This window comes from Parabacteroides sp. AM17-47 (genome assembly GCF_003434625.1).
Taxonomy (GTDB): Bacteria; Bacteroidota; Bacteroidia; order Bacteroidales; family Tannerellaceae; genus Parabacteroides; species Parabacteroides distasonis.
This window is the reverse complement of sequence record NZ_QTLI01000002.1, coordinates 1-115,343: the sequence shown is the minus strand read 5'-3', so window position 1 is coordinate 115,343 and position 115,343 is coordinate 1. Positions and strand designations below refer to the sequence as shown.

At 48.3% G+C, this 115,343-nt stretch carries 93 protein-coding genes, 2 tRNA genes and 2 pseudogenes (1 of these 97 running past the window's edge); 56 read left to right on the top strand and 41 right to left on the bottom strand.

The window, feature by feature from the left end; genetic code table 11:
- The 3 genes from DW205_RS01865 to DW205_RS01855 all read left to right on the top strand — a co-directional run.
- On the top strand, window positions 1–373 hold the end of the coding sequence (locus tag DW205_RS01865) for an endonuclease/exonuclease/phosphatase family protein (RefSeq protein ID WP_005862111.1). Its footprint begins 689 nt before the window's first position; 373 of the gene's 1,062 nt are visible here — the last part of the coding sequence; its start codon lies beyond the left edge, outside the window; its stop codon occupies window positions 371–373.
- Window positions 374–481: 108 nt separating this feature from the next.
- Entirely contained in the window at window positions 482–1,132 is a 651-nt protein-coding gene (locus DW205_RS01860) for a DUF4136 domain-containing protein (protein WP_005862113.1), read from the top strand.
- A 30-nt stretch (window positions 1,133–1,162) separates the two neighbouring features.
- On the top strand, window positions 1,163–1,783 hold the full coding sequence (locus DW205_RS01855) for an outer membrane beta-barrel protein (RefSeq protein ID WP_005862115.1): 621 nt from the start codon (window positions 1,163–1,165) through the stop codon (window positions 1,781–1,783).
- Window positions 1,784–1,861: 78 nt separating this feature from the next.
- Here the strand turns inward: DW205_RS01855 and DW205_RS01850 are convergent, their stop codons facing one another.
- The 6 genes from DW205_RS01850 to DW205_RS01825 all read right to left on the bottom strand — a co-directional run bounded on the left by DW205_RS01850 (window position 1,862) and on the right by DW205_RS01825 (window position 6,616).
- A complete protein-coding gene (locus DW205_RS01850) occupies window positions 1,862–2,488 on the bottom strand; it encodes a hypothetical protein (RefSeq protein ID WP_005862117.1) in 627 nt (208 codons plus the stop codon).
- On the bottom strand, window positions 2,469–3,275 hold the full coding sequence (locus tag DW205_RS01845; RefSeq protein ID WP_005862119.1) for a metallophosphoesterase: 807 nt from the start codon (window positions 3,273–3,275) through the stop codon (window positions 2,469–2,471). The genes DW205_RS01850 and DW205_RS01845 overlap by 20 nt, the downstream gene beginning before the upstream one ends.
- A 90-nt stretch (window positions 3,276–3,365) precedes the next feature.
- Window positions 3,366–4,088 (bottom strand): HAD family hydrolase, encoded by a 723-nt coding sequence (locus tag DW205_RS01840; protein ID WP_008778335.1) that lies wholly within the window; start codon window positions 4,086–4,088, stop codon window positions 3,366–3,368.
- A 22-nt stretch (window positions 4,089–4,110) separates the two neighbouring features.
- The gene (locus DW205_RS01835) at window positions 4,111–5,016 is read right to left on the bottom strand and encodes a CDP-alcohol phosphatidyltransferase family protein (RefSeq protein WP_005862123.1); all 906 of its coding nucleotides are present in this window, start codon (window positions 5,014–5,016) and stop codon (window positions 4,111–4,113) included.
- Window positions 5,017–5,037: 21 nt separating this feature from the next.
- Window positions 5,038–5,901, bottom strand: coding sequence for a hypothetical protein (locus DW205_RS01830; RefSeq protein ID WP_005862125.1), 864 nt, complete (start codon window positions 5,899–5,901; stop codon window positions 5,038–5,040).
- Between the two features lie 16 nt (window positions 5,902–5,917).
- Window positions 5,918–6,616 (bottom strand): NDP-sugar synthase, encoded by a 699-nt coding sequence (locus DW205_RS01825; protein WP_005862127.1) that lies wholly within the window; start codon window positions 6,614–6,616, stop codon window positions 5,918–5,920.
- A 349-nt stretch (window positions 6,617–6,965) separates the two neighbouring features.
- Between DW205_RS01825 and DW205_RS01820 the strand changes: the two genes are divergently transcribed.
- Together DW205_RS01820 and DW205_RS01815 are read left to right on the top strand one after the other, a co-directional pair.
- On the top strand, window positions 6,966–7,211 hold the full coding sequence (locus DW205_RS01820) for an RNA-binding protein (protein ID WP_005856718.1): 246 nt from the start codon (window positions 6,966–6,968) through the stop codon (window positions 7,209–7,211).
- A 123-nt stretch (window positions 7,212–7,334) separates the two neighbouring features.
- Entirely contained in the window at window positions 7,335–8,573 is a 1,239-nt protein-coding gene (locus DW205_RS01815) for a hypothetical protein (RefSeq protein WP_005862130.1), read from the top strand.
- Window positions 8,574–8,672: 99 nt separating this feature from the next.
- Here DW205_RS01815 and xyl3A read toward each other — a convergent pair whose 3' ends face one another.
- Complete coding sequence (xyl3A, locus tag DW205_RS01810; protein WP_005862132.1) at window positions 8,673–11,279, bottom strand: xylan 1,4-beta-xylosidase; 2,607 nt, start codon at window positions 11,277–11,279, stop codon at window positions 8,673–8,675.
- Between the two features lie 205 nt (window positions 11,280–11,484).
- Here xyl3A and DW205_RS01805 point away from each other — a divergent pair, with 205 nt between their 5' ends.
- Together DW205_RS01805 and DW205_RS01800 are read left to right on the top strand one after the other, a co-directional pair.
- Complete coding sequence (locus DW205_RS01805) at window positions 11,485–12,315, top strand: DUF5032 domain-containing protein (protein ID WP_005862134.1); 831 nt, start codon at window positions 11,485–11,487, stop codon at window positions 12,313–12,315.
- A gap of 126 nt (window positions 12,316–12,441) precedes the next feature.
- Window positions 12,442–13,197, top strand: coding sequence for a NigD-like protein (locus DW205_RS01800; RefSeq protein WP_005856726.1), 756 nt, complete (start codon window positions 12,442–12,444; stop codon window positions 13,195–13,197).
- A gap of 142 nt (window positions 13,198–13,339) precedes the next feature.
- Here the strand turns inward: DW205_RS01800 and DW205_RS01795 are convergent.
- The 3 genes from DW205_RS01795 to DW205_RS01785 form a co-directional block, all read right to left on the bottom strand.
- Window positions 13,340–13,422, bottom strand: a tRNA-Tyr gene (locus DW205_RS01795).
- A 19-nt stretch (window positions 13,423–13,441) separates the two neighbouring features.
- Window positions 13,442–13,515, bottom strand: a tRNA-Thr gene (locus tag DW205_RS01790).
- Between the two features lie 148 nt (window positions 13,516–13,663).
- Complete coding sequence (locus DW205_RS01785) at window positions 13,664–14,311, bottom strand: superoxide dismutase (RefSeq protein ID WP_005862137.1); 648 nt, start codon at window positions 14,309–14,311, stop codon at window positions 13,664–13,666.
- A 196-nt stretch (window positions 14,312–14,507) separates the two neighbouring features.
- Here DW205_RS01785 and DW205_RS01780 point away from each other — a divergent pair, with 196 nt between their 5' ends.
- The 6 genes from DW205_RS01780 to DW205_RS01755 all read left to right on the top strand — a co-directional run bounded on the left by DW205_RS01780 (window position 14,508) and on the right by DW205_RS01755 (window position 20,097).
- Window positions 14,508–15,047, top strand: a complete 540-nt coding sequence (locus DW205_RS01780; RefSeq protein WP_005856730.1) for a pyruvoyl-dependent arginine decarboxylase — start codon at window positions 14,508–14,510, stop codon at window positions 15,045–15,047.
- 106 nt (window positions 15,048–15,153) lie between these two features.
- Entirely contained in the window at window positions 15,154–15,630 is a 477-nt protein-coding gene (locus DW205_RS01775; protein WP_005856732.1) for a PaaI family thioesterase, read from the top strand.
- A gap of 28 nt (window positions 15,631–15,658) precedes the next feature.
- Entirely contained in the window at window positions 15,659–16,504 is an 846-nt protein-coding gene (gene nfo, locus DW205_RS01770; RefSeq protein ID WP_005862141.1) for a deoxyribonuclease IV, read from the top strand.
- A 4-nt stretch (window positions 16,505–16,508) separates the two neighbouring features.
- Entirely contained in the window at window positions 16,509–17,918 is a 1,410-nt protein-coding gene (gene nhaD, locus DW205_RS01765) for a sodium:proton antiporter NhaD (protein ID WP_005856736.1), read from the top strand.
- 12 nt (window positions 17,919–17,930) lie between these two features.
- Complete coding sequence (locus tag DW205_RS01760) at window positions 17,931–19,571, top strand: dipeptidase (RefSeq protein WP_005862143.1); 1,641 nt, start codon at window positions 17,931–17,933, stop codon at window positions 19,569–19,571.
- 43 nt (window positions 19,572–19,614) lie between these two features.
- A complete protein-coding gene (locus DW205_RS01755; protein WP_008772096.1) occupies window positions 19,615–20,097 on the top strand; it encodes a porin family protein in 483 nt (160 codons plus the stop codon).
- Window positions 20,098–20,337: 240 nt separating this feature from the next.
- Here the strand turns inward: DW205_RS01755 and DW205_RS01750 are convergent, their stop codons facing one another.
- A complete protein-coding gene (locus DW205_RS01750) occupies window positions 20,338–20,976 on the bottom strand; it encodes an HAD family phosphatase (protein WP_005862146.1) in 639 nt (212 codons plus the stop codon).
- A gap of 114 nt (window positions 20,977–21,090) precedes the next feature.
- Here DW205_RS01750 and DW205_RS01745 point away from each other — a divergent pair, with 114 nt between their 5' ends.
- The 9 genes from DW205_RS01745 to DW205_RS01705 all read left to right on the top strand — a co-directional run bounded on the left by DW205_RS01745 (window position 21,091) and on the right by DW205_RS01705 (window position 31,203).
- Window positions 21,091–21,900, top strand: a complete 810-nt coding sequence (locus DW205_RS01745; RefSeq protein WP_005856744.1) for a DUF1080 domain-containing protein — start codon at window positions 21,091–21,093, stop codon at window positions 21,898–21,900.
- Window positions 21,901–22,006: 106 nt separating this feature from the next.
- Window positions 22,007–23,308, top strand: coding sequence for a phenylacetate--CoA ligase family protein (locus DW205_RS01740; protein ID WP_005856746.1), 1,302 nt, complete (start codon window positions 22,007–22,009; stop codon window positions 23,306–23,308).
- Between the two features lie 20 nt (window positions 23,309–23,328).
- On the top strand, window positions 23,329–23,754 hold the full coding sequence (locus DW205_RS01735; protein ID WP_005856748.1) for a hypothetical protein: 426 nt from the start codon (window positions 23,329–23,331) through the stop codon (window positions 23,752–23,754).
- 66 nt (window positions 23,755–23,820) lie between these two features.
- Window positions 23,821–24,630: an outer membrane protein assembly factor BamD gene (locus DW205_RS01730; protein WP_005856750.1), complete on the top strand. Its 810-nt coding sequence runs from the start codon at window positions 23,821–23,823 to the stop codon at window positions 24,628–24,630.
- Between the two features lie 24 nt (window positions 24,631–24,654).
- The gene (locus DW205_RS01725; protein WP_005856752.1) at window positions 24,655–24,987 is read left to right on the top strand and encodes a DNA-directed RNA polymerase subunit omega; all 333 of its coding nucleotides are present in this window, start codon (window positions 24,655–24,657) and stop codon (window positions 24,985–24,987) included.
- A 76-nt stretch (window positions 24,988–25,063) separates the two neighbouring features.
- Window positions 25,064–25,525, top strand: coding sequence for a DUF4293 domain-containing protein (locus DW205_RS01720; protein ID WP_005862150.1), 462 nt, complete (start codon window positions 25,064–25,066; stop codon window positions 25,523–25,525).
- Between the two features lie 181 nt (window positions 25,526–25,706).
- Window positions 25,707–27,239: a sulfatase gene (locus tag DW205_RS01715; protein ID WP_005862153.1), complete on the top strand. Its 1,533-nt coding sequence runs from the start codon at window positions 25,707–25,709 to the stop codon at window positions 27,237–27,239.
- 22 nt (window positions 27,240–27,261) lie between these two features.
- Entirely contained in the window at window positions 27,262–28,254 is a 993-nt protein-coding gene (mgrA, locus tag DW205_RS01710; RefSeq protein WP_005862155.1) for an L-glyceraldehyde 3-phosphate reductase, read from the top strand.
- Window positions 28,255–28,323: 69 nt separating this feature from the next.
- Window positions 28,324–31,203: a PD-(D/E)XK nuclease family protein gene (locus tag DW205_RS01705; protein ID WP_005862157.1), complete on the top strand. Its 2,880-nt coding sequence runs from the start codon at window positions 28,324–28,326 to the stop codon at window positions 31,201–31,203.
- 151 nt (window positions 31,204–31,354) lie between these two features.
- Here DW205_RS01705 and DW205_RS01700 read toward each other — a convergent pair whose 3' ends face one another.
- The gene (locus DW205_RS01700) at window positions 31,355–31,831 is read right to left on the bottom strand and encodes a GAF domain-containing protein (protein WP_005862159.1); all 477 of its coding nucleotides are present in this window, start codon (window positions 31,829–31,831) and stop codon (window positions 31,355–31,357) included.
- 61 nt (window positions 31,832–31,892) lie between these two features.
- Between DW205_RS01700 and DW205_RS01695 the strand changes: the two genes are divergently transcribed.
- Genes DW205_RS01695 through DW205_RS01675 form a run of 5 tightly spaced genes read left to right on the top strand, consistent with a single transcriptional unit; the run spans window position 31,893 to window position 36,760 of the window.
- Entirely contained in the window at window positions 31,893–33,242 is a 1,350-nt protein-coding gene (locus tag DW205_RS01695; protein WP_005862161.1) for an MATE family efflux transporter, read from the top strand.
- Window positions 33,232–34,260, top strand: coding sequence for an agmatine deiminase family protein (locus DW205_RS01690; RefSeq protein WP_005862163.1), 1,029 nt, complete (start codon window positions 33,232–33,234; stop codon window positions 34,258–34,260). Before DW205_RS01695 ends, DW205_RS01690 begins: the two co-directional genes overlap by 11 nt.
- A 19-nt stretch (window positions 34,261–34,279) precedes the next feature.
- The gene (locus DW205_RS01685) at window positions 34,280–35,155 is read left to right on the top strand and encodes a carbon-nitrogen hydrolase (RefSeq protein ID WP_005862165.1); all 876 of its coding nucleotides are present in this window, start codon (window positions 34,280–34,282) and stop codon (window positions 35,153–35,155) included.
- Window positions 35,155–36,162: an aminodeoxychorismate synthase component I gene (locus tag DW205_RS01680; RefSeq protein ID WP_005862167.1), complete on the top strand. Its 1,008-nt coding sequence runs from the start codon at window positions 35,155–35,157 to the stop codon at window positions 36,160–36,162. The genes DW205_RS01685 and DW205_RS01680 overlap by 1 nt, the downstream gene beginning before the upstream one ends.
- The gene (locus DW205_RS01675) at window positions 36,146–36,760 is read left to right on the top strand and encodes an aminotransferase class IV family protein (protein WP_005862170.1); all 615 of its coding nucleotides are present in this window, start codon (window positions 36,146–36,148) and stop codon (window positions 36,758–36,760) included. The genes DW205_RS01680 and DW205_RS01675 overlap by 17 nt, the downstream gene beginning before the upstream one ends.
- 101 nt (window positions 36,761–36,861) lie before the next feature.
- Here the strand turns inward: DW205_RS01675 and DW205_RS01670 are convergent, their stop codons facing one another.
- From DW205_RS01670 to recQ, 11 genes are all read right to left on the bottom strand, one after another.
- A complete protein-coding gene (locus DW205_RS01670; RefSeq protein ID WP_005862172.1) occupies window positions 36,862–38,703 on the bottom strand; it encodes a hypothetical protein in 1,842 nt (613 codons plus the stop codon).
- A gap of 18 nt (window positions 38,704–38,721) precedes the next feature.
- Complete coding sequence (locus tag DW205_RS01665) at window positions 38,722–40,857, bottom strand: DUF5686 family protein (protein WP_005862174.1); 2,136 nt, start codon at window positions 40,855–40,857, stop codon at window positions 38,722–38,724.
- 4 nt (window positions 40,858–40,861) lie between these two features.
- Entirely contained in the window at window positions 40,862–42,355 is a 1,494-nt protein-coding gene (gene preA / locus DW205_RS01660) for an NAD-dependent dihydropyrimidine dehydrogenase subunit PreA (protein WP_005862176.1), read from the bottom strand.
- A gap of 14 nt (window positions 42,356–42,369) precedes the next feature.
- A complete protein-coding gene (locus tag DW205_RS01655) occupies window positions 42,370–44,886 on the bottom strand; it encodes a hypothetical protein (RefSeq protein WP_005862178.1) in 2,517 nt (838 codons plus the stop codon).
- 21 nt (window positions 44,887–44,907) lie between these two features.
- On the bottom strand, window positions 44,908–45,762 hold the full coding sequence (locus tag DW205_RS01650; protein WP_005862180.1) for a hypothetical protein: 855 nt from the start codon (window positions 45,760–45,762) through the stop codon (window positions 44,908–44,910).
- Window positions 45,763–45,770: 8 nt separating this feature from the next.
- Window positions 45,771–46,160: a helix-turn-helix domain-containing protein gene (locus DW205_RS01645; protein WP_005862182.1), complete on the bottom strand. Its 390-nt coding sequence runs from the start codon at window positions 46,158–46,160 to the stop codon at window positions 45,771–45,773.
- A gap of 180 nt (window positions 46,161–46,340) precedes the next feature.
- Window positions 46,341–47,945, bottom strand: coding sequence for a helix-turn-helix domain-containing protein (locus DW205_RS01640; RefSeq protein WP_005862185.1), 1,605 nt, complete (start codon window positions 47,943–47,945; stop codon window positions 46,341–46,343).
- A gap of 4 nt (window positions 47,946–47,949) precedes the next feature.
- Window positions 47,950–50,439 (bottom strand): TonB-dependent receptor plug domain-containing protein, encoded by a 2,490-nt coding sequence (locus DW205_RS01635; protein ID WP_005862187.1) that lies wholly within the window; start codon window positions 50,437–50,439, stop codon window positions 47,950–47,952.
- Between the two features lie 14 nt (window positions 50,440–50,453).
- Window positions 50,454–51,971 (bottom strand): DUF6850 family outer membrane beta-barrel protein, encoded by a 1,518-nt coding sequence (locus DW205_RS01630; protein WP_005862189.1) that lies wholly within the window; start codon window positions 51,969–51,971, stop codon window positions 50,454–50,456.
- A gap of 6 nt (window positions 51,972–51,977) precedes the next feature.
- Window positions 51,978–53,156 (bottom strand): DUF4876 domain-containing protein, encoded by a 1,179-nt coding sequence (locus DW205_RS01625; protein ID WP_005862191.1) that lies wholly within the window; start codon window positions 53,154–53,156, stop codon window positions 51,978–51,980.
- Between the two features lie 94 nt (window positions 53,157–53,250).
- Window positions 53,251–55,086: a DNA helicase RecQ gene (gene recQ, locus DW205_RS01620; RefSeq protein ID WP_005862193.1), complete on the bottom strand. Its 1,836-nt coding sequence runs from the start codon at window positions 55,084–55,086 to the stop codon at window positions 53,251–53,253.
- Between the two features lie 108 nt (window positions 55,087–55,194).
- Between recQ and DW205_RS01615 the strand changes: the two genes are divergently transcribed.
- The 10 genes from DW205_RS01615 to DW205_RS01570 all read left to right on the top strand — a co-directional run bounded on the left by DW205_RS01615 (window position 55,195) and on the right by DW205_RS01570 (window position 73,490).
- A complete protein-coding gene (locus DW205_RS01615; RefSeq protein ID WP_005862195.1) occupies window positions 55,195–56,460 on the top strand; it encodes a DEAD/DEAH box helicase in 1,266 nt (421 codons plus the stop codon).
- Between the two features lie 284 nt (window positions 56,461–56,744).
- Window positions 56,745–57,347: an RNA polymerase sigma-70 factor gene (locus DW205_RS01610; protein WP_008778339.1), complete on the top strand. Its 603-nt coding sequence runs from the start codon at window positions 56,745–56,747 to the stop codon at window positions 57,345–57,347.
- 81 nt (window positions 57,348–57,428) lie between these two features.
- Window positions 57,429–58,451: a FecR family protein gene (locus tag DW205_RS01605; protein WP_008778340.1), complete on the top strand. Its 1,023-nt coding sequence runs from the start codon at window positions 57,429–57,431 to the stop codon at window positions 58,449–58,451.
- A gap of 77 nt (window positions 58,452–58,528) precedes the next feature.
- On the top strand, window positions 58,529–61,831 hold the full coding sequence (locus DW205_RS01600) for a SusC/RagA family TonB-linked outer membrane protein (RefSeq protein ID WP_005862200.1): 3,303 nt from the start codon (window positions 58,529–58,531) through the stop codon (window positions 61,829–61,831).
- A 14-nt stretch (window positions 61,832–61,845) separates the two neighbouring features.
- On the top strand, window positions 61,846–63,537 hold the full coding sequence (locus tag DW205_RS01595) for a RagB/SusD family nutrient uptake outer membrane protein (protein ID WP_005862201.1): 1,692 nt from the start codon (window positions 61,846–61,848) through the stop codon (window positions 63,535–63,537).
- A 6-nt stretch (window positions 63,538–63,543) separates the two neighbouring features.
- On the top strand, window positions 63,544–65,070 hold the full coding sequence (locus tag DW205_RS01590; protein ID WP_008778341.1) for an arylsulfatase: 1,527 nt from the start codon (window positions 63,544–63,546) through the stop codon (window positions 65,068–65,070).
- A gap of 100 nt (window positions 65,071–65,170) precedes the next feature.
- Window positions 65,171–66,571, top strand: a complete 1,401-nt coding sequence (locus DW205_RS01585) for a Gfo/Idh/MocA family protein (RefSeq protein WP_005862204.1) — start codon at window positions 65,171–65,173, stop codon at window positions 66,569–66,571.
- Between the two features lie 145 nt (window positions 66,572–66,716).
- Window positions 66,717–67,973, top strand: coding sequence for a Gfo/Idh/MocA family oxidoreductase (locus DW205_RS01580; RefSeq protein WP_005862206.1), 1,257 nt, complete (start codon window positions 66,717–66,719; stop codon window positions 67,971–67,973).
- A gap of 12 nt (window positions 67,974–67,985) precedes the next feature.
- Window positions 67,986–71,453 (top strand): DUF1080 domain-containing protein, encoded by a 3,468-nt coding sequence (locus tag DW205_RS01575; protein WP_005862209.1) that lies wholly within the window; start codon window positions 67,986–67,988, stop codon window positions 71,451–71,453.
- Window positions 71,454–71,591: 138 nt separating this feature from the next.
- Window positions 71,592–73,490 (top strand): ATP-binding protein, encoded by a 1,899-nt coding sequence (locus DW205_RS01570; RefSeq protein ID WP_005862211.1) that lies wholly within the window; start codon window positions 71,592–71,594, stop codon window positions 73,488–73,490.
- Here DW205_RS01570 and upp read toward each other — a convergent pair.
- The 3 genes from upp to DW205_RS01555 all read right to left on the bottom strand — a co-directional run bounded on the left by upp (window position 73,433) and on the right by DW205_RS01555 (window position 75,543).
- Window positions 73,433–74,086, bottom strand: coding sequence for a uracil phosphoribosyltransferase (gene upp, locus DW205_RS01565; protein ID WP_005862213.1), 654 nt, complete (start codon window positions 74,084–74,086; stop codon window positions 73,433–73,435). The genes DW205_RS01570 and upp overlap by 58 nt on opposite strands.
- A gap of 153 nt (window positions 74,087–74,239) precedes the next feature.
- Complete coding sequence (locus DW205_RS01560) at window positions 74,240–74,524, bottom strand: HU family DNA-binding protein (RefSeq protein ID WP_005856836.1); 285 nt, start codon at window positions 74,522–74,524, stop codon at window positions 74,240–74,242.
- 182 nt (window positions 74,525–74,706) lie between these two features.
- The gene (locus DW205_RS01555) at window positions 74,707–75,543 is read right to left on the bottom strand and encodes a hypothetical protein (protein WP_005856838.1); all 837 of its coding nucleotides are present in this window, start codon (window positions 75,541–75,543) and stop codon (window positions 74,707–74,709) included.
- A 100-nt stretch (window positions 75,544–75,643) separates the two neighbouring features.
- On the opposite strand from DW205_RS01555, the gene murB reads away from it, so the two are divergent.
- From murB to DW205_RS01535, 4 genes are all read left to right on the top strand, one after another.
- Complete coding sequence (murB, locus tag DW205_RS01550; protein ID WP_005862217.1) at window positions 75,644–76,657, top strand: UDP-N-acetylmuramate dehydrogenase; 1,014 nt, start codon at window positions 75,644–75,646, stop codon at window positions 76,655–76,657.
- Window positions 76,657–77,412, top strand: coding sequence for an MBL fold metallo-hydrolase (locus DW205_RS01545; RefSeq protein WP_005862219.1), 756 nt, complete (start codon window positions 76,657–76,659; stop codon window positions 77,410–77,412). The genes murB and DW205_RS01545 overlap by 1 nt, the downstream gene beginning before the upstream one ends.
- A 117-nt stretch (window positions 77,413–77,529) precedes the next feature.
- Window positions 77,530–79,908, top strand: a complete 2,379-nt coding sequence (locus DW205_RS01540; protein WP_005862221.1) for an SLBB domain-containing protein — start codon at window positions 77,530–77,532, stop codon at window positions 79,906–79,908.
- A 6-nt stretch (window positions 79,909–79,914) separates the two neighbouring features.
- Window positions 79,915–81,021 (top strand): Wzz/FepE/Etk N-terminal domain-containing protein, encoded by a 1,107-nt coding sequence (locus DW205_RS01535; RefSeq protein ID WP_005862223.1) that lies wholly within the window; start codon window positions 79,915–79,917, stop codon window positions 81,019–81,021.
- Here the strand turns inward: DW205_RS01535 and DW205_RS01530 are convergent.
- From DW205_RS01530 to DW205_RS01480, 11 genes are all read right to left on the bottom strand, one after another.
- Window positions 81,018–81,899: a hypothetical protein gene (locus DW205_RS01530; protein ID WP_005862226.1), complete on the bottom strand. Its 882-nt coding sequence runs from the start codon at window positions 81,897–81,899 to the stop codon at window positions 81,018–81,020. The genes DW205_RS01535 and DW205_RS01530 overlap by 4 nt on opposite strands.
- Complete coding sequence (nth, locus tag DW205_RS01525) at window positions 81,896–82,534, bottom strand: endonuclease III (RefSeq protein ID WP_008772131.1); 639 nt, start codon at window positions 82,532–82,534, stop codon at window positions 81,896–81,898. Before nth ends, DW205_RS01530 begins: the two co-directional genes overlap by 4 nt.
- 168 nt (window positions 82,535–82,702) lie before the next feature.
- A complete protein-coding gene (locus DW205_RS01520) occupies window positions 82,703–85,216 on the bottom strand; it encodes a beta-N-acetylglucosaminidase domain-containing protein (protein WP_005862229.1) in 2,514 nt (837 codons plus the stop codon).
- 102 nt (window positions 85,217–85,318) lie between these two features.
- The gene (locus DW205_RS01515; RefSeq protein WP_005862233.1) at window positions 85,319–86,917 is read right to left on the bottom strand and encodes a DUF3857 domain-containing protein; all 1,599 of its coding nucleotides are present in this window, start codon (window positions 86,915–86,917) and stop codon (window positions 85,319–85,321) included.
- Between the two features lie 13 nt (window positions 86,918–86,930).
- A complete protein-coding gene (locus DW205_RS01510) occupies window positions 86,931–88,892 on the bottom strand; it encodes a DUF3857 domain-containing protein (protein WP_005862235.1) in 1,962 nt (653 codons plus the stop codon).
- A gap of 2 nt (window positions 88,893–88,894) precedes the next feature.
- Complete coding sequence (locus DW205_RS01505) at window positions 88,895–89,893, bottom strand: AMP-binding protein (RefSeq protein WP_005862237.1); 999 nt, start codon at window positions 89,891–89,893, stop codon at window positions 88,895–88,897.
- A gap of 3 nt (window positions 89,894–89,896) precedes the next feature.
- Window positions 89,897–90,955 (bottom strand): o-succinylbenzoate synthase, encoded by a 1,059-nt coding sequence (locus DW205_RS01500; RefSeq protein WP_005862239.1) that lies wholly within the window; start codon window positions 90,953–90,955, stop codon window positions 89,897–89,899.
- A 36-nt stretch (window positions 90,956–90,991) separates the two neighbouring features.
- A complete protein-coding gene (gene menB / locus DW205_RS01495; protein WP_005856861.1) occupies window positions 90,992–91,816 on the bottom strand; it encodes a 1,4-dihydroxy-2-naphthoyl-CoA synthase in 825 nt (274 codons plus the stop codon).
- Window positions 91,817–91,819: 3 nt separating this feature from the next.
- Window positions 91,820–93,508, bottom strand: a complete 1,689-nt coding sequence (menD, locus tag DW205_RS01490; protein WP_005862242.1) for a 2-succinyl-5-enolpyruvyl-6-hydroxy-3-cyclohexene-1-carboxylic-acid synthase — start codon at window positions 93,506–93,508, stop codon at window positions 91,820–91,822.
- A 14-nt stretch (window positions 93,509–93,522) separates the two neighbouring features.
- The gene (locus tag DW205_RS01485; protein WP_005862244.1) at window positions 93,523–94,620 is read right to left on the bottom strand and encodes an isochorismate synthase; all 1,098 of its coding nucleotides are present in this window, start codon (window positions 94,618–94,620) and stop codon (window positions 93,523–93,525) included.
- Window positions 94,617–95,849 carry a Cof-type HAD-IIB family hydrolase gene (locus tag DW205_RS01480; RefSeq protein WP_005862246.1) on the bottom strand — a complete coding sequence of 411 codons (1,233 nt, stop codon included), beginning with the start codon at window positions 95,847–95,849 and terminating at the stop codon, window positions 94,617–94,619. The genes DW205_RS01485 and DW205_RS01480 overlap by 4 nt, the downstream gene beginning before the upstream one ends.
- A 355-nt stretch (window positions 95,850–96,204) precedes the next feature.
- Between DW205_RS01480 and DW205_RS01475 the strand changes: the two genes are divergently transcribed.
- Together DW205_RS01475 and DW205_RS01470 are read left to right on the top strand one after the other, a co-directional pair.
- Window positions 96,205–97,440, top strand: coding sequence for a site-specific integrase (locus tag DW205_RS01475; protein WP_121963047.1), 1,236 nt, complete (start codon window positions 96,205–96,207; stop codon window positions 97,438–97,440).
- An 11-nt stretch (window positions 97,441–97,451) separates the two neighbouring features.
- A complete protein-coding gene (locus tag DW205_RS01470; protein WP_008645570.1) occupies window positions 97,452–97,814 on the top strand; it encodes a hypothetical protein in 363 nt (120 codons plus the stop codon).
- A gap of 79 nt (window positions 97,815–97,893) precedes the next feature.
- Here the strand turns inward: DW205_RS01470 and DW205_RS01465 are convergent, their stop codons facing one another.
- Entirely contained in the window at window positions 97,894–98,199 is a 306-nt protein-coding gene (locus DW205_RS01465; RefSeq protein WP_008645571.1) for a helix-turn-helix domain-containing protein, read from the bottom strand.
- Between the two features lie 39 nt (window positions 98,200–98,238).
- Window positions 98,239–98,532, bottom strand: coding sequence for a helix-turn-helix domain-containing protein (locus tag DW205_RS01460; protein ID WP_032535412.1), 294 nt, complete (start codon window positions 98,530–98,532; stop codon window positions 98,239–98,241).
- Window positions 98,533–98,782: 250 nt separating this feature from the next.
- Here DW205_RS01460 and DW205_RS01455 point away from each other — a divergent pair, with 250 nt between their 5' ends.
- From DW205_RS01455 to DW205_RS01415, 9 genes and pseudogenes are all read left to right on the top strand, one after another.
- A complete protein-coding gene (locus tag DW205_RS01455; protein ID WP_008655856.1) occupies window positions 98,783–99,175 on the top strand; it encodes a helix-turn-helix domain-containing protein in 393 nt (130 codons plus the stop codon).
- A gap of 3 nt (window positions 99,176–99,178) precedes the next feature.
- The gene (locus tag DW205_RS01450) at window positions 99,179–99,529 is read left to right on the top strand and encodes a helix-turn-helix domain-containing protein (protein WP_008655857.1); all 351 of its coding nucleotides are present in this window, start codon (window positions 99,179–99,181) and stop codon (window positions 99,527–99,529) included.
- A 19-nt stretch (window positions 99,530–99,548) separates the two neighbouring features.
- Entirely contained in the window at window positions 99,549–101,126 is a 1,578-nt protein-coding gene (locus DW205_RS01445; protein ID WP_121963046.1) for a DUF4099 domain-containing protein, read from the top strand.
- A gap of 59 nt (window positions 101,127–101,185) precedes the next feature.
- A complete protein-coding gene (locus tag DW205_RS01440; protein ID WP_008645574.1) occupies window positions 101,186–103,276 on the top strand; it encodes a type IA DNA topoisomerase in 2,091 nt (696 codons plus the stop codon).
- A gap of 163 nt (window positions 103,277–103,439) precedes the next feature.
- Window positions 103,440–103,892: a DUF1896 domain-containing protein gene (locus tag DW205_RS01435; protein WP_008645575.1), complete on the top strand. Its 453-nt coding sequence runs from the start codon at window positions 103,440–103,442 to the stop codon at window positions 103,890–103,892.
- A pseudogene (locus tag DW205_RS01430) lies at window positions 103,882–107,952 on the top strand (N-6 DNA methylase); the annotation flags it as partial. The gene DW205_RS01435 and the pseudogene DW205_RS01430, both read left to right, overlap by 11 nt.
- Window positions 107,953–108,220: 268 nt before the next feature.
- Window positions 108,221–109,474: a site-specific integrase gene (locus DW205_RS01425; protein ID WP_028902040.1), complete on the top strand. Its 1,254-nt coding sequence runs from the start codon at window positions 108,221–108,223 to the stop codon at window positions 109,472–109,474.
- 12 nt (window positions 109,475–109,486) lie between these two features.
- Window positions 109,487–110,770, top strand: a complete 1,284-nt coding sequence (locus tag DW205_RS01420; RefSeq protein WP_036929757.1) for a site-specific integrase — start codon at window positions 109,487–109,489, stop codon at window positions 110,768–110,770.
- Window positions 110,771–110,823: 53 nt separating this feature from the next.
- Window positions 110,824–111,309 carry a DUF1896 domain-containing protein gene (locus tag DW205_RS01415; protein ID WP_023983529.1) on the top strand — a complete coding sequence of 162 codons (486 nt, stop codon included), beginning with the start codon at window positions 110,824–110,826 and terminating at the stop codon, window positions 111,307–111,309.
- A gap of 77 nt (window positions 111,310–111,386) precedes the next feature.
- On the opposite strand, the gene DW205_RS22210 is transcribed toward DW205_RS01415, so the two are convergent.
- Window positions 111,387–111,542, bottom strand: coding sequence for a hypothetical protein (locus DW205_RS22210; RefSeq protein ID WP_196246881.1), 156 nt, complete (start codon window positions 111,540–111,542; stop codon window positions 111,387–111,389).
- A gap of 425 nt (window positions 111,543–111,967) precedes the next feature.
- Here DW205_RS22210 and DW205_RS01410 point away from each other — a divergent pair, with 425 nt between their 5' ends.
- The 4 genes from DW205_RS01410 to DW205_RS01390 all read left to right on the top strand — a co-directional run bounded on the left by DW205_RS01410 (window position 111,968) and on the right by DW205_RS01390 (window position 113,681).
- Entirely contained in the window at window positions 111,968–112,237 is a 270-nt protein-coding gene (locus tag DW205_RS01410; protein ID WP_006045125.1) for a helix-turn-helix domain-containing protein, read from the top strand.
- Window positions 112,238–112,257: 20 nt separating this feature from the next.
- Entirely contained in the window at window positions 112,258–112,572 is a 315-nt protein-coding gene (locus DW205_RS01405) for a helix-turn-helix domain-containing protein (protein ID WP_006045126.1), read from the top strand.
- On the top strand, window positions 112,560–113,069 hold the full coding sequence (locus DW205_RS01400; RefSeq protein WP_006045127.1) for a DUF3408 domain-containing protein: 510 nt from the start codon (window positions 112,560–112,562) through the stop codon (window positions 113,067–113,069). The genes DW205_RS01405 and DW205_RS01400 overlap by 13 nt, the downstream gene beginning before the upstream one ends.
- 192 nt (window positions 113,070–113,261) lie before the next feature.
- Window positions 113,262–113,681, top strand: a complete 420-nt coding sequence (locus tag DW205_RS01390; RefSeq protein ID WP_004359027.1) for a hypothetical protein — start codon at window positions 113,262–113,264, stop codon at window positions 113,679–113,681.
- A 472-nt stretch (window positions 113,682–114,153) separates the two neighbouring features.
- Here DW205_RS01390 and DW205_RS01380 read toward each other — a convergent pair.
- Window positions 114,154–115,135: pseudogene (locus DW205_RS01380) on the bottom strand (IS30-like element IS4351 family transposase).
- Window positions 115,136–115,343 lie beyond the last annotated feature (208 nt).

The following is a 115,343-nucleotide window of genomic DNA, read 5'->3' as shown; positions in this document are numbered from 1 at the left end:
CGAGGGTAAACAATTGGAGGAAACCGAGGCCGCCTTCCATATGGCTTTTCAGATGAAGAAGAATTTCGTGAAACGGGCTACTCAGGCGGATTATATCCGTCAGATGTTGGATGCCGGGGAGGGGCCCGTGATTCTTTGCGGTGATTTTAATGATACACCGGCCTCTTATACGTACCGTACCGTGAAAGGTGATTTAACGGATGGGTTCCGTGACTGTGGCTCCGGTTTCGGGTACACCTTTCGTCAATTAAAGCGTATATTTCGAATTGATTACATAATTTATTCTCCTGATTTTAAGGGTGTAACTTATGATTCTCCTAATTTAGACTACAGTGACCATAAGCCCGTCGTATGGTTAGGATATGTTAATTAACACACCCAAAAGGATAGTTTTAGAACCTTTTTCAACTCATGCTGTTTTAATAGTGACTTATATATAAGCACAAATAATAGTATAAACTGTTTTAAACGTTAAAATGAGATGAAAAAGATTTTTCCTTTTTTTCTGTTAGTTCTTCTGCTGGCTTCTTGCCAAAAGGACCCGGACATGTCGAAATTGGACAATGATTTTCTGGTGTTCACGAATCATGATAAGGACGCGAAATTCGAATCGTTCACTACGTTCTACATTCCGGATAGTGTATTGGTTATCGGCACAAGCGAGAAACCTCAGTTCTGGACAGCCAATGAAGCAGACGATATTATCACTACGTTGGTGAATAATATGGAAAGCCGCGGTTTCAAACGCACGCTAGACAAAGATAACGCCGACTTAGGTCTGCAAGTTTCTTACGTACAAAGTACTCAATATTTCGCTGACTACAACGATGGCTACAACTACCCGTACTGGTGGTGGAACTATCCGGGATATTGGAGTCCGGGTTACTGGGGACCGGGTTGGGGAAATTGGTATTACCCGTATCCTGTAGTGTATAGCTATAGTGTAGGTTCCTTGTTGACTGAGTTAGTGGATTTGGATGCTCCTGCCGCTTCTAAGGCAGACGCTAAACTTCCGGTTCTTTGGACCGCTTACATGAGTGGCTTGTTGTCTGGTTCTGATAAATTCGACACTCAGCTAGCTGTTCGTGCTATCGAGCAAGCATTTGTACAATCTCCGTACGTAAAGAAATAATAATTCGAATGATTAAAAGTTTGAGGTTCTATGAAAAAGATAAATAAATTAATCGCTTTACTCATCGTTTGTATGGCGATGCCTGCTCTGGCTGGTGCCCAGGTTTTGAAAAATGCGTATTTTAATGTAGACTGGCAGATCAACTCTCCGTTCGGTCAAGACTTCTCTAAGAAGACTAGCGGTTGGGGTGCTCACGCTGAGGGTGGTTACTATGTGATTCCTAATTTCGCTATAGGTGCGTTCATCTCTTATCATACAAATAATGAGTATGTAGACCGCCAGACGATTCCGGTAAACTCAACATCCGTAATCACTTCCGATCAACAGCATTCTATCTTCCAGTTGCCTTTTGGCGCAGCTTTCCGTTATAACTTCGCTCCGGAAGGACAATTCCAACCGTATGTTGGCGCTCAGTTAGGTGCTAGCTATAGTGAGATGTCTACCTACATGAACGTGTTGAAGGTTTACGATCGTAACTGGGGATTCTATGTAGCTCCCGAGATCGGTATGACCGTGTACTTCACACCTCAGAAACAGATCGGCGTACATATGGCCGCTTATTATAACTACGCTACCAACAAGGGGGATGTCCTCAGCTATCATATCGATGGTTTGAATAACTGGGGTATCCGCTTAGGTCTAGCGTTCTGATAGACAACGTTTGTTCTTTTAAGTGTTTTATGTAGTTTAGGGAAACGGAGGGCAGTGAATGTCTTCCGTTTCTTGCTTTTATAGGATCTGTAGTTTCACCCCGAATGAAAGGCTTAAATAATCTTTTGGCTTCAAGTAGCTGTTGCCGATAGCGTTTATTATATACAAATCGCAAGTGCTCAACTCATAGAAGAAGCTGATGGATTTATGCCAGCTACTATTTGGATTCAGTTTGAGCGTGATCCGCTCCCCGATAAAGATATGGTTACGGATGCGGGTGGAGAACCAATAATATCCCGGGGGATACTTATTCGGTTGCTTGGCCCAGAAATCCCGGTCAAATAGGAAATTTACGTAGATACCGCAACAAAGAGGCTCGAAAGATACTTTTTCTCCCAGATCGATATTCCAAGGAAAATAGTTTTGTTTCAAGGTGAAAGTCACGTTCGCGTGATCATTCGCGTTGCGGGGGACGATACCCAGCAACATATCCGTTTCCCAATGATTCCGGTAATAATTCCAACCGGTACCCACGGAGAGCATCGCCATGGAACCTGCGAATTGTACTTTCGTATAGCGGGGGATGACCCGTTGCCATGCGTTCTCGTACCGTTGCACTCGTTTCGTGTATTTATCCTCTTGCGCATGGAGTGTAAGGGGAAAGACACAAGTTAAGAGGAGAAGCTTAAAAATTGACCACTTCATACATATAATCGTCAGAGGTTAAGGTAAAAAGAAGATAACTTCGTTTGGCGATATTGGCGCAACCGTAGTAGATAATACCATCCTCAAACAAATCGGCTGCCGATACGCAATGGTTATGCGCATGCAAGCAGAACATTAAAGATGGTAATGTCTTGATATAAAGTTGGAACACGTCTTTCACGTTATTGTCGAACTGTTCGTTCCCGGGAGGGGCGTGCATGACTACGATCGTGCGTTTATTACGGGTACTATCCGCTATCTCATTCTTTAGGAAATTAAAATCGGGTACCGGATGGGAATAATCATACTCGATAGCGTTCGTATTGAGGCATACGAATTTCACGTCGCTCACGACAAACGAGAAGTTCTCATTCCCAAAGATTTTACGAAATACTTGGTCGCCATTACCGATCACGTCGTGATTACCGATCAATCCTACGTAAGGCACTTTTAGTTTGGACAAGATATCATCGTTCCACTCGAATTCCTTCTTTAAGCCGAACTCCGTATAATCTCCTCCATGGATAATGAAATCGATGCTATCTAATTGATTAACGTACTTGACGAAATCTTCCGTCTCGTTATAACTCCGCTGGGTATCGCCCATAAAAATAAAACGGATCGTGTCCTTCCCTTCGCAGACTTTCTCGATACGCTCGATATTGGTCGGGTTGATCTCCCGGGAAGTATCGGAATCCAGACGACCGTCATACGGATGATAGTCGATTAAGTCGCAAGCCGTGAGGAGTGTAGCGGCAGAAAGCCATATGTATTTCTTTAAAAACATAGCATCCTAACTTTTTTATATGCAAAGTTAGGATGCTATCAGTACCAAAAAAGGTCATTTCTGAGCTTATACTGGTCTAAAATGTATATTCTATAAAGCGAATACTTGCTTTATTTCCGTGAAGTCGGATAATACGATATCGGCAGTCTCATTTCCTTTATAAGCGCTCCAACCAATACTTTTTAGCCAGATTGTCTGGCATCCGATCCGGGTGGCGGGGACGATATCCTTATCATAGGAATCACCTACGACAACAATCTCGTCGGCGGGAAATCCCAGTTTATCCACTCCTAATCGGAAGATCGCCGGGTCTGGCTTACGGATACCTACGACCGCCGATTCCACGATAGCGCCGAATAAATGATCCAAACCGAAATCTTTCAACACGGATTCTATGTTCCCATAGAAGTTCGATACCAATACCAATGGGTAACGTTCCGCTAATTGCTCCAGAATGGGGCGGGCGCTATCGATTGCCTTCCGGGCGTATTCGTAACACCAATCCGCTAATTGTTCCGGTAACTCCGGGGTAATCGCCTCGGCGGATAAATGCCCGTTCTCTTTCAGCCATTGGATTTGTAAATCGCTTTTCAAGCGCAACATATCCAGAAACGTATGATGAGGCTTCACGATCGGATTCTTTCCAAGCGTTCTTTCTCCATGTACATAGGCATCACGGAAAACCGCTTTGGATACGGGAACCTTCAAGGCCTCATACGCCATCCAGATCACCTCTGCCCAGTGCATGCCGTTACTGTCTATCGTTCCGCCGTAATCAAAGAGGATTCCTTTTACTTTGTCTAAATTGAACATAATCGAATGGGGTAAAAAAACGTTATAACTGTTTGCTGAAATCTTCACAAATATGCTCATGCTTTTTGATCATATAGAGCAACATCGAGTTTAATACGGTCAGCTCGAATACGAAATACAGCCAAGGCATGTCGATGAAAAGGCTGACAAACAAAGCGATCACCCGGGTATTGAATGATAGCATATTTGTATATTTCATTAATGGCAGGCTCTTTGTTCGAAAAGCCTTACGGAACCATTCCGGCGCTTGTCCGTTGTATTTCTCACGGATGATGTTCATCATGTGTTGGAATTTAGGTGTCCATGCTTCTTGACCTATCGTATAATTAATGTAGAAGGTCTCAAACAATTTATAGATAAAGTCATGCTTCCAACTCATCTTCTTATAATTCTCCTTCAATTGGGGAGAGTGGGAGAGCTCGCTACCCGATTTACCTTTCAAGAACAACAAGTGAATATTGCGATAATAATCCGCCATGGCCGCTTGCTTGCTATGGAAGAATCCCGTCGTAGCCGCCAATAGCCAGATCCATATTCCCCATTCCGGCGTGAGGCGTAAGCAGATTGCCGCGTAGATAGCGATAAACCAGAAATCGCCGGCGGCACCGTCCAAGATACGTCCCAAGGCACTTTTCTGTCCGGTCATACGGGCCAATTGTCCGTCTGCGCTATCATATGAGTTTGCCCAGATTAACAGTAACATGCCGATCACGTTGATAGCGAGGCTCTGGAAATAGAAACAGATACCTGCCGCTATGCCGATAAAGATGCTGGCGATCGTGATGCTATTGGGCGATACTCCCAATTTATTAAAGAACAAAGCCCATTGGTAACCAATGGGACGATAGAAATGAATATCGATAAACTCCTCGGTGTCCAGAGATTTTAAGGTTGACTCCAGACTGGGAGTAGACTTAGTCTTACTCATGATTGATTTTGTTAAAACGATTTAGATGTGTTCTCGCATAAGATCCCAGATGCGACGTGCGATGTTTGGAGCCGCTTCTTCCCGGCAAGGGGCGAAACTAGGCCAATCGTTGAAATCGATAATTCGCATGACACCATCCTCGGAGACGATACAATCTCCCCCGTATATATGCACGTTCAATACCTCCGCAGCCTTGTGACAGAGCAGACGAAGCTGCGCTTCGTCGAAGGGGATCCCCTTCGCTGTTCCATTGATAGCCTCTAAACCAAATTTACTATGATGCATGTTTGACGGATAGAACCAATAAAAGAAATCGGTTCCGGCCACCCCATAAAATTTCACCAAGTCGCCTACCAGATGCTCATTGATTACCGCCGACGGGATACCACGGATAGCGTATTCCTTCAATATGCTTTTCGCCTCTTCCGGGTTTCTTACGTAGGTGACGTCTTCCCGGTGGATGGCGTGGAAATCTCCCCGTTTGATCCAGCAATTAAAGAAACCGGCTTTCTCAAGGGCTTCTGTCGGATCCTCATCTGTCCGTAAGATTAAGCTTTCCGGATGGGAGATATGATTGGATAATAGGAGGCGGGTCATTTTCTCACGGGTACAATTCTCGATCCCGTAACCCGAGTTCACCACGAAATAATTTTTATCCTCTAGTTCTTGCAGCTTATGGATGGACTTCCAGTCTCTTACCATATTAAAGATACCCTTTTCCTTCGGGTCTTGTAGCAGCAGATCCGATTCGATATATTCGTTTACATCGCATCCCAATTTTCGTAAATGCTGGGCTGTCAAGGCGAAGATCGCCGCGTCGTTGCCGATATGATTGGGGGAGAATTGATTTCCTCTGCGGATACCTGCTAAAGTTAATTTACTCATTGTTAGACAGTATTCTTTATGACTTTAAAAATGATTCGGCTTTCAAAATGTCATCGGCGTGATCCACGTCGATGATCTTGCTGAAAGGATAGGCCTTTAGCCTCAACCCCTCGACGATGAGCTGCCGTTGATAATTGCGCATTCTCGACATTCCCTGCGAGATGGCGTTGTTCAATACACCCAGAGCCGGACGCCTCAAGCAATAGATACCTCCCGATATGTAACGGCAATCACCGTCTGCCTGATCTAGGAAATTCCGGATGTAAAGTTCGTTGTCTGTTTCTACATATAAGGGTTTCTCGTCATCAATAAAATCAGTGACGGCCATCAATCCGTCCAGTTTATCCTCTTGGATGAACTGTTGGATATAGCCGCTGAACTCTTCTTCCTTGAAGATCGTGTCTACAGTAGTTAAACAAATCTTATCACCATCCAGATAATGACTCAGCTCGTAGAAGCTGTGCATAGAGCTGGGGGTGGATTTTACCAACAGGTAAAAGGGTATAGGTAGTCGCAGGGCCTTCAGGTAATCCTGTACCTCGGTCATCTCCTCGTTTACGATGATACTGATAGAGGTAGCGTTATTTTTCAAAAAAACGTCTATCAACCGGTCTATCAGAGCGACACCGTTGAGTCTAACCAGAGGCTTTGGCCACTTAACACCTTCTTGCGCCAAGCGGGAGCCTTCGCCGGCGGCAATGATCGCGTAATCCATAACTTTTATTAGTTCAAATAATAATTTCGCAAAGTTACGAGATTTCTGAGATAGTTTTAGGCTATATCGTTGATATAATTGGTCAAAATTTCTATAAATTAGGACTATTTGACTAGAACAACAAAGACGTTATAAAGAGCTTGAATGTTTTTTTGAAAATAATTATCGTTTTATAGTTGCTAATTCAAATAGAATGCTTTCCTTTGTGCCATGAACAAAAGATAGTTTGTATAGCTCTTTTATCTTTTAGCATTTATTCATCAGCGATGATAATACTTTCTTTTAGAGATTGACTTCACCAACCATCCTTGTTTTATTATTAATTTTTATTTTTTTATATCATTTTCGTATGAATATTTACATTGGAAACCTGAATTATCGGGTAAGAGAATCAGACTTACAACAGATTCTGGAAGAGTATGGTGTTGTAGACTCAGTTAAAATCATTGTTGACCGTGACACAAAACGTTCTAAGGGCTTCGCTTTCGCTGAGATGCCTAACGCTGCAGAGGCTCAAAAAGCTATCGAGGAGTTGAACCAAGCTGAGTACGAAGGTCGTCAGATGGTTGTTAAAGAAGCTATCCCTAGACGTTAAATTTTAGAAGAAAGAAATTTTTAAAATAAGACGAAAAAGCGGGGAAACGAGGTGAAAACTTCCGTTTCCCCGCTTTCTTTTTTCAGTGTATTTTGTTTATGTTCGCGAGAAATTTTAAGAGTGATGAAGAATATAGGTGTTAGGAGTCTCATTGTGGGTCTTTGCTTGATGGGATTGGGGAGTTGGTCTCCCTCGCTGAAGGCGCAGATCGCGGATCGTGTCTATAAGACGGATTATCATATCGACCCGGAGAAGGCCCGGGAGTTGTCCGTGGAGTTGGATAATATTAGCTTCTTCAAGGATAACGAGTATACGGGTAAATTTACCAAGGGGTATTCGTTGCCGGGGCTTTGGGTACAAGGCAAAGCGGTTTATTATCCCTTGCGGAATATCAAGTTGGAGGCGGGTGTCCATATGTTGATCTATCATGGGGCGAATAAATATCCGAGCATGGCTTATCAGGATATCGCTTATTGGAAGGGAGACCAATACCAAAAAGGGGTACATGTGTTGCCCTATTTCCGGGCGCAGATGGCCCTCTCGGATCATGTGAACATCGTGCTGGGAAATATTTACGGCGCTTCCAACCATAATTTGATAGAGCCTCTTTATAATCCGGAGTTGAATTTGACCTGCGATCCCGAGGCGGGCTTGCAGTTGTTGTATGACTCGAAGGCTTTCGACTTGGATGTGTGGGTGAACTGGCAGAGCTTTATTTTCCGGGAGGATGTGCATCAAGAGGCGTTTACCGTCGGGATCTCTTCGCGGGTAAAGTACAACGACCCGGCTTCCCGTTTCCATTTCTATACGCCGGTGCAAGGATTGGTGCAGCATAGGGGAGGCGAGATCGACACGATCTTCAACAATTCTGTGCAAACCTTGATGAATGGCGCGATCGGTGTCGGAGGTGTATGGAATACCGGACATCGTATTTTCAAGAACTTGAACGTGGAACTGGATGCTACCGGTTATTATCAGCAAGCGGGAGAGATATGGCCTTTTGACAGCGGATATGGCTTGTATGCCCGTGCTTCCGCCGATATCTATGATTTTCGGGTGAAAACGTCGTATTGGACCTGCAAGGATTTCATCTCTATGTTTGGTAGCCCGTTTTTCGGGGCGGCCTCGATGATTGATGAGGGGGTTACGTTCGACCGTCCGCAAATGATCTATCTGGGGGTGGAATATTCCCGGCAACTAGCGAAGGGTTTCTCGATAGGAGTAGATGTGGACGTTTTTCATCATCTCTCCGGAGATATGAATGATGCGGATGGAGTAAAACAACCGATGGGAAACGCCACGAGTTTTACGGCAGGGGTTTACATGCGTATCAATCCGTCTTTCTTGATTAAAAAATTCTGATCATTACCTTCATAGAAAAACACAGTAGTATTCGATTGTGAATACTACTGTGTTTTTCTATGAATACTATTGTGTTCAGCCGTGAATACAATAGTGTTTTTATTCAATTACTAAATCAATCTTTTTCAGTGTCTTATCGTCCGAGGAACCTCCATATAGGATTTGGTATTTACCCGGGCGAACCTCCATGGTCTGCGTATTGTCATTGAAGGATTGGAAAGCTTTCGGTTCCAATTGGATGCTAACCGGTTGTTCGCTGCCAGCCTTCACGTTCACACGTTTGAATGCTTTCATCGCTTTTAGCGGTCCGGCAGGATCGTTCGGGTTCTTGATGTAGATCTGAGCGACCTCGTCACCATCCATCTTGCCTGTATTGGCGATATCGAAGGAGAGGGTAACCGATTCGTTGGAAGCGATCTTATCCTTTGACAACTTAGCGTTCTTATAATCGAATGTTGTATAGCTCAAGCCATAACCGAACGGATAAAGCGGAGTCTGCGTCATGTAACGATAGGTACGGCCCTTCATGCTGTAATCTTGGAAGTCCGGAAGCTGGTCTACGGATTTATAGAACGTGATCGGCAAGCGTCCGGCCGGGTTATAGTCTCCGAATAAAACGTCGGCCACGGCTGTTCCACCTTCTTGTCCGCCATACCAAGCGTTCAAGATAGCGTTTACATGATCGTTCTCCCAGTTCAATGCCAATGCGCTACCCGTACATACCACGTATACTACAGGCTTTCCGGTGGCTACCAAGGCTTTGACCATTTCCTTCTGTACGGCCGGGATCTCGATATTCGTGCGGTCGCCTTTCCGGAAACCTTCAGCGTCTACCGGCATTTCCTCACCTTCCAGACGTGGAGAGATACCACCTACGAATACGATGACATCAGCGTCTTTAACCTTGCTGGCCGTAGCTTGGAAATCTACGGGTGTGCGTACGCCTACCGTAAAGTTCAGGTCAGCGCTACCCGTGCGTTGCATATATTCGATCTTTATGGGATATTTCTCACCTTTCTTAGCGTTTAGCGTATAGAGTTTTTCCGCTCCATATTCGTTTTCCCATACCTCGGCGACTTTAGCCGTATCGATATACAGGCGGAATGCGTCGTTTCCGGATAGTTTGAACTCGACAGGACCATCTATCGGAGACTCGAATTCACCCGTAAAGCGAGCCGTGAAATTTGTCAAGTTCACGTTCGGGGCGAATTGGGTGTTACCTCCGGTGGTATAATGAAGCTCTTTCGCTAATCCCTTGTAGGCGGGGGTACCCTCGAACTCGGTATTGTTGAAGAATTCGGAGGCGAAACCCTGTCCCGCCGTGGAAGATACGTGGCTACCTAGGTCTGTCACGACAAAATCGGCGGTATGGTTGCAACCCAGCTCGTAGATAACCTCTGCGTTCGGGACTTTATTGCGGATACCTTCCACGATCGTAACGGTCTTGGTCGGGAAGCCGTTGTAGTTGGCCCATAGCATGGTAGAGTCCGCCGCGTTCGGTCCGACTACGGCGATCTTCTTGATATTCTTGTCCAGTGGAAGCATATTATTCTTGTTCTTCAACAAAACGATACTTTTACGTGCCATATCCAGTGCCTTGGCGATATGCTCCGGGCTCTCGACTACGCTGTAAGGTATCTTAGAATAAGGAACCCGCTCGTCCGGATCGAACATACCTAGCTCGAAGCGGCCTTTCAGTAGGCGGCGTAAGGATACGTCCAGATCTTTCTCCGAGATCTTACCGTCGGCCAAGGCTTTGTTTAGCGCACGGTAGCTACCGCCACATTCTAGGTCGGTACCGTTCAATACGGCGTCGGCGGATGCGCTCTCAGCGTCCGGGTGCGTCTCATGACGAGGCGTATTCTTGTCTTTCCTCCAGAAATCATCGATAGCACCGCAATCGGACAGGATGATATTGTCGTATCCCCAACTGTTACGCAAGATATCGATCAATAATTTGTCGCTACTACAGCAAGGTTTACCCTCGAAACGATTGTAGGCGCACATTACCTCTTGTACATCGCCTTCCTTAACTAATGCCTCGAAAGCCGGAAGATACGTCTCGTACAAGTCACGAGGGGTAGCTTCTGCGTTGAATTCGTGGCGGTTCCATTCCGGGCCGCTGTGTACGGCGTAATGCTTGGCGCAAGCGTGTGTCTTATAATAATTAGGATCATCGCCTTGCAATCCGCGGGTTACGGCTACGCCCATCTTCTCGGTCAAGTAAGGGTCCTCGCCATAGGTTTCCATACCCCGTCCCCAGCGAGGGTCACGGAAGATATTGATATTCGGGGTCCAGAAAGTAAGACCTTTGTAACGGTCGTACTCCTTGTCTTTCTGGTATTGGTGGTATTTGGCACGGGCCTCGTCGCTGACCATCGTGAAGGTCTCGTGAACGGCGTTATCGTCGAAGGTAGCCGCCATGGCGATCGCTTGCGGGAATACGGTCGCACGTCCGGCACGAGCCACGCCGTGAAGAGCCTCGTTCCACCAGTCGTAAGTCGGGATTCCCAAACGCTCGATGGCGGGGGTTACGTTCATCATTTGGCCGATTTTCTCCTCCGGTGTCAGTCGGGATAGTAAGTCGTCGATACGTTCTTCCAAGGGAAGATCCGGATTCCGGAAAGGGTAATCTTGTTGTTTTTCACTACAAGAGGCGGTGAGTAGGAGGGTGATCATCGCTACTGTCAGTTGTTTCATTTTCATGTTATTAAATTTTAGATATTGTTTATCTTACATTATTACTTATTGTAAACTATTTTAAGATAGATCGTTATCTTTGATATTGATGGAGCAAAACTACGATTTTAGAAGCATTTTTTCAAACAGGAACACTTAAAATAGGTTACTTTAGTGGTTATTCATTTAAAAGCCCTATTTTTGCCGTAACAGATTAAAACACGAAAGAATGATGAAGAAGTATCTATTTTTGTTACTAATAGGGGCCGCTAGCCTGACGGCCTGCGGAGACGATGACGATCCCGTTGTTCCGGAATTGAATAAGCTAACGAAAGTTTCTTGTTATAAAGACGGAGCTTCAAGCCCGCTTTTTACCGCTGATATCAATTATATGAATGACGGGAAAATATCGAGTATATCTTTCCATGGAGATAAAGAGTTTCGTCTTTTCTCTTCTGACAACAAATATTTGATGATAGATATCTCTACCGGGGACGAACTAGGAGAATATATATTAAGTGGAAATGTGATCACGGCAAAGAACGTCTTGAGGAAAAATTCGTATGCGAGTAATGAGGTCTATGTGAGTGATGAATATAAGTATGGTTATTCCGGATCTAATCTGGTGTTGACCTCATGGGTAGCTCGTTGGCCGAAAGAAGACGGTCAAGGGTATGAGAGTGAGGATTACAGGGAATATGATAAGTTTTATTGGGAAAACGGGAATGTGGTAACTTTTTCTCGGAATCAGGATCGGATGGAGTATGAGTATAGTACGGTGGAGAGGCCTGAAAATTATCCTCTACGTGTGATCGGCTCTTTTGCTCCGGTTGATTTTGAAGCTGTGACTCCCTTGAACCTATTATATGGTGTTCAGAACCGGAATCTTCCGATCCGTGCCTACACCTATACGATCCCTAACCAGAGCGAGGTGAAAGCTGAGTACAAATACACCTATACCACCGTGGGAGATTATATAATGTGTATGACTATCGATGAGAATGACGGAGGAACCGCAAGCTCTTATAAGTATACTTTCGAGTATAATTTCGCCGTGAAGTAAGGAGACATGCCTTGTTTGGTTTAATTAACATACGCATATGCAGCATTTCCGCCCTAAAACGCATTTCTAATTTTATAGAATTAAAAGGTTGATTAGTTTAATTGATAAACTTAGAAAGGAAGTATTATGAACGGATTCTTTAATTTTAGGAAATTAGTTGTAGGTGTAATGGCGGCTACTTGTTTTATGGGGTTTCAATCTTGCTTGGACGATGATGATGATTATCCTTACAGTAAAGTGTTGCCGAATGCGTTGGTGACGGTTAAGCCGGTCGATGATGGTTCATATTTTCTTCAATTGGATGATAGCACGACCTTGTTGCCTGTCAATATGACCTCTTCTCCCTTCGGGCAGAAGGAGGTGAGAGCGTTGGTGAATTTTGACGAGACGAACGAGTCTAGCGGAATTTACAGCAAGGCCGTAAATATTAATTGGATCGACAGTATCCTTACAAAACCAATCGCTCCGGATTTGGGGGTGACTAGCAACGATTCGATCTATGGCTCTGACCCTGTGGAGATCGTGAACGATTGGGTTACCATCGCCGAGGACGGATATCTGACACTCCGTTTCAGGACGATCTGGGGAGACCGCAATAAGGCTCATTTTGTAAACCTACTGACAGGCAAGGACCCGGAGAATCCTTATGAGGTAGAGTTCCGCCATAATGCTTATGGCGATGTATATGGCGCATATGCGGATGGACTGGTCGCTTTTAAATTGGATAGCCTTCCGGATACGAATGGTAAGACGGTTAAGTTGAAATTAAAATGGAAGTCATTCGATGGCGATAAGTCTGTGGAATTCAATTATTGTTCACGCAAGTCTACTCCGGCAAAAGCATCCATAGCTGCCGAGAGAAGCGCCTTAAATTTGAAATAGGTCGGTTTGATCGTTTAAATAGATGGGGATTTGGCAGGGAGTGAATCTCTCTTGCTTTTTGAAAGTTCTTTCCTAGTGATAGGGAAGGACTTTTTTATGGATAGAAACAAAAAAGGACTCTAAGAAGAGTCCTTTTTATTCGTGGGCAGTGATGGATTCGAACCACCGAAGGCGAAAGCCAGCTGAGTTACAGTCAGCCCCATTTGGCCACTCTGGTAACTGCCCATTCCAATACATTCTTTTGAGCCTCTTGTCGGATTCGAACCAACGACCCCGAGATTACAAATCACGTGCTCTGGCCAACTGAGCTAAAGAGGCATCTGTTATTCGTTTGCGGGTGCAAAGGTAGTAATAATATCTTACGATGCAATAGCTGGAGGTATTTTTTTTCAAAAGGGAACGAAAAAAGCCGTCCGGGACAACTCCCGGGCGGCTCTTCTCTACACGTAACTTACATCAAATTAAATCAATATCTCTTACCAACGGTTTCCCAGTCAATAATCCCCCACAATGCGTTCAAATGATCCGCACGGCGGTTCTGGTAATCCAGATAGTAAGAATGCTCCCATACATCGAATCCCATGATCGGAGTCAATCCCTTAACGACCGGGTTACTACCGTTGGGCTCTTTGGTAATTGAAAGTTTGCCGTCTTTATCTTTAGCCAACCATACCCATCCTGAGCCGAACAAGCCTGTACCGGCAGCCACGAACTCTTTCTGGAAGTTCTCGAACGATCCCCACGTAGACTTGATAGCCTCGGCTAGCTTACCCGTAGGCTCGCCACCTCCGTTCGGGGAGAATTGGGTAAAATATAGATTGTGATTCAATACTTGGCCGGCATTGTTGAAAATGGCTCCGTCAGACTCACGAACGATCTGCTCCAGCGGAGCGTTCTCGAATTTCGTGCCCTCAATCAGCTTATTAAGGGTATTTACATAGTTCAATAAATGTTTTCCGTAATGGAAATCAATTGTTTGTTTGCTGATAACTGGTTCTAAACCGTCGTTTGCGTACGGTAACTGGATTAACTCGAATTTCATAACTTCTTCTTTTTTATCTGTTATTTGACTATTTGTGATCATTAATAATAAACTTAAACATAATGTAAGCATTGTCTTCTAGTTTTTTATGTTGATTTACTATATAAACAGAGCCGAGGGGATGAAAGTTCTGGGTTCGGTGATGATTTTTTAGTGAAAATATGTTTGCGGCTAAAGTTTTATAGGGAAAACTATGCGTTATATATCGCGAAAGTTTCTATTTTTGTGCGCTCTTAAGCTTTTATTAATTAGTAAAACATATTTGTAGATGGTAAAGAAAGTTGGGAATTTAATTCCAAACACCTTTTTTATTACAAAAGGAAGTGGCGAATCAGACTTGGAGAAACACGCTGGTTCTTACCACATGGCTCTTTATGACGCCGGTATCTCTGATTTCAATATCATGACGTATTCGTCAGTGATACCCGCTACGGCACATCTGGCAACCATGGATGAACTAGACCTTCCTCCATTTGGTTCGGAAATGAAAACGATCATGGCTGTATCCCATGGATATCAGGATGAGTTCGTGTCTGCTGGTGTGGTTTACGCATGGATGTATAAGGATGAGAACTTCGACGAGAAGGTTGGTGGTCTGGTGTGTGAGGTCAGCGGACGTTACCGTATCGAGGAGCTTGAGTCTCGTCTGATCCGTGTTATCAACGATCTTCATCAGAAGACGTATGGGAAGTATTATCTTGGAGAGCTTAACTTTATCACCGAGGGAATCACGATCGAGAAACGCTATGGAACGGCGTTGGCCGCCCTTTGCTTCGTGGATTTCCTTCAACCGGAGATCGAGGAATAAGTCGTGTTGAGTATTTTTGTGATATTTATAGAGCCGGTTCCTTTCAAGAGCCGGCTTTTTTGTTAACTTTGAGCAACAAAAAACATATAAATATTGTTTTCGTGATATGAAAAAGATAATTAATCCGTGGGAAGGGCTGGACGGTTATATGTGTTTCGGTTGTGCTCCGAACAATCCGCTGGGGCTGCATATGGAGTTTTTTGAGGATGGTGACGATATCGTGGCGTTCTGGAAGCCTCAAGGTACTTACCAAGGATGGCTGCGTACGTTGCACGGAGGTATACAGACTACGCTGATGGATGAGTTGGCCGGCTGGGTGGTCTTGCGGAAGTTGCAGACCTCCGGGGTGACTTCACGCCTCGACGCCAAGTTTATGAAGAGTATCTCTACGGACGAGCCCCAGCTGACGATACGGGGACGGATGACAGACCGGAAACGGAACGCCATCTTCATAGAGACCGAGATCTATAACTCGGCGAATGAGTTGTGTACCCGTGCCGAGATGGTTTATTTCATCACCCCGCAAGAACGTGCGATGGAGGAGTTTGGTTTTTGCGGGTGTAAGACTGAGGATGAACATTAGTATAAATAAAAAGAAAAGTTAGGTTATTATGAAGTATGTTGGGGCTCACGTGAGTGCGGTCGGTGGGGTTGAGAATGCCCCCGTTAATGCCCATGAGATCGGTGCGAAGGCTTTTGCCCTTTTCACCCGGAATCAGAGGCAATGGAAGTCGCAGCCGTTGAAGGCGGACAGTATCCATTTATTTAAGGAGCGGTGTGAAGCGTACGGTTACGATCCGGGATGTATCTTGCCGCACGATAGCTATTTGATCAATCTGGGGAACCCGGACGCCGAGGGATTGCAGAAATCCCGTGACGCTTTTCTGGACGAGATGACACGCTGCGAGCAACTGGGACTGAAAATGCTGAATTTCCATCCCGGAAGCCATTTGGGGAAGATGGAGGTGGATACCTGCCTGTCTCGCATCGCCGAGTCGATCAATATCACGTTGGCTCAGACGAGTGGCGTATGTGCCGTGATAGAGAATACGGCGGGGCAAGGCTCGAACTTGGGATATACCTTCGAGCAGATCGCCTATATTATAAACGAGGTAGAGGATAAGAGCCGGGTGGGAGTATGCCTCGATACGGCGCACACGCTTGCCGCCGGTTACGATATAAAGACACCGGAGGGATTTTCCGAGACATTCCGTCATTTCGACGAGGTGGTCGGCTTTTCTTATTTAAGGGGGATGCACTTGAACGATTCTAAAAAGGAGCTGGGATCACGTGTGGACCGGCACGAGAGTATCGGTAAAGGCTTGATGGGCCTTGATACCTTCCGCATGATCATGGCGGACCCCCGTTTCGACAATATGCCCTTAATCCTAGAGACCCCGGACGAGGCGCTTTGGCCGGAGGAGATACAGCTTCTATATAAACAATTAAAATCTTGATTATATGTTCATTTTAATGCCTGTCATTTTTGTCTTAGGAATCCTCGCTATTGCCTTGGAGGATAAGATCAAAATAAATAAAGCGGCCATAGCGTTGTTCATGGCTATCTCTATGTGGATGATATTGATGTTCGATGCCTACAATATTTTCGTCGAACGCTCCAGTACGATCTTTCAAGAGTTCTTGACCCAGAACCCGGAGATGGCCAGCTTGCCCCCGCATGAGCAATTTATTAATTTTATATCGAACCGTGCGATTGTTTATCATTTAGGAAACGTCTCCGAGACGCTTTTCTTCGTGATGTGTTCCATGTTGATCGTGGATATCGTGGATAAGCATGGTGGTTTTAGGGCCGTGACCGGGTATATCCGTACGCCGAATAAACGTAAGCTGTTGTGGTATATAAGTTTCGCTACTTTTTTCTTCTCCGCCTTGTTGGATAACTTGGCAGCCGCTATCGTGATCATGGCGGTGTTGCGTAAGCTGGTACCGGATCGTACGGATCGTTTGAAATATGCCTGTATGGTGATTATAGCGGCGAACGCCGGTGGCTCATGGTCGCCGATTGGTGATGTGACGACCATCTTGCTTTGGGTCGGAAAGAATATCTCGGCGATGCACCAGATCTCTCACGTATTTATCCCTGCTTTGGTTAATATGTTGGTGCCGTTGACGATCGCCCATTTCTGGTTGTTCAAGAAAGGATCTACCTTGCGTGTGTTGAGCGAGGAGGAGCAAGGCGACGAGTACATACCAGAGATACCGAACCGCTCACGTCGGATGATCTTTGTGATCGGCGTGCTTTCCTTGGCGTTGGTGCCAGTCTTCCAGATGGTGACGAACTTGCCGCCGTTCTTGGGCGTCTTGCTGGGATTGGTGATCCTTTGGTTCTATACGGATTTGATGTATAGCAAGCTGCACATGCATGAGTCCCAGAAACTCCGTATTTCCCAATTGTTGCCGAATATCGATTTGGCTACGATCTTCTTTTTCTTGGGGATCTTGATGGCCGTGGGAGCGCTGGAGACCTCCGGGCAGTTGGGTATCATGTCCGCTTTCTTGGATAAGCATGTGCATGAACCGTATCTGATCAGCTTCGTGATCGGTGCCTTGTCCTCCTGCGTGGATAACGTAGCCTTGGTAGCTGCTACGATGGGTATGTACCCGATCGTGGAGCAGGTGGCCGACTTATCGCCTTATGCCCAGTTCTTCGTATCGGACGGTGGTTTCTGGACCTTCTTGGCTTATTGCGCCGTGACGGGTGGTAGCATCTTGATCATCGGATCGGCTACGGGCGTTACGGTAATGGGATTGGAGAAGATCGATTTCATGTATTATACGAAACGGTTCTCTATCTTGGCGTTGATCGGCTATTGTTGCGGCGCCGGTGTATATATGCTTTTATTTGCTTAAAACTTTATTTATATGAAGAAGAGTTGGATTTTATTAACCGCTTGCGCCGCCCTGTTATCCGGGGTGGAGGCTATCGCCTGTACCGGTTTGCTGGTGGGCAAGAAGGCTTCGACAGACGGTTCGGTAATGATTAGTTATGCGGCGGACTCGCATTCCCTGTATGGGGAGATGTATCGTTGGCCCGCCGCTACATGGCCGAAGGGCGCCATGTTGGAAGTGAAGGAATGGGATACGGGGAAACCGCTGGGCAAGATCGCCCAAGTGGAGAAGACCTATTCCGTAGTGGGTAACATGAACGAGCATCAGGTGGCTATCACGGAGAGTACGTTCGGCGGACGCCATGAATTGGTGGATACGACGGGTATCATGGATTACGGTAGCTTGATCTACATCGCTTTGCAACGTTCCAAGTCGGCCCGTGAGGCGATCAAGGTCATGACGGACTTAGTAAAGGAATATGGCTATTACAGCAGTGGCGAGACGTTCTCTATCGCCGATAAGAACGAGGCTTGGGTGATGGAGATGATCGGTAAGGGACCGGGTAACAAAGGTGCCGTTTGGGTAGCGATCCGCATCCCGGACGATTGTATCTCGGCGCATGCCAACCAGTCCCGTATCCAGCAGATACCGTTTGACGATAAGGAGAATTGCATGTACTCGCCGGATGTGGTTTCTTTCGCCCGTGAGAAAGGATATTTCAAGGGAAAGGACGCTGATTTCAGTTTCGCCAAGGCTTATTGCCCGTATGATTTCAGCGCCTTGCGTGGATGCGAGGCTCGTGTATGGTCTTTCTTCCGTAAATATGATACCACGATGGATCAGTATATGGATTTTATCAAGGGTGATCCTTCCAAGGAGCCGATGCCTCTGTATGTGAAGCCGAATCGTAAGCTTTCCGTTCAAGACGTACAGAATGGCATGCGCGACCATTACGAGGGAACGGATCTGGATATGACGAAAGATGCCGGTGCCGGCTCGTATAAGGTTCCTTACCGCTGGCGGCCGATGACGTTCGAGGTAGACGGGCAGGAATATACGAATGAACGTGCCATAGCGACGCAACAAACGGGCTTCGTGATTGTTCCACAAATGCGTAACTGGTTGCCGGACGCTATCGGTGGTATCTTGTGGTTTGCCGTGGACGACGCTGATATGGCAGTCTTCACTCCTGTATATGGGTCGGTAACGGATGTTCCGGAGTGCTATCGGGTGGGAAACGGCGATTTGCTGAACTTCTCTTGGACTTCCGCTTTCTGGATTCATAACTGGGTGGCTAATATGGCTTACCACAAATATAGCTTCATGATTCAGGATATCCGTAAGGTACAGCAAGAGTTGGAGAATGGTTATCAAGAGACCGTACCGGCTATCGATAAGGCGGCTCAGGAGTTGTATGCCAAGGACCCGGCGGAGGCTGTCAAGTTCTTGACGTGGTATAGCACGACTAATTCAGACTCCGCTACCGCCCGCTGGAAGCAATTGGGTGAGTATTTGCTTGTAAAATACATCGATGGAAACGTGAAGAAAGAGGTGAACGGACAGTTCAAGCGTAATCCGTACGGCCAGCCTGCGTCTCCCGATTTTCCCGGATATGACGAGGACTATTACCGTAGCATCGTGAAGAGTGCCGGCGATCGACTGAAAGTAAAATAAATACCAATAATAATCTAATGTTGAACTAAACGAAAGAAAGCGTATGAAAAAGTTTGTAATGATGCTGATGTTAGCAGTCTTTAGTCTGGGAGCTTATGCGCAGACGCAGCAAGGACAATCTGCCGTGGGATTTAACATCGGTTATGGATTCGATTCGAAGAATGCCACGTTAGGAGTTGATTACCGCTATTGTATCACGGATGCGGTACGTTTGAGCCCCTCTCTTACTTATTTCGTAAAGAATGATAATCACAGCACTTGGGCGATCGACTTGAATGCTCATTATGTAGTGAAGTTAAGTGAGATGTTCGGTTTTTATCCATTAGCGGGGCTTAGTCTGTCCTTTTGGAATTGGGATGCGGGCCATGGCCTTTCTCATAACGAGACTCGTCTGGGAGCCAATATCGGTTTAGGCGGTGAGGTTTATGCTACCGACAATCTTTCGATAGGATTGGAGGTGAAGTATAATATCATCAAGGATTTCGATCAGGCCATGCTGGGTGTTCGCGTAGGATATAGTTTCTGATCCCAATATAGTCACAGCCCCACGACAGTACTGCCGTGGGGTTACACCAGTACTGCTTCCGGCTCTCGCCGATACTGGTGTAGCCCATTGACGGTACAGGCGTTTCCTTTATTCCTTCACCGGCTCCTACACACACGCACGCATACGCGTATTATTAATGTACGCATACATGTGTGTGGGTGTGTGTAAAGGGGTAGGTGAAGGAATGAAGGAAATAATCATTTCCTTTTTCTCGATTGCTTACCATCTCAAATAATCCTCGAACGTGACTTTCTCGAAATTGGGGATTACCTCATATACTTTATCTCTTAAAGATTCCGCCGGATTCGTCGTACTTAACCCGATGACACGCATCCCTGCGTCCTTCCCGGACTGTATGCCGTTGAAAGAATCCTCGAATACGATACAATCCTCGGGAGATACGTTCAAGTCTTTCGCCGCCAATAGATAACACATCGGATCGGGCTTACCTTGCGTGATGCGGTCGGCGGTCACTAGGGTATCGAATAGATTGTCCAGATGTAGAAGCCTGAAAGCCCGTTTCACCTTCGCGTTATCCGAGCTGGTAACCAAGCCTATCTGTACGCCGTGCTCCTTCAGCATACGGATGAACTCGATGGAGCCGGGCATGGGAGGCAAGGGCATCGTCTTCTCATACTCTGTAGATTCTTTGGTCACCATTTGGCGGAACTCCTCCGTATATCCGGAAAAATACTTCTCCAGAATATACGGTAGGGTCGTACCCTTTATAATATCAGCGAAATTATCGATACCTAAGCCATAACGTTTAGCGGCATCGTTCCAGAATAAATCGTAAATAGGTTCCGTATCTACTACTACGCCGTCAAAATCGAACAAGGCGGTCTTTGGTTGTTTCATATAAATAATCATTTAATATTTATATCGCGAAGATACGTCTATTTTTTATGAAATCAATTATCTTTGTGGACGCACACATAGCTTGATTATATATATATTAAAAATAAATAAGACATGAAGACACTAGTAATTTGTACCGCCATGAGCGCTATGATCCTTTGCGCCTGCGGTGGAAAAAACACGCAAAGCACGGAAGAGACAGCTAAGGTAGTACCGATGGCCGTAATTACACCGGCGATCAATCAATTGACCGACCAAGAGAAAGCCGAGGGTTGGGCGCTCCTTTTTGATGGTAAGACAACGAAAGGCTGGCGTGGAGCGCACAAAGACGCTTTCCCGGATCACGGATGGATGGTGAAAGATGGCGAATTGATCGTGCAGAAATCCGACGGTAGCGAGTCTACGAACGGAGGCGATATCGTTACGGAGGGTGAATATTCCGCTTTTGAGTTCAGCGTGGATTTTAAGATCACCGAAGGGGCCAACAGCGGTATTAAATACTTCGTGACCGAGCAAGAGAAGCAAAAAGGCTCCGCTTACGGCTTGGAGTTCCAGCTATTGGATGACGCTAAGCACCCGGATGCCAAGCTTTACACGACTTTCCCCGGTAGTCGTACCCTTGGAAGCTTGTATGATCTGAAGAAAAGCGAGAACATCCATTTCAACGGCGTAGGAGAGTGGAATACGGCCGTGGTGAAGGTATTCCCGAACAACCACGTAGAGCACTGGCTGAATGGTGTGAAGGTATTGGAGTACGAGCGTGGCAGCAAGGAGTTCCGTGATTTGGTGAAGGGCAGTAAATACGCTGATCCATCTTATAATGCGGGTGGTGCTTTCGGCGAGGCTCCGAAAGGACACATCCTTTTGCAGGATCATGGGGATGAGGTAGCGTTCCGCAATATCAAGGTGAAGGAGTTGAAATGATCGCCTCGTGACTAATTTTTCGTAACAAAAGGGTGCCGATTTAAAAAAAGTTGTTACTTTGCGGCGGATTTAGACTACTAACTTTAAAAGATAACAGACAAATACCATGATTTGGAACGAAACTATTGAATGTATGGACCGTGAGGAAATGCGGAAACTACAGAGCCTACGGTTGAAAAGAGTTGTTGAACATGCTTACCATAACTCCCCGTTTTATCGCAAGAAAATGCAGGAGATGGGCATTGCTCCCGACGATATACAGACAATAGATGATATAACGAAATTACCGTTCACGGTAAAACAAGACTTGCGTGATAACTATCCTTTCGGCTTGATGGCCGTGCCGATGTCCGAGATCGTCCGTCTGCATGCCTCTTCCGGTACGACAGGTAAGCCTATCGTCGTGGGATATACCCGTAAGGACTTGGGTATTTGGGCCGAGGTGGTGGCTCGTTGCCTGACCGCCTATGGTTTGACAAAGAACGATTCCGTGCAAGTATCCTATGGTTACGGAATGTTTACCGGAGGCTTGGGTGCCCATGCCGGAGTGGAGAATATCGGTGGTACGGTGATCCCGATGAGTAGCGGTAATACCCAGAAACAAATCCAGTTGATGCACGACTTCGGTGCGAAGGGTTTGGCTTGTACGCCCTCGTACGCCTTGTATCTGGCGGAGACCATCCACCAGTCCGGTATTCCCTTGGAGGAATTCCAGCTACGTGTCGGAGCGTTCGGTGCCGAGCCTTGGACGGAGAATATGCGTAAGGAATTAGAGACAAAACTAAATATCAAAGCTTACGATATCTATGGCTTGACGGAAATCTGCGGGCCGGGCGTTGGTGGCGAGTGTGAGTGCCAGAACGGTACCCACCTGTGGGAAGACCATTTCTTCCCGGAGATCGTGGACCCGAATACCTTACAACCGGTGGAACCGGGACAAGTAGGAGAGTTGGTCTTCACCACGCTTACGAAGGAGGGTATGCCGATGCTTCGTTACCGTACACGTGATTTGACCTCGCTGACTTACGAGAAGTGCGCCTGTGGACGTACGGCGGTTCGTATGGGACGTATTTTAGGTAGAAGTGACGATATGTTGATTATTCGTGGCGTAAATGTTTTCCCGTCTCAGGTAGAATCCGTAATTTTGGAGCTGCCGGAGTTTGAGGCGCATTACCTGATCGTGGTGGATCGTATGAACAATACCGATACCTTCCAGATACAGGTGGAGGTTCGCCAAGAATACTACTCGGACGAGATGAACAAGATGATCGCCTTGAAAAAGAAGATCGCCGCCCGCATGCAGAGCGTGATCGGTTTGCAACCGGACATCAAGATCGTGGAGCCGCGTAGTATCGAACGTAGTATGGGTAAGGCAAAACACGTGATCGATAAACGTAAGTTAGTATAACCTCTAAAAGATTAAGTACTATGTTAATAAAACAATTATCAATCTTTCTGGAAAACAAGAAAGGCCGTTTTACGGAAGTCGCCAAGATATTAGGGGAGGCAGGGGTCAATATGTCCGCTTTCACGGTAGCCGAGAATTCCGATTTCGGTATCCTTCGCCTAATCGTATCCGATACGGAGAAAGCGATATCCGTGCTTCGTGAAAAGTTATACGCTGTAAGCGTGGCCGACGTGGTATGCTTGCATTGTCCCAACCAGCCGGGAGCCTTGGCAAAGGCGATGGATATCATTACCTCGGCCGGGATCTTCATTGAATATATGTACGCTTTTTCTCAAGGCGACGCTGCTAACGTGATCATCCGTCCGGACGATGTCAATAAGTGCGCGGAGGTTTTGAAAGCGAATAAATTGGAATTGATCGCTGCTAGCGATTTATATAAGTTGTAAATATTAACGTTTTGGGTTTCATTTATTCGCCTAAAAGCACTAATTTTGCACGCTAAAAGTATGTGAATGAAAAAGGTTGTATTTTTACTGATGATGATGACAGTACTATTATCCTCTTGTGGAGAGTATAATAAGATACTGAAGAGCACGGATTACGAATTGAAATATTCGTACGCGAAGAAATACTTCAACGCGAAGCAATACTCGAAATCCGCTACTCTGCTGGATGAACTGGTTACAATCTTTAAAGGAACAGCTTATGCCGAGGAGTCCTTGTACTTGTTGGCGCAAAGCTATTACGGTCAGAAAGATTATCAGACGGCTTCGCAATACTTCGAGACCTATTATACGACCTATCCGAAAGGGGAGTTTACGGAATTATCCCGTTTCTATTCCGGTTATGGTTTGTATCTGGACTCTCCGGATCCCCGGTTAGACCAGTCGCAGACGTATAAGGCGATCGAGCAGTTGCAACTTTATTTGGAGTATTATCCGCAAAGTGAACGGGCCGAGGAAGCGCAGAACATCATGTTCGAGCTTCAGGAGAAGTTGGCTTACAAGGAATTGATGGCCACCCGCTTGTATTTCAATCTAGGTACCTATATGGGGAATAACTTCCAGTCTTGCGTGATCACGGCGCAGAACGCCTTGAAGAATTACCCGTATTCCAAGTATCGTGAGGAATTCATGTTCCTTATCATCCGTGCGAAGTACGAGTTGGCGCTAGTATCCGTAGAGGAGAAGTTGCAGGGCCGTTACCGGGATGTGGTTGACGAGTATTACAACTACATGAACGAGTATCCGGAAGGTAACTACGTAAAGCAGGTAACGAAGTTCTACGACTATGCCAGCAAGCGAATTACAGATGCATATTAAGCGAATTTAATCAATAAAACGAAAATGGATTACAGAAAATCAAACGCTCCTACCAATACGGTAACCCGTGACATGATGAAGTTAAGTGAAGAAACGGGTAACGTATATGAGACAGTCGCTATCATTTCAAAACGGGCGAATCAGATTAGTGTTGAGATGAAACAAGATCTGGAAAAGAAACTTCAAGAGTTCGCTTCTTACAATGACAACTTGGAGGAAGTCTTTGAAAACCGTGAGCAGATCGAGATTTCACGCTACTATGAGAAACTTCCGAAATCAACGTTGATCGCCGCTCAAGAGTACGAGGATGGCAAGGTTTATTACAAGAATCCTGCTAAAGAGAAGAATAACTTCTAAGAAGAAATATTTTTGAACATCGGAAAGGCTGACCCTCAAATGAGTCGGCCTTTCCATTTAAAACGAACTAATTACCATGTTACAAAGAATACAAACTGTTTACCTGCTAATTATCGTGGCGCTTACGGTCGCTACCTTATTCTTGCCGTTGGCCGTGTTGCAACAAGGAGACGCTCTCTTTTCGTTCGATGCTAGCGGGTTGAGCACGATGATCGGTGAGCCGGAATTACTATACCCGGCATGGGGCTTATTTGCCTTGACTGCTATCATCGCTATCATTGCCTTAGTGACGATCTTCTTATATAAGAAAAGAATCCTGCAAATCCGTCTTTGCGTGTTCAACGCATTGCTGATATTGGGCTTTTATGGTTTCTTTGCCTTCTTGATCTATTCCTTGAAGGGGGATATGGAAGGTGCCAGCGTAAGTGTTAAGATCGCTCTTTCCTTCCCGTTGGTCAATCTGATCTTGGATTATCTGGCGATCCGTAATATCGGGGCCGATGAGGCGCTGGTACGTTCCTTGGATCGTTTGCGTTAAGGCTTTCCGGATAAATCATTGGGTATAAGATATTAGGTAAGGGACTCTTTTTGTCAAGGGCCCCTTATTTTATGTCCGGAAAAGTATAATACATAAGACAATATTATTTTGTATATGAAACAATATTGTTTTTCGGTGAAATATATCTACTTTCGTAGAATACAAATATCCGTTGCCTATCATGAAGAAGACTCAGTTTATTCCCATCGCTTTATTGTCGGTATCGGCGGTAGCGAACGCCCAGAGTGCCAGTCGTCCCCCGAATATCATCCTGTTCTTGGTGGATGATATGGGATGGGAGGATACGTCCTTACCTTTTTGGATCCAAAAGACGCATTATAATGAGGTATATGAGACCCCGAACATGGAGCGATTGGCGAAAGGGGGCATGATGTTTACCCAAGCCTACGCTAGCAGTATCAGCTCGCCTACCCGTTGCAGCTTGATCACGGGGACGAACGCCGCCCGTCACCGGGTTACGAACTGGACGCTTTTTAAGGATAAGACGACCGATCGGGAGAGCGATGTGCTTACCTTGCCGGATTGGAATTATAACGGCGTGGCCCAAGTGGGCGGGACGAATAATACGTTTGTGGGTACTTCATTCGTGCAGATATTGAAGAATAACGGATATCACACGATCCATTGCGGCAAGGCGCATTTCGGGGCAATCGATACCCCGGGGGAGGACCCGCATCATTGGGGATTCGAGGTCAATATAGCCGGGCATGCCGCCGGAGGTCTCGCCAGTTACCTCGGCGAGAATAATTACGGGCATACCAAGGATGGTAAACCTTACGCTCCGAACGCTATCCCCGGATTGGAAAAGTATTGGGGAAGCGACACCTTCGCTACGGAGGCCTTGACGCAGGAGGCGATCAAGGCGTTGGACAAGGCTAAGAAATATAACCAGCCGTTTTACCTATATATGTCACATTATGCGATCCATATCCCGATTGATAAGGACAAGCGTTTCTACCAGAAATATATCGATAAGGGGTTAACGGCTAAAGAGGCGGCTTACGCTGCCTTGATAGAGGGTATGGATAAGAGTCTGGGCGATTTGATGGACTGGTTGGAGAAGAATGGCGAGGCGGATAACACGATCGTGATCTTCATGAGCGATAACGGTGGTCTTTCCAGCGAGCCCAGATGGCGTGACGGCGAGATCCATACGCAAAACTATCCCTTGAACAGTGGTAAAGGCTCCGCCTATGAGGGAGGAGTCCGTGAGCCTATGATCGTGCGTTGGCCGGGGGTGGTGAAACCGGGAAGCAAATGTGATAAATACTTGATTATCGAGGATTTCTATCCAACTATCTTGGAGATGGCAGGCATAAGGGGGCATAAGACCGTACAGCCGATAGATGGCGTCAGTTTCATGCCTTTATTAAAAGGTACGGGAGATCCTTCCGTGGGACGTAGCTTATTCTGGAACTGCCCGAATATATGGGGTAATGACGGGCCGGGAATCGGTCCGACTTGCTCGGTCCGTAATGGAGACTGGAAACTGATCTATTATTACGAGACGGGGAAGAAGGAATTGTTTAATATCCCGGAGGATATAGGGGAACATAATGACGTGGCAAGGCAGCATCCCGATATCGTAAAGCGTCTGTCCGGGGAATTGGGTACGTATTTACGGAAAGTGGACGGGCAACGTCCGTCGTTTAAGGCGACAGGCAAACCGGTTCCTTGGCCGGATGAGATATAATAATTAAAAAAAGAAAGAGCATATGGAGTTTTACAAAGCGGAAGAGAATCGCTATGCGGATATGATATATCGGCGGTGCGGACGGAGCGGTATCTTATTGCCGGCCGTTTCCTTGGGATTGTGGCACAACTTTGGTAGTGTGGACGTGTTCGGTAATTTTATCCAGATCGCTCACGCCGCATTCGATCATGGCGTGACTCATTTCGACTTGGCGAATAATTATGGCCCGGCCTACGGATCGGCGGAGGAGAATTTTGGCCGGATATTGAAGAAGGGCTTGGGCGTTTATCGGGATGAGCTGATCATCTCTACGAAGGCGGGCTACGATATGTGGCCGGGACCGTATGGGAACTGGGGAAGCCGTAAATATTTAATGGCTAGCTTGGATCAGAGCTTGAAACGGATGGGACTGGAATATGTGGATATCTTTTACTCCCATCGTCCGGACCCGGAGACTCCGATCGAGGAGACGATGGGGGCCTTGGCTGATATCGTCCGGCAAGGAAAGGCTTTGTATGTAGGTATCTCCAACTATGACGCAGACCAGACCCGTAAGGCCTTGGCTGTACTGAAAGAACATAAGGTGCCTTGCTTGATTCACCAAGCCCGCTATTCGATGTTCGATCGTTGGACGGAACCGGATTTATTGCTTGTATTGAAGGAAGAGGGTGTGGGTATGATAGCGTTCTCGCCGTTGGCGCAAGGCTTGCTTACGGATAAGTATTTGCGTGGAATCCCGGAGAATTCTCGTGCGGCGAAATCGACCGGCCATTTGCAGACCTCTCAAGTTACCCCGGAGGCCGTGGAAAAGGCCCGTAAGCTAAACGAGGTAGCCGCCCGCCGTGGACAGACCTTGGCGGAGATGGCGCTCGCTTGGTTATTAAAGGACGAACGGGTAACTAGCGTATTAATTGGCGCTAGCTCTGTCGCCCAATTAATGGATAACCTGAAGGCGTTAGATAATATCTCTTTCTCCGGGGAAGAATTGCAGGAGATAGAGAACATCTTAATATAACGTGAATCGTATCCGATTGTAGAGACGGGGCGTGCCCCGTCTCTACAACTTGTACAAATTTTAGAATAAATGAAACCGTTCTTATATCAAGTAGCGTCTCTTTTTTACGAGAAATGGGAGGCGGAGGTCAGTCGTCTGGCCTTTGTTTTCCCAAACCGGCGTACGGGGCTTTTCTTCCAGAAATATCTCTCGGAGGTAGCCGATACCCCCCTTTTCTCTCCGACAATCCTTACGATCAACGATCTCTTTATCCAGTTGAGCGGAAAACAATCCGCCGACCGGATCAGTATGCTTTTTATCCTGTACGACATCTACATCCGCCAAAGTGGTTCCACCGAGACTTTCGATGAATTCCTGTATTGGGGCGAGATGTTGCTCAACGACTTCGACGATATCGATAAGTACATGGCAAATGCCCGCATGCTATTCAGTAACGTGACAGACCTACGGGAGATAGAGAATGATTTCGATTTCTTAAGTGATGAGCAGATCGCCGCTATCCGTAGTTTTTGGTCCAGTTTTTATCCCCGGGGCGATACGCCGAACCAGCAACAGTTCTTGGCGGTTTGGCAAGTGCTATACGATCTCTATGAGGAATTCCGTGCGACCTTGGCCGCCGAGGGAAAAGGCTACGAGGGCATGATCTTCCGGGAGGTCGTGGAAAGTATGGAACGGGGTGAGTCTCCGGATTTACCTTACGAGCAAATTGTCTTCGTCGGTTTGAACGCCTTGTCCGTATCGGAAGAACGTTTCTTAGCCCAGTTGCAGAAGCGGGAGATAGCGGATTTCTATTGGGATTATGTATCCGATAAGGTAACCGATCCGGATAATAAGGCCTCTTATTTCGTCTCCCGTAACCTGAAGAGCTTCCCTTCCTCGATGAAATTACCCCCCGAGGAGAAGGTAAAGACCGAGATCGAGGTGATCGGCATCCCTTCCGGTATCGGGCAGGCTAAGCACGTCTACACCCTGTTGAGCGATTGGTGCAAGGAAGCGGAGATGAGTTCGGAAGAAGCCCTGCGTACGGCGGTGATCTTGCCCGATGAACATCTGCTGATCCCGGTGCTGAACGCCATTCCGGAGCAAATCCGGCGTATCAACGTCACGATGGGTTATCCCTTGGCGGGAACCCCGGTCGCCTCGTTGATCGAGTATATCTTGGCGTTGCAGAAGAACGTACGCTACATAGACCGGAATCCGTTGTTCTATTTCCGTGACGTGCTGCCGGTATTGAACCATCGCTACATCCTCTCCACCTCACCGGAGATTATTTCCTCCTTGGTGAAAGAGATCACGGAGAACAACAAGATCTATATCTCGCATACGGAGTTAGAGAAAACGCCTTTGCTAGAAATCCTGTTCACGCCGGTGACCGGGGTGGAGGCCTTCTCGGATTATCTGATCAAGGTGTTGGAAGAGCTGAACAAGGTTATGTCCGCCCTTTCCGATGAAGAAGAGGAGGACGCACCCCAGCGGACGAACGATTTGGAGCAAGAGTTCATCTTCCATTATTTCACCACGGTAAACCGCATGAAAGAGGTAATGAAAGACGCTCGTATAGAGATGAAAATAGATACCTTCTTCCGCCTATTGAAGCGGGTAACCGATACGATCACGATCCCTTTCCACGGCGAGCCGCTTTCCGGCCTCCAGATTATGGGTGTGCTCGAGACCCGTGCCTTGGATTTCGACCGTCTGATTATCTTATCCATGAACGAGGGTATTTTCCCGCAACGGAAAGCGGCGAACTCCTTTATCCCTTATAACCTACGCAGGGGTTTCGGGTTGCCTACCTACGAGCATCAAGATAGCGTATGGGCCTACCATTTCTATCGTTTGATAGAGCGTGCCAGCCACGTGAGCCTTTTATACGATACCCGCAGCAACGGATTGCAGACGGGAGAGGTAAGTCGCTTTGTCCACCAGCTGCATTATCATTATGAGGTTCCGATGCGAGATAAATTGGTGGTCTATAACGTATCTTCCTCCAAGACCCCGCCATTGGCCGTGCCGAAAAGGGAGGATATCATGCGCCGTTTAGACGCTTACCGGAAAGGGGGGAGCAAGGCGATCTCGGCGAGCGCTATCAATACGTATCTGGATTGCCCGTTGAAATTCTATTTTTCCGTCGTGGAAGGCATTCGAGAGGAAGAGGAGGTGAGCGAGACGATCGAGAGCGATGTATTCGGAAGCATCTTACATAAAGTGATGGAGGAGCTTTACAAGCCGTTCCAAGGGAAGATGGTGACCGTGGATTTGCTGAAAGCGATCCGTAAGGATACGGCCTTGCTTACCGGAGCTATCGCCCGGGCTTTCGCCAGCGAGTTTTTCAAGACAGAGGTGGTTCGCTCCCTTACCGGACAAAACTACCTGATCGGCGAGATGATCCGCAAATACGTGGAGAAAATCTTGGAGCGTGACGGCAAGCTGACCCCTTTCGTTTACATCGAGTCCGAGCGTAAGATAAACGGCTTGATCAGCCTTTCCGACCATTCCGAGATCCGGTTGAAAGGCTTTATCGATCGTGTGGACGAGGTTCTCGACGCTATCCGTATCATCGATTACAAGAGCGGTAGCGGAACTACGACTTTCAGTAGTATCGAGAGCCTATTCAACAAGGAGGAGAAAGATCGTGCGAAAGCCGTGATGCAGGTATTCATGTATTGCTGGATGTACGCCCATTTCACCGAGAACAAGGGAAAGACGATACAACCGGGCATTTATTACGTCCGTTCCCTCTTCTCCGATCCGTTCGACCCATCTGTCTACCATCGTATCGAACGGGGGAAGTCGGAGAAGGTAGAGGATTTCTCCGGTTATGCCCAAGCGTTCGAGGAGGGGTTGCGGGGCTGCTTGGACGAGATCTTCAATCCAGAAATTCCCTTTACGCAAACCCCTACGGGGAAGGCTTGCTCTTATTGTCCGTTCAAGGGTATTTGCGGTAAGTAGCATTTGTCCCGGTACTTCTGGGAGAGTACCGGAGTACTCCTTGTAAAGTACTGTGGTATTTCTCCGGATAGTACTGGAGTACTCCTTACAAAGTACTGCGGTACCTCTTAGGCAGTACTACAGTACTTCTTGCGAAGTACTGAGGCGAGGCTTACTGATGAGGAAGCAATTCCACTATCTTTTCCAAAAAGATCTGATCAGTCTCATCGAAACTATCCGGTTGATCACTGTCTATATCAAGGACAGCGATTACCTTATCCGCCCATATCACGGGAACTACGATCTCAGAGCGTGACGCCGAGCTACAAGCGATATGTCCCGGGAAAGCGTCTACGTCCGGTACGATGATCGTACGGGTCTCCTTCCAGGCCGTGCCGCAGACCCCTTTTCCGTATTTGATTCGTGTACAGGCGATAGGGCCTTGAAAAGGCGCTAATACCAACTGATTGTCTATGACCCGGTAGAAACCTACCCAAAAGAAACCGAAAGTCTGCTTGAGTGCTGCGGCGATGTTCGCCATGTTAGCGATTAGGTCGGTCTCGTTACCTACCAATGAGGCGATTTGCGGGAGCAATGTCTCATACATCTCCTGTTTATCACCGTTTTTAATCCGTAGTTCCTCTGCCATATTTAAACTATTATAAGGTCGCGAATATAAGAATAAATCGAAATATCCGTATCTTTGCGGCATGACAAAACAAAATTCTCCATTGGTATTAGGGACCGAGCCTATCGGTAAATTACTTACGCAATATGCGATTCCTGCGATTATCGCAATGACAGCTTCTTCTTTATATAATATGGCCGATAGCATTTTTATTGGCCATGGAGTGGGGGCGTTAGCGATTTCCGGCCTAGCCTTGACCTTTCCGTTGATGAACTTGGCGGCCGCCTTCGGTTCGTTGGTGGGAGTCGGCGCCTCTACGTTGGTTGCCGTGAAGCTGGGGCAGAAAGATTATGAGGGGGCGAATAACGTGTTGGGGAATGTGTTGATCTTGAATGTGGTTCTGGGTGTCGCTTTCACGATCGCTTTCTTGTTCTTGCTCGATCCCGTGCTGTACTTTTTCGGCGCCAGTGAGAATACGATCTCGTACGCTAGGGATTATATGCGGATTATATTGTATGGAAATGTGGTCACGCATATGTATTTAGGCTTGAACGCTGTCTTGCGCTCCTCGGGGTTCCCGAAGATGGCGATGTATGCTACGTTGGCATCGGTCGTTATCAATTGCGCCTTGAATCCGTTGTTTATCTTTGGCTTCGGATGGGGCATAAAAGGCTCGGCTTGGGCGACGGTGATCTCGCAGGTAATCTCGCTTACCGGACAGTTGATTCATTTCTCGAGACCGAAGCGACTCCTTCATTTCAAGAAAGGTATTTATAGGCTGCGCTCGGAGATCGTGAAAGGTATCTTGTCGATCGGTTTATCTCCGTTCTTGATGAACCTTTGTTCCTGCTTGATCGTGATCCTTATCAACCGGGGATTGAAAGAGCATGGGGGAGATATGGCGATTGGCGCTTATGGTATCGTGAACCGTATCGCTTTTCTTTTCGTAATGATTATCATGGGATTTAATCAGGGTATGCAACCGATAGCCGGTTATAATTATGGTGCCCGGCTCTATTCCCGGGTGACGGACGTGACCCGCCTGACGATGCGCTGGGCGGTAGGAGTGGCTACGCTGGGGTTCTTGCTTTGCCAGTTGGTGCCGTCGTGGATCGTCCGTATGTTTACGAGTGACGGGGAGTTGATCAGTGCCGCCTCTTATGGCCTGCACATCGTCTTCGCCGTATTCCCGATCGTGGGCTTCCAGATGGTGGCGACTAACTTCTTCCTTTCCATCGGCATGTCTAAGAAAGCGATCTTTCTCTCCTTGACCCGGCAGATGCTTTTCTTGATACCCTGTTTAATCATCCTCCCCCCGTTATTCGGAACTCTCGGTGTCTGGATCAGTATGCCTATCGCCGACACGGTGGCGGCGATCGTGACGGCGATCGTGCTTGTGAAACAATTTAAACAATTCAAATATGGAACATAACGTGATATTACCTGCGGAATGGTATCCGCAAAGTGCCGTGCAGCTTACGTGGCCGCATGAGAATACGGATTGGGCCCCGATATTGGACGAGGTGATTCCTTGCTTCGTGGCTATCGCCAAGGAAGTGATCAAGCGAGAGAAGTTATTGATTGTCTGTCCGGACGAGACCGCCGTACGTGAGCAATTGGGTGAGGTTGATTACGACCGTATCATTTTCCGTGAGATGGATACAAACGATACGTGGGCACGGGATCACGGGGGAATTTCCGTCTTCGATGAGGGAACGCCCATGCTTTATGATTTCGTGTTCAATGGCTGGGGAATGAAGTTCGCCGCCAATCATGATAATTTGATTACCCGTAATCTTTGTCATATGAAGACCTTCTCCGACGAGGTGGTGCCCGCTAATATGCAACCTTTCGTGCTGGAAGGCGGTAGTATCGAATCGGATGGGAAAGGTACGTTGATGACTACCGTTGAGTGTCTGGCATCCGTAAACCGTAATGAGTATTTGCAACAAGAGGAATTGGAACGTTATTTGAAAGACATATTTGGCTTGGATCGTATCCTTTGGATTACCAGCGGTTATTTAGCCGGGGACGATACGGATAGCCACGTGGATACGCTCGCCCGTTTTTGTAGCGAGGATACGATCGCTTATGTCCGCTGCGAGGATGAGGAAGACGAGCATTATGAGGAACTGAAGGCGATGGAGGAGGAGATCAAGGAGTTTACTAGGGCGAATGGTGAGCCTTATCGTCTGATTCCACTTCCGATGGCCGATAAGGTGGAATGGGAAGGGGAGCGCTTGCCCGCTACCTACGCTAATTTCTTGATCATGAATGGGGCCGTATTGGTTCCGTTCTATGACTCACCGAAGGATGAGATCGCTAAAGCGGCTTTGCGGGAGGCGTTCCCGGACCGTGAGATCATAGGCATCAACTGCCTTCCGCTTATCAAGCAACACGGTTCCCTGCATTGTGTAACGATGCAGTATCCAGAAGGCTTTATCGAATAACAACTACAACCAATTAAATATGAAAGTAGGATTAATACAACAAAAGAATACCGCTGATAGAGCGGCGAATATAGAGAAGCTAAAGGTAAATATCCGTAAAGCTGCCCGGGAGGGAGCGGAATTGGTCGTCTTGCAAGAACTGCATAACGGCCTGTATTTCTGCCAGACGGAAGATACGAGTATGTTCGACTTGGCAGAGACGATCCCCGGCCCATCGACGGAAATCTTCGGTGCCTTGGCGAAAGAATTGGGTATTGTCTTGGTGCTTTCCCTTTTCGAGAAGCGTGCCCCGGGCCTGTACCATAACACGGCCGTCGTCTTGGAGAAAGACGGTACGATCGCCGGAAAATACCGCAAGATGCATATCCCGGATGACCCCGCTTATTACGAGAAATTCTATTTTACCCCCGGTGATTTAGGCTTTGAGCCTATCGATACCTCTGTGGGGCGTCTTGGTGTGTTGGTTTGCTGGGATCAATGGTATCCGGAAGCAGCCCGTTTGATGGCTATGCGTGGTGCCGAGATGTTGATCTATCCGACTGCTATCGGCTGGGAAAGTAGCGATACGCAGGAAGAGAAGGACCGTCAGCTGGGTGCGTGGGTGACCATACAGCGGGGACATGCCGTGGCGAACGGACTCCCGGTCATTTCCGTAAATCGTACCGGGCATGAGCCGGACCCTTCGGGACAAACGGGCGGTATCCGGTTTTGGGGAAACAGTTTTGTGGCCGGTCCCCAAGGTGAGCTATTAACCGTATTCCCGAATGACGAGGAGGAGGTACGTGTGATAGAGATCGACAAGACTCGCGGTGAGAACGTGCGTCGTTGGTGGCCTTTCTTCCGGGATCGCCGTATCGATGCGTTTGGTGGTTTGACAGAACGATTTTTAGTATAATGACCGAATACACGCAAGAAGAGGCCGTCTTCCGCATGAACGAAATGGGGAAAGCGGGACGGCCTTTCCTTTTTATCATTGATTATAAACGAGAGCGGATCTACGTGGAGAGGCCGGAAGAGATCGCTCCCTCCGAGTTATTGTACGATTTGAACGGCTTTACGAATACAAATCATGAATGTAACTTGCGGGATTCCTCTCATCTTATATCCGGAGAACCTGTTGAATGGCAACCCTCGTATGTTTCTTTCGAGGAGTATGCCCATTCATTCGAGACCGTTTCCCGGCATATCCATGCGGGTAATTCTTATTTGGTAAACTTGACATGCGCTACTCCGGTATATACGAACCTCTCCTTGAAAGATATCTTTTACCATTCCAAGGCGATGTATAAGCTTTGGATGCGGGATCGTTTCGTGGTATTCTCGCCGGAGATATTCGTGCGGACGCGGGATGGTCTCATCTATTCGTATCCCATGAAAGGTACGATCGACGCTACGCTGCCCGATGCCCGGAGACGTATCCTTGATGATCCCAAGGAAGCGGCGGAGCATGCCACGATCGTGGATTTGATCCGGAATGACTTGAGTATCGTAGCCTCCGAGGTTTGTGTTCCCCGGTATCGTTATATCGATGAATTGCGTACGCATAACGGAAGTTTGTTGCAGGTCAGCTCTGAGATAAGAGGCCGGTTGCCGGAGGGATGGAACGGCCATGTCGGGGAGATTTTGTTCAGCCTCTTGCCTGCCGGCTCCATCACGGGCGCTCCCAAGAAAAAGACCTTGGAGATCATCGCCGAGGCGGAAACCTATGAGCGGGGCTTCTATACGGGGGTGATGGGGTATTTTGACGGCCAAGATTTAGACAGCGCCGTGATGATCCGTTTTATGGAACAAGTCTCTCCCCGTTCGTTTATTTTCAAGAGCGGTGGGGGAATCACCTCTAAAAGTGAGGTGAGATCGGAGTATAACGAGATGAAACAAAAAGTATATGTGCCCATCTATTGAGACCTTATCTGGGAGTCCGTTTGTGGAGACGATCCGTATCGAGAAGGGACGGATACATAACCTTCCGTACCATAATGCCCGGATGAACCGTACCCGCAGGGAGCTATTCGGAGCGAGAGAAGAAATTGATCTCGCGGGTTATATTCATCCGGGGCCTCATCAAGAACGTACCAAATGCCGGGTGGAATATACCCGCGAGGTCTTAAAGGTAGAATACGTTCCTTACCGTATGCGTCCGGTTCATTCCTTGCGATTGGTTACATGCGATGAGATCGATTATTCCTATAAGAGTACGGATCGTCAATGCCTAAATGATTTATTCGCCCAACGAGCGGGACATGACGATATCTTGATAATCCGTGACGGTTTGCTGACCGATACTTCCATTTGTAATGTCGCCCTTTGGAATGGCACCTCTTGGATCACTCCCGCACGCCCTTTGTTATGTGGTACGATGCGTGCTTACTTATTGGATAAAGGCTTGGTACAGGCCGAGGATATCCCGGTAGAGGATCTGCCTAAGTATACCCGGATCCGTCTGTTTAACGCCTTGATCGAGTTCGGTGAAATCGATGAGATCACACGAATATACGTATGACCCTACGCGAGTATCGGCGTGGCCCTGTGCCTATATAGGTAAGGGGTTACACCGATATCCGTGTGGCCTCTTACCTATATAGGCATGAATCAAGGTGTTTCCTAGAACAATATATCCACCTCCATATTGCTGATCCATTCTACGGGACGGCCGGCCACCTTATTGCAAGTGACGGCGAATTTCAAGGGGAGGATAATTCCCAACGGGATGCGTAACCATCCCGGCATATTGAAATTATGGACACCGATCAGAGAACCTAGCTGGATACCGACCGAGGGAGCTACCAAGAAACGGGTCTCGTCATTACGGCGGTCTATACCCATCTCGAAATAACTATACAAGCCGAGGAAACGTTTCGGGGAAACGAATATATCCATGTTATAATTGGCGCCCGCCTTCACGTTCCAGTTCTTGATCGTGTAGGAGGAGGAAGGGGCGTGCATATAATAACCGGAGATCGTAGGGGATACCCAATGAGCGATGTCACCCGGCTCCATGATCATGCCTTTCCCTTTCCCGAACTTATGCCAATTGATCATGCTGACGTTCAAGCGACCGCCATACGTCATGACACCGTCCCGGTTGCTATGGATCGGCGTACCGATCAGGAACATGAAGGAGTTGGCTACCCTCGACCGGATAAAGTTGCGGGTAAAAGGCTCTTGTACGATCAGCTGTAGCTCATCCTTGCGGTCGGCGACGGAAGCTTCCAAGGGGATGTCATCCAGATCCGTCCCGAAGGGGATCGGGAAATCCTTGATTACCGGGAAACGATCGTAGACGAACTGGGGCAGGTCGTCTCGTTCGGAAGGGATCTCGTTCAAGATATTCTCGCCTGATCCTTCCAAAGCATTCTGGTAAGCTTTCCAGACTTCTACGATAGACTCGCAGGTGGCGGTCACGACTTGGTAGAATACCTTCGTCTCCCGCTCGTAGCTATCGCCTTTCTCCAAGGAATAAGGGTGCTTCTCCGTGACCCGGATATGCCGGTAATCATCGGCCTCGTTGTACTCCATCATGTTTTGGTTCAGACGTTTATCGCCGTAAGCACTCCATGTCTCGCCTTTTAGGTTAGCGGTCTGTACGGGGATGGTATTGTAGAAATCGTGCAAGCTCTTATTGTTGGATACGGCGGAGGCGGAGAAGCCCCTACGTACCATTTGGTGTCCGGAGGCGAAGGAGTCTTGTAGGAAATGCTCGGCGAAAGCCTCGTACATCGTGGCGTAGAACATAAGGTTGCTCGCCATTTGCGTATCTCCTTTACGCATCTCCTTGCCTGCCTCTTGCGCTAGGTAGATAGCGAAGATGTGGATGCAGAAATACTTGCTCATGGAGGGCAACTGATTTAATTTATCGAAGACCTTGTTTACTTCCGAGGGGCGTTGAAGGCGGCGGATCAGCTCGGGGTCGATCATCTTCAGATGCTCGTTCAATCCCTTGCCATAGGCGTAGAAGTGGGAGAGATCCTTGATCGCTAGGATACCGTAAGCCAGATTGATGTCGAGCAGCTCCTTGCTGTTGGCTCCGGTGAGGAACTCGTTCATGGCTTGTGTCTCCAAAGCCAGCGTACGGTTCGTCTTGGAGAAATGGGTCTGCAGGCCTGTCTCCAAGAGCATGGGATTTTCCACATGGTCGCCGGCCAATCCGCAAAGCGTACCGTAGGTCACGATATTCGGCAACTGCGTCAGCTCATTCATGGCGTAGGCGTTCGAGCCGGGCATATGCGACATGTTGAGGATTTGCAGCAAGGCGCTATCGGCGACGGCCTCGTTGGGGAAGATCCCGTTTTCCACCAGATAACGCGGGAGAAGGCTCATGGCACGGTCGCCGATCTTACGGTGCTCGGCGAAATCCCATGCGAAGGCCGAACTTGTTATTGCGCTGATACCCATAAGTAGGCATCCGCGGTGAAGAAGTTGTTTAATAGTGTTTCTCTTGTTCATATCTATACTTGTTTATAATTATCTGAATAACTCAAGTGCGAACTTCAACCCGACGCTTTGATACTTGAACTCCTCGAAGCCTAGGAAAAGCGCTATATGAAAAAGGTCGCTACCGATACCATACCCGAGCTCGCTGTAATTCGGCAATACGGGAGTCCATAGCTGGCTGAGGTAGAAACGTTCGGACACGAGGTATTTATGCGCCTTGGGATTGGGCTTGAGGAATCGCAATAGAATGAATGGGCTCTCGTACATGAGGTGCCCTTGAATATATTTGTCGGAGGCATTGCACCAATCCCCACCCAGATTATGAAAGATCCCGCCAAACCGATCGCCCCAAGGCTCGGGGAAATAACGTTTGGCGAAATAGCTGAAATCGGCGAAGTACATGTTATGCTGGTTAAAAAAGAGTCCACCGCTTAGATTGTAACTCAGTCGTTCGGATAAGCCCAGCCGTACGGTCTGGTTCATGCCGGCCTCCATCCGCCAATAATTTCCCGTACAGCCGAGCAGGTCCGGTATACTTCGTGCCAGCTCGATCCGGAAGGTCGGGTAATGGGAATGTAGGTACTCTTTCCGGTAACCGTCCATCCAGTAATATTGCCGGGGCGTGTAGGTAAGGCCGATAACCGGGGTGAACTCATTATGATCCTTTAGATCCAATCCGGTATCCTTATTCTTTTTCACGGGCGTACGATAGTGGTATGCGAGTCCGGCCGAGAGCCGGAAGCCGTTCATCAGTTCTATCTGGTTCATCAGCTTGGCATAGTAGTGCTGGAAATACTTCAAGTTGAGATCTTCGAAACGGATTGGGGTATCTTTTAGGATCTCGTTGATCTGGTGGATCACTTCGGAGGAATAGCTTTGGTTGTCATTGGCTATCGTGAGGTTGAGGATGCCTTGACGCTCGGGGTGATACTCCCAGTCGGTTGTTAGCCGTAGGCGTAGCTCTTTCTCCTTGAATAGGAAACCGATCTCGGGGTGGAAGCGTAGCTGACGGTCATGCTCGAATGTCTTACTGATACGTGCTTCTTGCTTATAGGTGATCCCGTTGCTTCCGAAAGATAGCTGGAACGGGTTGAGAAGGCCGGAATACTTCACACGAGTACTCTTGTAATCCCTGTTGACCGTGCTGGTGAGCCGCTCGCCGAGTTGGAGGTAGCGAGTGAGAGCGCTGCTGTCCGCTTCCGTCCTCACCACGTTCGTTCCGGTGGTGTACAAGGCTTTCTCGTCGGTAGTGAGCGGCTTGTCCCTCCGGCTGTTCCAATAAGTGCTGTCTTGGGTAAAGGAGAGTGTGTCGGAGGTGATCGTATAGTATTGGGTTTGATCGAGCGAGTATAATTTCCTGCTCTCATGGTCTTCCTCTACCCAAGAGATCGATTTATAGCGGAAAGCGGCGTGGATGTCGCTCTCTATCCGGTTGCCTAGGGCATGGTAGCAGACTTGCAGGTCAGCCTCTTCCGGGAGGATGAAATGCTTCTCGTCACGGTTGAAACGTATGCTTAGGTTGAACTCGGAGAAAGAGGAGTGCCCTTGTATCTCGATACGGTCGATGGTCCAGAGTTCGTCGGTTACGTACAGGTTTCCGGATAGTAGTTTCTGGCTCCATTGGCGAGGGGTGAAACGGATGTTATACACAGGGATGCCGGAGATCGTGTCCGTGCCTTCCTGCCGAAACGTGTAATATTTGAAAGCATCGGGCGAGAGTGGCATGATCATTCCCTTATTGTAGATCGTGGGGGAGTAGACGTTCAAGTTGACGAACGAGGCTATCTCCTTGTAATGCCTTCCGGCGGCGAGATGGCTGCTGTTGATGGCTACAATCTCGTTGCGATAATGGTTGGGAGCGTCGTAGTGGGTGAGGCCACTCATCTCGAAGAAGGCATCGCGGGGATGACGCTCTATCGGGAAGACCAGATAGGCGTATCGTAGCAGCTGGTTCTTCCGGGGAACGTGCGTACGGCCTTTCACGTAGGTCTCCGCTTCATAGCTCTCGAGGACGTGCTCGTAGATGGGGGCTTGATGGATTACCTGCCGCATGATGGAGTCGGCTCGTGTGACGGGTGTCTTCTCTTGTGCCCGCAGGTCTGAATGGACTAGCGGGCACAGAAGAAGTATGGATAGTAGAATAAGGTGTCCCGTCTCGATCCTCATCCTGTCAATGTATGGCGAAGGTTGGGCATACTAATGCGCAAAGATGGCAGCCGACACATTTTTGCTCGTCTATCACCGGTTTGCGCATAGAGGTGAAACGGATAGCTTGATGTCCACCGTCGTTACAGGAAACGAAACAGCGTCCGCAGCCGAGGCATAGGCTGTTATCTACTGTCGGGCGGTGTATCTGCGTACGTTCCAGTTTCTCGGGGGGTACGATGTTCGGTAAAGCGATACCTATGAGGTCGGATAGGGTTTTATATCCGTTCTCTTGCATGAACAGTCGTAACCCTTCGCATAGATCGTCGATGATCCGGAAGCCGTATTGCATCACGGCGGTACATATCTGTAGGTTCGTGCAGCCTAGTAGCAGGAAATCGAGGGCATCCCGCCAAGTCTCTATACCGCCTATCCCGCTGATAGGCATCTTGCCGGCAGAAGGATCGCTCGCCAGCTCATGTATGAACCGGAGAGCGATAGGGCGCACGGCTTTCCCCGAATAGCCGGACACGCTGCTCAGTCCGCAGACAACGGGCCGGGCCGTAAGTGCTTTCTCATCGATACGGGTGATACATTTGATGGTGTTGATGGCGGCTATCCCGGTGGCTCCTCCTTCGTGGGCGGCGAGCGCCACGGGTGTCATCTGCCCGATATTCGGTGTCATCTTCGCTAGTATCGGCAGATGGGTACCCCGGCGTGTGGCGGCGGTGAACCGGCGTACCAGTTCCGGGTTTTGTCCTACGTCGCTGCCCATCCCTTCTTGCGTCATTTGTGGACAAGAGAAGTTGCACTCAATGATATCGGCCCCAGCCTGCGTGGAATATTGGGCAAGCCGTGTCCACTCATCGTCTGTCCGTCCCATAATGGAGGAGATGATTAATTTGTCAGGATAGCGTTGCTTGAGGCGATAGAGAGTATCGAAATTCTCTTCGACAGAGGCTTCCGACAATTGTTCCATGTTCTTGAATCCGATGAAAGGTACGCCATCCACCTCCATTTGGTCGAAGCGGGGGGATACCTCATGGATCGGATAGAACGATATCGTCTTGAAGCAGATACCGGCCCAACCGGCTTCGAGGGCCCGGACGCACATCTCGTAATTATGGGCTACGGGTGAGGAGGCCAGTATAAAGGGATTGGCGCAGCGGATGCCGCAAAAGTCGATCGCCAAGTCCGGAGACGAAGTGAGGGGAGAACTATCCGTCGGGTTTGGCATATCTTGCAATTGCCGTACGATTTGAGTGATGGATATCGCCCGGTCGGTTCGTCCGCGGAGGCAGGCCTTCTCGCAAGGATGCCCGTCGCAATCCTTGCAGGCTTCCATCCGGTAGGCCCGGAGGATAGCTCCCGCTAGGTTGTCCATTTTACAGGCCCGCAGCAAGCGGCCCGGATCTAGTCCGGGCTTGCATGCCTTTGTGCAGACAGGGGCATCGCACAGATAACAGCGATTCGATTCTTCCGTTAGGAGGCGTTTTCTCTGGAGGAGGTTTGTCTTCATGGCTTCTAACTGTATTATCTTACTACTTTCTGTACTTTCCGGTAACGTTCGGTCACTACCTCCACGGTGTACAGGTGTCCGGGCAGGCTGAAGATTGCTTTTCCGGATACCGCTTGCTGGTGACCGGTTAACGTGCCGTTCATGCTGTAGACGTTGACGGTGGCCCCCGGCAGGCAGTCTACCGTAAGCATGCCGTCGAGGAAGCGGATAGACAGGGGCTCGTCGGTCGTTACCTCCTCATTGCCAGTGGCGCTCACGTCACCTCGTACATAGGTGATGTTGTTGATGTCCCACGCCAATACGAAGGGTTTGTCGCTGTTTACCATGAAGGGAAAGGTGTCGGTACCGAAGCTGATCTTCCGTTCGAGTAGCTTGGGGTAGTACTGGTCACGGAGCGTGTTCGACTTCTCGGCAGTGAGCAGATAGAGGGTGGATGAGAAGGACTCGGCTGTCTCTTCCGGCCTGACGTGCTTGTCCGTGCGTCGTATCTTCGAATAGGATGCGCTGATACCCTGCGAGGTTGTCGCCGTGGTCTGGTCTGTCCATTCCCAAGAACTTTGGTTCTCTAGTTGGAAGAAGGGGAATTTCAAATCCATAAGGCTGATGGCACCTTTGGTCTGACTGTCGGAGATTGTGCCGCTGGTTTCCAGCGTCATGTCGATCCGTTCGGAGTTGAGGCTGAAGTTGACGGACTTGCTGACATTTGGCTCGCTGGCGGTCATGGTGAGGATCTCACGGGCCTCCCAGTCTCCAAGTTTGCTTGGATTGTCTATGCGGAAAGGCTCTAGGTCGAGAGGCACTTCTACTTGTTTGATACTCTGCCGTGTCATGTAAGTATAGCTGAATATGGGCATTCGTACACTCTGTCTCCGGGTGGGGGAGAGGTATTCTAGGTCGCAACGGGTCAGAATGGGTACAGAGTAGAGGGCGATGGCCCGGTAGTCTGCTGTGTCGTTTGCTTCGAAGGTAACGGTGATGGACTCGGACTGGCTTGTTACTTCCTCGTGTTGTTTCTGGAAGGAGTATCCGCCGCCGAATGCTGCCGTGAGTTTGTCCGTATGCGGCCCGAAGGAGCATTTGAGATCGCTCTTGTAGAGCCGACTCACGGAGTTGCTGGTGCCCGATCCCATGGTGAAGGCAAGGCTTGAGGCTACGCCGAGGTCGCCGAACCACTCGTTATTATCCACTACCGTTGGAGGTGGTCCTTCGATGATGCCGACGAGGCGCACGAGATTGCGTAGCTCGCTGTTGCCGAACAGGGCCTTCTCGTCGTTGAAGGAACTGCGTCTCTCTACGATCTCGTTGGAGCGGATGGAGGCGATGTAGGCGTGCTTGTACCAATGGTATGGAGTCTGGTTACCTCGCAGCAGGTAGATATATTGCTTGTAGTAGAGCCCTCCGCCGGGAGCTGTCTCGGTGGTAGGATCTGCTGCGGTGGCTACGACCGTGTAGCCGTAGGGCAGGTCGGTGTAGATGGGTGCGTCGGTGGCGAAGCTGTTGCTGCCGGGGTAGAATTTCTTTAGGAAGTGTTCGCCCGTTCCCTTGCCATCATAGGTACAGTAGCTGAAGATCAGGGGATTTGAGGAAGCTTTGTAGCCGCTGGTATTGTCGGCTGCGTAGCCTTCTATATCGGCTTGGATGAGCTTGAGCGAGAAGGTCTTCGAGCGTCCTATGTCGTGATGCGCGTATTCTTCCCAGTTGGAGGGCCATATGTTATCCTTGCCATACTCGCCGCTGTAGCTGAATGCCTCGAAGGTACCGCTCTTGAGTCGGCCTATGATGAGTTTCTCCACGTTCTTTTTCTCGGTGTCGTCGTAGCCGTACCACGAGGTGGCGTCCCAGTGGTCGTCGGGATCGTATTCCATTGATATGCCTGTTGAGCCTTTTAGCTCGATATTATCGTGTCCGGCGTTGCGCACGGTGCCGCACCAGTCCCAGCCGCTGTTCAGCTCGGGGTCGCCGTATTGGTAGACTTGCAGTTTCTTGTTGGTGCGGCGGTGTAGGATGACGCAGATCTTGTCACGGTAGATGGTGGCGGCGAAGTTGGCGTAAGTTTTCCCGTCATCGAGCATACGAGTTTTCTTGTATTCTCCCTTTTTCATATCCACCTCGCCGATCCATATCTGGCCATTGGTATTATTCTTCCAGAGCACGTAGAAGCGATTGCGGTATACGATGATCTCGGCATCTTGGTATACGCCGAAATCATTGAGAAAGATCATTTTCTTACCGGTGTCGCCAACGGTGGATTGTTCCATTGTCCGGGTCTCGCCGTTCACCTCGAAAGCGATGAGGCGTATGGATGAGGGGCCGTTATTATCTATGTAGACCCCGTAGAGCTTCCCTTGGTAGTATTGTGCGTCGGTGAAGCAGTAATAGGCCCCTCCGTCTTTATCGATATTGTGGAATTCTTTCACCTTATACAGTTCGGGATGTTGGCTGATCTGTGCCTTGACGGTGGTGGTAGAGGCACAGATAAGCAAAAATATGGCGATCAGCCGTATCGCTTGTGCTTTGAGTGTCGTTCTCATGTATATATCTGTTTAAGAGGTTTAGAAACTGATATTGAATTGTAACTGTACGGACTGCCTCTTGCCGAAGCTTCCGTTTACTCCGAGCGAGATGTTGTCAGCGAGGAAATAGTTCACCCCGGCCAAAGCGTACAGCTTGTGACGGGCGTGGAAGGTCTCGTCGATACGAACGGTATAGTCCTCGCCGGCATATGTCTTGGTGAACTCGTACCGGTCTTTCATCGTGTAGTCCTTGTAGAGGATGCCGGCGTAGGGCACGAAATTGCCCAGTGCGTATCCGGCTACTACGGGCACGGCCCACTCTAGGTAACGGCGGTTGAGGCTGAGGTCTCGCAAGGGGATGGTCTTGCCTTGGTAATACACCTCGGTGGTCATGTTATCGCTGTTGGCATAGCGCACGCCGGGTTGGGTAGACATGAAAAAGCGGTCGGTGAAGGCATGGCCGTAACCTAGCCCTCCGCTGTAGATGGGTACCATGTTCTTGCTGAAGATGGTACTGCTTAGGTCGTCATCATCTCGGAAAGTCTCCTCGTGGGTGAAGTTGGTGGTACCGATGCCTGCCCACAGGCTGAGATTGTCCCATACACGATAGGAGAGGCGCAGGGAAATACTGTTCATGATGAGTCGGTGACTTACCGAGTGATTGTCCTCGTCGATTTGTTCGGATGTCCAATTCTCCGGGTTTCCCATCTGCCCATCTTCATCCACGCCAAATGACGTGGTGGAGAGCCAAGGGGTACTGGTATCGTGACTTCCGTTGATCTGTAAGTTGAAACGTTTTTCCCCCGTAGGATATTTGTCTAAGGGGATCAATATATCCGCCTTGGCTTGATAGACAGTAAAAACGGATAAGAGTAGGAGTGTAAAATGTCTCATATCGCTATTTATTTAGTTGAATCATTTACGTTGTTATAATATAGGTTGGCGAAGTACTCGATGGGAGTGTTGCCCGTCACCTCCTTGAATTGGCGGTAGAAAGAGGTACGGGAGGTAAACCCAGCCGTCTTGTATAACTCCTGCGGCTCTTGTGTGAGGCACTTGGAAAATTCCCGTATGAGGTACTCTACCCGATAGATAGCCAGCCAGCGACTGAAGTTCATACCCGTCTGATTGTTCAAGGTAGAGGATAGCCGGGTACGGTTCGTGCAAGCGAGGTTGGCCAACTGGCACAAATTGAACTGTGGATCGAGATAAGGCTTCTTATCCTCCATGATTTGTAAGATGCGGGCATATAGCCTGCGTTCGATTAGGGATGGCTTTTGCTTTTCTTCCATATTGGTACTGTCTTAAGTAACCCGCATAAGAGGGACTTGCGAGGTCAAATATAGACAGTCCCATTTGGTAAATCAAGGGATGAGAAAAGATGCGAACGTATTGAAACTTGATCCGAACGATCTGGTACACCAAAGGCCGTAAAGCCCCTGCATCAAAGGCTAGACACGTACTTTAACAGATTATTTGCCGGTCTCTTTTCGTACGTTTCTGTATTGGTTGGGCGTAAGTCCGGTGACTTGCCGGAACTGCCGGAAGAAGGAGGTTCGGGAGGTGAAGCCTGATTCGGAGGCTAGTGCGGTGATGTCGCTGTCGGGACGTAGGGCGACGAGCGAAAGGAGGTGGTGTACCCTGTATTCAGCCAGCCAACGACTGAAGTTCATTCCCGTCTGCCTATTGAGGGTGGTGGATAGTTGTGTTCGGTTAGTACCCACTAGACGGGAGAGGGTCACAAGGTCGAGATTAGGATTTAAGAAAGGCTTTTGCTCTTTCATAACTGATAGGATTCGTTGATATAGGAGATTATCAGCTTTTGTTGTGACCTCGGTGTTTGCCTCTGAATGATCTGGTAACTTTATTTGTGGCCGGGAGATTAGCGGAAGCGGATCGTGTATTAGCAACCAAGCCGCATGATGGCTTATCAATAAATCGAATAACTGGCGTAGGCGACGGCGATGATTTCTCCACCAAAGGTATCCTCCGGTTAGGATAGCCATGAGCAAAATAATGACTCCGGTAAGGATATACTGGATGAGCCGTGCCTGTTCCGCTTCCGCCTTCTGACTTTTTAAGCGGGTGGATAATAGTTCGTTTTGCAGGCTTTCGCTGATCATCTTTCTGCGTATGTTCATTTGCTCTTGGGCATAATGGGATTGTAGGGAGTCTGCCCGGTTTGCCTGTTGGATGGCTTCCGATTGATTTCCGGTCGCATAATGGCATTCGGACAACATACGTGCCACACGCACCTTATATTCCTCGATATTGTCTTTGTTCCTCAAGAGAGGCGTGGCGACATTATTGAATGAGACTCTGTCTAATTCCTCCAATACGGATAGTGCCTCTTTGTTTTTTCCATGTTTCCGGAGAGAGACGGCGTATTCCATGAAGAGTTGATATTGCAGATAGCTGATCGTGTGTATTTGGTGTTTCGCCTGAAAGTGGCGGATATCGGTAATGCATCGTTGGGTCCATTCCTCCGCTTCGGCGGTCTTTCCCGTACGGCTTAATGCTATAGCTTTTACTAAGTGAGGAGAGCTTATCACTTTATATTTCAAGTTCACCAATGCTGAATCCGCATAGATGAGTGCTTGGGGATATAATCCACATTCAAGACAAGCGCTAGCCGCCGTGATATACCAGTTTTGAGGATTTATATATGCATATTTTCGTGCCTCGTTTATCCATCGCTCGCATTCTGCGGGTTGGCGTATCTGTGCGTGAAGAAATGCCATACGCAGGTGATTCATGAGAAGGTGCTTGTCTTTTATGCGGATGGCATAAGGTTTCATGCGGTCGAGTAGCATTCTCGCATGGGCCGTGTCCTGTAATCTGCAATAGCGGGTGTATATGATTTGGCGGGTTGCCAGCAAAAGCGAGTCATTCCCTATTTCTTGGGCATGGGTTTCTATCTCTTCGCATAGCTGGTCGTTCAAGGGACCACTCAACAAAGAATAATCATTCAGTTGCGCTATTTGCTGATCCAATTGCTGCTTGGGTGGAAGAAGAGAGTGGGAGTCGCAGGCGTAAAGGACTGACAGTAGGAATATGTAAAGTATGCTTGTTTTCATGATGTCATAGTTTTATTTGTAATTCCAGACCGAAAAAAGGCTGGGTATTTTGTTGAAGGTAAGATCTCGTGCTGGCCGAATAGCGAGTGGGGCGTAAATCGGCGAGGTTGTTGGCAAAGAATGCCAGCGTGATGTGCTCTCCGAAAGCTTTGTTTACCCGGATATTCAGCATACCATATGGTTTATAAGAGTTTGGCAGGAATCGTTCCGGCGCGGTGGTGGAGAGTAAAGGCGCGAAGGCTGGATCCTCTTTCTGTGTCTCGGTGAACGGATGTATGATTCCGTCTGTTCCACACCAATATAGGGGCCATACATTCTCGCCAGTGCTACCGTTGTAGAGCGTACGATATTTATAGAGCCATATCATTTGCCACGTAAGGGTAGTGACCAGTCCGATTTTGGGGATGCGGGTGATGAAACGGAAGTTCGTGGAGATGATCTCCGAACGACTTTCATTTCCCGGTCCGCCTTGCTTGTCGTAAAAACCTACGTAGGGGTATTCTGTTTTATCTGTGTACTGGATCGGCCAGATCCCGTTAAGGGCCGTATTCTTTTCTCGTACATATAACCAGATCCCGTCTACGATTAGGGAGGTACGCAAGGGTGAGAAAGTCCCGAGGTCCGCTACCATCTCGATCCCATGTTTCTTCCTATGGAGTGTATTGACTGGTACAGATACCGGCGTGTAACTATATTTCTCTTGATAAGGGACAGCCTTACCGTTCACCCATACCTGTCCATCTTTGTATTCAGGACGAAGTTGGGCGGTTGGTAGATAATCATATTCCCGATAGCTGAATGGAATATATTGTGCCGAGGAGGAAAAGCCATCCGTTTGTTTCTCGAAAAAAGCGGTCATGTCTAGTCGGATGGCCGGAGTCTTCCCTATAAGGCCAACCTCTATCTTTCGATTTACGGTAGGTTTTAATTTCATATTTTGTTCCATTCCGGGGACATGTGTCGTGAGAATACCAAGGGTGTTTCCACTTTCATTGCTATCATTATAATAGAAAGAGACCTTATCATTATAAATAGCTTCCGGGTAGAGTTTATCCAATGTCGGCATGAAACTGATCCATCCGAGCCCACCTTTTAAACTCAATGTATAGCCGGAGGGAGAGGAGAAGAGAGACCATAAGAGATTCAGGCGAGGTTCTGTCTGATAGATTAAGGCATAATCCCGGCTTTTCAATCCTTGATTTCTTAATCCGGCTTCTACATAGAGGTTGGAAGTCCGGTATGTGGCCTCAATGAAGCCACCGAACGTATGCAAGGACGGGATTTCCCGGAATGAGCGGGGACGGATAGATGTAGAAGGAGGCCTCTGCCGATCGAAATCCCTGCCTCGCCCTTCGTTACCCTCACTACGGTATGAGAATCCGGCTACTAAGCTGATCTCCCTCCCTTGTCGTAGAGGGAATAAGGTAGACGCCAGCATCTCGGTTTCTACATAAAAAGGTTGGCTTTCATTGACTAATGTGTACATGTAGTTTGAGGATAAAACACGGGCTTCCCATTCGCCGCTCTCTTTCTGGTCTGTATAAAGCTGGCTAGAGGCATTGTTGACCTGACTCTTTGTTTGTTTGCTTTTTTGAAGGGAACCGTCTATTCTCAGAGACAGCTTCTTGAGCCAACGTCGGTCGGGTTGCCATTCCCCTTGTATGGAAAATCGCTGATCCAATCGTTGTCTTTGTGTATGATTCTGCTCGTTGACGAATTGCTTTTCCTTTCCTATGCGAGAGGTGTAAGTAAGGCTTAATTCTAGTTTTTTCCCTGCGGGCAACCAATGGTAAAGGTTTGCCAAGCGTATGCCGCCGGTATGGAAATCGCCTTGGCTGGTATAGTCCGCTAACAGGTTGAGCGTATGGCCTTGTGGGGAGATACAGAAGCCTTTTCCAAGCATATATTGTTTCAGTTTCGGATTGTAACGTATGCTGGTGGAGAGAGGCATTCTACCTTGATGAGTCTTGAGTAATAATACGCTATTTGTTAAGTTTCCGTACCGGGCAGAAGGTATTCCCCGGATGATTTCCGCCTCTTTCACTTGGTTGAGAGATAGAAAACGGGCATCATATCCTTCGTAAGGCTCGTTGATGCCGGTGTTGAAATGAAGAGGAGAGCCGTCTACCCATATTTGGGCACCCATAGCTGCGTTCTTATGAAATTGGTTTACCCCGTTCTTTAAAGAAACCTCCCGCACTGAGAAATATTGTGCGTCTGTCACCCCAGAATTATTGGTGAGACCTCCCGGTAATAATTGTGTCAGATCAGCGATCGTGATCGGTTGCGTGTGTTCTAATGTTGATGCAGGAAGCAAGGAAACCGTACCCGGAGTCTTAGACTCGATGGCTGTTACCAAAATGTTGGGTAAATAAAAGGACAGAGTATCCGGTTGCTTTTGCCCGTGAAGGTAATTGCCCGGATGAAGTGATGACAATAAGAGAAATATCGTCACGATCTTTATTGGTGTTTTGTACAAAGTTGAGTAACGCATAGTATTAAGACCTATTATAGCCAGATGACAATACTGAGATTTCCGCCCCCTCCGAGGGGCGATTGGGGACTTGTCGTTTGTTCGAGACTACCTATTAAACGAAATCCCGCTGATAAGGCGGAATGAATGGGATGCCGATATTCCATTTCCGCACCGATACCCAGACGGGTTGCCGTGCGAGCAATAAAATCCTCGTTCACTTTTTGCATGTTCTGCTCTAGCTTGATTTCTGCAGAGCCATTCTCATCCTTCTGCGTTTCCTTCTCCCATTTGATCTCGGTGCCATAGCCCGACACGATATACACGGACGGGCGGATACTTAGCTTGTTTTCTTTAGGTAGGCGGATTTGTCGAAGAAACGCGATCTCTCCGTGGAAGAGTCCTGTATATTGTTTGACCGTAAAAGGATATATGTAGAAATCATTTTCCAAACGATTCCATCCGACAGTCATTTGCCATGTGGATACCTTTTCGCCCGAAGTATCATTCTTTGTCGCCTCGTAACTTAGTTGGGTAGATAACATCCGTTGCCTTGCTAGGCGATAGGTGGCGAATGTAGTCCATATGGCAGACGAGCTTGTGGTGGGATTCCGTTGTAATATGCGGTTGGCCGTAGTTTGGTTGAATCGGGCTGTGGGCGACCAGATATGCGTCCACGATTTATTCGTTCGGGTAAAACGACCTTGGTAACTGATTTGATGCAGCCGTTCTTCCCAGCCTCTCAAGTTGCCGGAGTTATTTGGATTGTCCGCTAATTGCTGGGTCTCGTAGAAGAGATCATGGAAAAGACTCCAATGCTCTTTTAGGGTTTCCGTTTGCAAGGAAACACCTAGGCGTTTTCCTTGGCTGCGAAACAGGAAACTTCCCGATAATTCTTGCATCGGAAGCCAATACCCCAGAGGAAATGTATAAAGTTTATCTTTACTATCCGTATCATACGTTAATTCCTCTGTTCGATGGGTATAATGGATCGAGGCTCCAAAACGTCTGCGTACTTGTTCGTAAACGACACCTCCTGATATCCGGATTAAGTGTGCCATCCCATGGTAGATATGGTAAGAGGAGCGATCTTCGTTGCTTGTAGCTGTATAGTCTCCATCTATCCCGACCTTGATTTTCGGGGATAAGACGTAAGCCGCTTGTCCGTAGATCCTGTATTTCTCGATGCGTTGTGGCTCTCCCAAGGAATCGCCGGCCGTAATCAGATAGTCCGGTTGCGATAATAAATTCCATTTTCTCCCTTCCAGTAGGCTTTGCGACCAATCGATACCACCCGCCAGCCAAAGCAGACCCAGCTTTCGGTTACCGGATACATAAGCCCTATAGGTCTGTGTTTGATCCGGCTGGTCGCTGGCAGGTAAGGCGGCTTGATGGATCAAATAACTTAAACCAGCTTCCATAGCGCTGTCCTTAGGCACATAGCTGATGCTGACAGGATTGGCGGATAAAGCCCATGCGCTCTCTTGTTGAGCCCATGACCGTGAGGCATAGACAGATAGTGATATCATATATAGAATGATAGTGATCTTCATAGAGGCTTACCGTTTTAAGGAAGGTGGACTTTTCTCGAAATCCTCGGCGGTGTTATTGGAATCTTTCCAGCGGAAGCGTTTCCCCTCTTGCTCATATTTCCGACGCATTGCCAGGCCGGAGCCGCCGGACGTGGCTATACCCGGACTCACATCCATAGAAGATGGGATACGTGTGTAAGCTACCGTAGAGGTTGAAGAGACGAAATTTGCGATATCCAGCACCCAATCAGCGGGTATATGGAGGTATTTTAGCGTATTGAAACTCTCAGGTTCTTTTTGGATGTGATCCGGATTGGCGATCCATTCTCTTAAGTCCGTTTTGGGACGGAACAAGAGGATCGTCGGGCCGTTCATGGAAAACAGATAGGAGAAACCGGTGCCACGCCATACCAAGTTTAGAGGTTTTACACCGGCGGAGATTTGGCTTCCGGTCAAGATAGGATCCCAAAAAGCCCATTCCACGCTGGATAAATCGAGCGAGGCCGGAACTCCCACTTCGCTATTGGTATGGTTTATGGCGTTAATCGCTATCGTTTGTCGCTCCCCCGGTTGAATGGGATATTCGGCTCCCGTTCCCGGAAACTCCCAGCACATCATGAATAAAGGTATTTCTTTCATATCGGTATGGAGCATCCATCCGGAAGGCTTTGTCACGCTTACGGGTCCTGCTTGTGCGATACATAGGCCATCTAGGAAAATCAAGTCATCGGAGTTATTGACCAACGTGAGGTATTGATCTTTGTTATAGACATTTTTCCCGTCAGGCCAGAGACAACCGCTGAAATAAATCTCGCTAATCAGCAGACGGCCTCGTTCGGACACTTCCAAAGGTATTTCCACGGATCGTTCTTCTCCATTGGCCTCGAACTGGATATTGGAGAGGCTACCACTCAATATATAATCCCTGTTGCCAGTCGTGGTTTCCTGATTTGCGGAGATTGCGCATATGCCAGCGGTTAGTTCAAATAGTGCTAGTCCATTTGTGTCGGTGGTCGTGGTGTAGACACAGCCTATACTTTGATTGATTAGTGTGACCGGGATATTCGCCAAGGAGATATCTGCGTATCCGGAAGGTTTCTTCAATTGGATATGGATACTCCCCGTTTTGAAATACTCATTCTCGCATCCTGCCAGAAAACACAGACAGAGCAGGTGGGTGAGGAGAGAAAGATGTTTGTCTATCATGAATATGGGGCATTGTGCTTAATAACTGTAGACAAATATATGTGATTTTTTTATATTTCCATTTAGGAGCTAAAAACATTAACATGTGTTCTTCTTATTTCGGTAGCTTCAGCACGAACCGGATCAAGGCCACGAACACCTTCCCGTACCGGTCCAGCTTGATTTGCCCCACGCCCCGGATGTCGCTGAACTGGTCCAAGGTGACCGGTTTCTTCTCCACCATGTCTTCCAAGGAATCGTCGGAGAAGATGATATAAGCCGGCGTATGCTCTCGCTCGGCAATTTGCTTGCGAAGCTGGCGGAGGGAGTCCAGCAAGGTCTCGTCCGTGGAGGCGGACCGGATCGGCCGGATCGGCTGGGCTTTGAAGGAAGATTTCCGCTCGCCTCTCCGGACGGGGCGTGTCAGCTCATCCGGTTCCCGATAGATGACGAGCTGGGCCTTTTGCTCCCCGTACAGGACACGCCTGCCTAACGGGGTCATCCGCAAGACACGCTCGGCGGCGTAGTCGATCTCCATGTACCCGAGTTGGATCATCTGGTAAATGTACTCCTTCCATTCCTTATAAGAGAGGTCCCGTCCGGCGCCGTACGTCTTTAGCTTATCGTATCCTCTCTCCAAGAGTTCCGCCCGACCGGAGGCACGTAATATGTCGATCAGCATTTGCATGCCTACATGCTCGCCGGTCCGGATGACGGCGCTCAGCGCTTTTTGTATCAAGACACTGCCATCGAAGCGTTGCGGAGGGTTCTTGCACACGTCGCAGTTGCCGCAATCATGGTCCGCTTCCTCGCCGAAGTAACTGAGCAGGACACGGCGGCGGCACATATCGGACTCGCAATACCGTCTCATCCGGTTTAGCTTCTCCAAGTTCACCTCGCTTTGGCCACTCTCCTCGGCGAAACGGCGAAGTACGATCAAGTCGCTCAAGGAATAGAACAGGAGGGTATCGCTTTTCATCCCGTCCCTTCCGGCACGGCCGATCTCTTGGTAGTAATTCTCGATACTCCCCGGCATGCTGTAATGCACGACCCAACGGACATTACTCTTGTCGATACCCATCCCGAAAGCTACCGTGGCGCACACCACGTCCACCCGGTCGTTGATGAAATCGTTCTGGGCCTGTTCCCGTTGGGCGGGCAGGAGGCCGGCGTGGTAGGCGATCGCCTTGATATTATACATCGCCAACTCATCGGCCAGCTCGGTCGTATCGTTGCGGCGCATGCAATAGATGATACCGCTCTGCTCCCGGTGCCCCCGGATGAAATGGACGATGGCGGCGATCTTCTCTTTCTTGTTAAGTCCCCGGCGTACCGTGAGGGAGATATTCGGGCGGTCGAATGACGATATGAACGTTTGGGGCGTGCGAAGCCGTAACTGCTCTAGGATATCCTTCCGGGTGATTTTATCGGCGGTAGCGGTCAGGGCCACGACCGGGACTTTCGGGAAACGTTCCTTCAAGATCGCCAGTTGCGTGTATTCCGGACGGAAGTCATGTCCCCAATGCGATACGCAATGCGCCTCGTCGATAGCGATGAGCGAGATGTCCAGCCGGGGCAGGAACCAGTCCGCTTCCATCTTGATCCGTTCCGGGGAGATATACAATAATTTGATCTTGCCCTGCACGCAAAGTTGCTTCACCTGTTGTTGCTCCTCTTCCGGCATCATACTGTTCAACGCCGCCGCCGGGATGCCGTTGGCGATCAACCCCTCTACTTGATCCTTCATCAAGGCGATCAAGGGGGACACCACCAAAGCCGTACCCGGCAGATAGATAGCCGGTAGCTGGAAACAGATCGACTTGCCTCCACCCGTGGGCATCAGCACCAACGAGTCCTCTTTCTGTAAGATACGCTGTATGATGTCCGCCTGCAAGGGACGGAAGGAGGTATATCCGAAGAACTTCTTCAGTAGTAGTAATAATTCTTTCATATCGCTTTACGGGCATAAAAAGCGCAAAGATAGTTTATATCATAAAGTTTTACTACCTTTGCCCGCATTATTTACATAACGAGCCGTGATGGCTCACCCTATTTTAGAATGACATTTGAAGATTTAGATTTGATAGAGCCGATACGTAAGGCTCTCGTGCAAGAAGGTTATACGACTCCAACACCTATACAATCAGAAGCGATTCCCATCGTTTCGCAAGGTTATGATTTATTGGGTTGCGCCCAGACAGGAACCGGTAAGACGGCGGCGTTCTCCATCCCGATTATCCAGCGGTTATATCTCCAGAAGAAGAAAGGTTACAAACGGGGTATCAAGGCATTGATCCTTACGCCTACCCGTGAGCTTGCCATCCAGATCGGAGAGAGCTTTGCCGCTTACGGCCGTTTCGCCGGATTACGCCATACGGTGATATTCGGCGGGGTGGGACAGAAGCCCCAGACGGAAGCCTTGGAAAGAGGCATCGATATATTAATCGCTACGCCGGGACGTCTGCTGGACTTGATCGGACAAGGATTCATCCACTTGGATACCTTGGAGTATTTCGTCTTAGACGAGGCGGACCGTATGTTGGACATGGGCTTTATCCATGACATCAAGCGTATTTTACCGCTATTGCCCAAGAAACGCCAGTCCTTGTTCTTCTCCGCTACCATGCCCCCTGAGATCGAGCGCTTGGCAGGTACGATCTTGAGCGAGCCGCAAAAGGTGGAAGTAACCCCGGCCTCATCGACCGTGGATGCGATCGACCAATCCGTTTATTTCGTCGAGAAGGCCGAGAAGATCAACTTGCTGAAAAGCTTGTTGGAGAACCCGGAACTGGAATCCGTATTGATCTTTACCCGTACGAAACACGGGGCGGACAAGGTGGCCCGTGTCTTGTCGAAAGCGGAGATAGGGGCGGAGGCGATCCATGGCAACAAGAGCCAGACCGCTCGCCAGCGTGCCTTGACGAATTTCAAGGATCATACGACCCGTGTGCTGATCGCTACGGATATCGCCGCCCGTGGAATCGACGTGGATCATCTGACGCACGTCATTAACTATGAGCTTCCTAACGTACCCGAGACTTATGTACATCGGATCGGGCGTACGGGTCGTGCGGGCCGTGAAGGTGTGGCTTTCTCTTTCTGCGACGCCGAGGAGGTACCTTTGTTGAAAGATATCCAGAAACTGATCGGCAAGGAAGTCCCCGTAGCTGGTGGCCATATGTATGAGACCAAGGAGGTGAAAGCCGCCGTAGCCGAGAAGAAAGAAGCGATCAAGCAAGAGTCGAAACGCCGTAATATGTTCGGAAGCAAACGTGACGGCAGTTACTGGCGTAACAAGAAGCGTGCCGCCAATTCCTCTAAGTAATCTAAGTTATTGTATTGCAATGACGTATAGTGCCAGTCCTTTCCATAGCATTGGCACAGTCGTGCCACGCTGGTGGCATAGCCGTGCCACAACGATGGCAAGGGCGTGCCATAAGGATGGCACAGCTATGCCACCCATATGCCACCCGGTTCGTCACCTAAGTATCCAAACAGTCCGCTTTAGCGAGCTGTTTGGCGCTATTACCCTATACTTTCTTTTAAAATGAGGTAATCTCTGGAATATTTCATTATTTTTGTGATTCAATTGTGAGTGAAACTTAAGGGTTGACGTTTGTGCTGATTGTAAAGGAGGACATAATATCTCGGATCAATAATGGCGATGCCAAAGCATTTGAACAATTATATACGACCTTCTACGTGTACTTGTGCGCCGTAGCGACTAAATATGTCTATAACCCGGAGGCGGCACGTGAGATCGTTAATGATGTCTTCATGAATGTATGGAATCACCATTCGGCGTTAATACATCCGGTAAACGCTTATTTAATTCGCTCGGTACGTAATTATTGCCTGAATTATTTAAGAGATAAACGCCAGCAAGAAGTCCCTTTATCAGATGTACAAGAAAACTTATTGTCGATACAAGAGTTGCAGATAGACGCCGATCCCCATCCGTTGGCTTATCTGGAGAATAAGGAATTCGAGGAGAAAATCTATCGTGCCGTGGATTCCTTGCCCGCTAAATGCCGGGATATCTTCGTGCAATATCTTTACCATAACAAGACCTATGAGGAAATAGCGATAACAAATCATATCAGTTCCAGTACGGTACGAGTACAGATCAAGATCGGTTTGGCGAAGTTGCGTGAACTTTTAGGCGATCTTTACCCTCTTTTCTTACTTATATTTAATTTTTTCGAAAAATAATTGGAATCTCCTTAAACGGAATCTCTAAAACATGTGTATATAATAGAAACCGGGTTGAAAACCGGCTCCTTTGTTAATATCATGGAAATAGAGAATAAACACATAGAAGATTTAATTTATAGCTACCTCATGGGAGATATATCCGAGGAGGGGCGAAATGAATTACTACAATGGTTGGAAACGGATGACGCTCATAAACAACGCCTTTCCGAGATGGCGGATTGTTGGGCGACGGCGCATGTACCTTTGTTTGCCTCTGATATGAAAGCCGATTTCCAAAAACATTTCGGGGCACTTATCGATCCCGCTATTCCTTCTGAAAAGAATCATTGGCTAAATTTTCGGTTTTTAGGAAAAGTTGCCGCCTCGGTCTTGATCGTGGTATCGGTGGGGACTGCCTCTTATTATATAGGTACGAGACATAATCAGCCGAAATCTGCCGCCTTGGCTTATTTTGAGACGACAACTCCTATGGGAGCCCAAACGAAAGTCGTTTTGCCGGATCAATCCGTGGTTTGGGTCAACGCAGGTTCCACGTTGAGATATGGCAGTGATTTCAATACGAACGGACGTAGCGTACAATTGGATGGTGAGGCTTACTTCGAGATTACCCGGGATTCCCTTAAGCCTTTTATCGTAAAATCAAAGAGATTGGATATCAAGGTTCTAGGAACTAGCTTTAACGTAAAGGCTTACGGAATGGATGAAACGACCGATGTCACTCTGGTGTCGGGAAAAGTAAACGTGAGCTTGCGGGATGAGGTTGCCCATGCGGGCGATGTGACCTTGACTCCAAACCGGAAACTAAGCTTTAATAAGCAGACCAATAAGGTAAGAGTCAGTGAGGTGGATGCCAAGGATGCTCTCTCTTGGATGGACGGTAGCCTGAAATTCTCCGAGCAACCTTTCATGAGTATCGCCAAGGATTTGGAACGTAAGTTCAACGTACGTATTCGCGTCGAGAGCGATCCTTTGAGAAAGGAAATCTTCTCCGGTAGCTTTACGAAAGATTATTCGTTGGATAAGATCCTTCGTGAGGTGGACGTGGATCACAAATATGTGTGGACTCGTTCGGGAGATGAGATTATTATAAAAGATAAATAAAAATACAAACCTTAATCCTAAGGTGTAAGTGTGGAAAATAGTATAAACGAGAAAATTATTTATTAAATCTAACTTTAATGGAAATGAACTATTTCAAGAAGACCGGAAAGATGATGGTAGCCGCATGTATGCTTGCGGGACTGCCGTTTATTCCCGGTACGGTTTCAGCGTCCGAACTTCAGACACAAATGATGTCTGTTCAAATGGAAAGTACGACATTAAAAGAACTTTTCGATTTGATTGAGGAAAAATTTAATTACACGTTCCTTATCCGTAACAATGACATCAATCTGAATGAGCGTATCTCAATCGACATGTCGAACCGTTCGGTCGAGGAGATTTTGACGACGGCGCTGAAAAATCAGCATGCTGATTTTGTTGTAAACAACAATAGGATTGTTGTTTACAAGTCATCTTCTAATCCAAATGAATTGAGAAACACGGAGAGAATGGTGGCGCAGCAGACGATTACGATTTCAGGTACCATTGTTGACGCGGTGACGGGTGAGCCGGTAATCGGCGCGAACGTGCTTGTGAAAGGCACTACGAACGGTACCAGTACCGATTTCGATGGAAAGTTTAGTTTGGAAGCTCCGGCCGGAGCTACTTTAGTCGTTTCTTACATCGGTTATGTGAACCACGAGGTTAAGGCGACTAGCGCTCCGATGACTATCCGTATCAAGGAAGACACTCAGAACCTTGAGGAGGTGGTTGTTGTTGGTTACGGTGTGCAAAAAAAGGAAAGCTTGACGGGTGCCATGCAGGTGGTGAGCAACGAGAAATTGTTGGATGCCACTAGCCCTACGGTCGAGAACTTATTGTCTGGTAAGGCTCCGGGCGTACAGGTTACTTCGGGTGGTGGTCAGCCGGGCGCTGCCGGTAAGGTGGTGATCCGTGGTAAGTCTACGGTAAACGGTAGCACGGACCCTCTTTGGATCGTGGATGGCGTAATCGTCGGTACGGAAGCGGGTAGCTTGAACCCGGCTGATATCGAGTCTATGTCTATCTTGAAGGATGCCGCTTCAACCGCTATCTATGGTTCTCAAGGAGCGAACGGTGTTATCGTGGTGACTACGAAGAAAGGTAAGATCGGAAAAGCTACGATTAACGCTTCCGTAAAGATGGGTGTGAACCAGTTGCACCGTGGAAACATGAATATGATGAACGGCGAGGAATTATATGATTATTATAAATCTTTCGCAAATCAAGACGCCCTTCCGAGTTATTTTACGGAGGATTTGCGCAACCGTAACTTCGACTGGTGGAAAGAGGGTACGCATCTGGGCTTCGCTCAAGACTATAACGTATCAGTTTCCGGTGGCTCAGAGAAGATCAAGACGTATACATCCGTTGGTTACTATAATGAGGATGGTGCCGTGAAAGGATATGACTACAAACGTTATAACTTACGTTTCAATGTGGATTACCAAGCGACGGATTGGTTGACTATCAAACCTAAAGTATGGGCTACCCGTAGCGACGTGATGGACCAGCAGCAAGATCTAGGCGCTATCATGTACGTTAACTTTCCTTGGGACTCTCCTTATGACGAGAATGGTGATCTGATCCAGCAATACAGACCTACTACTTGGATCAATAGCGACGCTACCAACTACTTGTATGATCTACAATGGAATTATGAGAAGAAGACTTCCTACGAGTTTATGGGTAACTTTGACTTTGATATCAAGTTTACCGATTGGTTGACTTTCGCATCTGTAAATAACTATAAATATAATAGTATCCTTTTTAAGAGCTATCAGGATCCCCGTTCTAAAAAGGGAGAGGCTGATAATGGATTATTGCAAGATAAGACCACCGCTTCTTATAGGGTATATAGCAACCAGTTGCTTCGTTTTAACAAGGTATTCGACAAGCACTCTATCAATGCGATCCTAGCTTACGAGTGGAATACTTTCACGCAGGAGATTAAAGACCAGACAGCGGCTAGTTTCGCTCCGGGCTTCTCTGTGGCCGATGTCGCTACTACTCCTAAGACGATAAAGGGAGAGCAAAAGGAATGGGCTGTACAATCTTATTTGTTCAATGCCAACTATGCGTATGATAATCGTTATTTGTTGTCTTTCTCATTCCGTCGGGATGGTGCCTCTAACTTTGGTACGGACGCTAAATATGGTAATTTCTTCTCCGTCAGCGGTGGTTGGAATATCCATCAGGAGGAATTCTTCAAGGCTAAGGATTGGGTGCAACAGTTGAAGTTGCGTGCGAGTTATGGTTCCGTAGGTAACCGTCCGACCGAATTATATTCCCAATATACGGTGTACGCCATGTCTACTGGATATAATGGTGATCCGGGTGCGGTGATCGAACAGAAGGAAAACAAGAACCTGACTTGGGAGAAGACTTATACGGCAGGTGTAGGTATCGACGCTATCTTGTTTGATCGTTTGACTATCAACTTGGATTATTATAATAAGAAAACAACCGATTTGCTTTACAAAGTGCCTCTGCCTGGTGTAACGGGTATTGTTGGTATCTATCGTAATGTGGGTGCCGTCAAGAATAATGGTTTCGAGGTCTCGATGAACGTGGACATCTTGAAAGGGGGCGATTGGAGTTGGAGCGTCGCAGCTAACTTAGGTCTGAACCGTAATAAGATCACTGAGTTATATGGTGGCAAGAGCGAGATCATCACTTCTAACGCCGGTTCAAGTTATGCCATTTCGATGGATAAGATATTGACTCCGGGACAAGACGTGGATACTTGGTATGGTACCGAATGGGCAGGCGTAGATCCGGAGACAGGTTCTCCGTTATGGTATACCACGAATGAGAATGGGGAACGTGTAACGACCTCGAATTATAGTGACGCATCTAAGCACCAGACTATAATAGGTAAGTTGAGCCCCGATTTCTACGGAGGTTTCTCTACTGACTTATCTTGGAAAAACATTGATCTCTCCGCTGTCTTCGGTTATTCCGTAGGAGGTGATATTTATAATTACGACCGTTCGATGTATGATAGTGACGGCGCTTATGTAAATTATAACCAGATGAATTTGAAGGAAGGTTGGAATCGTTGGGAAAAACCGGGCGATATCGCTACCCACCCCAAGGCGGAATATGGCAATAAGAGCCAATCCAGCAAGGGATCTTCCCGTTATCTGGAGGACGCTAGCTACTTACGCTTACGTAGCTTGACGTTAGGCTATACATTACCTTGGAAGATTCAGTATGTAGATAATATCCGTCTTTCTTTCTCGGGTGAGAACTTGTTTGTCCTTTCCGGTTTCTCCGGAGTTGACCCGGAACTTCCGGCTGAGGTTGGCAATAAATACAAGGCAGGCTCGGTTGGTGTGGCGATCTCTCCGTACCCACAAGCTCGTAAATTCATGTTTGGTCTAAATGTTACATTTTAATTAAAGGAATCATAATGAAAAAAATCGCTATAGTGGCTCTTGCGGCAGCGGCCACGTTCATAACAAGCTGTGATATCGAACGTCTACCTTACGATAAGTACACGGAAGACAAGATCATGGAGGACAAAGATGCCGCGGTGGATGTTTTGCTAAACGGTTGTTACGCAAAACTGAAAAAGGCATCCGAACACTTGCATTATTGTGGTGAGTTCCCGGGGGATAACGTTTGTAAGGATAAACCGACAACCAATCCGTTCGGTACTTATTTTACCTATCAGCATACGGTAAATAATGGTGGTCTTACTACGGTTTGGAACAGTGCCTATAATATCATCTCACAGACTAGTTCTTTGATGAAGATGATTAATGAGGGCGAGTCTGCTGAGTTGGATCAGAAGTTGGGCGAGGCTTATTATATGCGCGGCATGATGTACTTCTATCTTTGCCGTGTGTTTGGCCGTCCTTATTATCAGGAACCGGAGAAGAATCTGGGCTTGCCGATCGTAAACGGTATGCCTGAGGATATGGATAATCTGGATCTTCCGGATCGTTCGTCCGTGAAAGATACGTATGATCAAGCTCTGTCTGACTTGAAAAAGGCGGAAGAGCTGATGACAACGTTTAAATCTACCGCTTATGCCTCAAAATATGCGGCTCAAGCTTTATTGGCGAAGGTCTATATGTATATGAGTGGCACGTTTGAGAATCCGGATAAGGAGTATGCTCAATTATCTTATGACTATGCGAATACGGTGATCGAAAGTGGTCAGTTCTCTATGTTGGACCGTGCTAACTTTATGCGTTATAATGAGTTCGCTCCGGATGCCGCTTCACAGACAGAGACTATTTTCGCCGTGAAGTTTATAGCCTCAGACTGGGAAGATTGGGGTGATCCGCTAGGAAGTATGTACGCTGAGATCGATGGTCAAGGCTGGGGTGAGGTTTACGCCAGCGCTAAGTATATGGATTTGTTGCATGAGACAGGAAAAGGAACCGATGCACGTGAGGCGTTTATCCATCCGCAATATAAGGAAGACGCCAATGGAAATCAGATCCCCGCTTTCCGTTTTGTAGCTAACTTATATACGGACGGCAAGATTTCCGGTTACGTATATCGTCAAGGTGAGACCAAGGAAGTAGGAGGTAAGTTAATCGCTACGGTAGATGGTGAAGAATATACATTAACTCCGGTAGATGTGGACAATAAGCGTTATTCTATTAGCTATAAGGGAGAAACGTATGAGGGAGATTATGACTACTTTATGTTGGAAAGTCAAGGTAACCCGAAATTCTATAGCTATAAGTGCTCTAAGCAAGATGGCTATCCTCACCTTTATTCTCCGGTTATCTCTCGCTTAGGTGAGCTATACCTGATTCGCGCCGAGGCTAGCGCTAAATTAGGAAACTATACAAAAGCATTAGCCGATTTGAATACCGTTCGTACCCGTTCCTTACCTAACGCCGGATATAAATCTTTGGATGCGACAAACGCTCATGAGCTTATCATGAAAGAACGTCAGTTGGAATTAGCTTACGAGGCTGACCGTGGTTTTGATGTATATCGTGTAGGCGATACGATGAAACGTCATTACCCGGGATTCCATGACGGCGTGCCTGAATATCCTGCTACCAGCCCGTTGGCTATCCAGTATATTCCGCAGTCTGAGATTAACGCTTATCCGGGTACATTAACTCAGAATCCGTAATAAGCGATGAATAAGTATTGTATAATGAGTGTGTTGGCAGGGTTTTCCTTGCCAACAACTTTAATAGCTCAATCAGCTCCCCGGCAACCTAACGTGGTGATCATCGTAGCTGATGATCTCGGGTATGGTGATCTAAGCTGTTACGGGGCTCATCGCATACAGACTCCGGGAATGGATCGTATCGCAAATGAAGGCATACGCTTTACGCAAGGTTATTGTACGGCGGCTACTTCTACCCCCAGCCGGTATTCCTTGCTTACCGGATTATATCCTTGGACAAATAGGGAAGCCAAAATACTTCCCGGCAATGCGGCTCTGATTATCAATACTCAACAGGTTACCTTGCCAAAGGTGATGAAGCAAGCGGGCTATGTCACCGGCTCGGTCGGCAAATGGCATTTGGGATTAGGTGACGGGGCGGTAGACTGGAACAAGCTGGTTTATCCCGGAGCGAAAGAGATCGGTTACGACTATTCTTTTATCCAAGCTGCTACCAATGACCGGGTTCCCTGTATCTTTATCGAGAATGGGAGAGGTGTAAACCTCGATCCGAACGATCCTCTCTATGTCAGTTATAAGGAGAATTTCCCCGGGGAACCGACTGGGAAGGATAATCCTGAATTACTGAGAATGCTCCCGAGTGTCGGGCATGCCGGCGCTATCGTAAACGGTGTACCTCGAATTGGTTTCCAGAAAGGAGGCAAGACCGCCCAATGGAAAGATGAGGATATGGCAGAGTTGTTCCTTGAGAAGGCGAAAGGTTTTATGAAAAAGAATAAGGATAAACCTTTCTTCCTGTACTATGGCTTGCATCAACCACATGTACCTCGTGTACCGAACGAGAGATTCGCGGGTAAGTCGGGGATGGGACCTCGTGGAGATGTTATCTTGGAAGCGGATTGGTGCGTGACCGAATTCTTGAAGGAAATGGATAAGTTGGGGCTAACGGAAAATACATTAGTTATTTTCACTAGCGATAACGGACCGGTTCTGGATGACGGTTATCAAGATCAAGCCGTGGAATTGGTTGGGGATCATAAGATGGCCGGACCGCTTCGTGGAGGAAAGACGAGCTTGTATGATGGTGGAACCTGTATCCCGTTCATGCTTCGTTGGCCTGCGGAAGTTAAGCCGGGCGCTGTGTCGGATGCCTTGGTTTGCCAGATGGATTTGTTAGCCTCGCTGTCGGCGTTGATCGGACAGACCTATTCTGATAAGGTAGATAGCCAAAACACCTTGCCTGTCTTTCTAGGAAAAGATGGTAATGGGCGAAAGGAACTTGTCTTGGAAGGTTATTTCAATTATGCGCTACGTGATGGTGATTGGGTCATGATCCCACCGTATCCGGATACCTATGGCGATGCGGAGGAGGCTGCCTTTGCCGGAAATAGTAACTGTTATCAATTATATAATGTAAAGGAAGACATCGGTCAGCAAGTTAATTTGGCGGAAAAAGAACCTATAAGACTTCGACAGATGATGATGACCTTCGAGAGGCTAAAAAGGGAAACCGGAAAGATAACGAACTTTTAGTCTTGGACTCTTTATTTTTCAAAATACTCAATAACGTTTTGATTGAAAAAATATTTTTTTAATTTTGTATCCTCAAAACACAAACTAATTTATAAAATATATGGAAAACACTCGTCGTTCATTCCTTAAGAAAGTATCTGCCGCCGGTATTGGTGCCGCAGGCTTGGCAATGGCCGGAAACGCCGGAGCTACAACAACCGCCGCTGAACCCCAAAAGAAAAAAACAGCCGGTAAAGATGATGGTAAATTACGTTTCGGTTTCATCGGAACGGGTTCTAGATGCCATGAGCATATTAATAATGTATTGGCGATCCCCGGTAATAAGATCGTAGCGATTTGCGATATCCAACAGGGCCCGATCGATAGTACCTTGAAACATATCGCTAAATTTAATGTTCCTGCTCCGAAAGTTTACAAAGGGGGTGAACGTGAATTTGAGAATATGTTGAACAACGAGGAATTTGATTGCGTGATTATCGCTAGTCCTTGGGAATGGCACGTTCCGATGTCTGTCGCCGCTATGAAGGCTGGTGTTCCTTATGTAGGCGTGGAGGTTTCCGCCGCTAATACGATCGAGGAGTGCTGGGATTTGGTAAATGTTTCGGAAGCAACCGGAAGCCATTTGAATATCATGGAGAACGTATGTTATCGTCGTGACTGTATGGCTGCGTTGAATATGGTTCGCCAAGGTTTGTTCGGCGAGATATTGCATGGTACTTGTGGTTATGAGCATGACTTGCGTGAGGTGAAATTCAACGATGGAACTCATTACAACTATGTACCGGGCAGTGGTGATCTTCGTATGGGCCCGACGGCTTTCGCCGAGGCTCAATGGCGTACGAACCATTCCGTACATCGTAATGGCGATATCTATCCGACTCACGGTATCGGACCGATAGCAAATTGCATGGATATCAACCGTGGTAACCGCTTCCTTTCTTTATCCGCTATGGCTACTCAATCTCGTGGATTGCATAAGTTTATCGTGGATAATGGGGGTGAGAATCATCCGTTGGCGAAGGTCAACTTCAATTTGGGAGATATCGTGACTTCTATGATTAAGTGTTCTAATGGACAAACGATCATCGTAACCCATGATACGAATTCTCCTCGTCCTTATTCATTAGGTTTCCGTGTTCAAGGAACTGAGGGTTTATGGATGAATGATGGCGATCATGTATATGTACAAGGAAAGTCTAAGCCTCATCGTTGGGATGATTCCGATGAATGGTTCAAGAAATATGATCATAAATTGTGGGCTTCTTTAGAGTCTCAAGCTGCTGAGGCCGGACACGGTGGTATGGACTTTATCATGATGTACGACTTGATCGACGCTATCCGTAATAAGAAACCGGCTCCAATGGATTGCTATGACGCTGCCGCTTGGAGCGCTATCTCCGGCTTGTCAGAGATGTCAATCGCTCGTGGTGGTGCTTTGGTAGACTTCCCGGATTTCACCCGCGGACAATGGATTCACCGTAAGCCGCAATTCGCTTTGTAATAAATTTTCATAAAATACTAGGGAAGGATGTCTTTGTTAAAGGCATCCTTTTCTTTTTTATATACATTTTTCTTGTCTCTTCGAGTATTATGATTATTTTTGTCACTCAAGTTAATCTATTCTATCTAAATTTTAAATTCGTACTATGAAGACAAACAGAAGAGACTTCCTGAAGACTCTTGGAGGAATCGCGGCATTTACGATTGTACCGCGCCACGTGTTGGGTAATGGATTCATCGCTCCAAGTGATCAATTGACAAAAGGAATTATCGGTACAGGTGGTATGGGCCGTGGACATGTGGACTATGCCGGGACTCGTCTTGTCGCCGTGTGTGACGTCGATAAGAATCATCTGGAGCTAGGTAAACAGTTGGTAAAGGATAAGATTGCCGCATACCATGATTTTCGTGATTTGATTCTAGATCCCAATGTAGATATCGTTCATATAGCTACGCCTCCTCACTGGCATGGTATCATGTCTGTCGAGGCCGCTAAAGCAGGAAAAGATATTTGGTGCGAGAAGCCTATGACCCGTACGATCGGGGAGGGTAAACGGGTAATGGAAGCCGTGAAGCAATACGGGCGTATGTTCCGCTTGAACACTTGGTTCCGTTTCGCTGATCCGTTCTATGGACTGGGCACTCCCGTGAAACCTTTGAAGAAACTGGTTCAAAGTGGTATGTTGGGCTGGCCGCTAAAGGTAACGATCAGCAAGCATACCGGTTTCGACTGGAAGTTCTATTGGGTTGGTAAAGAATATCTGGAACCGCAATCGGTGCCTAGTGAGCTGGATTATGATTTCTGGTTGGGGCCGGCTCCTTACAAACCTTATAACCCGCATCGTGTGCATCAGACATTCCGTGGATACTGGGATTATGACGGCGGTGGTTTAGGGGATATGGGACAGCATTATATTGACCCTGTACAATATTTTTTAGGAAAAGATAATACCAGCCCGGTTAAGGTAGAGGTGGATGCTCCGCAACAACATCCGGACGCCGTGGGTACTTGGCGCTCGATTACGTATACCTATGAGGATGGTTGCCAGATCGTACTTTGGGGAGGTGATTACGGGGATCCGAACACACCTTATATTTCCGGACCGAACGGGAATGTTTATAAGAATTTCGTATGTGATATCCCGGATTGGGAGAAAAAGTTATCCGATTATCCCGAACCTGAGCCACAGGTTACCGACTTTATCGAGTGCGTAAAGACTCGTCAGCCTTTTGCCTTGAATGAGCGTAATGGCTTCCGTTCCGCTACGATCGTGAACATGGGTGCCGTAGCCCTTCGTTTGAATCGTACGCTTCACTTTGATCCCGTAAAACTGGAATTTATTAATGATGAGGCCGCTAATCGTTTGTTGGATCAGCCGATGAGAGCGCCTTGGAATATTTAAACACATACACATATGAAAAAAGTATATATATCAATTGCCAGCTTATTGTTGTGCGGTAGCATGTTAATGGCTCAAAGCCCGGCTAATCGTACATCGAAGACGATCGTTGCCGATGTACTGGCACAGATGCCGGCGGAGCAACAAGCTGAATATAACAAATTAATTAATGACCTAAGCTCCACTGGCGAGGAAGGGGTCTTGATGTTGATTAACAAGATTAACGCTCCGGGAAAAGGCAGTAACTCGAACGTGGATTATGCGTTGAGCGGATTGACTCACTACGTGATGGCGAAAGGTGAGGAAAATGCCCGTCTAGCAACAGCCAACGCATATTTGAAAGCCTTGGATAAGGTGAGCGACCGGGAGACAAAGGCTTTTATTATCCGGCAGCTTCAATTACTGGGAAAAGATGAGTGTGTGGATACGCTGGCTAGCTATTTGAACGATGAGAGCCTAAGCGGTCCTGCTGCCCGTGCGTTATCCGCAATCCGTACCGATAACGCTAAGAAGGTTTTGGTGGCTTCCTTGATGCGTCGTTCCGGTACTCCGAAGACGCAAAAAAATATTATCCGTGCGATCGCTGACGTGCAAATCGCTGATGCGGAAAATGTATTGAAAGTGATGCTTAGTTCCAGCGATGAGAATATGCAGAAAGAGGTTCTTTATGCGTTGAGTCGTGTAGGTTCTAAAGCTTCTCTAGGCGATTTAGCCGCCGCTGCCGAGAAAGCCGGTTATAAAATGGAAAAGACCGGGGCGAATGAGGCGTATATCGCTTTGATAAAACGTGTCCTTGAGCAAGGCGATACCAAAGATGCGGAGAAAGCAGCGAATGATTTATTGAAGAAGTCTACGAAAGCAGGTATGACACAGACCCGTGAGGCCGCTCTTCAGATTCTATTGGCCGCTAAGCCGGAAGCTGCTACGAAGAATTTATTATCGGCTTTGAAAGATACGGATAAGGGATACCGTAATGCGGCTTTGAACTTCGCTTCGGGTTTCGCTGATCAAAATGTTTATATCGAGGTCATGAAACACATGTTAAAGGCGAAGCCGGAAGTCAAGGTGGATATCTTGAACTGGATAGGCCGTGAAAGCAAATGCCCGTCTAAACATGACATGATCAAGAATCTGGAACTTCGTTTTGATCTACCAGCGAGACAAGTTCTTTTGGACCAATTGAAAGATAAGGATTTCTATGTGCAACAGGCCGCTGTTTGGGCTTTGGTTAAAATCGGTGATAAGAGTGTCATTCCTGTGCTGGCGGATTTGTTGAAGAGCAATGACAAGCAAGTGATATTATTGGGTCAAGATGCTTTGATGGCATTTAACGGCGATATTGATCAAGCGGTCGCTAAAGTGATCCCGTCCGCTTCCGATGCCGGGAAAATCGCTGGTTTGGAGCTGTTGGCGATACGTATGGCCGACGCGAATCTAAATACGGTACTGGATCAGATTAAATCCGGCTCATCAGAGGTGAAGAAAGCCGCTTATACCGCATTGAAAGATGTAGTATCCGAGAAAGATTTCACTTTATTGTGCGGAATGTTGGAGACTGCGGAGGCTTCAGCTGTCGCTCCGCTTCAAGATGCGATCATTGCCGCTATCTCTAAACAACCGGCGGCAACTCAAGTATCTAACGTGAATCGCCGTATGATACAAGCGGGAGACAGCAAGAGATATCTTTATTATAAGGTCTTATCAGCGACTGGCGAGAAAGAGGCTTTGGCTACGATCGTGGAAGGATTGAATAAAGGGAATGGAGCGGCCAAGGATGCGGCTCTTGACGCTTTGTTGGCATGGAAGGGTATTGAGGCTGCCGATGAACTATTTAAGGTTTGCCAATCAGCCTCTTCCGATCAAGTATTCGACAGGGCGTTAAAGCGTTATGTGCAGTTGGTATCTAATCCGGCATTTACGAGAGAGAATCGTTTGTTGAGCTTGCGGAAAGTCATGGAGATCGCCCGGACGAGTGAGCAAAAGGCTCTTATTTTACGTCAGATCCAACGGGCGGATACCTTCTTGGCATTGATGTATGCGTCGGAATTCTTGGATTCAAGCGATGTGGCTGTTCGTTCTGCGGCTGTTTATGCGGTTTGGAATATCGCTCGTAACCATCCGGAATATAAGGGTGACAATGTGAAGGCAATCTTGAAACGTGTTTTGACCATGTTTGACGGGGAAGACGCTCGTTATGATATCGATGCCTTGAAGCAACATTTAGATGCGATGCCGGACGAGGTTGGATTTGTCTCTATCTTTAATGGTAAGGATTTAACGGGTTGGAAAGGTTTGGTTGAGAATCCGATCGCCCGTGCGAAAATGAAACCGGCTCAATTGGCGAAAGCGCAGGAGAAGGCGGATGAGAATATGCGTCGTGACTGGAAAGTGGAGAATGGCCTGTTAGTATTTGACGGTACTGGGTACGATAACCTATGTACTGAAAAGCAATATGGTGATTTCGAGATGTATGTTGATTGGATGTTGGATCCTAAAGGACCTGAGGCTGATGCCGGTATTTATCTGCGTGGTACTCCTCAAGTCCAGATCTGGGATACTTCTCGGGTAAATGTTGGTGCGCAAGTAGGTTCCGGAGGCTTGTATAACAATCAGGTAAATGAGAGCAAGCCTTCGAAAGTGGCCGATAATAAACTAGGTGAATGGAATTCCTTCTATATTAAGATGGTTGGCGACCGTGTGACGGTTGTCTTGAACGGAGAAAAAGTGGTAGATAACGTGATTCTGGAAAACTATTGGGATCGCAAGCTTCCGATTTTCCCGGTAGAGCAAATCGAGATGCAAGCTCATGGCAGCAAGGTCTATTACCGTAATATCTACGTAAAGGAATTGGAAAAACAAGAACCGTTCAAATTATCGCCGGAAGAGGAAAAAGAAGGCTTCAAGGTTTTGTTTGACGGAACGAATATGCATGAATGGACTGGAAACACGGTTGATTATATCTTGGAAGATGGCTGTATCTCTATGGTTCCAAGCAGTAGTTTCGGAGGTAATCTGTACACCAAGAAGGAATACGGAAACTTTATCTATCGTTTTGATTTCCAGTTAACCCCGGGAGCTAATAACGGTGTCGGTATCCGTACGCCGATGGAAGGAGACGCAGCATATGTAGGTATGGAAGTGCAGGTCTTGGATTGTGAACATCCTATTTACCAAGGAAACATCACTCCGCTGCAACATCATGGTTCCGTATACGGTATCATTCCCGCCCGTGAGGATCATCCGAAAGCGTTCAAGCCGGTTGGAGAATGGAATACGGAAGAGATCATGGCGGATGGCGATCATATCCGTGTGACGGTGAATGGAGTCGTAATCTTGGATGGAAATATTCGGGATGCCGTGAAGAATGGTACGCCGGATGGAAAGGAGCATCCGGGTTTGTTTAACAAAAAAGGTCATATAGGTTTCTTAGGACATGGTTCCCCTGTCAAATTCCGCAATATTCGTATCAAGGAATTGAAATAATTTATATCAGGCTTTGAATATAGAAAGAGATTGTCTTGAGTGATTCGAGACAATCTCTTTTTTATTATAGGGGATTTATACTATTTAAATTATATCTTTGTGAAATCATAGTGTAATTTTATCGGAAGGGATATTTTTATGGAGGATATACAGACTCAATTGGATCAATGTAAATTGTTATTGGATAGAGCGGAAGTTGGCTTGTGGGAAGCCGATTTTGTTCAAAGAAGTTATATCTGTTCCGATTATTTAATGAGTATATTTGGGAAGAAGGGGAATAATCTCTCTTTTTTTGAATTTTACTATATAATCCGGGAAGACTTTAGGGATCTGATTACTACGGATTTTTTATCGATCCAATCTGTCGATACGTATGAGCAGATATTTCCGATAATAACACCGACTGGGGAAAAATGGGTACGCTCCAGATTATGTGAGCGTAAGTTGAATAATGGAGTGTGCGTAAAAGCGTTGGGCATATTACAGATTTTACCTAATTTCAAACTGAAAGAGGAAAAGATTAGTAAGATGATCGATCATAATGAGATGATCTTCCGAAAGCTATATGTAAATTTACCTGTGGGGGTCGAGCTTTATGACAGGGACGGTTACTTGATTGACCTGAACGCAAAGGATATGGAGATATTCGGTATCCGGTCAAAGAAGGACGTTTTAGGAGTCAATATTTTTAGCAACCCGATTATGCCTAAAGATGTGATCAAGAAACTCAAGGAGAATAAATCCGTGAATTTCCGGCTGAATTATTCGTTTAAGAAGGTCGATGATTATTATAACACCTCGAAAGTAGGCGAGATGGATATCGTTACCAAGGCCAGTATTTTATATGACCAAAGAGGTGAACCTTCCAGCTATTTACTTATTAATTTGGATAATACGGAAAAGATGATCGCCTATAACCGTATTTCTGAGTTTGAGAATGTATTTACCTTGGTCAGCGTATACGCTAAAGTCGGTTATGCCCTTTATGACTTATATACCTTTGAGGGCTATGCCATTAAGCAATGGTATGAGAATATGGGAGAGAAGGATGGAACCCCCTTGTCCCAAATTATTGGGATTTATTCTTATATTCATCCGAACGACGCTGGATATATAAACTCATTCTTTGAGGAGGTGAAACAGGGTAAAGCGCATCATTTCCGTAGGGAAGTGCGTGTGAAGTCTGGTGACGGATGGAAATGGATTTGCGCCAATATCACCCGTAACCCTCAAAGCGTAGACCCGAATAAACCGGAGATGATCTGTATTAATTACGATATCACGGAGTTAAAGGACTCTCAATTGAAAAGGGAAAGGGCGGAAGAACTGGATCGTTTGAAGTCTGCCTTCCTAGCGAATATGAGTCATGAGATTCGTACGCCATTAAATGCCATTGTCGGTTTTTCTCAATTATTGGCGGAAACGGATGATCCCGAGGAGAGGCATGAGTTTGTGGAAATCATCGATAGCAACAATCGGATGTTGCTTCAATTGATCAGTGATATTCTAGACTTGGCAAAAATTGAATCCGGTACGATGGATTTAAAGTTCGCCGATATGAACGTAAAAGAGGTGATCAATGAGATCGTGACCTCATTCCGTATCAAGATGCCCGATAACGTAGCTCTGATCGCTCCCCAAGATTCACCGGAATGCCAAATCTATAGCGATCGTATGCGGCTGACGCAGGTAATATCCAATTTCCTTAACAACGCGATCAAGTATACGAGCGAAGGTTGTATCACCTTAGCTTACGAGATCATAGGTGATGAGATAAAATTCTCCGTGACTGATACGGGGGATGGCATGAGCCAAGAGATACAAGCCCATATCTTTGATCGTTTCTATAAAGGAAATACGTTTAAACAAGGTACGGGCTTGGGGCTATCTATTTGCGAGACCATCGTAAATAGGCTAGGTGGTCGGATCGGTGTAAATTCCGAGTTGGGCAAAGGCAGTACGTTTTGGTTTACGCATCCCTATTCCTTCTCGCCGAACGCTAAATCTCCTGCATCGCCTAATCCGGGAACGATATAAGAATGATCGTCGAGGTCATTATCTAATGCGGCGATCCAGATTGTAGTCTTGTCATCCGGCATTTTCTTCTGCAAGTATTCCAAGGCTTGTTTGCTTGAGATGATGGAGGCTACGTGTACATGGTCGGGTACTCCTTTGGTCAGCAGGGCCTCATACGCCAGTTCCATAGAGCTTCCGGTGGCCAACATCGGGTCGGATATGATCAAGGTTTTACCTGTTAAGCGAGGAGAGGCGATATATTCGATATGAATATCAAAATTCAAACGGTCTTTATATTTGCGGTAAGCGGATACGAAAGCGTTCTCCGCATTATCCAGATACCGAAGGAAACCTTGGTGGAATGGAAGCCCGGCACGCAAGATCGTACTAATCACGATTTGATCGTCCGGCGTATTCATCGGGGCTATACCTAGCGGGGACTGGATGTCTTTCGTACTGTAATGAAATTCCTTACTGATCTCGTAAGCCATGATTTCTCCGATACGCTCAACATTGCGACGGAAACGAAGGCTGTCTTTTTGTATGTCTACATCTCTAAGTTCTGCAACAAACTTGTTTAATATGGAATTTGTGTCTCCAAGATTGACGATTCTCATGAGTCTTTTTTTTGAGTCCAAAAGTAATCATTTCCGGACACTAAAAATCATAAGTATGAAATTTTTCATTCATACTTATAAATGAAAGATTTCATACTTATGATTTTTTATCCCCTTACCGGGGATATTTTTACTACGTTTTCGGTTACTTTATTATTTCAGGTGGGCATTCATCGCCTCAAGGAGGAATTTACCCGGTTTGAATTTTACGGTCGTACGAGCGGGGATCATTACCGGAGTACCTGTTTTAGGATTTCTGGCAAGACGCTGTGTTTGCGGTCTTGGGATCAGTGTTCCAAATCCGACAAGTACGATTTCCTCATTTTCGGACATACGCTCAGTTACGATCTCGATGTAAGCATCCAATACTTTCTTTGCTTCTTGCTTTTGTAACCCGGTCTTGTCTGCTAAAGCCTCTATAAGTTCTGCTTTGTTCATAAATGCAAATTTTTTAAATTGTTAAACACTACAAATGTACACTTTGAAGCTGGTTTTATAGTTACGTTTTGCAAAGATACATTTGCATTTGAGTTTCTTATTAAACAAGGCCTACAGATGTTTGTTACATTTTTAAGAACAAAAAATGTTAATAATGTGTCAGTTTGCGAATTTCGAAACATTTATTGAATCTTGATATACCCGATTCGTGTGTACTTGATAGTACGGGATTCTATATGTTTTAAGACCTTAGCGGAAGTCAAAGTCAATTTTTCCCCTACTTGGAAAGCATGAGCGCCCGGTGGCAACGTTTGCGTGGTAAGACTACGATCTTTCGCTTTTATCCTCAATAAAAAGTAATTTCCGGCGATGTCCACGGCCGTGAGCAATTGATCTACATAGAAATATTCGGTACCACGGATAATCTGTGTCTTGTAAGAATCGTCTTCAATGCGGACTTTTGTGATTGTTAACTTTAAATCGCTCAATTTTTCTCCCGGTGTTCCTACAAAGCGGCTTACAGGCATTTTGTATTTCTTACGGGTCTGTAGGTCGAGATAGATTTTACTGTAGGTCACCGCTAACTCTTTAAAACGCATCTCGCTTTTTACGTGAGGCTCATATTTATCGGCTATCCAAACGACGTATCGGGGATCGATCGTATAGATGTCATGCAAATGGTATCCTCTGTATTTACCGAAAGAAATAATATCGTCTCCATTATCGGGAGAGTCTTTGATATCTGTCGTTATAAATAAAGGTAGAAAGGAGTTGCTTACCATCTTAATCGCCTTATTCACCGAGCTGATGGCATTCAAGTCGAGATTCGCCAAATAGACCGTCGGATGATAAGTGGCCGAAGGCGTAAAGAACCAAAGCGTATAATATAAGGTCTTTGAGGTAGGCAAAAGAATGTAGTACCGCCCTTTGTCTGACGTTTTTCCTCGATTGAACGTGTTTAACTTGTCGAGGATCATCTTCTGTATTTCACCGGATATGCCGGACGTGTTCTCATCCATACGATCAACTCTATATACAAATCTACTGAAAAAATCCGGAACTACATAATTTGCGGATGAGTTATTTATGACTACTTTTGCCCTAAAAATAAAATAGACGATGAGAATAGAGCAGAATTATTCGTTGGAGAAACACAATACGTTCCATCTCCCAGTAAAGACACGTTGGTTCATGGAGTATGAGACGGAGGAGGAGTTGCAACGAATCTTACATGATGAATACTTTCAGGAATGTTTATCCTTGCATATAGGAGGCGGGAGCAATCTATTGTTCATCAACGATTATAATGGCATTATCATCCATTCCCGAATCAAGGGGATTTCTATCTCGGCGGAAACGGACGAGTATGTATCGCTTCGTGTCGGGGCTGCGGAGATCTGGGATGATGTCGTGGCATACGCCGTATCGAAAGGTTGGGGAGGTATAGAGAATCTTTCTTTAATACCCGGTGAGGCGGGCGCTGCCGCTATCCAGAACATCGGGGCTTATGGCATGGAGATCAAGGATGTGATCGAGAGAGTGGAGGCTTATAACCAGTTGACATTCGAGAAACGGACTTTTACGAATACGGATTGTGAATATGGATATCGTAATAGTTATTTCAAGAATGAGCATCATGACCCCCACATCATAACTTATATTACGCTTCGACTATCCAAGAACCCTAGCTTTTCGGTTAATTATGGGAACTTAAAGGAGGAGTTGACGAAATATCCGGAAGTTACTTTGGAAACGATCCGTGAGGCTGTCATAACAATTCGCAGGCAGAAGCTTCCCGATCCGGAAGTATTAGGCAACGCAGGCAGTTTCTTTATGAACCCGATAATTACGGCAGAGCATTTTGAGAAATTGAAAAAGCAATTCCCGGAAATCCCGTCTTATCCCGCTTCGGAAGGAAAGATCAAGGTTCCGGCCGGTTGGTTGATCGAGCAATGTGGGTTTAAGGGTAAAAACCATGGGCCGGTAGGTGTTTACGAGAAACAAGCGTTGGTATTAGTGAATTTAGGAGATGCCCGGGGGCATGAGATCGCGTTGGTCGCGGAGAGCATTCGTACCGCCGTAAAAGATCGTTTCGGTATAGAGCTTATGCCTGAGGTTAAATATGTCGGATAATGAAAATCGTTTTTTTAGGAACAGGAACGTCTACGGGCAATCCTGAGATAGGTTGCCAATGTGAGGTATGTACTAGTAAAGACCCCCGTGATTGGCGTCTACGGGCTTCGATCTTGGTAGAGACGGAAGGGAAACGGATATTGATCGATTGTGGTCCGGACTTCCGTTGGCAAATGATAACCAATAAGATTTACTATTTTGACGCCGTTTTAGTAACTCATGAGCACTACGATCATGTAGGTGGCTTAGATGATCTACGTCCTTTTGGCCGGTATAAAGATGTGGATATTTATGCGGAAGACAATGTCGTGGAGGCGATAAAGACTCGCATCCCTTATGTCTTCCGGGAGCATAAATATCCGGGAGTGCCTAATTTGGTTTTGCATACGATCGGGACGAAACCGTTTGAGGCCGCCGGTGTCATGATCACTCCGATCCGTGTAATGCACGCTAAGCTGCCGATCTTAGGTTTCCGTATCGGCAATATGGCTTACTTGACCGACCTTAAATATCTTCCGGAAGAAGAGTACGCTAAGTTGGAAAACCTTGATGTATTGGTTATTGATGCCCTTCGGAAAGGAGAGCATCAATCGCATGAGAGTCTGGAGGAAGCCTTAGCGAATATATCCCGTATCCAGCCCAAGGAGGCCTATTTAATCCATATGAGTCATCGCATAGGGTTGCATGCGGTCATTGAAAAAGAGTTGCCTCCGCATGTACATTACTCATATGATGGATTAACGGTGACTTTTTAAGTCATATATTGAAAAGATTCTTTATCTTTGCCAGCTGAAAATCTAGAGAATAGCTGCTTTTTTAAGTTAGTCGCTTATAGCAGGAGTGGTATATAATAAAAAACAATAATAGACTGTATGAATTTATCGTTTAAGAACGTACTATGCGTATGTTGCTTATTGCTGTCGGGATCTGTGTATGCACAGGTTCCGCAAGACTTGATTGACAAGGCGAAAGCCGCTGGAATGTCGGATACGCAGATCCAGCAGGAATTAGCCAAGCGTATGAAACAAGAAGGGGGATCAGTCGGATCTCAAGCTACCGCTACCGATGCGAAGGTTAGCGACCGGGTAATGCCGGTAATCGATGAAGGACAATCCTTAGAAGCCCAACGTAGAAATAATCTTCCTGCTTCAGCCATGGAGAATACCGTATTCGGGCATGAAATCTTCTCAAACAAGAACTTATCTTTTGCCCCAGATTTAAACATCCCTACACCTAAGGATTATGTGCTTTCCGCTGGTGATGAGTTATTGATTAATGTATGGGGAGATTCCGAGCTAAACTTGAAATTAAAGATCTCTCCGGATGGTACGATCCTTGTACCAAATTTAGGTCCGGTGTCGGTCAGTGGATTGACGATCGCTGGCGCTGAGACTCGTCTGCGTCAGGAGTTGAGCCAGATTATGTCTACGCTGTCTGGTTCGGGAGAGGGGAATACCTTTGTTTCCGTCAGTTTGAGCCAGATTCGTAGCATGAAGGTGAATATTGTCGGCGAGGTAGTCGCTCCCGGTACGTATACATTACCTTCATTCGCCACATTATTTAATGCGTTGTATGCCGCCGGTGGTGTGAATAAGATCGGTTCTTTGCGTAGCATCAAGGTATATCGCAATAGCAAGGAAATCGCTAATCTCGACGTATATGATTATTTATTGAACGGAAAGTACACAACGAATGTTCGTTTGGAAGAGAACGATATGATTATGGTAGGCCCGTACGACCAGTTAGCGGTGGTTCGAGGTAAGGTGAAACGTAATCGTATTTTCGAGTTGCGCAAGGGTGAGACCTTGAAGCAATTGCTGGATATGGCCGGCGGATTTACCGGCGACGCTTATACGAAGGACGTACAAGTGAAGCGTAAATCAGATAGTCGTTACCAGATCTCTACGGTTTCGGAAGATAAGTTCGCTTCTTTCGTGATGCAGGATGGCGATTCTTTGCTGGTAGATTCCGTTATTCCTTTTTATGAGAATCGTTTGATCGTGACGGGAGCAGTATGGCGTCCGGGAGAATATGAGTTAAGTCCGTCGGTTCATACGGTAAAGCAATTGGTAAAACAGGCCGCGGGTCTTAAAGGAGACGAGTTCGCCGGCCGTGCCTTGATTACCCGTTTGAATCCGGATTTCACGACTACGATGATCGCCGTGGATATTCGTGGTATCTTGAACGGTACCGCTCCAGATGTGGAGTTGCAAGCGGAAGACCAATTAAGCATTCCTTCCCTATTCGATTTGCGCGAACCTTATACGATCAAGGTTGGCGGAGCCGTGAATTATCCGGATACGGTGCTTCCGTATCGTCATAATTTGACAATAGAAGACGCTATCATGATGGCAGGTGGTTTAAGAGAGTCGGCTTCTTCTATTAATGTAGAGGTAGCCCGTCGTGTGAAGGATCCTAGTTCCAATCAGAATGTCAACCGGATCGCTGATGTATATAACTTCTCGTTGAGTGAGGACTTCAAGTTGAATGCGGGAGATACGATCTTCACATTGGAGCCGTTCGATGAGGTTTATGTTCGTTTCTCCCCGGGGTATCATGAGCAACAGGTCGTGAAGGTGAACGGCGAGATCACTTTTGCCGGTAGCTATGTATTGGCTACGAAGAACGCTCGCTTGAGTGATATTATCGCGAAAGCGGGAGGAGTTACCCCAGAGTCTTATGTAAAAGGTGCTAGCTTGAAACGTCAGTTGACAGAAGATGAATTGAAACGCATGGAGACCCTTCTGGCTTTAAGTGAGGCGAATAAGCAAAGCCGGGATTCCATCGGTGTAGCGTTGATGAATGTGAAGGACTATTCCGTAGGTATTGATTTAGAGAAAGCGTTGGCAAATCCGGGTAGTATCGATGACGTTGTGCTTCGTGACGGCGATGAGCTTTATATCCCGCAGATGCAAAGTACGGTGAAGATGAGCGGAGCCGTGACTTACCCAAACAGCGTGACTTACACGAAAGGTATGTCGGTTATGGATTGCTTGTCTCAAGCCGGTGGTTATAATGATATCGCACGTAAGTATCCGATCGTAATATATATGAATGGTAAGGTCGCTACGACGAAGCGTACCGCTATCTTTTTCAAGCGTTATCCGAAAGTGGAGCCGGGCTGTGAGATCGTAGTTCCGACGAAGACGCAACGTGAGCGCCGAAGCTTGGCTGAGATCATGAGTATCAGTAGCTCCGCTACCTCTATGGCCGCGATGATTACCTCTATTGTTAACATGATTAAAAACTAATCAGGCATGGATACGATAAACGAGATAAAAAGACAAGAGTTACCTGAGGAGCAGGAGATCGATTTAATCGAACTGGCGCAAAAACTGTGGAAAGAGCGTAAGTTCTTATTGAAAGGCTGTGGTATTGCGGTGGTAGTAGGTTTGATTGTAGCTTTCAGTATTCCCAAGGAATATACAACTACGGTGAAATTGGCACCAGAGACACAGGATGCGGCAAAAAAATCTAGTCTTGGCGGTTTGGCTGCTATGGCTGGGATTAATCTGAATGCCGCTGCCGGTGCGGACGCGATCTCTCCGGATTTGTATCCGGATGTGGTGCAGAGTACCCCGTTTCTGTTGGAATTGTTTCCGGTAGAGGTTACCGATAAGGAAAAGGAGTTAAGCACTACATTGTATGATTATATGAGTGAACATCAACGTAAGGCTTGGTGGGGATATATTGTCTCCGCTCCATTCAAGGCGTTGGGTGCGGTAATGAGTTTAATCTCCGGTGACGAGGAAGAGTCTGAGGGCTTGAATCCTTACCATTTGACAAAGGATCAAGAAGAGGTGGTGAAGGCCTTGCAGGAGCGGGTTTCTGTTTCCGTGGACAAGAAGACCTTGGTTATCACGGCTTCCGTACAGATGCAGGACCCGGTTATTTCCGCTCAGATGACAAAGGTCGTTTTGGAAAACCTCCAGAATTATATTACGAATTATCGTACGCAGAAAGTAAAGCAAGATTTGGAATTTACCCAGAAGGTATTTGGCGAGTCACGTGACGCTTATTATAAAGCGCAACGTGCGTACGCTGCTTTCGAGGATGCCAACCGTAATATTATCTCTTCCAGCTACCGTACGGAGCAGGAGCGTTTGAAGAATGAGATGACTCTTACGTTTAATGTTTACAATACGTTGGCGCAGAAGTTGGAGCAAGATAAACTGCGTGTACAGGAAGAAACCCCGGTGTATACAGTAATTGAGCCGGCTACCGTACCTTTGAAAGCATCTTCTCCGAAGAAGGCGCTTATCTTGGTCGGTTTTGTCTTCCTCGCTTTATTCGGATGTATCGGATATTTATTCGTAAAAGATATGTTTGTGGCAGCTTTCAAGAAAGAAGAGACTGAAGCTTAATTCCCGCAAACCGTAAAATATGCCACGGCCTCGTCATGACTGACTTGTGCCGTGGTTTTTATTTGTGGGAATAGCCGATTGATCCGAGTAGTTATCGTATCGCATAAGTTGGGGTAAAAGTTCTCCAAGGTTTCCTCATAGGGTTGCTCATTGAAGCAGCAAAGGCTTCCTTCATTATAGAATAAATCCATTGCCAACCATTGATTTTTCATTTTCCACTCCGTCGAGTCATTCATTTGAACCTGTAAATCTAAAGAGGCGCTTTGGATGAAGAGATTCATCGCGCCACTCTTGCCTTTTTTACTAATTAGATCAGCTAATTCCGGAATGATCTGTGCGGGGTACATCTGTTGCTTTTTCGCTGTCTCTACCAATAATTTTCGATTGTAGGACACCACGAATATACCCTCGTGGTAGTAACAACCTAGAAAATGCTTATCAACATCCGGATAGTATCTAACAGGAACGGAAGCTTCCTCTCGTTGCTGGGCAGGAAAAGTGAAAGAAGCGTCCAGTTGCTTGAAAATACGCTCTGCCGTATGACTATCCATAGGGGCGTACAAGATATCCCCTTGTGGATAATAAGCGATCAAGAAAGACGATAAATCCGGATTTTGCTGTATTAAAGAGAGGAAAATAGCGGGCGTATGATCCGAGAACGCCTTGCGTATATTCTCCATGGGTAGTATCATCTTCTCGAATACAGGAGGACGATTGATGGCAAAAATTGCCGTGGGGCTTGGAACGACCAAACTATAGGGATCTACCGTAGCGACAAATTGCTCGTCGTTCATATGCTTGTAAAAGTACCTCACGCATACGATCGTACCCAGAAACAAGACAAAAAATGCCGTTATGTCTTTCTTGCTGATCCTCATGTTTGCTTTAGGAAGTGTTTACACCAAGGCTTTAATCCGCATTCCTCACATTTCGGTTTCCGGGCGAGGCAAACATATCTTCCATGCAATATCAACCAGTGATGGGCGATGGGGATCAGTTCTTCCGGAATGTTCTTCACTAGCTCCTTTTCCGTTTCCAAAGGTGTCTTGCTATTATTGGTCAAGCCGATCCGGTTGGAGACACGGAATACGTGCGTATCTACCGCCATGGCCGGCTTGTCATATACAACGGATGCGATTACGTTCGCAGTTTTTCTTCCTACACCCGGAAGTTTCTGTAGCTCATCAATATCGGAGGGAACCACGCCTTTGAAATCCTCTATCAGCATTTTCGCCATACCTACCAGATGTTTAGCCTTATTGTTCGGGTAAGATACGCTTCGTATGTATTCAAAGACAACTTCCGGTGTGCTAGCCGCCATTACCTCGGGAGTCGGGAAAGCCTCGAACAGGGCAGGTGTGATCATATTCACTCGCTTATCCGTGCATTGTGCGGATAGGATTACCGCTATCAATAGTTGATAGGGGTCGTCATAATGTAGTTCAGTCTCGGCTACCGGTACGTTTTCCTTAAACCAGTTTAATACGCCTTTATACCTTTCTTCTTTTCGCATTGCTTTTTCGGTTTCTGTTTTTCGCATCCTAAAGGTATAACTTTTAATAGGAATATACAAGCGGAGATGTGCCAAAAATAAGATACACCCGAATTGTACGAATAAATAAAAAAGTACCGATCTCCTTCTTCCATCTAAGAGAGAAAGAAATCGGTACTTTTTTATTTATTATTCCCTAACGATCTGGTGGATATGTATAGATTCTTTTCCTATTGTGGTGATTTCTAAAGAAGAGAAATCCTCGAACATGGTTTTATTTAATTTGATGTAGCCTACGTTTCCTTGATAGACGATGTTTTTCTCGCCATCTTGGGAGAGGCCGGTGATGGATACCAGATTCTCGTTACTTCCGGAGAGGAAGAAAGATACGGCGTTGATATCATCACATTTTATATGAATCATTTCTCCCGGGTTCAAGTTCTTATACGTATCTAGGTTCATATCGTACATCATAAGAGCCTCATTGATTTGCGGGTCTTGTTTGGTTGTCGCCGTGAATCCTAGTACGTATAGCTCCATTTGCTGATCCGAGTTATTTCGCATACGGATATAACGGGCTTTCGGGTCGATGGTGCGGATCGTATCTTTAGCGTTTTCCGTGGAGACATGAGGGATTAGGCTCCAGCTCTTTCCGTCGGCGGACCACTCGAATACCCGTCCGGGTTGGTTGCTTTTCGGAAGATTGAAACAGAAGGATTCCGCTTCTTTCTGGATTTCCCAGCCGATACCCAGATATTGGTTAGGTTGTACCTTGACTACCTCGAATAGGGGAACGTAACCGACCGTATTGTCACCCTCGGCACAAGGCTGGCTCTTTAATTGGTCGATATTCGTGAATATGGAAGGGATGCTAACCTTCACCTCGTCCGGGGCGATACCGTCCGTAGATAGCAGGTTACGACCTGTCTGGCGGTATAAGTCTACGATGAAAGGGTGTAAGACTTTCGATCCGACTTTCACGCCTTTAGGCTGCGCCTTCTGGTTCAGCGTGCGGTTTATCAGTTTCATGCTATCTAGCAAAGCGGATGTTTCCAGATAGCGTTGCCACGTATAAGACCGGTCTTTCTCATACCAAGCGTGCGCCATATGCAGAGCGCTTGTTCCGGCTTTTCCTAAGAACTCGAATTGGATAAGCCATGGATTGATTTGCTCGATCAGGCGTTTATTGGGACTTTGGCTGTAGATCATGCTTGGGGAAGCCGTGATTTGAGCGAATAAGGTTCCCAGAAGATTTGCGCTTTGCTCCGGGAACGTGTTTTTCTTATATCCGGTAAGGAATGTCTGGATAGGAGCCACATAGTTAGCAGACTCTTCCCGGCGGTATTGATGTCCGTTCGGACCCGGATCGCAGTTATGCTCGCAGAAAATGCGGAAAGCCATGGAGGCCTCCGGCATAATAAAGTCGCAAGCGTCTTTCCATGCCTGTGTAGGATCGTAATTCTTGATATTCCAAGTGTACATTCCAACGCCGAATATAGCGACCTTGGAAGCCTCGGCATATTCCATAGGATTGGATACGAATCCGGTCATGGTGCCGGCGGCTTGCGTATCTAGGCCGTAGGCGGCTCCCATCAACAAATGATCTTGGCAATAATCGCTTACGGGGAAGTTCCACCAGATATAGGCGGGACGACGGATACGGTTGTTTACCCATTCGACGCCTTCTTTCGTGATATCGGCTACGACACGGTCTCCGGTCCACATGATTTGGATGGCGGGATCGAGTTGGGTACCGAGGATATCCAGATAATCGGTCTTAGCCCATGAGCGGTTGTATTCGGTAGGGCACATGATTAGGGGCTGCACGTCATTTTTCTTGGTAATAAACTCCTTATGGATGTAATTCAATAAGCCGGCTTGCTTTTCCGGGCGGGCTCCCTCTCCGGATATATCATCGAAGAAAACGGCGAAAGAGCGTACGCCCAAATCGTACATTTTCTCGAATTTGGAAAGGATGTTCATGCTATCTGTCAGGTTCCATAGAATGTCTTGTCCCGGGTGGATGGCCCAAACGAAGTTCACCTTGTTATGGGCGGCCTCTTTCGCTAGTTCCTTGATATGCTCGGCTTCCTCGGCGGGATAAGGTTTGCGCCAGTTGGGGGAGCTGTGATAAGGATCATCTTTCGGACCATAGATATAGGTGTTCAGCTTGATCCTTCCGTAAAAGCGGATTTGCTCGATACGGTCGGCGTGGCTCCAAGGCTGTCCGTAGAATCCTTCCACGGTACCCCGGAATAATACGTCCGGATAGTCTTTGATCGAGCAGAGAGGCAGGATCTTTTTACCCTCGTCATATTTAGCTAATTGCTTGAGGGTTTGGGCGGCGTAAAACAAGGAATTATCGTCTACGATCCCGATCGTGATACCTTTTTTAGTGATTGCTAGTGTGTAGGCCCCCGATCGTTGCATCTCTGGGGCTTTGTCTTTTAGCTTCTTGATCTCTAAAGGGAGGGATTTGCCGGATTTAGCGAAAGGTAACGCTTCTTTAAGTAGTCTGACTGCGTCTGCGTCCGGATCATTTATGCCTCGTAGGGCGTATCCATGGGGCGGTGCGTATGTCTGGCTGGAAATAGTCACCTCTTGGGGCTCGGGGAAAATTCCAAGGGATAGCTTTTGGCTATACGTTAGGCTGCAAACGCCTAGAAGGAGCATGGTGACGAGTAAATACTTTAGTGTTTTCATATGCGATATGATTTAATGTTAACGTTCGTAAATGTAGGGAATAATTAGACACGAAGCACACGGAGGGCACGGATTTGTTCCGTGTGCTCCGTGTTTTAGATCTTATAGGGAGAATAGCAATACCCGGTTATCCGGATTTGTCCATTCATGGATCAAGCTACGCACGTCGCTATATTCGGCGGGAGTGAACTGTTGCTTGTCCAACTCGATCGTACGTACTACCTCGATCGTATTTCCTCTTGGTGTGATCGTGCGGGTTACTTTACCAAAAGGCTTGCTTATCACTTGCTCTTTTGTGGAGGTCTGCAACTTCATGCCCTCGGCGGGAGTAACCGTGTAGGTTACCTCTTCCTTGATCAGGGAGGGGAGTTCGAATAAGTTGGAACGCTTGCTGTTCAAAGCGCTCATGCCCCAGCTATCGATACCGCCTGTTATAGCCGGAAGGGTACAGATGGCGAATCCGTTTTGTGCTTCGTTCTTGGAGACGCTGACGGCTTTATTCTCCTTGATGATCGTAGGCTCTGCCTGTAGGGCGATCGACGTGCCGTTCAACGTGAGTACCTGATCTAACTCATCCCGGGCTGTTAATGCGGAAGGGGTAAGGCTGACCGCCGAAAGGTATTTGTCTTTCCCTGCGACAGTCGCTTTTACGGCAAGATTCTTGATCGTGCTTAATCCACAAGCGTCTATATCCAGATTCCCGGGATATACGGCGACTACTTCCGATTGAATGCCGACGGCGTTCAATAAGACGTTCAGAAGCTGGGTCTTCTCGGCTAATGTACCGTAAGCGCTGCGAAGGGCCGTATCGACATCGCGGATGGAATAACCCGTACAAGCGAGGGGGATGGCGCAATATCCCATGTTGTTGACTACATGGTTCCGGATGGCGTTCGCCTTCTCTTCGTCGCTAGTAGCCTTTTCCGTGATATAAGAGCCGAACGTTTTGCTCTCGTAGTTTCCGGAAGTGTTAAAACGCTTATTTAGCGTAGATAATGCCTCCTTGTTGGAACTATAGCTTGAAGCGATTAGGCGGGGAATCCCGTCTTGGTTTTGAGGAAGGAAAGCTTCCCGGGAAGAGGCCGGCAGGTTACGTAAAGTCCAGCTTACCTCTTTAGCGCCGTTTCGGGTGGCTTGGGATGCTTTCGCGTCGCTACCCAATAATTGCCAAGCGAGCGGACTGTTTTCCGGTACAGAGATAGAGACCTTGCATTCCTTCACGGGAGAAGTCTCTTGTAGTCGCTCGTTGATATCCAGAGCCGGATAGTAGCCCGGTTTTGTGATAATAGAGTAATCCAAGTAAATCGTGGCCCCAAGTTCTAGGCCAGTGTGTACCACGACCATTTCCTTAAGTTGGTTATAGGCCGGAGCATCGGCGGCGAAACGGGGTAGGACCTCTACAAAGGCGTTATCGGGTGTCTTTACGATCGTACCGTCTTTCTGCCTCGTATAGGATGAGTGGATCTTCAGTGTTTGGAAATCGGGATTGTAGACGATAAAACTCTCGCCATACGTGCTATTCATCGCAGTGTGCGTGAAGAGCGTCAATTCCATGGAGGATCGATATTCTTGGCTACCGTCGGCATGCAAGGTCCAAGCTTTTGATACCTTCCCGTACTCAGCCTCCGATGCGGCGAATGAAGTAACCGTCATCGCTAACAAGCCTAGGAGAAGAATCAGTTTATAGGTTATCTTAATCATTGTCTTTCTGTTTTTATTTCTTGATAATCAAATAGTCACCATAACTCTTATAAGCGTTCACGGCGGAACGGAAACCTTTCCAGTCGGCTGCGTCGTAGACACGCTTCTTCAACGCTAGCTTCTGGCGCAAGACGATGTTCTGATTGCCTTCCTGCGAAAGGGAACCTTCGAAATCGGCCGCATTGCTTTGCAGGGCGTCATTCTTCGGGGCGTTCAAGAGGGTATAGCCCTTGGGGAGGCGGATGGTCTCATCTTGTTCTACCAAACGGGAGCAAGCATCCTTGAATCCATACGCACGGTTTTCCGGTTTCGTATCGATACGCAAGAAACTCTTCACTTGATTGTAGAGGTTATTCATGACTAGCGGTTTGATAAGCATCTGGTCTCCGGCGATAATCGCGTAATCGGGGATCTCATAAGAGAACGTGATCTTGATAGGGGCCGCTTGATAGTTCTTCGGGTCCTTACCGTAATCTACACGAAGCAGTTTGGCGTTGGGGGATACGGCCAGCAATTGCTTCTCCATCGTGTTCTGCCAGTCGGATTGCCATCCGGTGGTGAAGATGCGGCGGATATTGCTGTCGGACTGTCCCTCGGCGGTGATCGTGAATTGTCCGCGGAGCGTGCCTTTCTCGTCTAGGCGGTTGTCGGCGTGGATGCGGACGTAGTGGTTCTCCGGGGCGGAGACAGGGGTTAAGCGGAGGTCGGAGCCTTCGGGCACACCCGGGAGGTAGTTCTGCTGTTGCTCGGCGCTACTCCATAATTCCCGGCAGAAAGGAACCCAAGTCGGGTCGAGAGGCATATACGTACCGCTCGCCAGTTTTACCACCGCCACGCAATGGTTGAAATGGTCGGCGGGGATGCTCTCTACACGGCTTCCCGCCATTGTCATCGCCGGGTAAGCCTCGAAGCCGGCCATGCGGAGGAAGGCGATCAACGTGCCGGCGATATCCTTGCAGACACCGCAACGATCGGTATAATTCATTTTCAGGTTGTGAAGCGTGAAACCCTCGCCTTTACCCATCGAGATTCCGGAGTAACGGATGTTATCGGCCACCCAGTGGGTCAGCACGGCTATCTTCTCCATTTCCGTTTTCTTGCCTTTGATCAGCTCGTCTACCTTTTTCTGGGCTTCCGGGATCGCGGTAAAGCTTCCGTAATCCTCGTTAACCTTATTGAACCAAAGGGATTTATCCTCCCAGCGGGGAGTACTGGACATCATGAGCTTCGGGGCAGCGTCGAATAGGTCTACCATGTTCGGTTCCTTGGCGAAAGGAAGGATATCGTCGGAGGCGAAGGTATATACTTTCCGTCCGTCCTCGTATCGCATCGAAGAGGTACATTCGCCTTGGTAGAACTGGAATTGCAACTCTTTCTCTATCGGCATGGATACCCGGTACACCTTGCGCACGGTAGGCTCGGTAGCCCAGAAGGGGACGATATCGTAAAACTGTCCTCGCATAGGAGGGATGAAACGCTCGTCGTCGTCACCCGCCGTCAGCAAGGCGTAGGTGAAACCTTTCTTGGCGATCTCGTACTCCACGATATCTCCCGGTTGCAAGCGGCCCACTTCCAGCATGATCTGCCGGGCGCCCCAGTAGATGGCACGTGCGGGGGCGGCGTAGTCGCAAGCTTGGGTTACGTCGAGATTGATCACGTCGCCGTTCGCACGGTAGATCGTGGCGTAACGAAACTCGGCGTGCGCCGTCAGCGGGTCGTAATCGTATTTGATGATACGGTTGGCGACGGCTCCTTTGGAAGTCTGTACCTTAAAAGCCTTGCATACGGCGAAAGCCCCCGAGCCGGTAGGTTGTACCGTAACGGCGGTGCTATCCAGCAAGGTGACGCAGTCGTATCCTGCATAGGCTTGCGATTTCTCCAAGGTAGGATCTTGCGGGTATCGGCAAGAATCCTGCCCGTACATAGGCGATAAGGCCAATAGGGAGACCGCGGTGATTGTTAGAATTCTTTTCATGTTTATAGTGTTTTTGTAATGATATTTCTCGCTAGCTCCCGGCAGGCGGCACGGTCGATCTTGCCGCTTCCGGTTTGGGGGATCTCGCTTACCTTTATGATGTGCCTCGGACGGAGGTATTTGGGCAGGCTGGCGAGAACCTCTGTTAGCATCTCACCTCGTAGGTTTGAGGCAAGCAGTAGCACGACCGCCTCTCCCAACCGAGGGTCGGGGGCGGCGGTGATGGCATAGGGGCGGTCGAGGTAGGGCCGTAGCCGCTCTTCCACCTCCTCGATCTGGATCTTGATACCTCCGCTATTGATAATATTATCTTTCCTTCCGATAATGGCGAAACTCCCGTCCGGCAGCAGGCGGGCGACATCGTTCGTCACCAGCCGCTCGTCGCAAACCAATGGGGCGTCTATCACCAAGGTATTCTCCGGTGACAAGGATAACGTCACCGAGGGGAAGGGATGGTAATAGGGCGAGGCTTCCGGCCCGTTCAGCCGGCGCAGGGCGATGTGGGACAGCGTCTCCGTCATTCCGTAGGTGGAATAAACCGTGTTTGGCATCTGCCGTATCTCCTGTTCCAAGGCCGCGTCAATCGCCCCGCCGCCGATAATCAGGATATCCGTTTGCTCCAGCCGCTTACGTTCCTCGGGTACTCGCAACGTATTGTAAACCTGCAAAGGAATCATGGCGGCAAAGCGCAGGGGCGTATCCCCCCAATCCGCCAACGGGTGTCCGGAGGGTTCGCACACCTCCAGATCCAGTCCGGCGTATAGGGAGCGGACCACCATCATCTTTCCGGCTATATAGCGTAGGGGCATACATAACAAGGCCTTGTCGCCCTTCTTAAGCCCCAGATAATCGCAGGTAAGCCGGGCGCTGTTCAGCATCCGGTCCTTGCGTACTCGCATCCGCTTGGGCGTACCGGTGGAGCCAGAGGTCTGGACTTCCAGAAAAGGGGAGGGATCGTGCCATTCAGCTAAGAATGCCTGTAAATCTTCTTGTATCGGCATAGGTCAAAGGTCGTTGGTGAACCAGATGGTGTCTCCTTTTCGTTGGATCAACTTATGTTTATCGTCCTTGAAAATCTCGCCGGTTCCCAGACCTTGCGGTAGCGGGTTACCTAGCGTGGCGCACCATTGGGCGATAGCGTTCAGTCCGATTTGCGATTCCAGAGCGGAGGTGACCCACCATTTAGGTTGTTCAGGGGTACTCCCTAAGATAGTTTCCGCTAAGTGAACCCATTCCGTGCATCCGGCGATACCTCCGTGGAGGGAAGGCTTTAATATAATGTATTGGGGATGGATCGTTTCCAACAACCGCCGTTTCTCGTCCGGGGCGTTACAGCCGATCAGTTCCTCGTCGAGAGCGATGGGAAGGGGTGACTCTGCCGCAAGGCGTGCCATCTCTTCCAACTGCCCGGCACGGATAGGCTGCTCGATGGAATGCAAGTCCATCTCGGCGAGCCGCTTCAGTTTGTCCATCGCCTCCGAGGGTGTGAAAGCGCCGTTGGCATCTACCCGAAGCTCTATTTCCTTGGCAGAGAAATGCGCACGGATGTGTTTCAATAAAGAGAGTTCCCGGTCGAAATCGATAGCGCCGATCTTCAGCTTGACGCAGCGGAAGCCCTCCTTCATCTTTTCCTCTACCTGTTCCAGCATGTACTTATAATCGCCCATCCAGATCAGTCCGTTGATGGGGATGCCCGCCTGCCCCTGCGAGAAGGGCGTGTCGTAATGCCGCCAACCGCCCTGTTCATAATGGCGCATGGCCGTCTCCAGCCCGAAAAGGATGGATGGGTAATGGCGCAAAGATTCGGTGTCAACATATCCCTTCTGTTCCAGATCGAGGCAAGCCTTGGATAACGTGATCTCGTAATCCACTCCATAATCGCAACTGAGATCCGGCAGGGGGGCACATTCTCCGATACCAATAACCGAGGGTTCGTCTTCCTTACGGATTCGGACCTCCCACAATTTCCGGGTCGTGTAAACACCCCGTGAGGTTCCTGCCGGTCGCTTAAAAGTCAAGCACCGGGGAACCACCTCAATCCTATATAACCTCTCCTTTACCATTCATTCTTAATTATTCATTATTCATTCTCAATCCCCCTACGGGAATTTCGGGTAATCCTCGAAGCGGGGACGGCGTTTCTCCAAGAATGCCTTACCGCCTTCCTGCGCCTCGTCCGTCATATAGTAAAGCATGGTAGCGTCTCCGGCCAACTCCTGTATACCGGCCTGTCCGTCCAACTCGGCGTTTAAGCCCGCCTTGATCATGCGCAAAGCCAACGGGCTAAGCAACATCATCTCCTCGGCCCATTGAACGTACTCGTCCTCTAATTTATCCAAGGGGACTACCTTATTTACCAGACCCATATCCAAAGCCTCCTGCGCATTGTACTTGCGGCATAGGAACCAGATCTCACGGGCCTTTTTCTGTCCGACCACACGGGCGAGGTAAGAAGAGCCGAACCCGGCGTCGAAGCTACCCACACGAGGACCAGTCTGTCCGAAGATAGCGTTCTCGGAAGCGATCGTAAGGTCGCAAACCACGTGCAATACGTGTCCGCCGCCGATAGCGAAACCATTCACGGCCGCGATGACGGGTTTCGGGAGAGAGCGGATCTGCTTTTGTACGTCCAATACGTTCAAGCGAGGTACGCCGTCTTTACCCACGTAGCCGCCACGTCCTTTCACGTTCATATCGCCTCCCGCGCAAAAGGCCGTATCTCCGGCTCCTGTCAGAACGACTACGTTAATGTCCGGGCGTTCCCGGCAGATGTAAAAGGCGTCGCTCATCTCCGTGGTCGTAGTCGGGGTAAAAGCGTTGCGATACCGTTCCCGGTTGATCGTAATGCGGGCGATGCCGTTGTAGAAATCAAATAAGATCTCCTCATATTCCTTGATGGTTGTCCATTCTCTTTTCGTTTCCATATATTATATGTTTTGTGCTTGGGATGAATTTTTTAGTTGATGATAATATTCCTTGAGCAATCGTACGTCTTCTGCTTTGTCCGTGAAAACCTCCATGAATAGCGGATGTTCGCTCGGTTGCTCTGTTTGGGTAAAGGCGCTCATCGCCGCTGCCAACTCCTCGGCATTATGGACAGCGGAGTAGGAGAATCCCCTTTCCGTGGCCCATCCCTCCGCAGAGGTCTGGTGGGAGGCGGTGACGTAACGGTGCGTACGTTCGTTCATCTTGAATCCCGGCAAGGCTTGGAAGATTTCGCCACCTCCGTTGTTCAAGAGCAGGATGCGAAGGTTATTGTGCAAGTTATCGTTCCACAACGCGTTCATATCATAGAAGAAACTAAGATCGCCTATGACGATAAAGTTTAGTTTTTGCGAGGCCGAGGCATATCCGATGGCCGTAGACAAGGAGCCTTCGATCCCGCTCGTACCCCGGTTGCAACAAACCTCAACCGTCTCGGGCACGGTGTACAATTGTGCGTAACGTACGGTGGAGCTATTCCCTAGATGCAAGGCCGATTCAGCCGGAAGCGAGCGTATCAAACCGCCGATCGCCGCCATTTCGGAGTAAGCGAACTCCGGCTCCGGCAGGTTCCGGGATTTGTATTCCCAAGCCTTCGGATATTCAATCTGCCTATTCTCCAGCATATAAGCGATTTTCTCCAGAAACTCGAAAGGGTCCATCTCGATCACCGTGGTCAGGCTACCGAATAAATCCGCTACCTCTCCATCCAATGAGACATGCCAATGCTCCTTAGGCGGGTGTTTCCGCAAAAACTCTTTCATCCGCTTGGAGACAATATGGCCACCGTAGGTGATTACGAGCTCGGGAACTAGCTTCTCTTTTTCCTCCTCCGGGGTAGCATACAGGATAGCGTCGAAATTCTTGATCGGTAATCCCGGTACGATACGGTTGCCGATGTGCTCGGAGAGCCAAGTGAAATGCTTGTATAGTAACTTGCATATTTTCTTCTCGAAGAGATAGATCAAGCTCATTTCTCCCGCTATCATCATCCGCTTGCTATATTTGTTCAAGCGCTCGATCAGGTCATCATATTTCCGGTCGTACACGTTCAAGCCTTGATAACGGGTGATTACCCGTACCTTCGGCAATTCGGGTGTCGTGAACTGAAATAAAGGCTCGGAGATCGGAACGTTGATATGCACCGGTCCTTTGCCGTGATGGTTCAGTTCCAACAAAGCCTCGTTGATCAATCGATTACAATACCATTCATCTTGATCCGTATGTATTTCCGGTAGCTGCACCGATTTCTTTACCAGCAAGCCGAACACCCCGGGTTGCGGCAAAGTCTGTCCGTCCATTTGCCCGATCCATGCGGCGGGGCGGTCGGCGGATATCACGACAAGTGGAACTTTCTGATAGAAAGCCTCCGCTACCGCCGGATGTATATTCAGCAAGGCCGTGCCCGAGGTACAGCAAACAGCCGCCGGCTTACCTCCGTGCAACGCTAGCCCTACGGCAAAGAATCCCGCGCTTCGTTCATCCGTCACGGAATGGCAATTGAAGAACGAATGGTTTGCCAATGTGTGCACAATCGGAGAGTTCCGGCTTCCCGGACATAGCACGATATTACTTACGCCGTGCTCTATCAGCAAGGCTACCAATTGAAGGATGTTCTTTTTATCGCTATACATTATATGATATAAAATTATAAATTACCCACTATTCTCCGCATCGTATCTAATTTATCCTCTGTCTCCTGCCACTCATCCTCTAGCTGCGAGGCCGCTAACAGACCGCCTCCGGCATACAGCGTAAAGGTTTGGGGGAGGATATTCATGCAACGGAGGTTTACGTACAGATCTGTTTTGCCTTTGGGATCCAGCCAACCGATGAAACCGGAGTAATAGCTACGATCGTACCCCTCATTTTCGATGATGAAATGATAAGCCTCCTCCTTGGGAAGACCGCAGACGGCTGGAGTAGGGTGTAATAGTTGAAGGACATCACCCAGCTTCTCGGGATTCGGCAAGGAGAAGAAGAAATCACTTTTCAAATGAGAAACCTCTCCGGCCCGGGCTGAATAAGGCCCCTTCTCCTCGGGAGTAATACCCAAGGTGGACAGCTGGCGGCGTATATAGGAGGCGACTAATTGCTGTTCTCTCCAATTCTTATGGTCCCAGCTTTTCGGTAATTTCCCGTCTCGTAAGGATTGGGTTCCGGCCAAAGCTACCGTTTGCCAGTCACCTTTCTCGCCGGATAACAAGATTTCCGGTGTCCCACCCATCCAAGTTCCGGTTTCCGGGGTATGGCAAAGGTAGACATAGGAGCGGATATATCGTTCTTCCGCGGCGAAGAATGCCTTGCCGGGTGAGAAAGAGGGATCTTTCCGGATCGTTTTGCTACGGGATAGGACTAGTTTATCTTGGCTTCCTTTTAGCAAAGGGTTGGTAAACAGGGAGAAATGGTAAGCGTATCGTTCCTTCTCCTCGGATTCGGACGGGATTTCGATTTCATTCGAAGGGAATTCGTTTTTCTCTCGAGAGAAATCCCAATCGGATTCGGAGGGGATTTCAAAGCAATCCGGTTGGATTAAAACGATAGGTCGTTCCGCTGTCACCTGAAACGGAGCGATTACAAAACCGCTCCGTTCATTTAAGTCTTTTATGTCGTATAATAGGCAAGGAGAGCCGGCGCTTTGCATCCTGAAATGGAGCCTATCCTCACTAGGAATACGCCAAATAGCGAAACTCCGGCCTTGCTTGATCAACGTGTCTATTATTTCGTAAGAATCTTTTGGAATCATTTCTTCTTTAGTATACTATTGATTACCCGTACAGAGGAAACCAGTTTGTCGGTAGAGGTGAATATGTCTACGTTCCACACATGGGATGAACGGCCTTTGTGGATAATCGTCCCGACGGCACGTACCGTGTCTCCCTCGTGGGCGGACGACATATGGCTGCCGCTAACTTGCATGCCGACTACCATCTCGTCCGGTTTCGCCAGAATCATGGAACCTAGTCCGGCCACGGTCTCTGCCAGAGCCAGTGTAGCGCCTCCGTGCAAGATACCGAAAGGCTGGCGGGTCCGTTCGTCTACAGGCATGGTCGCTTCCACACGATCCTCCGACGCATAGGTATATTGAATGCCTAGATTACCCATTAAAGCATGTTTGGCCCGTGCGTTTAGTTGATCTAACGGAACCTCTGTGGGTTTGATCGTGGCAAGGATCGCTTTCTCGATCGCTACCGCCACACCTTCCATATTATTGGGTAAGGTCGTGAAATCGGCACAAGCCTTTACGGAATCGCGTGCGTTACCCATCGCCACGCCGGTACCGGCTAATTGAAGCATGGATACGTCGGCCACGCCATCACCGATAGCGACAACCTCTTCGGTCGTGATATTCAGCATCTCCATCAATACCGCCAACGTATTTCCCTTATTGATGAAATGAGGAGCTACCTCCAAGAAATAGTCCTCGGAGCGGAAAGCTTCCAATACCCCGTCCAGACGTTTCTTCCAATGATTTTCGAGACCCACTAGATTGTTCTCGTCATCGCTGGTAAGAATACACTTACAGGGTGCGAAATCCACCGCTTCCGGGAAATTCTCCACACCGATGATGCGCATCTTATTGAGTTCGGCCTCCTCTTGGACATGCTTGTTTTCCGGACTATCGGTTAGGATATAGTCCTTGTGATATGTGAAGATCGCGAAACCGTTTTCCTTCGCCTTCCGGTTTAAATAAGGAATCATGGCCGGATCGATTCGTTTCTCGAACATCAATTCTCCGGTCTGGGCATTGATGATCTGACCTCCGTTATAAGATAATATGAAACCACCGTAATGATTCAATTCAAGGGCCTCCGCCAAGGGTTGAACCCCGTTGGTGGGTCGGCCGGATGCCAATACAACATGAACTCCCATCTGCTGAGCCTTTAACAAGGCGGCATGGGTCCGGGGAGTTATCTCTTTCTTGTCGTTAAGCAACGTCCCATCTACGTCTAAGACTAATAATTTGTACTTCATGGCGTCTTATTTTTATGGTTTTGGGTACAAAGTTACTACAAAAAAGAGAAATGCGGAAAGATATAGTGATAGAATTGAGTTACAAGGGTTTCAGTCGTGCTTCCGATTATTCGTGAAGCCATCGCAATCACCGCTGAAGCCAAATCAGGACGCCGCTACGTTACTTGTCCGTAACCATGCACGGAATGGCGACAAACGGACACGGATAACGAAACAAGGCGTTAAGGATTAGTGAGTTACTGACAACTCACGCAACAAATCCGGTTACGGAAAAAGATTGCGCCGTTCCTCCCCGTTTTGCGTACCGGCGACGGACTCTTCACCAACTAATTTTGAACCTAAAAAAATAAGGACGATGAAGAGTACATTTTCAGTAATCTACTACCTCAAACGTCAGGTAGTGAAAAAGGACGGGACAGTACCCGTCATGGGACGCATTACGGTGGACGGCAGCCAAACGCAGTTCAGCTGCAAACTGACCGTCGATCCCAAGCTGTGGGACACCAAAGGGGGACGTGTCACGGGCAGAAGCTCGGCGGCACTCGAAACGAACCGCATGCTCGACAAGATGCGTGTGCGCATCAACAAACACTATCAGGAAATCATGGAGCGTGACAACTTCGTCACGGCGGAGAAGGTCAAGAACGCCTTTCTCGGACTGGAACATCGCTATCACACGCTGATGCAGGTGTTCCGGCAGCACAACGAAGACTACGAGAAACAGGTGGATGCTGGCATGAAAGCCAAAGGCACGCTCCTGAAGTACAGGACCGTTTACAAGCACCTGCAAGAGTTCCTCACCATCCGCTACCGCGTGAAGGACATCGCGCTGAAAGAGCTTACGCCCGCCTTCATCTCCGACTTCGAGATGTTCCTGCGCACGGACAAGCACTGCTGCACCAACACCGTGTGGCTGTATGTCTGCCCCTTGCGGACGATGGTGTTCATCGCCATCAACAACGAGTGGCTCACACGCGACCCATTCCGGGAGTATGAAATCAAGAAGGAGGAAACGACACGCAGTTTCCTGACGAAAGAGGAAATCCGGCTGCTGATGGAGGGCAGGCTGAAAAACGCCAAGCAGGAGCTTTACCGCGACCTCTACCTGTTCTGCGCCTTCACGGGCCTGTCGTTCGCCGACATGCGCAACCTGACGGAAGAGAACATCCATACCTACTTCGACGAACACGAGTGGATAAACATCAACCGCCAGAAGACGGGCGTGGTGTCCAATATCCGCCTGCTCGACATCGCAAAGCGCATCATCGACAAATACCGGGGTCTGTGCGGGAACGGCAGGATTTTCCCCGTTCCCCACTACAACACGTGCCTTGCCGGAATCCGTTCCGTCGCCAAGCGTTGCGGCATCACCAAGCACATCACGTGGCATCAGAGCCGACACACGGCAGCCACGACGGTGTTCCTCTCCAACGGCGTACCCATCGAAACGGTCAGTTCCATGCTGGGACACAAGAGCATAAAAACGACGCAGATATACGCGAAAATCACCAAAGAAAAGCTCAACCAAGACATGGAGAACCTTGCCGCAAGGTTGAACGGCGTCGAGGAATTTGCAGGTTGCACCATCTAAAAAGAAAAGCCATGAAACGTGACATAATCATCATAGAGGACAAGGCGGTCAGCGTAACCGGTAACGAGATATGGATGACCTCCACAGAAATCGCCGGACTGTTCCACACGGGCGTCCCGGCAGTGAACGCCGCCATCAGAGCCGTCCGCAAGCCGGACGTGCTGAACGACTACGAGGTGTGTCGCTACATGCGGCTTGAAAACGGGCTTTCAGCCGACGTGTATTCGCTGGAAATCATCATCCCCATCGCCTTCCGGCTGAACACCTACCATGCACACGTGTTCCGCACGTGGCTGGTGGGCAAGGCACTCTCGAAGGAAAAGCGGCAGGCATACGTGATGTTCATACAGAACGGAAAAGCCGGGTATTGCTAAACACGCATAAAAAGAAAAAAGAAAAAGGAAACGGACAGCCCGTATGGAGTTGCCCGTTTCCTTTTTTCATGCAGCCGCCTTATTCCATCGGCTTGCGGTAGTTCGCCTCCAATAGTTCACGCAACCCCGATTCGGGGTAAAGCACCTTCCCTCCCAAAAGTATAAAGGGCAGCACCCTGTTGTTGCGGTACTCCTGCAAGGTGCGGCGGCTGACACGGAGCAGTTCCGCCACCTCCCTGTCCGTCAGGTAACGCTCCCCGTCCAACGGCGGGCGGTAACTTTCCAGAAAGGCGGAGAGCCATTTCGAGCCTTTGCGCATGTTCTGCACGACGGTGGCAAGCGGCTCGTCCTCCATCGTAAACACTTCATTGTTCTCGTTCATCATAACTTCGGATTCAGTGGGTTGTGAATAATAAAAATCAAATCATTTTCCGCCGGGATAGAGCGTGCCGACAAGCGGAATGAGCCTTTTGACCTCCTCCGGCTTGTAATAGAACCTGCGGTTTATCTGCGAGTAGCCGATAAGCCGCCTGTCACGCAAAGTCTGCAACGTGCGCGGGCTGATCCTCAACTGCCCGCAGACCTCCTCGCCCGTGAGCCACCTTTCCATCCGCCCGCCGTCGCTCCTGCGCCTCAGGGCGGCTACCTTCTCCGCGAGGGCGTTGAAGGACGCCACCATCATCTCGAAGGTCTTTTTCTCGATAGATACTATTTCCATAAGCAAAACATTTCAGAGTTTGCCGCAAAGGTAACGAAGCCGCCTTGAACACGTACCGTTTCCCGCTAAAAGGCAGCTTGTTGCGCCGTCTGTCCGGGTTACGGAGCCATTATCCGTAAAAATCTTACGTGAGCCACGTAGTGAGCTGTTAAAGCCCATTTGGTTTATTGCCGAATTTTGTCGCAGAAACATAGCGCAAGCCGAGCGCAGAACGTCAAGCCCGCTTGAACGGTATGCCGAGGCGCAGCCTATGTTCATGCAAATAAACCAAAAGAAAGAACTGAATATGAAAGTGATAACGATGGAAAGTTCCGCCTTCACCGCATTGACGGAACAGATAGCCGAGATAGCGGCACACGTGCGTGCCGTTTCCGGCGGTAGGAAGGAAGAAGCTCCCGACAGGTTGCTCACCACCCGCGAGGCGGCGCACCTGCTGAACGTGAGTTGCCGCACCCTCCAGCGCATGCGCAGCGAACAGCGCATCGCCTATGTCGTGCTGCGCGGCAAGTGCCGCTACCGGCAGTCGGAAATCGACCGCCTGCTCGAAGACAGCACCGTTACGGGCGAAGCCGCGACACCGGAACAGTTGAAACGCAACCACACGCTGCGCACGGGCGGCAGACCCAAAGGAAGGAGGACGTAAGACATGGAACTGCTTACCCGCAACAATTTCGAGAACTGGATGCAGAAGGTGATGGAACGGCTCGACCGTCAGGACGAGATGCTGCTCTCCATGCAGCCGTCCGGCAAAGCCCCGAACCCGATGGACGGGATCAGGCTTTTCGACAACCAAGACCTGTGCATACTGCTCCAGATCAGCAAGCGCACCCTGCAACGCTACCGCAGCATCGGCGCGCTGCCCTACAAGACGCTCGGCAAAAAGACCTATTACAGCGAGGCGGACGTGCTGACGTTCCTCTCCGAACATGTAAAGGATTTCCGCAAGGAAGACATAGCCTTCTACAAGGCTCGTATCCATAATTTCTTTCAAAAATAACCATTAAAACATTTTTCAGATGGCAAAGAAAAAAGACGAAAAGGACGTGCTGGTTGTCCGTGACGAGAAGACGGGCGAAATCAGCGTGGTAGCCGGGCTGAACGCCGACGGCTCCCCCAAGCGTATCCCCGCGAAAGCGGAGAACGCGCAGAGTTTCCTGCAATTCGACCGGCACGGCGACGTGCTGGACAACTTCTTCAGGAACTTCTTCCGGCAGTGCAGGGAACCCAGCCGCTTCGGTTTCTACCGTGTCGCGGCGGACCAAGCCGACAAACTGCTGGAGGTTATCAAGGACTTGCTGAAAGATCCCGACGGCAACAAGGAGATGCTTGCGCCCCACAAGGTGGACACCTCCGGCTACGAAAAGAAAGTACAGGAGGAGCAGTCCGCCGAAAAACAGGAACAACCGGAACAGAAACAAGATGACGAACCTAAAAAACAGGAAGAAATGGAACAGAAAAACGAACAGAATCAGGAAAGTCCTCAGCAGACGCAGGGCAACCGGGGCTACCAGCCCATCGACGAGAGCAAGATCAACTGGCAGAAGTTGGAGGAGAAATGGGGCGTGAAGCGCGACGACCTTGAAAAGTCGGGCGACCTTAACAGGATGCTCAACTACGGCAAGTCCGACTTGGTGAGGGTGTCGCCCAATTTCGGCGGAGAGGCTTTCGAACTGGACGCCCGCCTCTCCTTCAAGAAGGACGGCGAGGGCAACGTCAGCCTTGTGCCGCACTTCATCCGCAAGGAGCAGAAGCTCGACGACTACAAGGAACACAAGTTCTCCGACGATGACCGGAAGAACCTGCGCGAAACGGGCAACCTCGGCAGGGTCGTGGACCTCGTGGACAGGGAAACGGGCGAGATCATCCCCTCGTTCGTCAGCATCGACCGCAAGACGAACGAAATCACGGATGTCTCGGCCAGCAAGGTGCGCATACCGGAACGCATCGGCAAGACGGAAATCACCAAGCAGGAGCAGGACATGCTGCGTGCCGGTCTGCCCGTGCGTGACAAACTCATCGAACGCAAGGACGGCAGGAAGTTCGTCACCACCCTGCAAGTGAACGTGGAGCAGCGCGGCGTGGAGTTCGTGCCGGGAACCGGCAGGTCGCCCCGTGCCGTCCAGACACAGGAAAATAAGGAGAAACAGGCGCAAGGTACGGAAAACACAGCCAACACGAACAAGGAGCAACGCCGCAACACGTGGACGAACGCCGACGGCAGCATCCGCCCCATCAGCAAATGGAGCGGCGTGAACTTCACCGACAAGCAGAAAGCCGACTACGTGGCGGGTAAAGCCGTGAAACTGGAGAACGTGACCGACAAGCAGGGCTTCCATGCCACGATGTATATCAAGTTCAACCCGGAGAAGGGACGCCCGTACCGCTACGACACCAACCCCGACAACGCGCAGAAGGTCGCGCCTTCCAACGAGAGCCGCACGCAGGTGGCGGTGAACAGCGAGGGCAAGACCAACGAGGCTACCAAGAACCTGAAGGAGCCGTTGCGGAAGGGACAGACCGCCCCGAAGGACACCGCGCAGCAACAGCAGCAGGAGAAGCCGCAAAAAAGAAACAATAAGGGCATGAAGATGTAATCCGGTGTCCGCCACTAAATCCGAAGTAACATTTGTAAAATTCAAAACGACAGAAGAATATGAAGACAATCATTGCAGAAAAGCCGTCTGTGGCACGTGAGATCGCCCGTATCGTGGGCGCGACAAAGAGAGAGGAAGGATATTTCGAGGGAGGCGGCTACGCCGTGACTTGGGCGTTCGGACATCTCGTACAGCTTGCCATGCCCGACGGCTACGGCATACGCGGCTTCGTCCGTGACAACCTGCCCGTCATCCCCGACACCTTCACGCTCGTCCCCCGTCAGGTAAAGACGGAGAAGGGCTACAAGCCCGACAGCGGCGTGGTGACGCAGATCAAGACCGTCACCCGGCTATTCAAGGAAAGTGAACAGATCATCGTGGCGACCGATGCCGGACGCGAGGGTGAGCTTATTTTCCGCTACCTCTACCATTACACCGGATGCGCCACCCCGTTCGTCCGCCTCTGGATAAGCTCGCTTACCGACAAGGCTATCCGCGAGGGACTGCGCAACCTTGAAGCGGGCGGCAAATACGACGACCTCTATCTTGCCGCCAAAGCGCGGAGCGAATCGGACTGGCTCGTGGGCATCAACGGCACGCAGGCACTCTCCATCGCCGCCGGACACGGCACTTACTCCGTCGGGCGGGTGCAGACACCTACATTGGCGATGGTGTGCGCACGCTACTGGGAGAACCGCCGCTTCACGCCCGAAGCCTTCTGGCAGCTCCATATCGCAACGGACGGCTGCGACGAAGGAACTGTGAAGTTTTCCTCTTCCGAAAAATGGAAAGAGAAAGAGCCCGCGACGGAACTGTATAATAAGGTGAAGTCGGCAGGCACAGCCACCGTCACGAAAGCCGAACGCAAGGAGAAGACGGAGGAAACACCGCTCCTGTACGACCTGACCACGCTCCAGAAGGAAGCCAACACCAAGCACGGCTTCACGGCGGAACAGACGCTTGAAATCGCGCAGAAGCTCTACGAGAAGAAGCTCATCACCTATCCGAGAACCGGAAGCCGCTACATCCCCGAAGACGTGTTCGCCGAAATCCCCAAGCTGCTCGCCTTCATCGGGGCTTTGCCCGAATGGAAAGGCAAGGTGCAGCCGAAAGCCGTCCCGACACGCAGAAGCGTGGACGGTAGCAAGGTGACGGACCACCACGCCCTGCTCGTCACGGGAGAGAAACCGCTGTTCCTCTCCAAAGAAGACAACACCGTCTATCAGATGGTTGCCGGGCGCATGATCGAGGCGTTCTCCGAGAAATGCGTCAAGGACACCGCTACCGTCACGGCGGAGTGTGCCGGAGTGGAGTTCACGGTGAAAGGCAGCGTCATCAGGCAAGCCGGATGGCGTGCCGTATATGGTGAGGAGGACAAGGAAGAAACCGCCATCCCCGGCTGGCGGGAAGGCGACACGCTGACGTTGAAAGGCTGTTCCATCACGGAGGGAAAGACCAAACCCAAGCCGTTGCATACCGAAGCAACCTTGCTCTCGGCTATGGAAACGGCGGGCAAGGACATAGAGGACGACGCACTCCGTCAGGCTTTGAAGGACTGCGGCATCGGCACGCCCGCCACCCGTGCCGCCATCATCGAAACGCTCTTCAAGCGCGGCTACATGGAACGCTGCAAGAAATCGCTTGTGCCGACAGAAAAAGGGCTTGCCCTTTACTCTGTCGTGAAGACGATGCGCATCGCCGACGTCGCCATGACGGGCGAATGGGAGAAGAATCTGGCACGCATCGAGCGCGGGGAGCTGCCCGCCGACACCTTCTGCAAGGAGATAGAGGCGTACACAAAGGAGATTACCTCCGAACTGCTCTCGTGCGACAAGCTGTTCGCCCGCAGGGATTCCGGCTGCAAGTGTCCCAAGTGCGGAACGGGCAGTATGCAGTTCTACGGCAAGGTCGTCCGCTGCGACAACGCGGACTGCGGGCTACCCGTGTTCCGCCTGAAGGCGAACCGCACCCTTTCCGATGACGAGATCAAAGAGCTGCTCACCGATGGGCATACGAAGCCGCTCAAAGGCTTCAAGAGCAAGCAGGGCAAGAGCTTCGACGCCATAGTCGCCTTTGACGGGGACTATAACACGACTTTCGTGTTCCCCGAAAGGAAAACGAGCAGGAAATTTTCAGGACGGAAGAAATAGTATTAACTTTGCCACTTGTTCAGAGTAATGAATTGTTCTTCGATACCGGATTACACTCATACTTTGGATTTAGTGGTGGCACTCGGAGGGATACCGAGTGCCTTTTCATTCTCCTTTTCAGACGATTATCCCCATCATTATCAACCCACTAAATTCCAAAGTAATGAACAACAAGAAGAAAAACGAAGGTCAGACCGACTTTTCCTATTACGGTCTGTACCTGCTGGACTATCTCCGCACGAACAGGTTTGAACAGGCTTCCGACGATGCCTTCATCCGGGAACGTGCCGACCGTGCCGCCGAAACGTATGAGCGTGCGCGGCTCGAAGGCTATCCGTCCGAGGGGGCGCAGGAGTTGGCGATGGACACGCTCCTGCGTGGTCTTCGCTATTCCAAGTACGCCATCCTCCGCGAAGTCGTGGAAAACGAGTTTGCCGACGAAGTGCCGGAAAAGAAACGCGAAGCCTTCATCCGAAAGCTGCTGCCGCCTGTCGGCAACGTATTCTCCGCCTATGATCTTTCGGACGACAACTTCGCCCTGTCGCCCGAATACGACCTGCTCTACACGGAGCTGACGGGAGCCGTCGTCCTTTATATCGGGGAATATGGCGTTTAACCGCAAACAACGGCTGCGGGACAACATCGAGGCGATACGGACGGCATTCATCCTTGACAGGGAACGGAGGACGGCAACCGCCGAGGAACAAGCCATACTTCGGAAGTATTGCGGTTTCGGCGGGTTGAAGTGCATACTGAACCCGGCAAAGGAACTGACGGATGCCGTGCATTGGGCGAAATCGGACCTCGAACTGTTTGCCCCTACGGTGGAACTGCACAGGCTGGTGCGTGAAAACAGCAAGGACGATACGGAGTACAAGCGGTACGCGGATGCCATGAAGCAGTCCGTGCTGACCGCATTCTACACACCGCCGGAGATAACCGGCACGATTGCGGAGGCTCTGCATGAACACGGCATACGTCCCGACCGTGTGTTGGAGCCGTCGGCGGGCGTGGGCGCATTCGTGGATGCCGTGCTGGAAAACAAGCCGGACGCGGACATCATGGCTTTCGAGAAAGACCTGATGACGGGCAAGATATTGGGACACCTGCATCCCGACCAAAAGGTAAGGGTGCAGGGATTCGAGAAGATAGAGAAGCCCTTCACGGATTATTTCGACCTTGCCATCTCGAACATCCCGTTCGGCGACGTGGCTGTGTTCGACCCGGAGTTTACAGGAAGCCAAGACCCGGCAAGGCGTTCCGCACCGAAGGCAATACACAACTACTTCTTCCTGAAAAGCCTTGACGCTGTGCGTGAGGGCGGCATCGTGGCGTTCATCACCTCGCAGGGGGTGCTGGACGCACCGTCCAACGCACCCATACGCGAGTATATGATGCGTAATGCCAATCTGGTGGGTGTCGCACGCCTGCCGAACAATCTCTTCACGGACAACGCGGGTACGGAGGTGGGCAGCGACCTGATTATCCTGCAAAAGAACAGCGGAAAGAACGGGGAACTGTACTACAACGAGAAACTTTTCATGCAGACCGAACAGACGCCCATCGGCACTTCGGTGAACGGGTATGTATGGAGCATCAGCTCTCTTTCCAATACGGATTTAATCAGAGGCACAGACCCTTACGGGAAACCTGCCTATCAACTCCTGCACCGGGGCGGCATCGGGCAAATGGCGGAGGACTTGCGGGAACATCTGAAAATCGAGTTGCATCAGTTTGACAAAGAACTGTATGAAATGTACAGCCTGCATCCGGCACAGGGGAAAAGCACGGTTACGGAAACCATTTCCATACCAGTTGTCACTCCTGAGATACAGCCACGTAATGAAATGGCAGCCAAGCCCGAAGCGGTAACACCGCAGCCGGAGGAAGAAAAGCCGGAGATAGAGCCGCACCGTCCCGATTATTCGGAGGGCGTGCAGCTCTCCCTGCTCGACCTCTGGGGCATGACCGAGGAGGTACGCAAGCAGGAAGCACCCTCCAAGAAGAAAAAGACGGCGAAAAAGGAAAGCCCGGCAAGACGTATGCCTCCCAAACCGCAGGCGCAGGTTACGCCGAAGGTTACGACCGCACCGCCACAGCCGTCTGCCGCACCACCGACGGAGAACAGGGACAGCCAAGAAACAAAGCCGGTGAGTGTCGCAGCCAAAGCCGATCCGGATGATATTTACGCCACTTTGGATTGGGATACCAACCCGCCCATCAACGGCTTCTATGAAATGATGATGGACCTCACGCCGGAGCGACGCAAGGAGCTTCGCAGGCTGGCGGCACAGCATCAGGAGAAACGGCAGCATGTCCCGGACGTGAAAGCCGCACCGGAGCAGGAAACACGGCAACCCGAAACGCAGCCGGAAGTTGCCGCCACTCCTGCCGCTCACGCAACGGAAACGGCTGCAACCTCCCTTTTCCCCGAAATGGAAGCGGAAAAACCGGAGGAGGAACCTCTCGACCTTTCTCCCCGTCCGTTCAACGGCATGCTGGAGCCGCACTATCGTGACGGCTCTATGGTACTGGATGCTTCACGCAATCTCGGTTATTTGAAAGACCTCACGCCTTACGGCGCGACATTCCAACCGCTTGACCTGACTGGCTACCAGAAGGAGAAAGCGATGTTGTATGTGTCACTCCGTGATTCATACGAGCGGCTTTACCGCTACGAGGCGGAGTATCACGATGAAGGGTCTGCACAACGCATAGCGTTGAACACCTGCTACGATGAGTTTGTCATGCGCTACGGCAACCTCAATGCCAAGCAGAACGTGAAACTGTTGATGATGGATGCCGCCGGGCGCGACATCCTTTCGTTGGAACGTGCGGAAGACGGCAGGTTCGTCAAGGCGGACATCTTCGAGCGTCCCGTTTCCTTCTCGGTGGAGAGCCATGCCAACGTAAGCTCTCCCGAAGAGGCACTCTCCGCATCGCTCAACAAGTTCGGCACGGTCAATCTCGACTATATGCGGGAGATAACCGACAGCACGGAAGAGGGATTGCTTGACGCCCTCAAAGGACGCATCTTCTACAACCCGCTCGTAACCGGTTACGAGATAAAGGACAGGTTCATCGCCGGGAACGTGATAGAGAAGGCGGAGCGCATCAAGGCATGGATGGGTGACAACCCAGAAAACGGGCGTATGCCGGAAGTGAAGCAGGCGTTGTTGGCTCTGAAAGAAGCCGAGCCGCCGCGCATCGCCTTCGAGGACCTCGACTTCAATTTCGGGGAACGCTGGATTCCGACGGGCGTGTACGCCGCCTACATGAGCCATCTTTTCGACACGGACGTGAAAATCGCCTACTCCGCAAGCATGGACGAGTATTCGGTGGCGTGCGGCTACCGCACCATGAAAATCACGGACGAGTTTTTAGTGAAGGGCTATTACCGGAACTATGACGGTATGCACCTGTTGAAACACGCCCTGCACAACACCTGCCCCGACATGATGAAGTCCATCGGCAAGGATGAGCATGGCAATGACATCAAGGTGCGCGACAGCGAGGGCATACAGCTCGCCAACGCCAAGATTGACGAAATCCGTAACGGGTTCTCGGAATGGCTGGAAGAGCAGTCGCCGCAGTTCAAGGAACGGCTGACGACAATGTACAACCGCAAGTTCAACTGTTTCGTGCGACCGAAGTATGACGGTTCGCACCAGACGTTTCCCGACCTCAATCTGAAAGGATTGGCAAGCCGGGGTATTCAAAGCGTTTATCCGTCGCAGAAGGATTGCGTCTGGATGATAAAACAGAACGGAGGCGGGATCTGTGACCACGAAGTTGGAACAGGTAAAACACTGATAATGTGTATTGCAGCGCATGAAATGAAGCGTCTGAACTTGGCGCACAAGCCGATGATTATCGGCTTGAAGGCGAACGTGGCGGAGATAGTAGCCACTTATCAGGCGGCATATCCTAATGCGAGGATTCTCTACGCTTCGGAAAAGGATTTCTCGACTGCCAACCGCGTGCGTTTTTTCAACAACATCAAGAACAACGACTACGATTGCGTCATCATGTCGCACGACCAGTTCGGCAAGATACCACAGTCGCCGGAGTTGCAACAGCGCATCCTGCAAGCGGAGCTTGACACGGTGGAGGAAAACCTTGAAGTGCTGCGGCAGCAGGGCAAGAACGTGTCGCGGGCGATGCTGAAAGGATTGGAGAAACGCAAGCACAACCTTGTGGCGAAGTTGGAGAAAGTGGAACACGCCATCAAATCCCGCACGGATGACGTAGTGGACTTCAAGCAGATGGGCATCGACCACATCTTCATTGACGAGAGCCACCAATTCAAGAACTTGACTTTCAACACCCGGCATGACCGTGTGGCGGGGTTGGGAAACTCGGAAGGAAGCCAGAAAGCCCTGAATATGCTTTTTGCCATACGAACTATACAGGAGCGCACGGACAAGGACTTGGGGGCTACGTTCCTGTCCGGCACAACCATTTCCAACAGTCTGACGGAATTGTACCTGCTCTTCAAGTATCTGCGTCCGAAGGAATTGGAAAGGCAGGATATCCGATGCTTCGACGCATGGGCGGCAATTTTCGCCAAAAAGACAACCGACTTCGAGTTCAACGTGACGAACAATGTGGTTCAGAAGGAGCGTTTCCGATATTTCATCAAAGTGCCGGAGCTTGCCGCCTTCTATAATGAAGTATGGGAGTAGAAAGCAGAATATGGCATAAAATTCATATCTGACTGAAATACAGCGGATATTGCTTGTTTCTTCTTAGGGTTGCATCATAGAAAACAGGCAGAAAAGGGAGCGAAAAGGAGGGAGTTCAGTTACCAAATCGTTCGACAAACGATGAAAGGAAAAGGACGGCTGAAAGTGGTAACTAAAACGGCGTTTTCTCTTTCATTATCAATATTTTGCATCGCTCAAAGTTTCTCAAAGAAGTGTAATTTTGCAAGCAAAAAAAACAATGGAAAAAGAAAAATTCAAGCTGCTTTTCTACCTCAAGAGAGGTACGCAGGACAAAAACGGAAAAAGTCCCATCATGGGACGCATCAGCGCAGGACGCTCTATGGTACAGTTCAGTTGCAAATGCTCATGTACTCCTCGCTTGTGGGACAGTCGCAAGAACCGACTGCTGGGCAAGAGTGCCGAAGCCGTATCGGTAAACAAGGAACTTGACCGCCTACAAGTGAGCATACACAAGGTTTATGAGTCTCTTTCGGGTAAATCCGATGCTCCCATCACGGCAGAGCGAGTACGGGAACTTGTATTCGGACTGAACAGTGAGTCACAAGGACTGCTTTATCATACGGACGAGTATATCGACCGCTTCCGTGAGCGTGTGGGCATAGACCGCAGCGAACGCAGACTAAAATGCCTGTTGCTCTTTCACAAGCATCTGGCAAACTTCGTCAGGTATCGCTACCGTGTGGAGGATATTCCCGTGCAGAAAGCCGACATCGCCTTTATCAAAGACTTGGAGGACTACTTCGCCAAAGAAAAGGGATTCAAGCTCAACACTTCGGCTGGTTATCTCTCCATGCTGGCTTCCTTGCTCAAAGACCTGTATAAACGGCATATCATTGACACCTATCCCTTCATCAACCATTCCATTCGTTGGGAAGCGGGTACTCCACGTTACATCACGAGGGAGGAGGTAAGCCGTATCGCAGCCTTGGGAGAAGACGAACTGCAAGGCTATGAAAAAGTGTCGAGGGACATGTTCCTTTTCTCCTGCCTGACGGGACTTTCCTATACCGACGTGTATCACTTGACGGAGCAGCACATCTTTCACGAAGCGGGAATGACTTGGATACGCAAGCCGAGAATGAAGACGGGCAACGTATGCCACATCCCCCTACTTCCCGAAGCCACTGCCATTATCGAGCGTTATCGGGGCATTCACACGAGGGCTTTCCGACACGAACCGCCCAAGGGGTATCTGCTGCCCATACCCGGATGCGACACGGTAAACATACACCTCAAAAAGATAGCACGGCTTTGCGGTATTCAGAAAACGCTGACCTATCACATGGCACGGCATACCTTCGCATCTCAGATGACACTGTCGGAGGGCGTGTCCATTGAGAGCGTTTCCAAAATGCTCGGACACAGTCAAATCAAAACCACGCAAGTGTATGCGGAGACTTCTCCCGAGCGTGTCTTTCTGGACATAGAGAAAATACTTCCACAACTCGCACATTATCAACTGACCAACTAAAACCGCAGAACAATGAAAAGTACATTTGCCATACTATTCTACATAGATAGAAGCAAGACCAATGAAGACGGACTATGCGTAATCCGCTGTCGTATCACCTGTAACGGCACATCCTCTTCGTTTTCCACACAGCTACAATCCGTTCCCGACGAGTGGCTTGCCCGAAAAGGGCGCATCAAGGCGACAGCAGGTAATTCAAGCGGCATCAATCTGCAACTGAACTCAATCGAAGAGTGCTTGCATTCACTCTATGAACGTACATTAAGGGAAGAAAACTATATCACGGCGGAATACCTCAAGGAGCGTTATATGCAGCAAAGTCGCCCTATGCCAACACTTACGGAGTTATACCAAACCGTCTGTAAAGAAAAGGAGGATTTGCAGGGCAGAACACTAAGCAAGGCGACCGTCAGGGCTTTTAAGGACAGCTACAAGAGTTTTGTTCATTTCCTGCAAGTAAGGGACAGGGCAGACTGTATGCCCACAGAGGTGGACAAGACTTTCCTTGAGGACTATCGCCTTTTTATGCTTCGGGACTTGGGAAACAAGGAAAGCAGTGTCGGCAACCGCCTACGCCACTTGCATCAGGTCATTCGCAAGGTATTGCAGGAGCGATACGTTCGTGAAGACCCTTTTGAACTCATAGACATAGAAACGCCTACCTACGAGCGCAATGCACTTACGGCGGACGACCTGCAAAAACTCTTAGCTTACCGTCCGCACCGCTCGACAGACAACCATTGCAGACTTATTTTCCTCCTGGGATGTTTTACGGGGCTGGCATTCTCCGATTTGAAGAAACTCAGAATGGATGATGTCTATACGCTCAGTGATGGACGCAGATATATCTCCCTCTGCCGAACAAAGACACAGAACAGAAGTATTGTCCCGTTGCTGCCCGTTGCCGAGAAAATACTCGCCATTGTGAGCCACGAACGAAGGGAGGGGCTTTTCTTTCGAGAGTTTCCCAGCAACAGTAATTTCAATAGAACTATTCAGGAGATATGTATTAAGGCAGGACTGCCACCGCATACCCAAGCGACCTCACACACCGCACGGCACACCTTTGCCACGACCATCTGTCTGGAGAACGGACTTCCGATAGAGACGGTGAGCAAGATGCTGGGGCATCGCTTTATCTCCACGACCGAGATTTATGCACGGGTGACCAAGAGCAAGATTGCCAAGGAAATGCAACCCCTGATGGGTAGTGAGCATACAAGGGTACTGCGTAAAGCCTTACGGCTGTGTCCGTCAAGAACACCGAAAAAGTCAAGTCCCATAATTGGGCTGTAACAGCCGTAATGAATGAATCAAAAAAGAAGTCTAACTTTTTAACAAGAAGAACAATGAAACAGAAGAACAAAAAGGAAGTTTCCTTCTTCCGATTGAAGTTGGAAAGCTATATGAGTGAACATCACCCCGAGCGATTGGGAGACAAGGAGTTTATCACGGCAAGAGCCGATATGGCACTGACCGCCTACTGCGATGCCGTGGCGCAAGGTTTTAATCATTTAGAAGCAGAAAGAATAGCAAGTGAAGTGCTTTTCAGTGGACTGCATTTCTCAAAGTACGATACCCTTGTTTCTGTCTTGGAGGACGAGTTTGAGAGGGAACTTCCTGCACCGCTCCCCGAGAGGCTTTCGCTTTTATTGTTGGCGAACAAGGCTGTTCAAGCCACATTCGCTGGGTATGAACTGACGGACGCATTTGCCGCAAGCGGACAATACGACCGTCTTTACACCGAACTGACAGGCACAATAGTGCTGCTCATCGAGAGCAACAACCTGCCAACGGTCAAACAGACGGAGGAAGCAAGCCCGAAGGCGTTGTAGGCAAAGGCGCACGCAAAGTTCCTGATGCCGTTTCTTATCGTGCAAAGGTACAACGGCAGCCTGTCTGCCCTGAAAGGTCAAGTCCTGTGGATGGAGAGAAGAATCTCCACCGCAGGATTTTTCTTTTTCAAGGCAGTACTACAATTCTCAATATCCGTGCGGTCGTATTCATCTCTCCCAACCTTGCAGGGCAAGGCTGCCGTAGAGAGATAGGCACGACAAGAATACGGCATACTCAGGCTCTTTGGACGCAAGGCGTAACAGCCAACAATAGATAGGACTGACGATAATACGGACAATCTGTTGTTTGTACAATTTGTTGTCATGACTATCTGTTGTCAAAACTATATACCGTCAAAATAATCTATCGATAAAACGATCTATCGACACTTCGACATCTCGATTTGTCGAATTATCGAATTATCGATAAAACAACAAAATAATAAAAGGAACGAGCCGGCACCTCATCTCATTACCGCAATAACACAGACGGATTTCCTTTGTTTTTCTATTGCTTTCTCTCTATTTCCCTGCTTATCCTCATTTCTTGCAGCGGTGCTTCCGAGGGTTTACTTTTGCACCCGAGAAGTACGGCAATGGACTGCATAACAGTTTGTTTGCTGAGTAACAATAAAGTAATCAAAACAAAATTAAGGCAATGAAACTCATTATCATCGACCGCAAAGCGTGGGGGCAACATCGCTCCGAATTTGCAGACTTTATCCATCGTGTGGAGAAACTCATCGGTAATCCTCCTGAGACCGAGCAATGGCTCGACAACGAAGCCGTGTGCAAGCGTTTAGGCATCAGCAAGCGTACCCTACAATCATACCGAGATACGGGCAAAATCCCTTTCTCCATGATTGGACACAAGTGTTATTACAAACAGACCGACATCTGTGAAATGCTGAATGCAGTCAAGGATTGAAATCAAAGAATGAATGAATTATGGCAGAGAATGAAATCATTACGCGGGAAGACCCTCAGATGCAGATGTTTGCACAACTGATGGAAGGCACTTTGAAGAAGTTGGAGCGGTATTGTGCCACAGCTCGTCCGATGTTAGATGGCGAGGTTTACCTTTCGAGCGAGGAAGTGTGCAGGCAATTACGGCTCAGCACACGCACGCTCCAAGAGTACAGAAATGCAAGAATACTTCCTTTCTACAAAATCGGAGGGAAGATACTCTACAAGCAGAGCGACATACAAGCCATGCTTGAAAAACACTATAACCCGATACCCAAGAAATTATGGCAAGAATAGATGAAAAAAGGAAACAACGCTTGGAACAAGCCATTAGAGATATGGGAAATTATGGCGTTAAGCTCCGCAAGCCCGAAGAGTTACCCGATTTTGACCAGCCCTTCGATTATGAAGAGGAAAAGAGAAGGTTTGAGCCTGTTGATAAAGTTGAGGAACAAAATGACAAGGAGAGTAACAAGGATTTTTCTCAACCGTCCTATCAAGAAACAGCGTTGTCGCCAACAGAAAGGGCTACTTCTACCGAAGAATTTCATCAAAGAATGGGAAAAACAAAGGACAGAAAGCAATTATCCGAGTTTCAGGGGAAATATCTCCAGCCCTTTCGCAACAGCCACCGCAAAGCCGTGTATGTATCAGAGGAAACCCAACGAAAGTTAGACTTCGTGGTACGGAGAATCGGTAAGCATGGAGCGAGCGTTTCGGGATATGTCGAACAGGTACTGCGGGAACACCTCGACCAATACAAGGAAGATGTGGAAAGATGGAGGAAACTCTGAATTACTGCATTCCTCGAATGCAAGCCTACGCCGAGTTACTGTATTCAATGAATGCAGTAACACAGCAGGGGCTTATAATCCCATTTTCTACATCAGCAAGGTGTGTCTTTGTACCACAAATTGCCATTTGTACCACAAAGACCCTTGCCCCGAAAGGGGATTAAATCACTCCAAAGTCGTGATTAGAAAGCAATGAAGAAGCAAAAACAAAAGAAGCCAGACGGCAGATGTGCCACCTGCCCACGATGGGACAGATGGCACATCAGAATACCTAATTCCGAAGACCAGCAGAAACTTATCAGACTCTATCGCAAGTCGGGAGCAAAGACAAAGAGCGACTTTGTCCGAGCAAGGCTTCTTGGTGAATCTTTTAAGGTCATCACCCAAGACCCTGCAAAAGAACCTTACTTGGAGAAACTCTCAGAAATCGTTGCCTTGGCTCATAAGATAGGAGTTCTGTACAACGAAGTCGTGAAAGTCCTCAATACTTATCATTCTGTTGCCACTGCTCAACAACTGCTCGGCAAACTCGAAACCTATTCCCAAATTCTCATCAGACTACAACAGCAAGCAGTACAACTGACAAAATCCTTTGGGAGTAGAGAAGAATGAATGCTGATAAATCATAACACCCATACTCGTATCGTACCGCGAATGTCCAATCCCTCTTTGGATGATACAAAAGGGTCACTTTGAACGATTACATAGGACCAGTTTCAACGATTTTTCCACTCTGCCCTAATACTTTATCTTTTGGAAAGTACATTGATAATCAGATAATTATTTCAATAACTCCCGATTTGGAGTATTACCCCACATTTATTATTTTTTTATTTTGACAATTCCCGATTTGGGGCATTACCATGACCATTAACAAACACAAAGTCTGTATAATCCCCTATAACTAACGTATCTTTTGAAATTTTCCGTATTTTGTAATCAACATATGGATAGAGCTTTTCCACAGGATGTGGAAGTTTCCAATAAATAAAAACTCGCATGCCATCAACATCAAACACTTTAGGGAATAAAATGTCCTGTTGGGAAGTAAATTCTTCATCTCCTTTCTTATTATAAGCTGAATTCAACTTGCAAATGCAACAGAATTCTGATTAATAATTTGTTTAAATTTTTCGTTTGGCGTGAGGTATCCAAGTCTTTTACGAGGTCGATTATTGAGTTTATTTTCAATCCACTTAATCTGTTTGTTGGTTACTTCACTAAAGTCCTTACCCTTTGGGATATACTGCCTGATAAGCCCGTTGGTGTTTTCATTGGCACCACGTTCCCATGAGTGGTATGGTTTGCAAAAATAGAATTTTATTTCCAATTTTTGCGCAATTTCCTCGTGCTTTGCAAACTCCTTTCCATTGTCAGCCGTAATTGTGTGTATTAAGTTTTTCACTTTCCGCAGTGCCCATACTGCAATCTTAGCTACCGGGATGGCTTCTTTTCCCGACAACTTGCGTATCCAGACCCTGCTTGTTGCTCTGTCGTTAATGGTAAGAATGGCACCTTTGTGGTTCTTACCAATAATTGTATCTATCTCTAAATCACCAAATCTCTCCTTCAGTTCCACTATCTCGGGACGCTCATCAATATCCACCCTGCCTGGGATAAATCCTCGCCCTGCATTTTTAGAACCACGTTTGGCATACCTGCGACCTTGTCTGCGAAGATATTTGTGCAGTTTGCCACCCCGCCGCTTATCCTCCCAAATCCAGCGATATATCGTTTCGTGAGATACCATCGCAATTCCCTCCAAGCGGCTCCTGCCGACAATCTGCTCCGGGCTGAATCCTTTCTTCAACAGCTTTATTATCCGTTTTCTCATTGCCGGTGTAAGCACTTCCTTGCGATGTTTTTGCTGCTTGCGCCTGTCTGCTTTTCGCTGGGCAAGCTCCATGCTATAGCTACCACTTCGGGCGTCGCAATTGCGCTTTATCTCCCTGTAAACAGTGCTTTTATCTACTCCGATAGCTTCCGCTATTGCTTTTTTGCTCATCGGTATTTGCAACATCATAGAAAATTGCATACCTTTGTTCCTCGGTTATATGTTTGCTCATCTGCAACTTTTTTTTCTTTGGACGGACAATCAAAGCAAAGATAGCAAACTTTATCCATTCAGAGTGAGAGAAAGGGGGACATTGTCTCTCTTTCCTCTCTGAAAAATAAATGTTTTTATTGCTTATTATCCGCACCCAAAAAGTTGCATTTATAAGTTGAACTCAAGAAGTATTCACCTGTAAGAAGTTACTAATGACAAAAAAGAAA

What these genes read in the sequence shown, in the direction of transcription:
- DW205_RS01860 (WP_005862113.1), top strand. Translation starts at nt 482, where the DNA reads ATGAAAAAGATTTTTCCTTTTTTTCTGTTAGTTCTTCTGCTGGCTTCT.
- DW205_RS01855 (WP_005862115.1), top strand. Translation starts at nt 1,163, where the DNA reads ATGAAAAAGATAAATAAATTAATCGCTTTACTCATCGTTTGTATGGCG.
- DW205_RS01850 (WP_005862117.1), bottom strand. Translation starts at nt 2,488, where the DNA reads ATGAAGTGGTCAATTTTTAAGCTTCTCCTCTTAACTTGTGTCTTTCCC.
- DW205_RS01845 (WP_005862119.1), bottom strand. Translation starts at nt 3,275, where the DNA reads ATGTTTTTAAAGAAATACATATGGCTTTCTGCCGCTACACTCCTCACG.
- DW205_RS01840 (WP_008778335.1), bottom strand. Translation starts at nt 4,088, where the DNA reads ATGTTCAATTTAGACAAAGTAAAAGGAATCCTCTTTGATTACGGCGGA.
- DW205_RS01835 (WP_005862123.1), bottom strand. Translation starts at nt 5,016, where the DNA reads ATGAGTAAGACTAAGTCTACTCCCAGTCTGGAGTCAACCTTAAAATCT.
- DW205_RS01830 (WP_005862125.1), bottom strand. Translation starts at nt 5,901, where the DNA reads ATGAGTAAATTAACTTTAGCAGGTATCCGCAGAGGAAATCAATTCTCC.
- DW205_RS01825 (WP_005862127.1), bottom strand. Translation starts at nt 6,616, where the DNA reads ATGGATTACGCGATCATTGCCGCCGGCGAAGGCTCCCGCTTGGCGCAA.
- DW205_RS01820 (WP_005856718.1), top strand. Translation starts at nt 6,966, where the DNA reads ATGAATATTTACATTGGAAACCTGAATTATCGGGTAAGAGAATCAGAC.
- DW205_RS01815 (WP_005862130.1), top strand. Translation starts at nt 7,335, where the DNA reads ATGAAGAATATAGGTGTTAGGAGTCTCATTGTGGGTCTTTGCTTGATG.
- xyl3A (WP_005862132.1), bottom strand. Translation starts at nt 11,279, where the DNA reads ATGAAAATGAAACAACTGACAGTAGCGATGATCACCCTCCTACTCACC.
- DW205_RS01805 (WP_005862134.1), top strand. Translation starts at nt 11,485, where the DNA reads ATGAAGAAGTATCTATTTTTGTTACTAATAGGGGCCGCTAGCCTGACG.
- DW205_RS01800 (WP_005856726.1), top strand. Translation starts at nt 12,442, where the DNA reads ATGAACGGATTCTTTAATTTTAGGAAATTAGTTGTAGGTGTAATGGCG.
- DW205_RS01785 (WP_005862137.1), bottom strand. Translation starts at nt 14,311, where the DNA reads ATGCTTACATTATGTTTAAGTTTATTATTAATGATCACAAATAGTCAA.
- DW205_RS01780 (WP_005856730.1), top strand. Translation starts at nt 14,508, where the DNA reads ATGGTAAAGAAAGTTGGGAATTTAATTCCAAACACCTTTTTTATTACA.
- DW205_RS01775 (WP_005856732.1), top strand. Translation starts at nt 15,154, where the DNA reads ATGAAAAAGATAATTAATCCGTGGGAAGGGCTGGACGGTTATATGTGT.
- nfo (WP_005862141.1), top strand. Translation starts at nt 15,659, where the DNA reads ATGAAGTATGTTGGGGCTCACGTGAGTGCGGTCGGTGGGGTTGAGAAT.
- nhaD (WP_005856736.1), top strand. Translation starts at nt 16,509, where the DNA reads ATGTTCATTTTAATGCCTGTCATTTTTGTCTTAGGAATCCTCGCTATT.
- DW205_RS01760 (WP_005862143.1), top strand. Translation starts at nt 17,931, where the DNA reads ATGAAGAAGAGTTGGATTTTATTAACCGCTTGCGCCGCCCTGTTATCC.
- DW205_RS01755 (WP_008772096.1), top strand. Translation starts at nt 19,615, where the DNA reads ATGAAAAAGTTTGTAATGATGCTGATGTTAGCAGTCTTTAGTCTGGGA.
- DW205_RS01750 (WP_005862146.1), bottom strand. Translation starts at nt 20,976, where the DNA reads ATGAAACAACCAAAGACCGCCTTGTTCGATTTTGACGGCGTAGTAGTA.
- DW205_RS01745 (WP_005856744.1), top strand. Translation starts at nt 21,091, where the DNA reads ATGAAGACACTAGTAATTTGTACCGCCATGAGCGCTATGATCCTTTGC.
- DW205_RS01740 (WP_005856746.1), top strand. Translation starts at nt 22,007, where the DNA reads ATGATTTGGAACGAAACTATTGAATGTATGGACCGTGAGGAAATGCGG.
- DW205_RS01735 (WP_005856748.1), top strand. Translation starts at nt 23,329, where the DNA reads ATGTTAATAAAACAATTATCAATCTTTCTGGAAAACAAGAAAGGCCGT.
- DW205_RS01730 (WP_005856750.1), top strand. Translation starts at nt 23,821, where the DNA reads ATGAAAAAGGTTGTATTTTTACTGATGATGATGACAGTACTATTATCC.
- DW205_RS01725 (WP_005856752.1), top strand. Translation starts at nt 24,655, where the DNA reads ATGGATTACAGAAAATCAAACGCTCCTACCAATACGGTAACCCGTGAC.
- DW205_RS01720 (WP_005862150.1), top strand. Translation starts at nt 25,064, where the DNA reads ATGTTACAAAGAATACAAACTGTTTACCTGCTAATTATCGTGGCGCTT.
- DW205_RS01715 (WP_005862153.1), top strand. Translation starts at nt 25,707, where the DNA reads ATGAAGAAGACTCAGTTTATTCCCATCGCTTTATTGTCGGTATCGGCG.
- mgrA (WP_005862155.1), top strand. Translation starts at nt 27,262, where the DNA reads ATGGAGTTTTACAAAGCGGAAGAGAATCGCTATGCGGATATGATATAT.
- DW205_RS01705 (WP_005862157.1), top strand. Translation starts at nt 28,324, where the DNA reads ATGAAACCGTTCTTATATCAAGTAGCGTCTCTTTTTTACGAGAAATGG.
- DW205_RS01700 (WP_005862159.1), bottom strand. Translation starts at nt 31,831, where the DNA reads ATGGCAGAGGAACTACGGATTAAAAACGGTGATAAACAGGAGATGTAT.
- DW205_RS01695 (WP_005862161.1), top strand. Translation starts at nt 31,893, where the DNA reads ATGACAAAACAAAATTCTCCATTGGTATTAGGGACCGAGCCTATCGGT.
- DW205_RS01690 (WP_005862163.1), top strand. Translation starts at nt 33,232, where the DNA reads ATGGAACATAACGTGATATTACCTGCGGAATGGTATCCGCAAAGTGCC.
- DW205_RS01685 (WP_005862165.1), top strand. Translation starts at nt 34,280, where the DNA reads ATGAAAGTAGGATTAATACAACAAAAGAATACCGCTGATAGAGCGGCG.
- DW205_RS01680 (WP_005862167.1), top strand. Translation starts at nt 35,155, where the DNA reads ATGACCGAATACACGCAAGAAGAGGCCGTCTTCCGCATGAACGAAATG.
- DW205_RS01675 (WP_005862170.1), top strand. Translation starts at nt 36,146, where the DNA reads ATGTGCCCATCTATTGAGACCTTATCTGGGAGTCCGTTTGTGGAGACG.
- DW205_RS01670 (WP_005862172.1), bottom strand. Translation starts at nt 38,703, where the DNA reads ATGAACAAGAGAAACACTATTAAACAACTTCTTCACCGCGGATGCCTA.
- DW205_RS01665 (WP_005862174.1), bottom strand. Translation starts at nt 40,857, where the DNA reads ATGAGGATCGAGACGGGACACCTTATTCTACTATCCATACTTCTTCTG.
- preA (WP_005862176.1), bottom strand. Translation starts at nt 42,355, where the DNA reads ATGAAGACAAACCTCCTCCAGAGAAAACGCCTCCTAACGGAAGAATCG.
- DW205_RS01655 (WP_005862178.1), bottom strand. Translation starts at nt 44,886, where the DNA reads ATGAGAACGACACTCAAAGCACAAGCGATACGGCTGATCGCCATATTT.
- DW205_RS01650 (WP_005862180.1), bottom strand. Translation starts at nt 45,762, where the DNA reads ATGAGACATTTTACACTCCTACTCTTATCCGTTTTTACTGTCTATCAA.
- DW205_RS01645 (WP_005862182.1), bottom strand. Translation starts at nt 46,160, where the DNA reads ATGGAAGAAAAGCAAAAGCCATCCCTAATCGAACGCAGGCTATATGCC.
- DW205_RS01640 (WP_005862185.1), bottom strand. Translation starts at nt 47,945, where the DNA reads ATGAAAACAAGCATACTTTACATATTCCTACTGTCAGTCCTTTACGCC.
- DW205_RS01635 (WP_005862187.1), bottom strand. Translation starts at nt 50,439, where the DNA reads ATGCGTTACTCAACTTTGTACAAAACACCAATAAAGATCGTGACGATA.
- DW205_RS01630 (WP_005862189.1), bottom strand. Translation starts at nt 51,971, where the DNA reads ATGAAGATCACTATCATTCTATATATGATATCACTATCTGTCTATGCC.
- DW205_RS01625 (WP_005862191.1), bottom strand. Translation starts at nt 53,156, where the DNA reads ATGATAGACAAACATCTTTCTCTCCTCACCCACCTGCTCTGTCTGTGT.
- recQ (WP_005862193.1), bottom strand. Translation starts at nt 55,086, where the DNA reads ATGAAAGAATTATTACTACTACTGAAGAAGTTCTTCGGATATACCTCC.
- DW205_RS01615 (WP_005862195.1), top strand. Translation starts at nt 55,195, where the DNA reads ATGACATTTGAAGATTTAGATTTGATAGAGCCGATACGTAAGGCTCTC.
- DW205_RS01605 (WP_008778340.1), top strand. Translation starts at nt 57,429, where the DNA reads ATGGAAATAGAGAATAAACACATAGAAGATTTAATTTATAGCTACCTC.
- DW205_RS01600 (WP_005862200.1), top strand. Translation starts at nt 58,529, where the DNA reads ATGGAAATGAACTATTTCAAGAAGACCGGAAAGATGATGGTAGCCGCA.
- DW205_RS01595 (WP_005862201.1), top strand. Translation starts at nt 61,846, where the DNA reads ATGAAAAAAATCGCTATAGTGGCTCTTGCGGCAGCGGCCACGTTCATA.
- DW205_RS01590 (WP_008778341.1), top strand. Translation starts at nt 63,544, where the DNA reads ATGAATAAGTATTGTATAATGAGTGTGTTGGCAGGGTTTTCCTTGCCA.
- DW205_RS01585 (WP_005862204.1), top strand. Translation starts at nt 65,171, where the DNA reads ATGGAAAACACTCGTCGTTCATTCCTTAAGAAAGTATCTGCCGCCGGT.
- DW205_RS01580 (WP_005862206.1), top strand. Translation starts at nt 66,717, where the DNA reads ATGAAGACAAACAGAAGAGACTTCCTGAAGACTCTTGGAGGAATCGCG.
- DW205_RS01575 (WP_005862209.1), top strand. Translation starts at nt 67,986, where the DNA reads ATGAAAAAAGTATATATATCAATTGCCAGCTTATTGTTGTGCGGTAGC.
- DW205_RS01570 (WP_005862211.1), top strand. Translation starts at nt 71,592, where the DNA reads ATGGAGGATATACAGACTCAATTGGATCAATGTAAATTGTTATTGGAT.
- upp (WP_005862213.1), bottom strand. Translation starts at nt 74,086, where the DNA reads ATGAGAATCGTCAATCTTGGAGACACAAATTCCATATTAAACAAGTTT.
- DW205_RS01560 (WP_005856836.1), bottom strand. Translation starts at nt 74,524, where the DNA reads ATGAACAAAGCAGAACTTATAGAGGCTTTAGCAGACAAGACCGGGTTA.
- DW205_RS01555 (WP_005856838.1), bottom strand. Translation starts at nt 75,543, where the DNA reads ATGGATGAGAACACGTCCGGCATATCCGGTGAAATACAGAAGATGATC.
- murB (WP_005862217.1), top strand. Translation starts at nt 75,644, where the DNA reads ATGAGAATAGAGCAGAATTATTCGTTGGAGAAACACAATACGTTCCAT.
- DW205_RS01545 (WP_005862219.1), top strand. Translation starts at nt 76,657, where the DNA reads ATGAAAATCGTTTTTTTAGGAACAGGAACGTCTACGGGCAATCCTGAG.
- DW205_RS01540 (WP_005862221.1), top strand. Translation starts at nt 77,530, where the DNA reads ATGAATTTATCGTTTAAGAACGTACTATGCGTATGTTGCTTATTGCTG.
- DW205_RS01535 (WP_005862223.1), top strand. Translation starts at nt 79,915, where the DNA reads ATGGATACGATAAACGAGATAAAAAGACAAGAGTTACCTGAGGAGCAG.
- DW205_RS01530 (WP_005862226.1), bottom strand. Translation starts at nt 81,899, where the DNA reads ATGAGGATCAGCAAGAAAGACATAACGGCATTTTTTGTCTTGTTTCTG.
- nth (WP_008772131.1), bottom strand. Translation starts at nt 82,534, where the DNA reads ATGCGAAAAGAAGAAAGGTATAAAGGCGTATTAAACTGGTTTAAGGAA.
- DW205_RS01520 (WP_005862229.1), bottom strand. Translation starts at nt 85,216, where the DNA reads ATGAAAACACTAAAGTATTTACTCGTCACCATGCTCCTTCTAGGCGTT.
- DW205_RS01515 (WP_005862233.1), bottom strand. Translation starts at nt 86,917, where the DNA reads ATGATTAAGATAACCTATAAACTGATTCTTCTCCTAGGCTTGTTAGCG.
- DW205_RS01510 (WP_005862235.1), bottom strand. Translation starts at nt 88,892, where the DNA reads ATGAAAAGAATTCTAACAATCACCGCGGTCTCCCTATTGGCCTTATCG.
- DW205_RS01505 (WP_005862237.1), bottom strand. Translation starts at nt 89,893, where the DNA reads ATGCCGATACAAGAAGATTTACAGGCATTCTTAGCTGAATGGCACGAT.
- DW205_RS01500 (WP_005862239.1), bottom strand. Translation starts at nt 90,955, where the DNA reads ATGGTAAAGGAGAGGTTATATAGGATTGAGGTGGTTCCCCGGTGCTTG.
- menB (WP_005856861.1), bottom strand. Translation starts at nt 91,816, where the DNA reads ATGGAAACGAAAAGAGAATGGACAACCATCAAGGAATATGAGGAGATC.
- menD (WP_005862242.1), bottom strand. Translation starts at nt 93,508, where the DNA reads ATGTATAGCGATAAAAAGAACATCCTTCAATTGGTAGCCTTGCTGATA.
- DW205_RS01485 (WP_005862244.1), bottom strand. Translation starts at nt 94,620, where the DNA reads ATGATTCCAAAAGATTCTTACGAAATAATAGACACGTTGATCAAGCAA.
- DW205_RS01480 (WP_005862246.1), bottom strand. Translation starts at nt 95,849, where the DNA reads ATGAAGTACAAATTATTAGTCTTAGACGTAGATGGGACGTTGCTTAAC.
- DW205_RS01475 (WP_121963047.1), top strand. Translation starts at nt 96,205, where the DNA reads ATGAAGAGTACATTTTCAGTAATCTACTACCTCAAACGTCAGGTAGTG.
- DW205_RS01470 (WP_008645570.1), top strand. Translation starts at nt 97,452, where the DNA reads ATGAAACGTGACATAATCATCATAGAGGACAAGGCGGTCAGCGTAACC.
- DW205_RS01465 (WP_008645571.1), bottom strand. Translation starts at nt 98,199, where the DNA reads ATGATGAACGAGAACAATGAAGTGTTTACGATGGAGGACGAGCCGCTT.
- DW205_RS01460 (WP_032535412.1), bottom strand. Translation starts at nt 98,532, where the DNA reads ATGGAAATAGTATCTATCGAGAAAAAGACCTTCGAGATGATGGTGGCG.
- DW205_RS01455 (WP_008655856.1), top strand. Translation starts at nt 98,783, where the DNA reads ATGTTCATGCAAATAAACCAAAAGAAAGAACTGAATATGAAAGTGATA.
- DW205_RS01450 (WP_008655857.1), top strand. Translation starts at nt 99,179, where the DNA reads ATGGAACTGCTTACCCGCAACAATTTCGAGAACTGGATGCAGAAGGTG.
- DW205_RS01445 (WP_121963046.1), top strand. Translation starts at nt 99,549, where the DNA reads ATGGCAAAGAAAAAAGACGAAAAGGACGTGCTGGTTGTCCGTGACGAG.
- DW205_RS01440 (WP_008645574.1), top strand. Translation starts at nt 101,186, where the DNA reads ATGAAGACAATCATTGCAGAAAAGCCGTCTGTGGCACGTGAGATCGCC.
- DW205_RS01435 (WP_008645575.1), top strand. Translation starts at nt 103,440, where the DNA reads ATGAACAACAAGAAGAAAAACGAAGGTCAGACCGACTTTTCCTATTAC.
- DW205_RS01425 (WP_028902040.1), top strand. Translation starts at nt 108,221, where the DNA reads ATGGAAAAAGAAAAATTCAAGCTGCTTTTCTACCTCAAGAGAGGTACG.
- DW205_RS01420 (WP_036929757.1), top strand. Translation starts at nt 109,487, where the DNA reads ATGAAAAGTACATTTGCCATACTATTCTACATAGATAGAAGCAAGACC.
- DW205_RS01415 (WP_023983529.1), top strand. Translation starts at nt 110,824, where the DNA reads ATGAAACAGAAGAACAAAAAGGAAGTTTCCTTCTTCCGATTGAAGTTG.
- DW205_RS22210 (WP_196246881.1), bottom strand. Translation starts at nt 111,542, where the DNA reads ATGCCGTATTCTTGTCGTGCCTATCTCTCTACGGCAGCCTTGCCCTGC.
- DW205_RS01410 (WP_006045125.1), top strand. Translation starts at nt 111,968, where the DNA reads ATGAAACTCATTATCATCGACCGCAAAGCGTGGGGGCAACATCGCTCC.
- DW205_RS01405 (WP_006045126.1), top strand. Translation starts at nt 112,258, where the DNA reads ATGGCAGAGAATGAAATCATTACGCGGGAAGACCCTCAGATGCAGATG.
- DW205_RS01400 (WP_006045127.1), top strand. Translation starts at nt 112,560, where the DNA reads ATGGCAAGAATAGATGAAAAAAGGAAACAACGCTTGGAACAAGCCATT.
- DW205_RS01390 (WP_004359027.1), top strand. Translation starts at nt 113,262, where the DNA reads ATGAAGAAGCAAAAACAAAAGAAGCCAGACGGCAGATGTGCCACCTGC.